This is a genomic window from Streptomyces sp. NPDC037054 (assembly GCF_055606745.1).
In genome coordinates this window covers 57,672-172,428 of record NZ_JBVJSJ010000013.1, presented here as the reverse complement: position 1 = coordinate 172,428, position 114,757 = coordinate 57,672, and the positions used below count along the sequence as shown (strand labels likewise).

Sequence of the window (114,757 nt, the reverse complement as noted above, 5' to 3'; positions counted from 1 at the left end):
GACTGCTGACCCTGCTTGGGCTGGGGCTTCTTGCCGCCCTGGGCGACGTCGACGGGCAGCATGACCAGCGCGGTCGTACCGCCGGAGTCGGACGGGCGGAGCTGGATGCGGATGCCGTGGCGCTGCGAGAGGCGGCCGACCACGAACAGACCCATGCGGCGGGAGACGGAGACGTCCACGGTGGGCGGCGAGGCGAGCCGCTCGTTGATCGCCGCCAGGTCCTCCGGCGACAGACCGATACCCGTGTCGTGGATCTCGATCAGCACCCGGCCGTCGGGCAGCGCGTGACCGGTGACCTTGACCTTGGTCTGCGGCGAGGAGAACGACGTCGCGTTCTCCAGCAGCTCGGCGAGCAGGTGCACGAGGTCGTTGACGACCCGGCCTGCCACCTCGGTGGTCGGCACGGCGGCCAGCTCGATGCGCTCGTACTGCTCCACCTCGGACGCCGCGGCGCGGAGCACGTCGACCAGCGGGACCGGGCGGGTCCAGCGGCGGCCGGGCTCCTCGCCCGCGAGGACGAGGAGGTTCTCGCCGTTACGGCGCATGCGGGTCGCGAGGTGGTCCAGCTTGAACAGCGAGGACAGCTGGTCCGGGTCGGCCTCGCGGGACTCCAGCTCGGAGATCAGCGACAGCTGGCGCTGGATCAGACCCTGGGAGCGGCGCGAGAGGTTGGTGAACATCGCGTTGACGTTGCCCCGCAGCAGGGCCTGCTCGGCGGCGAGGCGGACCGCCTCGCGGTGCACGTCGTCGAACGCCGCGGCCACCCGGCCGATCTCGTCCCGGGAGTGCACACCGACCGACTCCACGGACGTGTCGACGTCCTGCGGGTCGGACTCGGACAGCTGCTTGACCAGCTCGGGCAGGCGGTCCTGGGCGACCCGCGTCGCGGTCTCCTCCAGGCGGCGCAGCGAGCGGATCATGGAGCGGGCCACGACGAAGGCGCCGACCAGCGACACACCGAGGACGAGCAGGATCAGCGCACCGGAGATGATCGCCTCGCGCTCGGAGGCGCTGCGCAGCTCGCGGGCCTTCTGCTCCATGTCCTCGAGCAGCGTGTGCTCGATCTTCTTCATCTGCTCGATCTTGGTCGAGCTGTCGTCGACCCAGTCCAGGTAGGACCGCTTCTCCAGCGACTTCAGCGAACCCGCGCGGTTCAGCGCGCGGCTGGCGTAGGTGTCGGTGGACTCGATCGTCGGGTTGCCCTCGTTGATGGGCTTCAGCAGCTCCTCGGCGTTCTCGTCGCCGTAGATGCTCTTGAAGCTGCGCAGTTCCGAGGTCTGGCTCTGCAGGGCCGACTCGGCGTAGAGCCGGTCGTTCTCGGAAAGGTTGCCGAAGGTGTTGTCGCTGGCGGGCAGGGCCGCCGCGATCACGGCGCGCTGGATCGAGGCGTACTCCTTGGCGGAGGAGAACGCCGACAGCGCGCGCGTGCGCTGGATCATCTCCGGGTTGCTCGTCGCCTCGGACATGTCCTGCGAGAGGTCGAGCAGGTGGGTGATCAGACGGTGGTAGGCCTCGACCGTCTGCGTGGAGTTGTCCTCGGCCTCGTACGCGCTGGCGCGGATCTTGCTGAGGGTGTTCAGGTCCGTGGCGAGGCCGACGAGGCTGTCGCGGACGCCGAGGAGGTTGCCGTCCTTGGCCGCGTTGTCGACCTCCTCGGAGGCGGTGAGGAAGTTGTCCAGGGCGCGGTCGGTCTTGTCGCGGTAGCCCTTGACGGTGAAGCCGGTGGCCTTCGAGCCGTGGGCCAGCGGACCGGCCGACTGGTCGCGCTCCTCCTGGAGCGCGGCGGCCAGCTCGGTGGCCTGCTTCGTCATGTCCGTCAGCAGCTTCATGTTGTCGAGCTGCTGGATGTCGTCCATGGACTGGTTGATGCGCAGCGCGCCCAGCGAGGTGGCCGCGACCACGGGCAGCGCGAGCAGCGACACCAGTCGGGTCGAGATGCGCCAGTTGCGCAGGGCCACGCGGGAGCCGGGGCCGCTGGGATTCTTGACGGTCGCGGGGGCCGGCGCGGAGCCGGACGAGGACGCGCCGGGGCGCCCGGGGCGCTCACCGCCGTCGCCGGACTGGCCCGGGTTCTGGGCGTGCTGGGGCGAGGAGCTGCCGGCCATCGGGCCAGTCCCGCCGTGCTCCGGCTCCGCCGAAGCGCTGCCATCCCTCTTGAAACGTCCCTGCACTAGCGTCGCAACCTCTGGACCAGGCGTCCCGCCGCGTGAACGGCGAAGACGGTGTCGGCGTCTTGGGGCCGCCCTGAAAACGTCCCCATGGTGGTCGTGAGTGACCGGCGCTGGTTCCCCCTTCTCGCCGCCACTCGGCGCGTTCTGTTGCGCCCCCTGTGCGCCGGCTCGATCCTGCGGCGGTCCGTGGAATTCCAGCACAGTGCAGGATCTCCAACAAGGCCCGTGGGCGAGCCCGTGACGACCGTGACGCCTTGTGAGTGCCGTGTCACCGGACGTAGAAAGTGATCCACGGCAAAACGGACCTATACCCGCGAGTTGCCGTGGGGCGTCTGGTGTCCCAGTCGCCATGATCAGGAGCGGAATGGTGGGTTCAGGCGGGCAATGTCCGTTTCGCCGAGGTCGAATGGCGGTCCGGATTGCCTGATTTGCCCGCCCGCTCGTGAGCAAACTCACACACTGATCATGAGCCCTTCACCGCATGGGCGGGAAGTTGAATGTTTAGCCTGACGCTTTACAGAGATGGCAAATCCGACAACCCGCGCCCGGCCGGCGTCCGCTGACGCTCCCCGGGCGCCCTGACGACAAGGTCTCGTACAACCGTGAAGACGACGATGATGTTCCACAAGATCGCCAATCCGCAACGCACGACGCTGGCCCACCTCAAGGGCGCCGACGAACTGCGCAAGCCGGAGCAGCCGGAGCACGGCGTCGAACTTCCCACCCAGACCGCGAACCCCCGGCGCACCGTCCTGGACGAGATCCCCGCCACGGTGTCCGCCGGCCAGTAGCCGCACCGCACACGAGGGCGCCCACGACGAGGGGCGCCCTTCGTCGTCCCCGGAGCGGTACAGCCCCGAAGCGTTGTCGCGCTGCCGCGCGCCGGTATTGCGCGAGGCACGGGCCCGTCGCCGCGTTAGCCTGGAGCGTCAGACTCCAGCCGCTTCAGTCAAGGGGCCAAGCATCCCGTGCGCATCGCCAGATTCTCCATCGACGGGAACGTAGCCTTCGGAGCCGTCGAGGGCGACAAGCCCGACGAACTCGTCCTCGACATCATCAAGGGCATCCCGTTCGCGGACTTCGAGCTCTCCGGCACCAAGGTTCCGGTGAGCAAGGTACGGCTGCTGCCGCCGGTGCTCCCCAACAAGGTCGTCGCCTTCGGCCGCAACTACGCCGAACACGCGCGGGAGCTGGGCAACGACGTCCCCGACGCCCCGTTCGCCTTCTTCAAGCCGTCGACCTCCGTCATCGGCCCCGGCGACGAGATCCAGTACCCGTCGTTCTCCGAGGAACTGCACCACGAGGCCGAGCTGGCCGTCGTCATCGGCCGCATGTGCCGCGAGGTGCCCCGCGCGCGCGTCAAGGACGTGATCTTCGGCTACACCTGCGCCAACGACGTCACCGCGCGCGACGTCCAGAAGCGCGAGAAGCAGTGGGCCCGGGCCAAGGGCTTCGACACCTCCTGCCCGCTCGGCCCCTGGGTGGAGACCGAACTCGACGCGAGTGACCTGACCATCCAGCTCACGGTCGACGGCCGGCAGCGCCAACTCGGCCGCACCAGCGAGATGATCCACTCCGTCGAGGACCTGATCGTCAACATCACCGAGGCCATGACGCTGCTTCCCGGCGACGTGATCCTCACCGGCACCCCCGCGGGGGTCGGCCCCCTCAACGTCGGCGACGAGGTCGCCGTCACCATCGAAGGCATCGGCACTCTCACCAACAAGGTTGTCAAGCGTGGCTAGCGCACCCGGCACTCCCGTACGCGTCCGTTTCTGCCCCTCGCCCACCGGTAACCCCCACGTGGGCCTGGTCCGCACCGCCCTGTTCAACTGGGCGTTCGCCCGGCACCACCAGGGCACCCTGGTCTTCCGCATCGAGGACACCGACGCGGCCCGCGACTCCGAGGAGTCCTACGAGCAGCTGCTCGACTCGATGCGCTGGCTGGGCTTCGACTGGGACGAGGGCCCCGAGATCGGCGGCCCCCACGCGCCGTACCGCCAGTCGCAGCGCATGGACATCTACGCGGACGTCGCGCGAAAGCTCCTCGACGCCGGCCACGCCTACCGCTGCTACTGCTCCCAGGAGGAGCTGGACACCCGCCGCGAGGCCGCCCGCGCCGCCGGCAGGCCGTCCGGCTACGACGGCCACTGCCGCGAGCTGACCGCCGCCCAGGTCGAGGAGTACGAGGCGCAGGGCAGGCAGCCCATCGTCCGCTTCCGCATGCCGGACGAGACGATCACCTTCACCGACCTGGTCCGCGGCGAGCTGACCTTCACCCCGGAGAACGTCCCCGACTACGGCATCGTCCGCGCCAACGGCGCCCCGCTGTACACGCTGGTCAACCCGGTCGACGACGCCCTCATGGAGATCACGCACGTGCTGCGCGGCGAGGACCTGCTGTCCTCCACCCCGCGCCAGATCGCCCTGTACAAGGCGCTGATCGAGCTGGGCGTCGCCAAGGAGATCCCGCAGTTCGGCCACCTGCCGTACGTGATGGGCGAGGGCAACAAGAAGCTCTCCAAGCGCGACCCGCAGTCGAGCCTGAACCTCTACCGCGAGCGCGGCTTCCTCCCCGAGGGCCTGCTCAACTACCTCTCCCTGCTCGGCTGGTCCCTCTCCGCCGACCAGGACATCTTCACGATCGAGGAGATGGTCGCGGCCTTCGACGTCAGTGACGTCAACCCCAACCCGGCCCGCTTCGACCTGAAGAAGTGCGAGGCGATCAACAGCGACCACATCCGCATGCTGGACGTGAAGGACTTCACCGAGCGCTGCGCGCCGTGGCTGAAGGCCCCCTTCGCGCCCTGGGCCCCGGAGGACTTCGACGAGGCCAAGTGGCAGGCGATCGCCCCGCACGCGCAGACCCGCCTCAAGGTCCTCTCCGAGATCACGGACAACGTCGACTTCCTCTTCCTGCCGCGGCCGGTGGAGGACGAGGCGAGCTGGGCGAAGGCCATGAAGGACGGCTCCGACGCCCTGCTGCGCACGGCCCGCGAGAAGCTGGAGGCGGCCGACTGGTCGTCCGCGGAGTCCCTCAAGGAGGCCGTCCTTGCCGCCGGCGAGGCCCACGGCCTCAAGCTCGGCAAGGCCCAGGCCCCGGTCCGCGTCGCCGTCACCGGCCGCACGGTCGGCCTGCCCCTCTTCGAGTCCCTGGAGATCCTGGGCAAGGAGACGACGCTGGCCCGCATCGACGCGGCGCTCGCGAAGCTCGCCGCCTGACCCTTCGCCGTACGCCTCTCGGGGCGGCAGCCACCACGGCTGCCGCCCCCGCGGCATTCACCACGCCCGTGTCCGCCCTGGAGCCGCCTGGCGCCCACCTCCGTCCACCGCTGCCGCAAAAGGCCCGGCGGGCACGGCGGTCCGGGCGCTACGGTCGGTGGCATGAGCGTCAGAGCCGTGGTGTGGGACGTCGACGACACCCTCTTCGACTACACGTCCGCCGACCGGGCCGGCATGCGCGGCCACCTCGCCGCCGAGGGCCTCCTCGGCGCGTACGACGGTGTCGAGCGGGCCCTCGACCACTGGCGCGAGATCACCGACCGCCAGTGGGCGCGGTTCGCGGCGGGGGAGGTGTCGTTCGAGGACCAGCGCCGCGACCGCGTCCGCGTGTTCGTCGGCCGCGACCTCACCGATGCCGAGGCCGACGCCTGGTTCCAGCGCTACATCGGCCACTACGAGGCCGCCTGGGCGCTCTTCCCGGACGTACTGCCCGTCCTGGACGCCCTCGCCGGCAGCCACCGGCACGCCGTGCTGTCCAACTCCAGCCTCCACGTCCAGGACCGCAAACTGCGCGTGCTCGGCGTCCACGACCGCTTCGAGACCATCCTGTGCGCGGCCGAACTGGGCGTCTCCAAGCCCGAGCCCGCCGCGTTCCGCGCCGCCTGCGACGCGCTCGGCCTGCCCGCGCACGAGGTCGCGTACGTCGGCGACCACCCGGAGATCGACGGGCGCGGAGCCGCCGAGGCGGGCCTGCTGTCGGTGTGGATCGACCGCGGCGGCGCGTACGCCACGCTGGAGCCCCCGACGGGCCCCCACCGCATCGCGTCGCTCGCCGAACTCCCCGCGCTCCTCGGCGCCGATACTCGTTTTGGAGCCCCGTCCACCTTCAGGTAATGTTCTTCCTGCGCCGCGGGGAGCGGGCCGAAAGGCCGGAGCCCCGGAGCGTACAACTAGAACGAGATCCCCTCAGGGGCTTGCGTTCCAGTGGCCTATGGTGTAATTGGCAGCACGACTGATTCTGGTTCAGTTAGTCTTGGTTCGAGTCCAGGTAGGCCAGCTCGCAGAGCTCATCTGCACCGCGGATCACATCCGCAAAGCCCCCGTTGTGTAGCGGCCTAGCACGCTGCCCTCTCAAGGCAGTAGCGCCGGTTCGAATCCGGTCGGGGGTACGGATCCTTCGGGATCAGGGCCCCCGTTGTGTAGCGGCCTAGCACGCCGCCCTCTCAAGGCGGTAGCGCCGGTTCGAATCCGGTCGGGGGTACTCAGAGGTCTAAACCACCTTTGGTCTATGGTGTAATTGGCAGCACGACTGATTCTGGTTCAGTTAGTCTTGGTTCGAGTCCAGGTAGACCAGCTCGGACCTGCGGAAACGCAGGGTCCACGCCCCCGTTGTGTAGCGGCCTAGCACGCCGCCCTCTCAAGGCGGTAGCGCCGGTTCGAATCCGGTCGGGGGTACGGGACGATGGCTCTTCGCCTTGGCGGTATCGCTGAGGCGGGGGGCCATCGCTGTTTGTACGGCGTCTGAGGGTCGTCTGTGGTTGCTCTCGCGCAGTTCCCCGCGCCCCGAAAACGGTCGGTCGCGCACCGTCTCTCGTCCTGCCGCGGCGTTGAGGCGGGACCGAGAGGCAGCGCGCGACCGGTGGGGTCAGCTGGAGCGGCGCAGGGCCTCCGAGAGGCGGCCGGCCGCGTCGATGACCGCCTGGGCGTGCATGCGGCCCGGGTGCCGAGTGAGGCGCTCGATGGGGCCGGAGACCGAGACGGCGGCCACCACACGGTTCGAGGGGCCGCGCACGGGCGCGGAGACGGAGGCCACACCGGGCTCCCGCTCGCCGATGGACTGGGCCCAGCCGCGGCGCCTGACGCCCGACAGGGCCGTCGCCGTGAAGCGGGCGCCCTGGAGGCCGCGGTGCAGCCGCTCGGGCTCCTCCCAGGCCATCAGGATCTGCGCCGAGGAACCGGCCTTCATCGTGAGCGTGGACCCGACGGGGACCGTGTCCCTGAGGCCCGACAGCCGCTCCGCCGCGGCGACGCAGATGCGCATGTCGCCCTGGCGGCGGTAGAGCTGCGCGCTCTCGCCCGTGACGTCACGCAGGTGCGTGAGCACCGGTCCGGCCGTCGCCAGCAGGCGGTCCTCGCCCGCCGCCGCGGCCAGCTCTGCCAGGCGGGGGCCGAGGATGAACCGCCCCTGCATGTCGCGCGCCACCATGCGGTGGTGCTCCAGCGCCACGGCCAGGCGGTGGGCCGTGGGTCGTGCCAGTCCGGTCGCCGCGACCAGACCCGCGAGGGTGGCCGGACCGGACTCCAGAGCGCTCAGGACGAGGGCCGCCTTGTCCAGAACGCCGACGCCGCTACTGTTGTCCATGCAACGATACTTGCGTCTCACTCTGTGAAACGCAAGTTCAATTTTCCGTGGAACACGCCACTCTGGAACCCACGAAGGCACAGCGGCCCGTGACCAGGGCCTGGCGGCGGACGCCCGAGGACAGGGGCGCGGGCGCCGTCTCCTCAGAGATCTCTAGTTGGGCCGGCGCACTCCTTGCCGGCCGGAGGGAAAGCGATGGGTAGGACACTCGCGGAGAAGGTCTGGGACGACCACGTCGTCCGGCGCGCCGAGGGCGAGCCCGACCTCCTCTTCATCGATCTGCACCTGCTGCACGAGGTGACCAGCCCGCAGGCCTTCGACGGCCTCCGCAAGAGCGGGCGCAGGGTGCGCCGGCTCGACCTGACCATCGCGACCGAGGACCACAACACCCCGACCCTCGACATCGACAAGCCCATCGCGGACCCGGTCTCCCGCGTCCAGCTGGAGACGCTGCGCGCGAACTGCGCCGAGTTCGGTGTGCGTCTGCACCCGCTGGGCGACGTCGAGCAGGGCGTCGTGCACGTCGTCGGCCCGCAGCTGGGTCTGACCCAGCCCGGCACCACGGTCGTCTGCGGCGACTCGCACACCTCCACGCACGGCGCCTTCGGCGCGCTGGCCTTCGGCATCGGCACCTCCCAGGTCGAGCACGTGCTGGCCACCCAGACGCTGCCGATGTCCCGCCCCAAGACCATGGCGATCACGGTCAACGGCGCACTCCCCGAGGGTGTCACGGCCAAGGACCTGATCCTGGCGATCATCGCGAAGATCGGCACCGGCGGCGGCCAGGGCTACGTCCTGGAATACCGCGGCGAGGCCATCGAGAACCTCTCGATGGAGGCCCGGATGACCATCTGCAACATGTCGATCGAGGCCGGCGCCCGCGCGGGCATGATCGCCCCCGACCAGACCACCTTCGACTACCTCAAGGGCCGCCCGCACGCCCCCGAGGGCGCCGACTGGGACGCCGCCGTCGCGTACTGGAAGACGCTGCGCACCGACGACGACGCCGAGTTCGACGCCGAGGTCGTCATCGAGGCCGCCGAACTGTCGCCGTTCGTCACCTGGGGCACCAACCCCGGCCAGGGCGCGCCGCTTTCGGCAGCCGTCCCCGACCCGGCTTCGTACGAAGACGCATCGGAGCGCCACGCCGCCGAAAAGGCCCTGGAATACATGGGGTTGGAGGCCGGGCAGCCGCTGCGCTCCATCAAGGTGGACACCGTCTTCGTAGGTTCCTGCACCAACGGCCGCATCGAGGACCTGCGCAACGCCGCCGAGATCCTCAAGGGCCGCAAAGTCGCCGACGGCGTACGGATGCTGGTCGTCCCCGGCTCCGCGCGGGTCGGTCTGCAGGCCGTCTCCGAGGGCCTCGACGTGGTCTTCAAGGAGGCCGGCGCCGAATGGCGGCACGCGGGCTGCTCGATGTGCCTGGGCATGAACCCCGACCAGCTCGCCCCCGGTGAGCGCTCCGCGTCCACCTCCAACCGCAACTTCGAGGGCCGGCAGGGCAAGGGCGGCCGCACCCACCTGGTGTCGCCGCAGGTCGCGGCGGCCACGGCGGTCCTGGGCCACCTGGCATCGCCGGCCGACCTGTCCGACGCCGAAGTCCGTACGCCCGCTGGAGTCTGAGAGCCATGGAAGCATTCACCACCCACACCGGCCGGGCCGTCCCGCTGCGCCGCAGCAACGTCGACACCGACCAGATCATCCCCGCCCACTGGCTCAAGAAGGTGACCCGGGACGGGTTCGAGGACGGGCTCTTCGAGGCCTGGCGCAAGGACGAGACGTTCATCCTCAACCAGCCCGAGCGCAAGGGCGCCACGGTCCTGGTCGCCGGCCCCGACTTCGGCACCGGCTCCTCCCGCGAGCACGCCGTCTGGGCGCTGCAGAACTACGGCTTCAAGGCCGTCATCTCCTCCCGCTTCGCCGACATCTTCCGCGGCAACTCGCTCAAGAACGGCCTGCTCACGGTGGTTCTGGAGCAGAAGACCGTGGACGCCCTGTGGGAGCTGACCGAGCAGGACCCGACGGCCGAGGTCACCGTCGACCTGGAGCGCCGCGAAGTGCGCGCTGAGGGCATCACCGCCTCCTTCGAACTGGACGAGAACGCCCGCTGGCGACTACTGAACGGCCTCGACGACATCTCCATCACGCTCCAGAACGAGGCCGACATCGCCGCGTACGAGGCGAAGCGCCCCGCCTTCAAGCCGAGCACCGTCCAGGTCTGAACCACCCGACGCGCCTGACGCGTCCGGCATCAGCGCCTGGGAGAGGTCGAATTCCGGCCACCGCGACACCCCCGCCGTACCCCCGATCAGCCCGATCGGGGGTACGGCCGTTTCTGTACCCGAACGGCCCTGCCCCGTCGGCCCGGCGCTGTCAACTTCCCACGTTAGAGCGGTGATTGGCGGGGTACGCGAGGTGCGTGGCCGCGACGGCCGCACACGCCAGGAAGGCCTTTTGAGGCGGCAGTTGCCCCCTGCGCAGGCGACAACTCGCCCCAGATGGCACAATCTGTGCATGGAACACGACGGCCAACTCCAGCTCTATGCGGCGGTCGCGGTCCAACTCAAGGAAGCGCACGCAAGGGTGCGCGCACTGCAAGTCCCGGAGGGCGTACGGATGGCGCTGACCCGGAAGCTGCTGGTCATTACGGCCGTGGCCAAGCACGATCTCGCCGATGCGGCAAGGCGTCTGGAGCGGTTCACGACGGACCTCGACGAGGGTCGGCTCCCCGAAGAGGAACGCTGAACAGCCCGAGGCGGCCGAGTCCGTTGCGGCACAAGGGTGATAAGCCCGTTTCGTGTTTGATTTGCGGTATATATCTGCCTAACGTGCGAAAAAGCTTGAACACTTTCGTTCTGGCAATGTCTCCGAAGGGGAAGACGTGAACAAGGCGCAGCTCGTAGAAACGATTGCCGACAAGATGGGCGGCCGCCAGCAGGCCGCCGATGCTGTCGACGCGGTCCTGGACGCCATCGTCCGCGCGGTCGTCGCGGGTGACCGGGTCTCGGTCACCGGCTTCGGTTCCTTCGAGAAGGTGGACCGTCCCGCCCGCTACGCCCGCAACCCCCAGACGGGCGAGCGGGTTCGGGTCAAGAAGACCTCCGTGCCCCGCTTCCGCGCGGGCCAGGGCTTCAAGGACCTGGTGAGCGGCTCGAAGAAGCTCCCGAAGAACGACGTCGCCGTGAAGAAGGCGCCCAAGGGCAGCCTGACCGGCGGGGCTTCCGCGACGGTCAAGAAGGCCGCCGCGAAGAAGGCCACCAGCAAGACGGCCGCCGCGAAGAAGACCACCGCGAAGAAGACCACGGCCAAGAAGACGACGGCCGCGGCCAAGAAGACCACGGCGAAGAAGGCGCCCGCCAAGAAGACCACGGCGACCGCCAAGACCGCCGCCGCGAAGAAGACCACCGCGAAGAAGACGGCGGCCAAGAAGGCTCCGGCGAAGAAGGCGACGGCCAAGAAGGCCCCCGCCAAGAAGTCGACCGCCCGCAAGACCACCGCCAAGAAGGCCACCGCCCGCAAGAAGTAAGCGGCACAGGGGTACTCACGCGCCGGGCCGGACTCCGCGACGGAGTCCGGCCCGCGGCGTGTCCGGGAGCGCCCGGAGGGTTCCGGGGGTTCAGAGGGTGGGCAGCGGGTTCAGAAGGTCTGCAGCGTCACCAGCGTGATCCGCCGGGCCTCGCCCTCGCCGTCCGTCTCGACGCGCACCCGCTGCCCGGGCCGCAGCAGCCTCAGGCCCCCCGCGTCGAACGCCGCCGCGTCGAAGGGCACCGGGGTGCCGTCGTCCAGCAGCACCTGCCCGCTGCGGCTTTCGGGGTCGTACGTGTATGCGGTCGCCTGCATGACGGCAGCCTACTGCCCCGGTATGAGCAACCGCGCGGCGACCGAGGCCGTGCGGGAGCCCACGCCCAGCGCGAGCGCCGCCCGCAGATCGTCGCCGGTGTCCACGTCCTGGCGTACCGAATCCACCGCGTCCAGCAGCAGTTCCACGGCGCCGGACGCGCGGTGCCGGGCCCGGGATTCCGGGCCGAAGGCCGGCCGCAATTCGCGGGCCGGACCCGCGGTCAGCAGCGTCGTGCCGATTGCGGCCGCGTCGGCGAGAAATGCGCGCGGGAATTCGGCGGCCCCTTCCAGAACCCGCGCCAATTCCGGCGGGCGGAGCGCGGGAAGATCGGCGTTCAGGGCCGCCACCGGACTTCGGGGACGCGTCGCCCGCACGATCGTCGCCGCATGCGCGAGGGCCGCGTTGAGTCCCGTTCCCGGTTCGTCGGCGACGATCCGGGCGCCCAGTGCGGAAAGCTCCCGGCCGGCCCGGACGTCGTCCGTGACGACTGCCACATCCCGCACCGCGGGGCAGGCCAGCGCGGCGGCCACCGTGTCCTGCGCGAACGCCAGCGCCAGTCCGGGCCGCAGCCCCTCGTCCGCCGTGTCCGAAAGCCTGCTCTTGGCGTGCGCCAAGGGCTTCAGGGGTATGACCAGGGTCCACTGCACCGGCGTTCCGTCCCTCCCTTGTCGCGCTCATTGTCACCCGGGCCATCCGGCGCCGCCGTCGCCGGGGCGTACGGTGTTCTCGACAGACCGACGGCCCGGGGCGACACTTGTGCGGCTCCCCTGGCCCTAGAGGAAGGTGTACGCGTGCCCCGCCGCAGAATCGGCTTCTGGTACCGCTTCGCCGCGGTGATCTGCAAACCGCCGCTGGTGGTTCTGCTCAAGCGGGACTGGCGTGGAATGGAGAACATTCCGGCCGAGGGCGGATTCATCACCGTCGTGAATCACAATTCACACATCGACCCCTTCGGTTACGCACACTTCCAGTACAACACCGGACGGGTTCCGCGTTTCCTCGCGAAGAGCGGCCTATTCGGGAAGGGATTCGTCGGCGCCGCGATGCGCGGCACCGGACAGATCCCCGTCTACCGCGAGACCACCGACGCGCTCAGCGCCTTCCGGGCCGCCATCGACGCCGTGGAGCGCGGCGAATGCGTCGCCTTCTACCCCGAGGGCACCCTCACCCGCGACCCGGACGGCTGGCCCATGACCGGCAAGACGGGCGCCGCGCGGGTCGCCCTCCAGACCAGGTGCCCGGTCGTCCCGGTCGCCCAGTGGGGCTGCAACGAACTCCTGCCGCCCTACGCCAAGAAGCCGCACCTCCTCCCGCGCAAGACCCACCGCGTGCTCGCCGGCCCGCCGGTCGACCTCTCGCGGTTCTACGACAAGGAGATGACCGCGGAACTCCTCAAGGAGGCGACCGAGGTCATCATGGGGGCGATCACCCGCCAGCTGGAGGAGATCCGCGGCGAGAAGGCCCCCGAGACGCCCTACGACCCGCGCATGGAGCGGATCGAGCAGCGTCGCAGGACGGCGACGCAGGCGCGGCGCAGGGCAGGACAGGAAGAGGGGCTGGGCAAGTGAGCAAGCCGGTCAGGGCCGCCGTCTTCGGCACCGGATCGTGGGGCACGGCGTTCGGCATGGTGCTCGCCGACGCGGGCTGCGACGTCGTGCTGTGGGGCCGCCGCCCCGAACTCGCCGAGGCGGTCAACTCCACGCGCACCAACCCGGACTACCTCCCGGGCGTCGAACTCCCCGAGAACGTGCGCGCCACGACGGACGCCGCCGAGGCCGCCCGCGGCGCCGACTTCACCGTCCTCGCGATCCCCTCGCAGACGCTGCGCGCCAACCTCGCCGAGTGGGCGCCGCTGCTGGCGCCCGGCACCGTCCTCGTCTCGCTGATGAAGGGCGTCGAACTCGGCTCCGCGATGCGGATGAGCGAGGTCATGGACGACGTGGCGAAGGTCGGCCCGGACCGCATCGCCGTGGTCACCGGGCCCAACCTGGCGCGGGAGATCGCCGCCCGGATGCCGGCCGCCTCGGTGGTCGCCTGCGCCGACGAGGCCGTCGCCCAGCGGCTCCAGGCCGCCTGCCACACCCCGTACTTCAGGCCGTACACCAACACCGACGTCGTCGGCTGCGAACTCGGCGGCGCCGTGAAGAACGTGATCGGGCTGGCCGTCGGCATCGCGGACGGCATGGGCCTCGGCGACAACGCCAAGGGCTCGCTCATCACCCGGGGCCTCGCCGAGACCACCCGGCTCGGTGTCGCGCTCGGCGCGGATCCGCTGACGTTCTCCGGACTCGCGGGCCTCGGCGACCTGGTGGCCACGTGCTCCTCGCCGCTGTCGCGCAACCACACCTTCGGCACCAACCTCGGCAAGGGCATGACCCTCCAGGAGACCATCGCCGTCACCAAGCAGACCGCCGAGGGCGTCAAGTCCTGCGAATCGGTGCTGGATCTGGCCCGCAGGCACGGCGTCGACATGCCCCTCACCGAGACGGTCGTCGGCATCGTGCACGAGGGCAAGCCGCCGGTCGTCGCGCTGAAGGAACTCATGTCGCGCAGCGCGAAGCCGGAACGACGCTGAGCGACCGTCCGTGGGATGCGCGGCGGCCACGGCCCGGCGGGCGCTGACGCGGGGGATACCAGCGGGTACTCTCAACGCGATATGAGCACCCAGAACCTCCCCCAGAGCCCCGATCAGCCGCCTCGCAAGCCGCGTGTGGCCGTCGTGTTCGGCGGGCGCAGTTCCGAGCACGGGATCTCCGTGGTCACGGCAGGAGCCGTCCTGCGCGCCATCGACCGGACGAAGTACGACGTCCTGCCGATCGGCATCACCCGGGACGGCCGCTGGGCGCTCACCGCCGACGAACCCGAGCGCATGGCGATCACCGACCGCCGCACGCCCACCGTGGACGAACTCGCCGAGTCCGGCGAGGGGGGCGTGGTGCTCCCCGTCGACCCCGCCAGCCGCGAAGTCGTCTACAGCGAGCCCGGATCGGTGCCCAAGGCGCTCGGCGACGTCGACGTCGTCTTCCCGGTCCTGCACGGCCCGTACGGCGAGGACGGCACCCTCCAGGGCCTCCTGGAGCTGTCCGGCGTGCCGTACGTCGGCTCCGGGGTGCTCGCCTCGGCCGTCGGCCAGGACAAGGAGTACATGAAGCGGGTGTTCACCTCCTTCGGGCTCAAGGTGGGCCCGTACGTGGTGATCCGGCCGCGCGAGTGGCAGCAGGACGCGGCGGCGGCCCGCAAGAAGATCGTCGACTTCGCCGGCGAGCACGGCTGGCCGCTGTTCGTGAAGCCCGCGCGCGCCGGCTCGTCCATCGGCATCACCAAGGTCGACGACCTCTCCGGCCTCGACGACGCGATCGCCGAGGCGCAGCGCCACGACCCGAAGATCCTGGTCGAGGCGGCGCTGCGGGGCCGCGAGATCGAGTGCGGGGTGCTGGAGTTCGAGGACGGGCCGCGCGCGTCGCTGCCGGCCGAGATCCCGCCGCCGGACGCGCACGCGTACTACGACTTCGAGGCCAAGTACATCGATTCCACGCCCGGCATCGTGCCCGCGCCGCTCACCGACGAGGAGACCGCCGAGGTGCGGCGGCTCGCGGTGGAGGCGTTCGACGCGGCGTCCTGCGAGGGGCTGGTCCGCGCGGACTTCTTCCTCACCGAGGACGGCGAGTTCGTCATCAACGAGATCAACACCATGCCCGGCTTCACGCCGATCTCGATGTACCCGCAGATGTGGCAGGCCACCGGCATCGGTTACCCGGAGCTGGTCGACCTGCTGGTGCGGGCCGCGCTCAGGAGGTCCACCGGGCTGCGCTGAACCGGCCCGTCCGCGCGACGGAGGCGATCCCCTGGACACGGCCCAGCGGGGTCGCCTTCTTGTTGCCGTCCTTCTCGGCGGGTCGTTCGACGGCCCGGCGCAGTATGATCGCCGGGCTTCCCCGGTCCGGTGGGCTCATACGGAAAGAGCGCACCGGCCGAGGACAGACGGGGGCTAGAGATGAACGACCGGGCAGGTCAGTGTGCGGGTGATGCCGTCCACTTGCTGGACCTTGGCGACCACCATGCGACCGAGGTCGTCGACGGTGTCGGCCTGGGCGCGCACGATGACGTCGTACGGTCCGGTGACGTCCTCGGCCTGGACGACCCCAGGGATCTTGCTGATCGTCTCGGCGACGGTCGACGCTTTGCCGACCTCGGTCTGGATCAGGATGTACGCCTGTACCACGGAACCTCCAGGGCGGCCACGAGGATCATGTGGGGAAAAGGAACGCCACGGTATCGCGTCGTCGCTCACCGCGGGGAGACCTGCGGGAACCGGCGTCCCCGTGCCGGGGTACAGGCACGAAAGAATTTGACGGTCACTACGACCGTAACGACGACACACATGACCCGCGACCGGGAACGGACAGGGACAGAAGGGGAGAAAGGGCAATGAAGGGCACTGTTGGTGAGCTCGGGGAGTTCGGGCTCATCAGGGAGCTCACCTCCCGTCTCACCACGACCCCGGCGGTCCGGGTCGGCCCCGGCGACGACGCCGCGGTGGTCGCCGCGCCCGACCGCAGGGTCGTGGCCAGCACCGACATCCTCCTGGAGGGCCGCCACTTCCGTCGCGACTGGTCGACGGCGTACGACGTGGGCCGCAAGGCGGCGGCGCAGAACCTCGCCGACATCGCGGCCATGGGCGCCGTGCCGACCGCGCTGCTGCTCGGCCTGGTGGTGCCCGGCGAACTGCCGGTGACCTGGCCGACGGAGCTGATGGACGGCCTGCGCGACGAGTGCCAGGTCGCGGGCGCCTCCGTGGTCGGCGGCGACGTCGTGCGCGGCGACCAGATCATGATCTCGATCACCGCGCTCGGCGACCTGCGCAACCAGGAGCCCGTCACCCGGGCCGGCGCGCAGCCCGGCGACCTCGTCGCCGTCACCGGCTGGCTCGGCTGGTCCGCCGCCGGTTACGCGGTCCTGTCCCGCGGTTTCCGCTCGCCGCGCGCCTTCGTGGAGGCCCACCGCCGCCCCGAGCCGCCGTACCACGCCGGTCCCGCGGCGGCCGGGCTCGGCGCGACCGCGATGTGCGACGTGAGCGACGGGCTGATCGCCGACCTCGGGCACATCGCCGAGGCCAGCAAGGTGCGCATCGACGTCAGGTCCGGCGCGATAGACATCCCGACCCAGATGAACGACATCGGCCAGGCCGTCGGCGTCGACCCCATGCAGTGGGTGCTGACCGGGGGAGAGGACCACGCGATCGTGGCGACGTTCCCGCCGGACGTGAAGCTGCCCGCCCGCTGGAAGGTGATCGGCGAGGTCCTCAACCCGTCGGCGCTGCCGCAGGTGACGGTGGACGGCGCGCCCTGGACGACGCAGGGCGGCTGGGACCACTTCGGGGACATCGAGTCATGAGCGCGCCGCCCAGGGTCCTGACCGTCGCCGGCTCCGACTCCGGCGGCGGCGCGGGCATCCAGGCCGACCTGAAGACCATGCTCGCGCTCGGCGTGCACGGCATGAGCGTGATCACGGCCGTGACGGCACAGAACTCCCTGGGCGTGCAAGGCGCCTGGGAGCTGCCCGTGGAGGCCGTACGGGCCCAGTACCGCAGCGTCGTGGACGACATCGGCGTTCAGGCCGTGAAGACCGGCATGCTGGCGTCGGCGGAACTCGTCGAGGCGGTGGCCGACTTGATCGCCGGGACGGACGCGCCGTCCGTGGTCGACCCGGTGGGGGTGTCCAAGCACGGGGATCCGCTGCTGGCCGCGTCCGCGCTGGACTCCGTGCGCACCAGGCTGCTGCCCGTGGCGACCGTGGCCACGCCCAACCTGGACGAGGTGGCCCAGTTGACGGGTGTGCGCGTGGAGTCGCGGGACGGCATGCGGGAGGCCGCGTCGGCCGTCCTCGCGTACGGGCCGACGTGGGTGGTGATCAAGGGCGGTCACCTGGCCGGAGACGCCGTGGACCTGCTCACCGACGGCTCCGAGGAGCACTGGCTGCGGGCGCCGCGGCACGACAACCGCCACACCCACGGCACGGGCTGCACCCTCGCGTCGGCCATCGCCTCGGAGCTGGCCAAGGGGCGGCCGGTGCCGGAGGCGGTCGCGGCGGCGAAGGAGTACGTCACCGGGGCCATCGCGGCCGGGTTCGCGCTGGGGGGCGGGATCGGGCCGGTGGACCACGGGTGGCGGTTCACGCGTTGATCGCGGGTCGCGCTCCCGAGGTGCGGGCAGCGCAAAAAGCCGGTCCACCCTGAGGTGGACCGGCTCAGTGCAGCAACCAGCAGTGGCCGCGCGCTAGCAGTGCGTCAGCGCGAGACCTTGCCGGCCTTGATGCACGAGGTGCAAGCGTTCACGCGCTTCGGCGTCCCGCCGACCACGGTACGCACACGCTGGATGTTCGGGTTCCAGCGACGGGACGTACGGCGGTGAGAGTGCGAGATGTTGTTGCCGAAGCCCGGCCCCTTGCCGCAGACGTCGCAGTTGGCAGCCACGGGTCACTCCAAAGACTTCAGATGCACTTACGGTTGATCCCGGCATGCCGGGATCGAGATCTCAAGGCTCTGCGAGCGGTCGAGATCTGAGTGGCGCTGCCAGGGGGAATGGCCCGATCGGATCGGGCAACCGGAGCAGCATACAACGACTGCGCCCGTACAGCGAAACTACCACGGCAGCTCAGGGCCCCGCTCCGGCCCACTTCCGAAGAGCCTGCCCTCCGGGGTCTACGCTGCGTGCCACGTCCGTCAGCTCAAGGAGGCGCAGTGGCGCAGGTGCCGCAGACGTTCTTCGATGCTCTCGCGGTGCGCACCTGGTGCGGCCTGGCGCTGCGGGCGCTGGGGCGGGCGCGTGAGGAGATCGACGCGATCAACGTCTACCCGGTCGCGGACGGTGACACCGGCACCAACCTGTATCTGACCGTCGAGTCGGCGGTCACCGCGGTCGAGGCCGTGTTCGCGGCCCACGAGGTCGGTCACGCGGGCTCCCGCGAAGGCGACGCGGGCTCCCGTGAAGGCGGCTCCGGGGCCGGTACGGGGGGCGGGCCGGCGCTGGCCGACGCCGCGCGCGCGATGGCGCACGGGGCGCTGATCGGCGCCCGCGGGAACTCCGGGACGATCCTGGCGCAGCTGCTGCGCGGCATGGCCCAGGTGCTGGCCGCCGACGACGGCGCCGCCCGGGCCGACGGAGAGGACCTGCGGCGCGCGCTGCGGCACGCCGCCGACTCCGCGCGCCAGGCCGTCGCCCATCCCGTGGAGGGCACGGTCCTCACCGTCGCCTCGGCCGCCGCCGACGCCGTGGGGGAGACCGCGGGCGACTGCGGGACCGTCGCGCGCGCGGCCTACGAGGCTGCCCGCGCCGCCCTCGCCGACACCCCGGCCCAGCTGGCTGTGCTGCGCCGGGCCGGCGTGGTGGACGCCGGCGGGCGCGGCCTGGTGGCGGTGCTCGCGGCGCTGGTGGAGACGCTGACGGGGGAGGTGCCGGGGGCGGTCCCCGCGGTGGCGGCCGTCGCCCACGCGCGCGTGGGCGACAGGGACGGCGCGGACGAGGGGGACGGTGCGGACGAGAGGGATGGCGCGGACGACACGGAGGGCGCGGACCGGGGGAACGGCGCCGACGACGGGGCTGCCGACGCCCACGGTCCCGCCGCCGTCGACTGCGCCACCGGCGAGGCCGCCCCGTGCGCCGGCGGGCCCGCCTTCGAGGTGATCTACCTCCTGGAGGCCGACGACGACGCCGTCGCGCGGCTGCGGGAGCGGCTGGACGCCCTCGGGGACTCCCTCGTCGTGGTCGGCGGCGACGGCCTGTGGAACGTCCACGTGCACGTCGACGACGCCGGCGCCGCCGTCGAGGCGGGCGTCGAGGCCGGACGGCCGTACCGGATCCGGATCACGCACTTCGGCGCGGGCGACGTGCACACCACCGGCGGTGAGCGCCCGCCCCGGGAACGCGCCCAGCGGGCCGTGGTGGCCGTCGTCCCCGGCGAAGGACTGGCCGGGCTCTACACGGAGGCCGGCGCGACCACCGTGCTCGCGCGCCCCGGGGAGCCGCCCGCCAGCGGAGAGCTCGTCCAGGCGCTGCGGCGGGCGCACGCGCGCGAGGTCGTGCTGCTGCCCAACGACGCCGAACTGCGGCACACCGCCGCCGCGGCGGCCGAGCAGGCCCGCACCGAGGGCATCCGGGTGGCGCTGATCCCCACCCGGTCCGCCGTGCAGGGCATCGCCGCGCTCGCCGTGCACGCGCCGGACCGCCGCTTCGACGAGGACGTCGTCTCGATGACCTCGGCGGCCGGCGCCACCCGCTACGCCGAGGTCGCGGTCGCCGAGCGGCAGTCCTGGACCATGGCCGGCATCTGCCAGGCCGGCGACGTCCTCGGCCTCGTCGACGGCGATGTCGCCGTGATCGGCTCGGACGTCACGGCCGTCGCCGAGACCGTCCTCGACCGGATGCTCGCCGCCGGCGGCGAACTGGTCACGCTGGTCCTCGGCGACGAGGCCCCCGAGTCCGTCGCCGGACACCTGGAGACACGCGTGCGGGAGGCCTACCTCGCCGTCGACACCGTGGTGTACCGGGGCGGGCGGCAGGGCGCGCTGCTGCTGATCGGCGTCGAGTAGGCCCGCGGCGGCGCCCACCCGACGCCGGGCGTCAACCGGCGCCGTTCTCCATCAGCTCCAGCATCTGCCGCGCCTCCGCGCGACGGGCCTCCACCGGGCCGTCGTCCTCGGCTTCGGTCGCCACGCCGTCGTACGCGTCCAGCACCGCACGCGCGCGTGCCACCGCCTCGGCGGGACGGCCGAGGTCGGCCTCCAGCCAGCCGGCGGCCAGCTCGGCACCGGTCCGCGCGTGCAGCGCGCCGTCACCGAGGACGGCGAACTCCCCGGCCGCGGCGACCACATGGACCAGGGCCTCCTCGAAGGCCTCCTGGACCACGGCCTCTTCACCGGCCTCGCCGACGGAACGGGCCAGCAGATCACCGAACTGCCGGTGCGTGTGACCGAGTTCGGCGGTGAGCCGCAGCCGCGCCTCGTCGGCCCCGGCCGCCTCCCGCGCCGCCTCGCACTCCCGCACGGCGTCCGCCATCAGCTCCCGCGCCGTCCGCGTGCCCTCGTCCGGGCCCAGCGCCAGCCACGCGCGTGCGCGCAGGGAACGCACCAGGCCGTGGACGTCGCCGAGCCCGCGCCACAGCTCGCCCGCGCGCGCGAACGCCCGGTCCGCCTCGGCGGTCAGACCGGCCTGTCCGAGCGACTCCGCCGCCAGGTGCGCCAGCGTCGCGTGGTCCTGCTGCTCCGGCCAGTGCCGGGCGATCTCGGCCGCCTGAAGACGCCGTTCGGCTGCCGTACGGTGCTCCCCCAGCTCGCCCAGGCAGTCGCCGAGCCACCACAGGGTCTGCACGACCGCGCCCTCGCCGTGGGTCTCGGACGTCACGTCGGGCAGCGCCGACTCCAGCACCTCCGCGGCCTCGGCCCAGCGCCCCTGCCGCAGCAGCAGCCCGCCGAGCTGGTGCCGGGCCCAGGCGCCCAGCGTCGGCCCCTCGCCCGCCTCGTCGGCCCAGTGCGCTGCCTCCAGGGCCTGGTCGGCGGCCTCCCCGAACCGGCCCGTGCCGGCCAGCACCTCGGTGAGCTGAAGGAGCAGCTGGGCCCGGCCGACCGGCTCCAGATGCGGGCCGCCGTGCTCCAGCGCCGCACGCAGCGCCCGCTCCGCCTCCGCCAGGTCGCCCCGCTGGTGCGCCAGCTGCGCGAGCCGGGCCTCGTACTCCACCGCGAACCACGGCAGCCCGGCCCCGACGTACTCGGCGGCGGCCCGGGCGAACAGCTCCGCCGCCCGCTCCGCGTCCCCGCGCCGCCCCGCCAGCTCCGCGAGCATCGCCCGGGACTCGGCCGCCCGCGACGCCAGCCGCACGTCCCCGTCGGCGTGCTCCTCGACGAGCGCCAGCACCTCACCGACGGCCTCCTCGGCCTCCGCGAGCACCGCGTCCGGCACCGGCCCGTCGGCCTGCTGCACGCGCCGCATCAGGATCCGCGTCCGCGCCATCACCACCGACGCCGCCTGCGGCACACCCGTACCGCCCCCGGCGTACAGCGCGCGCGCCTTCTCGTACGGCTCGGCCACCGCCGTCAGCGCGGCGTCCACATCGCCCGCCAGAGCGCGGACGAACGCCGCACGCGCGCGTGCCGCCAGGGCCTCGCCCGGGTCACCCGCCTCCGCGTACAGCACGGCGGCCCGCTCGAACAGCTCGACGCCGTCCGGGCCGAGGCCCATCGCCCGGTGATCGGCGATCTCCGCGCGGTCCCGGACGTCCAGCTCGACACCCTCCGCGGCCCGCTCGACCGCCGCCCACGCCTCGACGGCGTTCGGCTCCAGCCCGTCGGACAGCCGCCGCGCCTCGGCGAGCAGCTCGGGCAGACCCGGCCCGGCGCCGCCCGGCGCCACCGGCTCCGCGACCGGGGCGGCCGGCACCGGCCGGGGCGTCGCCCGCACGCCCAGCGGCAGCCGCTCCACCAGCGGACGCTGCGCCATACGCGCGCGTGCCTGCTCACTCACGTGATCCGTGCCGTTGCGCAGGTCGAACCGCGACGCAAGCTCCAGGGCCTCCGCACGCGCGTGCGCGCCGAGCTCACGGGCGGTCCACGTCCGGCCCACCGGACCCGGCACCCGCTGATCCCCGAGGCCCAGCTCCGTCAGCCGGTCCATGAGCAGCGCCACCACGGCCATGAAGTCCAGCTTGCTGCGCGGATGCCCGTCGTCCGTGAAGTACGCCGGCCGCTGCGCGAGCAGCTCCAGACCGCGCGCCTCGTTGCCCGACAGCGCGCAGAACTCCACGTGGTCCGCGTACGCCCCGCGCATGCTCTCCATGGGGCGCACCAGCCGGAAACCCCGCAGGTGGTTGGCGCGCGCCTCGTCCGTGCGACCCAGCCGCAGCAGCGGCGCCAGGGACGACGCCAGCGCCGTGTGCGGCTCGTGGGCGCACGTGAACTCGCCCTCCAGCACCGGACGCCACAGCCGCAGCGCCTCCTCGTCCCGGCCGCGCTCCGCCTGCCACCAGCCCTGCTCGTGCAGCTCGCACGCGTGACAGTCGGCCATGCGGTCCCGGTCGGCGGCCAGCCACGCCTCGTACGCCCGCTCCGCGCGCGCCACGTCCCCGATGTGCGCGGCGACACTGAACTCCACGCTCCGCACGGCCCGTTCGGTGTGCCCCGCGAGCCGGTAGCGGTGCTCCATCTCGCCGAGCCACTTCTCGATGGAGGCCAGCGGAATGTGCGGCTGGCCGAGCATGCCCGACGACACCCACTTGAAGACCCAGTGCAGTTGGTGGGCCTCGTACTCGTCGAAGTCCTCCGGCCGTTCGTCCCACATCCGCAGCAGCCGCGAGAACGGGACGAACATCTTGTCCTTCTCGGAGCTGTAGTTGTAGACCTTCAGCTGGTGCCCGAGCGCCTCGATCACCGCGAGCGGGATGTTCAGCTTCTCCGCCTCGGCGAGCAACTGCTCCGCGCGCGCGTTGCGGGCCGGGCCCTCGGGCTGCTCGGAGTTCTCCGCCATCGCCCGGCGCAGCGCGTCGAAGTCCGTGATCCCCGTCATCAGTGACCGTCCTCCCCGTGGGTGGCCCACTCCAGCAGGCCGATGAACGCCCGGTTCAGCAGCGCCGAGTCCGCCGGCCGCAGCGGACGCTGCGCCATCAGCAGGGCCTGCCCGTACAGGGACTCCGTGGCGGTGCCGATCAGTTCCGGATCGCGCAGCGAACTGATCCTGCGCACCAGAGGATTGAGGTGGTTGAGCACCAGACGCGCGCGGGGCGCGCTGCCGCGCAGCGAACCGAGGATGCCCGCCCACAGCTCGTCCGCCTGCTCCTCGGCCTCCGCGCGGGCCTGCTCGTGCCGGGCCTCCCGGTCGTCGAGGTGGAGCGCCGGCACCGACAAAGGATGGAAGGCGCGCAGGACCACGTCACAGCCCAGCGGGTCGAGCTTCGCCCGCGCGGCCGCCAGGAAGCCCGCCAGCGCCAGCTCCTCCGCCGGGTCCACGGCGTCCAGGTGCGCGGTCACCGTCTCGGCGTCCAGCTCCGCCACCACGGTGCCCGGCCGCACCGACGGCAGCGCCTCGACGAGCTCGCTGTCGTACGTGTAGCCGCCGTTGACGACGCCGATGCCCTGCGCCGCCGCGATGGGGGCGACCTGCCGGAACTCCTCGACCGTGCGCGTGAAGTGCACCACCGGGTGCCGCTGCGCGAACTCCTCCAGGGACAGCCGCCCGTCGGTCGTCTCGAAGGGCAGCCACGGCAGCATCGTGCGCAGCATCTCCTGGTCGTGCCGCGCGAGGGACTTCACGCCCAGGTGGTGCACCGCGAGGAACGCCGAGAGCCGCTCCGGGTCGCCGGTGGCGAGTCGCGTCAGCCAGGACCGGATCCGCTCGCCCAGCGCCTCCCGCACCGCGGCCAGCGTCTCGTCCTCGTACAGCGACTCGCGCGACGCCGTGGGCCGCAGGCTGTCCGTGTCCAGGACGCAGCGCACGAAGAACGCCCAGTCGGGCAGCAGCTGTTCGGCCCGCTCGGTGAGCAGCATGCCCTTCAGGTGCACCCGGTGACCCGCGCGCTGCGCCGGGCTGACCGCCGACGGCAGCACGTGCGCCACCCCGCGGACGCCGGCCAGGGGCACGTCCAGCTCGATGGAGTCCAGCGGCGTGAACCCGAACAGCTCGTGGCAGTGCCGGGCGAGCGCCACCCGCCGCGCCGCCGGGCTCGGGTACGCGCGGTCCCACGGCGCCGGCAAGTCGGTGACCGCCTCCTCGCCCACCCGCACGTCGTACGGCAGCAGCGAGCCGAAGTCCCGCGCCAGCTCCAGCACCCGCTTCCCGGCCAGCCACTCGCCGGCCCCGGCCCGCGGGCTCAGACACACCGTGGTGCCCGGCTCGGGCCGGGCGTCGTCCGGCAGCGTCCGCACCGTGTACGACCCGTCGTCGCGCGCCGTCCACTCCACGGGCGGCGCGTGCGGGGTGCGGGCGCTGCGGCTGACCACGCGTATCCGGTCGGCGACGACGAAGCAGGCCAGCAGGCCTATGCCGAACTGCCCGAGGAAGTCCGAGCGGGCCTCCCGCAGGTCGTCGGCGTGCTTGGAACTGCGCCCGATCGTCGCCAGCAGGTTGTGCACGTCCGCCTCGGTGAGCCCGACTCCGCTATCCTCCACGCGCAGCGAGCCGTCGTCCTCGGCGTACAGCCGTACGCGGGCCGGGGCGTCGGGCTGTTCCGCGCGGCGGGCGGTGATGGCGTCCACCGCGTTCTGCAGCAGCTCGCGCAGGTACACCTTCGGGCTGGAGTAGAGGTGATGGGACAGCAGGTCCACCAGGCCGCGCAGGTCGACCTGAAACGTGTGCGGCGTCCGTTCCCCCTGTGACGCAAGGGGACCCTGGGACGGCTGAGGTGTCTGGGGTGACTGTGAGATCTGGGAGTCCATCATCACGGCGCCGGGTGGGGGGAGGAGCGAACGGCGCGGGGTCGGGCGGTCCCGGTGGGGCGGTGACCGCGGGATGGCCGGAGCGCGTCATCCTATGGCCCGAACGAGCCGCCTGACCAGGAGTTTCCGGGGACGTATACGGCGATGTCAGTGACGTGGTGTGCAATGGATCTCGTGCCCGCGCTGAAAGAACCACTGCACCAACCGCTGAAATCGGTGCTCGGCCCCGCCACCGCGAAGGTGATGGCCGAGCACCTCGGCCTGCACACGGTCGGCGACCTCCTCCACCACTACCCGCGCAGATACGAGGAGCGCGGCCGGCTCACCCACCTCGCCGACCTCCCGATGGACGAGCACGTCACGGTGGTCGCCCAGGTCGCCGACGCCCGCCTGCACACGTTCGCCTCGTCCAGGGCCCCGCGCGGCAAGGGCCAGCGCCTGGAGGTCACCATCACGGACGGCAGCGGCCGGCTCCAGCTGGTCTTCTTCGGCAACGGCGTCCACAAGCCCCACAAGGAGCTCCTGCCGGGCACCCGCGCCCTGTTCGCGGGCAAGGTCTCCGTCTTCAACCGCCGCCTGCAACTGGCCCACCCGGCCTACGAGTTGCTGCACGGCGAGGGCGCCGAGGAGACCGTGGACAGCTGGGCGGGCGCCCTCATCCCGATCTACCCGGCCACCGCCAAACTGGAGTCCTGGAAGATCGGCAAGGCGATCCAGACGGTGCTGCCCAGCGCCCAGGAAGCCCTCGACCCGCTCCCCGAGAGCCTCCGCGAGGGCCGCGGCCTGGTCCCCCTGCCCGAGGCCCTCCTCAAGATCCACCGCCCGCACACCAAGGCGGACATCGCCGACGCCCGCGCCCGCCTCAAGTGGGACGAGGCCTTCGTCCTCCAGGTCGCCCTGGCCCGTCGCCGCCACGCCGAGACCCAACTCCCGGCCGTCCCCCGCAAAGCGAAGCCGGCCGGCCTCCTCACGGCCTTCGACGCCCGTCTCCCCTTCACCCTCACCGAGGGCCAGCAGCGCGTCTCCAAGGAGATCTTCGACGACCTCGCGACGGAACACCCGATGCACCGGCTGCTCCAGGGCGAGGTCGGCAGCGGCAAGACGATGGTCGCCCTGCGCGCCATGCTCGCCGTCGTCGACGCGGGCGGGCAGGCCGCGATGCTCGCGCCGACCGAGGTGCTCGCGCAGCAGCACCACCGGTCCGTGGTGGAGATGATGGGCGAGCTGGCCGAGGGGGGAATGCTCGGCGGCGCGGAGCATTCCACCAAGGTCGTGCTGCTGACCGGCTCCATGGGCACCGCCGCCCGGCGCCAGGCGCTGCTCGACCTGGCCACCGGCGAGGCCGGCATCGTGATCGGCACGCACGCGCTGATCGAGGACAAGGTGCAGTTCCACGACCTCGGCCTGGTCGTCGTCGACGAGCAGCACCGCTTCGGCGTCGAGCAGCGCGACGCCCTGCGCGGCAAGGGCAAGCAGCCGCCCCATCTGCTCGTCATGACGGCCACCCCCATCCCGCGCACGGTCGCCATGACCGTCTTCGGCGACCTGGAGACCTCCGTCCTCGACCAGCTCCCGGCCGGCCGCTCGCCCATCGCCAGCCACGTCGTCCCGGCCGCGGACAAGCCGCACTTCCTGGCCCGCGCCTGGGAGCGCGTGCGCGAGGAAGTCGAGGGCGGCCATCAGGCGTACGTCGTCTGCCCCCGTATCGGCGACGACGCCGACGAAGCGGCCGACCCGAAGAAGTCCGGCAAGAAGAAGCCGCCGGAGGACGACGCCGACAAGCGCCCGCCGCTCGCCGTCCTCGACGTCGCCGAACAGCTCGCGAAGGGCCCCCTGAAGGGCCTGCGCGTCGAAGTGCTGCACGGCCGCATGGCCCCCGACGACAAGGACGCCGTCATGCGCCGCTTCGCGGCCGGCGAGACCCACGTGCTGGTCGCGACGACGGTCGTCGAGGTCGGCGTCAACGTCCCCAACGCCACCGCCATGGTGATCATGGACGCCGACCGCTTCGGCGTCTCCCAGCTCCATCAGCTCCGCGGCCGCGTCGGCCGGGGCTCGGCGCCCGGCCTCTGCCTGCTCGTCACCGAGATGCCCGAGGCGAGCCCGGCCCGGCAGCGCCTGGGCGCCGTCGCCGCGACCCTGGACGGCTTCGAGCTGTCCCGCATCGACCTCGAACAGCGCCGCGAGGGCGACGTCCTCGGCCAGGCCCAGTCCGGCACCCGCTCCAGCCTCCGGATGCTCGCCGTCATCGAGGACGAGGAGGTCATCGCCGAGGCGAGACAGGAGGCCACGGCCGTGGTGTCGGCCGACCCCGACCTCACCGGCTACCCGGCCCTGCGCACGGCCCTGGACGCGCTCCTGGACGAGGAGAGGGAGCAGTACTTGGAGAAGGGCTGACATGCGCGGGCCTGCGAGACTGGACGCACCACGACCCCGAGCCCCACCACCCCGAAGACCCGCCACCCCGAGCCCCACCACCACCCGAGACCGAGGACCCGACATGACCCGCGTGATCGCCGGCGCGGCCGGCGGACGCCGCCTGCACGTCCCCCCGGGAAACGGCACCCGCCCCACCTCCGACCGCGCACGCGAGGGCCTGTTCTCCACCTGGCAGTCCCTCCTGGGCGGCCCCCTGGACGGCGAGCGGGTCCTCGACCTGTACGCCGGCTCGGGCGCCGTCGGCCTGGAGGCGCTGTCCCGCGGCGCGGGACACACCCTGCTGGTCGAGGCCGACGCGCGAGCGGCCCGCACCGTCCGGGAGAACGTGCGGTCTCTCGGCCTGCCCGGCGCCGAGGTGAGAGCGGGCAAAGCCGAACAGATCATCCGCACGGCACCGCCCGAGCAGCCGTACGACATCGCCTTCCTGGACCCGCCGTACGCCGTCACGGACGACGATCTTCGGGAGATTCTGCTCACACTACGCACAGAGGGGTGGCTCGCCGAGGATGCGCTGGTCACCGTGGAGCGCAGCACCAGAGGCGGCGAATTCCGGTGGCCGGAGGGCTTCGAGGCACTCAGGTCCCGTCGCTACGGCGAGGGAACGTTTTGGTACGGTCGCGCCGCCTCTACGTGCGAAGACGCACGATGACCGGACCGGAGAGCGAGGGATCACAAGTGCGCCGCGCCGTCTGTCCCGGGTCGTTCGACCCGATCACCAACGGACATCTCGACATCATTGCCCGCGCCTCCCGCCTGTACGACGAGGTCTACGTCGCGGTGATGATCAACAAGTCCAAGAAGGGCCTGTTCGAGATCGACGAGCGGATCGACCTGATCCGCCGCGTCACCGCCGACTACGCCAACGTCCGGGTCGAGGCCTTCCACGGCCTGCTCGTCGACTTCTGCAAGGAGCGCGACATCCCGGCCATCGTGAAGGGCCTCAGGGCCGTCAGCGACTTCGACTACGAGCTGCAGATGGCCCAGATGAACAACGGCCTGACCGGCGTCGAGACGCTGTTCGTGCCCACCAACCCCACCTACAGCTTCCTGTCGTCCTCCCTGGTCAAGGAGGTCGCGGCGTGGGGCGGCGACGTCTCCCACCTGGTGCCGCCGGAGGTGCTGGCGGCGCTCGGCGAGCGGCTGCGCCGGGACTGACAGGCTGACAACCCGTCACTCGGTGTCCCCCGGCAGCCCCATGGCCGTACAGTCGTCCCGTCCGTCTCCAACACAGCTGTAGAGAGTGGCGAGCACACGGTGGACGTGCAGAAGAAGCTCGACGAGATCGTCGCGTCGGTCTCCAGTGCCCGGTCGATGCCCATGTCGGCCTCGTGCGTGGTCAACCGCGCCGAACTGCTCTCGATGCTCGAAGAAGTGCGCGCGGCCCTGCCCGGCTCCCTCGCCCAGGCGCAGGAGCTGATCGGCGACCGGGAGCAGATGGTCGCCCAGGCCCGTCAGGAGGCCGAGCAGATCATCGAGAGCGCGCACGCCGAACGCACCTCCCTGATCGCCGGCACCGAGATCGCCCGCCGCTCCCAGGCAGAGGCCGACCGGATCCTCGCCGAGGCCCGCAAGGAGGCCGAGGAGATCCGCGCCGAGGCCGACGACTACGTCGACTCCAAGCTCGCCAACTTCGAGGTCGTCCTCACCAAGACCCTCGGCTCCGTCGGCCGAGGCCGCGAGAAGCTGCTCGGCACCGGCCCCGGCCTCGACGAGCAGGGCTACGCGGACGACGACGCCCCCGAGCGCAGCCACGACCCGGAGACGCTGCGCCGCACCGCCGACGAGTACGTCGACGTCAAGCTCGGCGCCTTCGAGGCGGTCCTCGCCAAGACCCTGGAGGCCGTCGGACGCGGCCGGCAGAAGCTGCACGGCCGGATCGCCAGCGACGACCTCGGCGCCCTCGCCGACGACACCAGCACCGTCCAGCACACCAGCGACGCCGACTACCTCGCCGGCCTCGCGGGCATCGCCGAGCCGGCCGCGGCGGAGGAGCAGCCCCGCCGGCAGCCCGAGTACACGGCGCCGCAGCCACCGCCCCAGCCGGCGTACGGCTATCAGCAGCCCGCGCAGCCGGACCCGTACGGCGGCGGCTACCAGCAGCAGTACGACGGCGCGCAGCAGGACGCCTACGGCTACCAGCAGACCGCCCAGCCCGACCCCTACGGCTACCAGCAGGCCTACGACGCCCAGCAGGGCGGCTACGACCCGCACCAGGCCGGGCAGCAGGCCTACGTCCCGCCGCAGCCGCCCCAGCCGCCGGCGCCGCCGCAGGCCCTGGACGAGACCAGCCTCTTCGACACCAGCATGATCAGCGCCGAGCAGTTGCGGGCCTACGAGCAGGGCCGCGGCAACGGCTGAGGCCGTGCGGCGGCCGGTGCGCGCGGCCCCGGGCACACCGGATTGGGCCGAGAGCGAAAGGTCCAGTATCCTGGCTCTTCGGTCGCGCGTACGTCCGCGATCAACGCTGCCCGGGAGTACCGAAGGGCGGCGCCCCGAGAGCTCGGAAGATCGAAAGCAGGAATGGCTCTGAACGCCCGCCTCGACCACCGCAACCCCCTCGTGTTCGACACGCACGAGCTGGGTCGGCGGCCTGGTGCGCTGCAGCGCCTGTCCCGTACGGTCGACGCCCCCAAGGACCTCGGTCTCAAGGACGTCATCGGAGTGCCGGAAGGCGCCCCGGTGGAGCTCGACCTCCGCCTGGAGTCCGTCATGGAAGGGGTGCTCGTCACAGGCACCGCCCGTGCACGGGCCGAGGGGGAGTGCGTAAGGTGTCTGGAGCCGCTTGGGCAGCAGCTCGAAGCGGACTTCCAGGAGATGTTCTCGTACCCTGACGCCGACGACCGGGGCCGCCCCAAGGCGGAGCCGGCCGACGACGCCGAGGAAGACGAGGACAGGCTCTTCATCGAGGACGGCCTGTTCGACCTCGAACCCGTGCTGCGCGATGCGGTGGTGCTCGCACTGCCGATGCAGCCGGTGTGCCGGGAAGACTGCCCAGGGCTGTGCGCCGAGTGCGGCGTGCGCCTCGCGGACGACCCGGACCACCACCATGACGCCGTCGACATCCGTTGGGCGGCATTGCAGGGACTCGCCGGCACCATGAAGGACGGCGAGAAGGACGAGATGAGCGGCGCCGAAGCGGAAGCGGGCGTCGACGAGAAGCAGGAGAAGTAGCCGTGGCTGTTCCGAAGCGGAAGATGTCGCGCAGCAACACGCGCCACCGCCGGTCGCAGTGGAAGGCTGCGGTCCCCACCCTGGTTGCGTGCGAGCGCTGCCACGAGCCCAAGCAGCAGCACATCGCGTGCCCGTCTTGCGGCACCTACAACAAGCGCCAGGTCCTCGAGGTCTGAGCGGCTGGTGAGAGGCACTGTGTCCACGCCCAAGAAGCAGCAGGCGGACAACCAGGCCTCGTCCCACACGCTTCTGGAAGGGCGGCTCGGCTATCAGGTCGAGTCCGCCCTTCTGGTGCGAGCACTGACCCACCGTTCGTACGCGTACGAGAACGGCGGTCTGCCCACGAACGAGCGTCTGGAGTTCCTCGGGGACTCCGTACTCGGACTCGTGGTCACCGACACGCTGTATCGCACCCACCCCGACCTGCCCGAGGGCCAGCTGGCCAAGTTGCGGGCCGCGGTGGTCAATTCGCGTGCGCTGGCGGAGGTCGGTCGCGGTCTCGACCTGGGCTCCTTCATCCGGCTGGGCCGCGGTGAAGAGGGCACGGGCGGCCGGGACAAGGCATCCATCCTCGCCGACACCCTGGAAGCGGTGATCGGCGCGGTCTACCTCGACCAGGGGCTGGAATCGGCGGCGGAGCTGGTGCACCGCCTGTTCGACCCGCTGATCGAGAAGTCCTCGAACCTCGGAGCCGGCCTGGACTGGAAGACCAGTCTCCAGGAGCTCACCGCGACCGAAGGACTCGGCGTGCCCGAGTACCTGGTCACGGAGACCGGCCCCGACCACGAGAAGACCTTCACTGCTGCCGCCCGCGTCGGAGGCGTCTCGTACGGCACCGGCACCGGCCGCAGCAAGAAGGAGGCGGAGCAGCAGGCCGCCGAGTCCGCGTGGCGGTCCATCCGGGCCGCGGCGGACGAGCGCGCCAAGGAGGCCGAGGCCGCCGCCGCCGAGTCTGCCGAGGCTCCTGAGAGCGCCGACGCCCCGTCGGCCTCCGCCTGACCGACAGCGGTATCCGAGCGCCCGCCCCACCACACCGGGGCGGGCGCTCGGCTCGTCTCCCGGTCCCCGCCTCCCACATCCCTCCTCTCTTCTCTCTCATCTCTCATCCACGGCCTACGGGGGAGCCCATGCCCGAGTTGCCCGAGGTGGAGGTCGTCCGGCGCGGCCTCGAACGGTGGGTCGCCCACCGGACCGTCGCCGAGGCCGACGTCCTGCACCCGCGTGCCGTGCGCCGCCATCTCGCGGGCGCCGAGGACTTCGCGCACCGCCTCAGGGGCCACCGCATCGGCATGCCCAGCAGGCGCGGCAAGTACCTGTGGCTGCCGCTGGAGGGCACCGGCGTCACCGGACAGGCGATCCTCGCCCACCTCGGCATGAGCGGGCAGCTGCTGGTCCAGCCGCGGTCGGCGCCCGACGAGAAGCACCTGCGCATCCGCGTCCGCTTCACCGACGACCGGGACACCGAGCTGCGCTTCGTCGACCAGCGCACCTTCGGCGGGCTCTCGCTGCACGAGACGACACCCGAGGGCCTGCCCGACGTCATCGCGCACATCGCCCGCGACCCCCTGGACCCGCTCTTCGACGACGAGGCGTTCCACCAGGCGCTGCGCCGCCGCCGGTCCACCATCAAACGGGCCCTGCTCGACCAGTCCCTGATCAGCGGAGTCGGCAACATCTACGCGGACGAGGCGCTGTGGCGCGCCCGCCTGCACTACGAGCGCCCCACCTCCACCCTCACGCGCCCGCGGACCCGGGAACTCCTCGGCCACGTCCGGGACGTCATGAACGCGGCCCTCGCCGTGGGCGGCACCAGCTTCGACAGCCTCTACGTCAACGTCAACGGCGAGTCGGGCTACTTCGACCGCTCCCTCGACGCCTACGGCCGGGAGGGCGAGCCGTGCCGCCGGTGCGGAACGCCGATGCGCCGGCGCCCGTGGATGAACCGGTCCAGCTACTTCTGCCCGAGGTGTCAGCGCCCGCCGCGCGTGGCGTCGTAACGCTCACGGGCCGCCAGCACCTCGTCCATGCTGCCCTCCAGGAAGTGAATGAGGGACAGCAGGCGCGCGGCGACCTCGCGGCCGAGCGGGGTGAGTTCGTAGTCCACGCGGGGCGGATTGACCGGCTGCGCCTCGCGGTGCACCAGGCCGTCGCGCTCCAGGGCGTGCAGCGTCTGGGAGAGCATCTTCTCGCTCACGCCGTCGACCCGGCGGCGCAGCGCGTTGAAACGGAGGGACCCCTCGGACAGCGCGCCCAGGGTGAGCGCGCCCCAGCGACCCGTGATGTGCTCCAGCGTGCCGCGCGAGGGGCACGCCTTGGAGAACACGTCGTACGGCAGATCCTGCTCCGGCGTGCGCTCCTCCTGCGTGGTGGTCATGCCTCCAGCGTAGGCGACCGCGGCGCCAACCGGCAGGTGGCGCCGTCCGGGGGACAGCGCCGGTCCCGCCGGTTCAGTAGCCGAAGTTCTGCGTCCACCACGGGCCGCCCGGGGCCATGTGCACACCCACGCCCAGGGTCGTGAAGTCGCAGTTCAGGATGTTCGCGCGGTGGCCGGGGCTGTTCATCCAGGCCTCCATGACGGCCTCGGCGTCGGCCTGGCCGCGGGCGATGTTCTCGCCGCCGAGGTTGCCGATGCCGGCCTTCTCCGCCCGGTCCCAGGGCGTGGCGCCGCTGGGGTCGGTGTGGTCGAAGAAGCCCCGCTTGGCCATGTCCTCGCTGAAGTCCGCGGCCAGCTCGCTCAGCGCGCTGTTCGCGGCGACGGGGCTGCACCCGGCCCGGGCCCGCTCGTCGTTGACCAGCTTGAGCACCTGGGCAGCGGCGGCGGCCTCCTCGGACACGGTGACCGGCGCGGTGGGGCGCTCCGGGGCCTTCGTGGCCTCGCGTGTGGGCGGCGCCGGCTGCGGCTTCTTGCTCGGCGTGGTCTTCGGCTTCTTCGACGGCTCCTCGGTCTTCGGCGGGGCCGAGGACGTGGAGGCGGACGGTGACGGGGACGCCGAGGCCGACGGAGAGGTCGAGCGGTCGGCGTCGCGGCCGGCCGGGCCGCCGTCACGGTTCTCGGCGGAGCCGGAGGTGCCGCCCTGCTCGCTCGGCGTGCTCGTCGGCGAGTCCGCGGCCTGCACCTTCTCGCCGGCCCCGGAGCCACCGCCGATGCGGTAGTCGTCCAGGCCCGGGACGGCGCCCGTGGCCACCGCGACCGTGCCGAGCGCGACGGCGGCCGACACGCCCAGCAGGCCGGCGCGGACCGGCGCGGCCTTCCTCTTGCGGCGCCGGTGCGACCCGGCGCGCTCGGCACCGCCGTCGGGCCGGTCGCCGTCGCCCGTGTAGCCCTCGGGAGGGAACGGGCGGGTGCCCGAGGCCGGGGTGTAGTCGTCGTCCGTCGCGTAGAGGAAGGCCTCGGTCTTCGCGTAGGTCTCGGCGTACGCCTCGGGGTTCAGATAGGGGGCGATCCCCATGGCCGGGGTGTCGGCCCCCGACGAGTCCGGTGCCTCGTGGTGTCCCTGGCGGCCGTCCGGCTGCGTGCCCTCCGCGGCGCGGCCCGTGGCGGCGCGGCCGGCGGCGGAGCGTCGGTGGCGTCCCATGTCCTGGCCTTCCTCGTCCTCGCGGTCGAACTCGTCCTCGCGATCAACACCAAACTCACACGATCGAGTGAGTTTCATGTGACTTTCGTTTGGGTGGGGACGGTACCGCATGGCGCCCGGGGAGGAAGTGCCGGAAGAGACATTGGCCGGTTAGGTTGCACCCATGAGCGAGGATGCACGACTGGTTGCCTGGGTGCGCGGACGCGTCCAAGGCGTGGGTTTCCGCTGGTTCACGCGGGCCAAGGCGCTCGAACTCGGGGGCCTGAGTGGTTTTGCTCTCAATTTGCAGGACGGGCGGGTCCAGGTCGTCGCGGAGGGCCCCCGCAAGCAGTGCGAGGCGCTCCTCGACTGGCTCGGCGGCGACGACACGCCCGGCCGCGTGGACGGAGTGACAGAGATCTGGGACACACCCCGCGGCGGCTACGACGGCTTCGCCATCCGCTGATCCCGCGCCCCGGGGCGGCCCTCCCAGCGGCGAACGACGGTGCCGCCGGGGCCCGCCGGAGAGAGAAATCCCTGGTGGTTGCCAAGAAGCGCTTGCCGTGGCAGGCTCCACCGGCAAAGATGATCGCCACGCCCTGAGCGCCCCGCAGGAGTCGCCGCGCCGCCCGTCCGGGCCGCGCGCCCCCGGGTTGCCGCCAATACGGGGCGTGATCGTGTTGACCGTCAAACTTTTTGGTGAGACGCTGAAAGCCCCGCGCACCCTAGCTGTTTGGCATGGAAGAACGGCACCACAAGTCCATATGTGCCAAGCACCGCGGGTGCGAATCCCTCACGACCCACACCGCTTCGGTCGGTCACTCATTGTGGAGGACCATCCATCATGGCAAAGGCGCTTCTCGGTTACGTCGGCGGCTCCGACCCTCGACTCCTCGCCGAGATGCGACGGCTGCAGCAGCGCGTCCAGGACCTCGAATCCGAACTCGTACGGATCCAGGCCGAGAACGACGCCCTGGCGGCTGCCGCTTCTCACGACAGGATCATGGAGAGCGTTGACGCACACCAGGCGGAGCCTGCGCTGACCTGATCGCTGCACCGCTCCACGAACAGCAGCAGTGGTCGGGCCGCCCGTCACAAACCGCTGAGTTCTCAGAGTTGCAAGGGACGCTTCGGCGTCCCTTCTTTCTTGCCTCCGGCCGGTCCGACGCCCTCTTCGGTGGCTTTCCTTGCCCCGCGCATCCTTTCACCGTCTTTAACGTCTGATGTGCCCTGCGCGTTCACCGGTGAAACCGCGGGTTCATGGAGTGGGACAACCTCGGCCGGTAAAGTCCACGGGCGTGCACCTCAAGGCCCTGACCCTCCGCGGGTTCAAGTCGTTCGCCTCGGCGACCACGCTCCGGTTCGAACCGGGCATCACGTGCGTCGTCGGGCCCAACGGCTCGGGCAAGTCCAACGTCGTGGACGCCCTCAGCTGGGTCATGGGCGAACAGGGCGCCAAGTCGCTGCGCGGCGGCAAGATGGAGGACGTCATCTTCGCCGGCACCACCGGCCGCCCGCCGCTCGGCCGGGCCGAGGTGTCGCTGACCATCGACAACTCCGACGGGGCGCTGCCCATCGAGTACGCCGAGGTCACCATCACGCGGATCATGTTCCGCAACGGCGGCAGCGAGTACCAGATCAACGGCGACACCTGCCGCCTCCTCGACATCCAGGAACTGCTGTCCGACTCCGGCATCGGCCGCGAGATGCACGTCATCGTCGGCCAGGGCCAGCTCGACTCCGTCCTGCACGCCGACCCGATGGGCCGCCGCGCCTTCATCGAGGAGGCCGCCGGAGTCCTCAAGCACCGCAAGCGCAAGGAGAAGGCGCTGCGGAAGCTGGACGCGATGCAGGCCAACCTCGCGCGCGTGCAGGACCTCACGGACGAACTGCGGCGCCAGCTCAAGCCCCTCGGCCGCCAGGCCGCCGTCGCGCGCAGGGCCGCCGTCATCCAGGCCGACCTCCGCGATGCCCGGCTGCGCCTCCTCGCCGACGACCTCGTACGGCTGCGGGAGGCGCTTCAGGCCGAGGTCGCCGACGAGGCCGCCCTCAAGGAGCGCAAGGAAGCCGCCGAGCAGGAGCTGAGGAAGGCCCAGCAGCGCGAGGCCCTGCTGGAGGACGAGGTCCGCCGGCTCGCACCGCGCCTCCAGCGCGCCCAGCAGACCTGGTACGAGCTGTCCCAGCTCGCCGAACGGGTGCGCGGCACGATCTCGCTCGCCGACGCGCGCGTGAAGAGCGCCACCTCCGCCCCGCCCGAGGAGCGGCGCGGGCGCGACCCCGAGGACATGGAGCGCGAGGCCGCCCGCGTCCGCGAGCAGGAGGCCGAGCTGGAGGCGGCCCTGGAGGCGGCCCAGCGCGCCCTGGAGGACACCGTCGCCCACCGCGCCGACCTGGAACGCGAACTGGCCGCCGAGGAACGCCGGCTGAAGGACGTGGCCCGCGCCATCGCCGACCGCCGCGAGGGACTGGCCAGGCTCCGCGGCCAGGTCGGCGCCGCCCGGTCCCGTGCGGCCGCCGCCCACGCCGAGATCGAGCGCCTCGCCGCCGCCCGCGACGAGGCCCGGGAGCGGGCCGTCGCCGCGCAGGAGGAGTACGAGGCCCTCCAGGCCGAGGTCGACCACCTGGACGCCGGCGACCAGGAACTCGCCGAGCGGCACGACGCCGCCAAGGCGCGGCTCGCCGAGGCGGAGGCCGCCCACACCGCCGCCCGCGAGGCCGTCACCGCCGCCGAACGCGAACGCGCCGCGACGCAGGCCCGCCACGACGCCCTCGCCATGGGCCTGCGCCGCAAGGACGGCACCGGCGCCCTGCTCGGCGCGCGCGACCGGCTCACCGGCCTGCTGGGCCCGGCGGCGGAACTGCTGACGGTGACGCCCGGGTACGAGGTCCCGCTGGCGGCGGCGTTCGGCGCGGCGGCCGACGCGCTCGCGGTGACGTCACCGGCCGCCGCGGCGGAGGCGATCCGGCTGCTGCGCAAGCAGGACGCGGGACGCGCGTCGCTCCTGCTCGCGGGAGCGCCGGAGGAGCCCGGTACGGCGCCGGAGCCGACCGGCCACGGCGCCGGCGCGCCCGATGGCCGGCCCGGGACGGCACGCCCCGCCGCCGACCTGGTGCGCGGCCCCGCCGAGCTGATGCCCGCCGTACGCCGCCTGCTGCGCGGCATCGTCGTCGTCGGCACCCTGGAGGACGCCGAGGACATCGTCTACGCCCGCCCCGACCTGACCGCCGTGACCGCCGAGGGCGATCTGCTGGGCGCGCACTTCGCGCACGGCGGGTCCGCCGGGGCGCCCAGCCTGCTGGAGGTGCAGGCCTCCGTGGACGAGGCCGCCGCCGAGCTGGAGGAGCTGGCGGTCAGGTGCGAGGAACTGACCGAGGCGCAGTACGCCGCCGCCGAGCGGCGCAAGGAGTGCGCGGCGCTCGTCGAGGAACTGGGGGAGCGGCGCCGGGCCGCCGACCGGGAGAAGTCCTCCGTCGCCCAGCAGCTCGGCCGGCTCGCGGGACAGGCCCGGGGCGCGGCCGGCGAGGCCGAGCGGTCCACGGCCGCCGCGGCACGCGCGCAGGAGGCGCTGGACAAGGCCCTGCAGGACGCCGAGGAACTCGCCGAGCGGCTCGCCGTCGCCGAGGAGATGCCGATCGAGGAGGAGCCGGACACCTCCGTGCGCGACCGGCTGTCCGCCGACGGCGCCAACGCCCGCCAGACCGAGATGGAGGCCCGTCTCCAGGTCCGTACGCACGAGGAACGCGTGAAGGGGCTCGCCGGGCGGGCCGACTCTCTGGACCGGGCCGCCCGCGCCGAACGTGAGGCACGCGCGCGTGCCGAGCAGCGCAGGGCCCGGCTGCGCCACGAGGCCGCCGTCGCCGAGGCCGTCGCCTCCGGTGCCCGCCAGCTCCTCGCGCACGTCGAGGTCTCCGTCGCCCGCGCCGAGCAGGAACGTGCCGCCGCCGAGGCCGCCAAGGCCCTGCGCGAGCAGGAACTCGGCCAGGCCCGCGCGCTGGGACGCGATCTCAAGGCGGAACTCGACAAGTTGACGGATTCGGTGCACCGCGGGGAGGTACTCGGCGCCGAGAAGCGGCTGCGGATCGAGCAGCTGGAGACGAAGGCGCTGGAGGAACTGGGTGTCGAGCCGGCGGGGCTGGTGGCCGAGTACGGCCCGCAGCAGCTCGTGCCGCCCTCGCCCCCCGCCGAGGGCGAGGAACTGCCGGAGGACCCCGAGCACCCGCGCAACCGGCCGAGGCCCTTCGTACGCGCCGAGCAGGAGAAGCGGCTGAAGGCCGCCGAGCGCGCCTACCAGCAGCTCGGCAAGGTCAACCCGCTGGCCCTCGAGGAGTTCGCGGCGCTGGAGGAACGGCACAAGTTCCTCAGTGAGCAGCTGGAGGACCTGAAGAAGACGCGGGCCGACCTGTTGCAGGTGGTGAAGGAGGTCGACGAGCGCGTCGAGCAGGTCTTCACCGAGGCGTTCCGGGACACCGCCCGCGAGTTCGAGGGCGTCTTCTCGCGGCTCTTCCCGGGCGGCGAGGGGCGCCTGGTGCTGACCGACCCCGACAACATGCTCACCACGGGCGTCGACGTCGAGGCGCGTCCGCCGGGCAAGAAGGTCAAGCGGCTGTCGCTGCTGTCCGGCGGCGAGCGGTCGCTGACCGCGGTGGCGATGCTCGTGTCGATCTTCAAGGCCCGGCCCAGCCCGTTCTACGTCATGGACGAGGTCGAGGCCGCGCTCGACGACACCAACCTCCAGCGGCTCATCCGGATCATGCAGGAGCTGCAGGAGGCCTCGCAGCTCATCGTGATCACGCACCAGAAGCGCACGATGGAGGTCGCCGACGCGCTGTACGGCGTCTCCATGCAGGGCGACGGTGTGTCCAAGGTCATCAGCCAGCGGCTGCGCTGAGGCCTCGCCTCCCGAGATCGGCTCCGGGAGCCGCTCTGTTCAAATCTTCTTCAAGAAGTGAACACACCTAGGTCACTCACGCCTTGAAACTCACAGGACAACACCTATTGACTTCGAAACTTGAAGGCATAGTCTCTGCAACGTTGCTTTTACCTTCAGGTACCTCAGGTGGCACCTGGAAGGGCTGACCCCCATCCGGCAGCGTTGCCGGGGCCCGAGGAGTTACACGTGACCAGCACAGCGCAGGCACCCAAGTCAGGAGCCAGGACGGCTCATCCCGAACATCTCGGGCACGTCATCTTCATCGCGGCGGCGGCCGCGATGGGCGGTTTCCTCTTCGGTTACGACAGCTCCGTGATCAACGGCGCCGTCGAGGCCATCCGGGACCGTTACGACATCGGCTCAGCGGCGCTGGCCCAGGTCATCGCCATCGCCCTGATCGGGTGTGCCGTCGGCGCCGCGACCGCCGGCCGCATAGCCGACCGCATCGGCCGCATCCGGTGCATGCAGATCGCCGCGGTCCTCTTCACCGTCAGCGCCGTCGGCTCGGCCCTGCCCTTCTCGCTGTGGGACCTCGCCTTCTGGCGCGTCGTCGGCGGCTTCGCCATCGGCATGGCCTCCGTGATCGGCCCGGCGTACATCGCCGAGGTCGCCCCGCCCGCCTACCGCGGCCGGCTCGGCTCCTTCCAGCAGGCCGCGATCGTCGTCGGCATCGCCGTCTCCCAGCTCGTCAACTGGGGCCTGCTGAACGCCGCCGACGGCGACCAGCGCGGTGAGCTGATGGGCCTGGAGGCCTGGCAGGTCATGCTCGGCGTCATGGTCGTCCCGGCCGTCCTCTACGGCCTGCTGTCCTTCGCCATCCCCGAGTCCCCCCGCTTCCTGATCTCCGTCGGCAAGCACGAGCGCGCCCGCGAGATCCTCGGCGAGGTCGAGGGCACGAAGATCGACCTCGACGCGCGCGTCGCCGAGATCGAGAACGCGATGAAGAGCGAGCACAAGTCGTCCTTCAAGGACCTGCTCGGCGGCAGCTTCTTCTTCAAGCCGATCGTCTGGGTCGGCATCGGCCTGTCGGTCTTCCAGCAGTTCGTCGGCATCAACGTCGCGTTCTACTACTCCTCGACGCTGTGGCAGTCGGTCGGCGTCGACCCGACGGACTCGTTCTTCTACTCCTTCACCACGTCGATCATCAACATCGTCGGCACCGTCATCGCGATGATCTTCGTGGACCGCATCGGCCGCCGCCCGCTCGCCATCATCGGCTCCGTCGGCATGGTGCTCGGCCTCGCGCTGGAGGCCTGGGCGTTCTCCCACGACCTGATCGGCGGCAAGCTGCCGGAGACGCAGGGCTGGGTCGCCCTCGTCGCCGCCCACGTGTTCGTGCTCTTCTTCGCCCTGTCGTGGGGTGTCGTCGTCTGGGTCATGCTCGGCGAGATGTTCCCGAACCGGATCCGCGCCGCCGCCCTCGGTGTGGCCGCCGCCGCGCAGTGGATCGCCAACTGGGCCATCACCGCGAGCTTCCCGTCGCTGGCCGACTGGAACCTGTCCGTCACCTACGTGATCTACACCGTCTTCGCCGCGCTCTCCATCCCGTTCGTCCTCAAGTTCGTCAAGGAGACGAAGGGCAAGGCGCTGGAGGAGATGGGCTGACGCCCGTAGCGGCACCCGAACCCGAGGAGACGGGCCAAGTCCCCGCCGCCCCTCTCCTCGCACCGTCCGCCGCCCCGGCCCGGATCCCGCCGGACCGGGGCGGCGGTGCGTCCGGCGGGCATCCCGCCCGGTGACCCCGCCCGGCGCGCACGCCGGCCGCTCGTGCCGCGCGCACGCCCCGCCCCCGCCCCTGCTCGTGCCGCACGGCGCGCACGAGGTGACGCGAGGGGCCCATGGCCGATACTGGTCGGGTTATGGAAATCGTCATCCTTGCTGTAGTCATCGCCGTGGTCGTGATCGGCGCGCTCGGCGGGCTCATCGTCGGCAGCCGCCGGAAGAAGACGCTGCCCCCGCCGCCGCCCGCCGCCCCCGACATCACCGCCCCGCCGGCCGAACCCCACGTCGGCGACGAGGCCGAGACCCCGCGGGAAGAACCGCGCCGGACCATAGAGGAGGTGGACCTGCCGGGCGGCGGCGCGACCATCGCCGTCGAGGAGGAGCTCCCGGCCCCTCCGATCGAGGTCCCCGAGCCCACCGCAGGCCGGCTGGTCCGGCTGCGCGCCCGCCTGTCCCGCTCCCAGAACGCCCTCGGCAAGGGCCTGCTCACGCTGCTGTCCCGTGAGCACCTGGACGAGGACACCTGGGAGGAGATCGAGGACACGCTGCTCACCGCCGACGTCGGCGTGCAGCCCACCCAGGAACTCGTCGAGCGGCTGCGCGAGCGGGTCAAGGTGCTCGGCACCCGCACCCCGCAGGACCTGCGCGCCCTGCTGCGCGAGGAGCTGATCACCCTCGTCGGCCCCGACATGGACCGCGAGGTCAAGACCGAGCCCCCCGGCGGGGGACCGGGCATCGTGATGGTCGTCGGCGTCAACGGCACCGGCAAGACCACCACCACCGGCAAGCTCGCCCGCGTCCTGGTGGCCGACGGCCGCAGCGTCGTCCTCGGCGCCGCCGACACCTTCCGCGCCGCCGCCGCCGACCAGCTCCAGACCTGGGGCGAGCGGGTCGGCGCCCACACCGTGCGGGGCACGGAGGCGGGCGACCCCGCCTCCGTCGCCTTCGACGCGGTCAAGGAGGGCAAGGACATCGGCGCGGACGTCGTCCTCATCGACACCGCCGGCCGTCTCCACACCAAGACCGGCCTCATGGACGAGCTCGGCAAGGTCAAGCGCGTCGTGGAGAAGCAGGCCCCGCTGGACGAGGTGCTGCTCGTGCTGGACGCGACCACCGGCCAGAACGGCCTGGTCCAGGCCCGGGTCTTCGCCGAGGTCGTGGACATCACCGGCATCGTGCTCACCAAGCTGGACGGCACCGCCAAGGGCGGCATCGTCGTCGCCGTGCAGCGCGAACTCGGCGTGCCCGTCAAGCTCGTGGGCCTCGGCGAGGGCGCCGACGACCTGGCGCCGTTCGAGCCGGAGGCGTTCGTCGACGCGCTCCTCGGAGAGTGAACCACCGCCTCCGGAAACCGCAGACGACGAGAAGCGCCCGCTCCCGGGGACACCTCCGGGGACGGGCGCTTCGTCGTGAACGCGGGGCGCGGGGGCGCGCCGGACGTTACGCCCGCGACCGGTGCGCCACGTACGCCAGCGTGCCCAGCAGCAGCCGCGCCGCCGGGGGTTTCGACGCCGAGTCCAGGCCGGGGGAGCGCAGCCAGCGCGCCGGTCCGCGCCCGCCGCGGTCCGACGGCGGGGCCGTGACGTACGTGCCGGGGCCGAGGCCGCGCAGGTCAAGGGCGGCCGGGTCGTCCCAGCCCATCCGGTAGAGCAGGTCGGGCAGATGGCCGGCGGCGCCGGGGGCGACGAAGAAGTGGGCGCGGCCCTCGGGTGTGGCGATGACCGGGCCCAGCGGCAGACCCATGCGCTCCAGCCGGGCCAGCGCGCGGCGCCCGGCCGACTCGGCGACCTCGATCACGTCGAAGGTCCGGCCCACCGGCAGCAGCACCGAGGCGCCGGGGAAGGCCGACCAGGTCCGGCTCACCTCGTCCAGCGTGGCCCCCGCGGGGACCTCCGCGGCGACGTCCAGGGGGTGCGCGCCGGGCGCCCGGCAGTCGGCGCGGCCGCAGGAGCAGGCGCCCGCGGCGGCGCGCGTGCCCGGCACCACGTCCCAGCCCCACAGCCCGGTGAACTCGGCCACGGCGGTGCACTCCGAGGAGCGACCGCGGCGGCGCGCGCCGGACCGGATGTCACGAATGCCCCGACTGCTGCCGATCGTGAAGCCCATGCCCCCTCCAACGGGTCCGACGCACCGGTGGTTACGAAACGGACGCGGATCGTGACTCTCTGTCTTCGAACTCCCCAGTGCCGCGCGATTCAGGCGGCGCCTCGGGGTGTCCGGGGTGGCGCGTTCGACGGCGCGCGCCCCTCGGCGCACCGCTCCACCCACTTCTGGCTGTCCTATGTCAAGTGAATCGGACACCGGCCGGGGTGAGTTCATTCGAAGGGGTGGCGAATGGTGGCGTTTCCGGGTTCGCCGTGGCTGGGTGCGTGATCGTAGGATTACTTTGGGTGCACGAGGCCAGGGGGCACATGCCTTTCTGGGTATGCCGCGGGCAATGCGGCTTTCCGTTCGAAGGGTGACAACTGGCGGACGGGAGGCCCCGATCACCGGCATTCTGATAGGGCTTGGCGCACTCGACGGCACAGTGGTCTCAGGGATGGGGGCGTTCCAGTGAGCGGCAACGGCGGTAACGCGACGAACGCGGACAAGCGCCCCAATGAGCTGCTCACCTCGTGGTTCGTCCGCAGCGGCTGGTCCAAGGGCGAACTGGCCCGCCAAGTCAACCGCCGGGCACGTCAGTTGGGCGCCAACCACATCTCCACGGACACCTCGCGCGTGCGCCGCTGGCTGGACGGCGAGAACCCCCGCGAACCCATCCCCAGGATCCTGTCCGAGCTGTTCTCCGAGCGCTTCGGCGTCGTCGTCTCCGTCGAGGACCTCGGCCTGCGCAGCGTCCGCCGGCCGCCCTCCGCGACCGGCGTCGACCTGCCCTGGACGGGCCCGCAGACCGTGGCCCACCTCAGCGAGTTCTCGCGCAGCCACCTGATGCTGGCGTGGCGCGGCTTCCTCGGCAGTTCGCTCGCCCTGTCCGCCGGACCGTCCCTCATCGAGCCCATGCAGCGCTGGCTCGTCCCCGCGCCCCCCGGCCCGGTGCAGGAAATCCGCCCGGAGCCCGCCGACCGCGCCCGAGGCAGGCTCTCCAAGCCGGAGCTGGACCTGCTGGAGACGACCACGGTGATGTTCCGGCAGTGGGACGCGCAGTGCGGAGGCGGACTGCGCCGCAAGGCCGTCGTGGGCCAACTGCACGAGGTCACCGACCTCCTCCAGGAGCCCCAGCCCGCGCAGACCACCCGCAAACTGTTCAAGGTCGCCGCCGAACTGGCCGAGCTGGCGGGCTGGATGTCGTACGACATCGGGCTCCAGCCCACCGCCCAGAAGTACTTCGTCCTCGCGCTGCACGCCGCCAAGGAAGCGGGCGACCGGCCGCTCGGCTCGTACATCCTGTCCAGCATGAGCCGCCAGATGATCCATCTCGGCCGGCCCGACGACGCCCTGGAACTCATCCACCTCGCGCAGTACGGCAGCCGGGACTGCGCGAGCCCGCGCACCCAGTCGATGCTGTATGCGATGGAGGCCCGCGCCTACGCCAACATGGGCCAGCCCGGTAAGTGCAAGCGGGCCGTCCGGATGGCCGAGGAGACCTTCACCGAGGCCGACGAGTGGGACGAGCCGGACCCCGACTGGATCCGCTTCTTCTCCGAGGCCGAGCTGTACGGCGAGAACTCCCACTCCTTCCGCGACCTCGCCTACGTCGCCGGCCGCAGCCCCACCTACGCCTCCCTGGCCGAGCCCCTGATGCGGCGGGCCGTGGAGCTGTTCGCGCAGGACGGCGAGCACCAGCGGTCGTACGCGCTGAACCTGATCGGCATGGCCACCGTGCACCTCCTCCAGCGCGAGCCCGAGCAGAGCGCCGTCCTCGCCCAGCGGGCCATGGAAGAGGCCAAAAAGGTGCGCTCCGAGCGCGTCAACACTCGTATCCGAAAGACGGTCGACACGGCCGCGCGCGACTTCGGTGACCTCGCCGACGTCGTGGACCTCACGGAGCGGCTCGCCGTCGAGCTGCCCGAGACCGCCGAAGCGGTCTGACCCCCCACTGACCCCGGCCGCGGCCGGCCCTCCCGAACTGCCCGACTCGGCTCCCCCCACGCCAGGTCATCGGAAGGCCGGCCGCGGCCGGTTCGCGTCCCCCGGCGCGCACCTTCGAACGAAGGTTGCGCCACGATAACGATCCGGCGAACCGAGATCAGGCAGTTCATCGACGCGTAACACCCGCGGCGCCTTCGTCACGGCGGCGAAACAACGAGGGGCTTCCACCGAAACGGCGCTGCGCCAATCTCATGGCGCATAACCGGCCCACCCCTCAATCCGCTCAGGCTTCGCCCGCACGGGGCCGTACCAATGACGAGGAGACGCCGATGGCATCAGCCGCCATCACGCTTGCGGCGGACGCACCCACGCTGTCGTCCGCCAACACAGGCTTCATGCTCATCTGTTCCGCCCTGGTGATGCTCATGACCCCGGGCCTGGCCTTCTTCTACGGAGGCATGGTCCGCGTCAAAAGCACCCTGAACATGCTGATGATGAGCTTCATCAGCCTGGGGATCGTCACCGTCCTGTGGGTGCTGTACGGCTTCTCCATGGCGTTCGGCACGGACTCCGGCAGCATCGTCGGCTGGAACTCCGACTGGGTCGGCCTCAGCAACATCGGCCTGACGGAACTGTGGGACGGATACACCATCCCCGTCTTCGTCTTCCTGGTCTTCCAGCTGATGTTCGCGGTCCTCACCCCCGCCCTCATCAGCGGCGCCCTCGCGGACCGCGTCAAGTTCACGGCCTGGGCGCTGTTCGTCGCCCTGTGGGCCACGGTCGTCTACTTCCCGGTCGCGCACTGGGTGTGGGGCGCCGGCGGCTGGGCCTTCGAACTCGGCGTCATCGACTTCGCCGGCGGCACGGCCGTCCACATCAACGCCGGTGCCGCCGCCCTCGGCGTCATCCTGGTGATCGGCAAGCGCGTCGGCTTCAAGAAGGACCCGATGCGCCCGCACAGCCTGCCGCTGGTCATGCTCGGCGCCGGTCTGCTGTGGTTCGGCTGGTTCGGCTTCAACGCCGGCTCGTGGCTCGGCAACGACGACGGCGTCGGCGCGCTGATGTTCGTCAACACGCAGGTCGCCACCGCCGCCGCCGTCCTCGGCTGGCTCGCCTACGAGAAGATCCGCCACGGCGCGTTCACCACGCTGGGCGCCGCCTCCGGCGCGGTCGCCGGCCTCGTCGCCATCACCCCCGCCGGCGGCGCGGTCTCACCGCTCGGCGCCATCGCGGTCGGCGTCATCGCCGGTGTGCTGTGCGCCATGGCGGTCGGCCTGAAGTACAAGTTCGGCTACGACGACTCCCTCGACGTCGTCGGCGTCCACCTCGTCGGCGGCATCCTCGGCTCCCTGCTCATCGGCTTCTTCGCCACCGGCAAGGGCCAGTCCGACGTCGCGGGCCTCTTCTACGGCGGTGGCCTCGACCAGTTCTGGAAGCAGTGCGCCGGCGTCTTCGGCGTCCTCGCCTACTCCCTGGTCGTCTCCGCGATCCTCGCCTTCCTCCTCGACAAGACCATCGGCATGCGCGTCACCGAGGACGAAGAGGTCGCCGGCATCGACCAGGCCGAGCACGCCGAGACCGCATACGACTTCAGCGGCGCCGGCGGAGGCACCGCCGCCCGGACCGCCGCCCCCGCCCCCGTCGCCGCCGAGAGCAAGAAGGTGGACGCATGAAGCTCATCACCGCCGTCGTCAAGCCCCACCGGCTCGACGAGATCAAGGAAGCCCTCCAGGCCTTCGGCGTGCACGGCCTGACGGTCACCGAGGCCAGCGGCTACGGTCGGCAGCGGGGACACACCGAGGTCTACCGCGGCGCCGAGTACACCGTCGACCTCGTCCCCAAGATCCGCATCGAGGTGCTCGTCGAGGACGACGACGCCGAGCAACTGATCGACGTCGTTGTCAAGGCGGCCCGTACCGGCAAGATCGGTGACGGCAAGGTGTGGTCCATCCCGGTCGACACCGCCGTCCGCGTCCGGACCGGCGAGCGCGGCCCGGACGCGCTGTAGGCAACGGAACAGGAGTCGCTGGGTGACGAGCACGGACGTGCGCAATGAAGCAGAGGACTCGGGACCCAGCGGCTACGCGGCGGCCCGGCTGCGCCTCCTCACCGAGGGGGCGCGGTCCGGGCCGCCGCGCCGTGCGGCCCTCGCCGAACTGACCGACGAGTGGCTGGCCGGCCTGTTCGCCGCGGCCGTCGGGCCACTGCGCGGCGCCAGTCTGGTCGCCGTCGGCGGCTACGGCCGCGGCGAGCTGTCTCCGCGCAGCGACCTCGACCTGCTCCTGCTGCACGACGGCAGCGACCCCAAGGCCGTCGCCGCCCTCGCCGACCGCCTCTGGTACCCCGTGTGGGACCTCGGCCTCGACCTCGACCACTCCGTACGGACCCCCGCCGAGGCCCGCAGGACGGCCGCCGAGGACCTCAAGGCCCAGCTCGGCCTCCTCGACGCCCGGCACCTCGCCGGCGACCTCGGGTTCACCGCCGCACTGCGTACCGCCGTCCTCGCCGACTGGCGCAACCAGGCGCCCAAACGCCTGCCCGAACTCCAGGAACTGTGCGCCGAGCGCGCCGAACGCCAGGGCGAACTCCAGTACCTGCTCGAACCCGACCTCAAGGAGGCCCGCGGCGGACTGCGCGACGCCACGGCCCTGCGCGCCGTCGCCGCCTCCTGGCTCGCCGACGCCCCGCGCGAGGGACTCGCCGACGCCCGGCGCCGCCTCCTCGACGTGCGCGACGCGCTGCACCTGACCACCGGACGCGCCACCGACCGGCTCGCACTCCAGGAGCAGGACCAGGTGGCCACCGAACTCGGCCTCCTCGACGCCGACACCCTGCTGCGCCAGGTCTACGAGGCCGCCCGCCGCATCTCGTACGCCAGCGACGTCACCTGGCGCGAAGTCGGCCGCGTGCTGCGCTCCCGTTCCGTACGGCCGCGGCTGCGCGCCATGCTGGGCGGCGGGAGCAAGCCCCCGGCCGAGCGCTCACCGCTCGCCGAGGGCGTCGTGGAACAGGACGGCGAGGTGGTGCTCGCCCGCGCCGCACGCCCCGAACGCGACCCCGTGCTCCCGCTGCGCGCCGCGGCCGCCGCCGCGCAGGCCGGGCTGCCGCTCTCCCTGCACGCCGTGCGCCGCCTGGCCGCCACCGTGCGCCCGCTGCCGACGCCCTGGCCCGCCGAGGCCCGCGAACAGCTGGTCACCCTGCTCGGCTCCGGGCGCCCCACCGTCGACGTGTGGGAGGCACTGGAGGCCGAGGGACTGATCACCCGCCTGCTGCCCGACTGGGAGCGGGTCCGCTGCCGCCCGCAGCGCAACGCCGTGCACGTGTGGACCGTCGACCGGCACCTCATCGAGACCGCCGTGCGCGCCTCCGAGTTCACCCGCCGTGTCAGCCGGCCCGACCTGCTGCTGGTCGCCGCGCTGCTGCACGACATCGGCAAGGGCTGGCCCGGCGACCACTCCGTGGCCGGAGAGATCATCGCCAAGGACGTCGCCGCCCGCATCGGCTTCGACCGCGCGGACGTCGCCGTGCTCTCCGCCCTCGTCCGCCACCACCTCCTGCTCGTGGACACCGCCACGCGGCGCGACCTGGAGGACCCGGCCACCGTCCGCTCCGTCGCCGACGCCGTCGGCTCCCAGAGCACCCTGGAACTGCTGCACGCCCTCACCGAGGCCGACGCCCTGGCCACCGGCCCCGCCGCCTGGTCGTCCTGGCGCGGCTCCCTCGTCACCGAGCTGGTCAAACGCGTCTCCGCCGTCCTCGCCGGCGACGTCCCCGACGAACCGGAGGGCGCCGCGCCGACCGCCGAGCAGGAACGCCTCGCCATCGAGGCCGTCGCCACCGGCAGCCCCGTACTGGCCCTGCGCGCCCAGACCGAGCCGCCGGCCGAGGAGCACGCCGGCGAGTCCGAGCCGCTCGGCGTCGAACTGCTCATCGCCGTGCCCGACCAGCCGGGCGTGCTGCCCGCGGTCGCCGGCGTCCTCGCCATGCACCGGCTCACCGTCCGGACGGCGGAACTGCGTGCCGTCGACCTGCCCGACGGCGTCGACGGCTCCGTCCTCCTGCTGGACTGGCGCGTCGCCGCCGAGTACGGCTCCCTGCCGCAGGCCGCCCGGCTGCGCGCCGACCTCGTACGCGCCCTGGACGGCTCCCTGGACATCGCCGGCCGCCTCGCCGAACGCGACGCCGCCTACCCGCGCCGCCGGGGCGTCGTCGCCCCGCCGCCCCGCGTCACCGTCCACCCGGCCGCCTCCCGCCTCGCCACGGTCATCGAGGTCCGCGCCCAGGACGCGCCGGGGCTGCTGTTCCGCATCGGGCGGGCCCTGGAGGACGCCGGCGTGCGGATGCGCAGCGCACACGTGAGTACGTTGGGGGCGAACGCGGTGGACGCCTTCTACGTCACGGGCCCGGAGGGCGCCCCGCTGCCCGCGGACGAGGCCTCGGCCGTCGCCCGGAAGCTGGAGGAGACCCTGCGCGGCTGAGCCGGACCCGGTGACTTGCACGGCCGGGATACCCTGGAGGGCGATTCATTCGCCTGTCACCGACCCCGAGGACCGCGAGCGCCGTGTTCGATACTCTTTCCGATCGCCTTTCAGCGACTTTCAGGAACCTGCGCGGCAAGGGACGGCTGTCCGAAGCGGACATCGACGCCACTGCGCGCGACATCCGCATCGCGCTCCTCGAGGCGGATGTGGCGCTGCCCGTCGTGCGCTCCTTCATCAAGAGCGTGAAGGAACGCGCCCTCGGCGCGGAGGTCTCCAAGGCGCTCAACCCCGCCCAGCAGTTCATCAAGATCGTCAACGACGAGCTGGTGACCATCCTCGGCGGCGAGACGCGCCGGCTGCGCTTCGCCAAGCAGCCGCCGACCGTGATCATGCTGGCCGGTCTCCAGGGTGCCGGTAAGACCACGCTCGCGGGCAAGCTCGGCCGCTGGCTGAAGGAGCAGGGCCACTCGCCGCTGCTCGTCGCCTGCGACCTCCAGCGCCCCAACGCCGTCAACCAGCTCAGCGTCGTCGCCGAGCGCGCCGGCGTCGCCGTCTACGCCCCCGAGCCGGGCAACGGCGTCGGCGACCCGGTCAAGGTCGCCAAGGACTCCATCGAGCACGCGAAGTCCAAGGTCCACGACATCGTCATCGTCGACACCGCCGGACGCCTCGGCATCGACCAGGAGATGATGCAGCAGGCCGCGGACATCCGCGACGCGGTCTCCCCGGACGAGATCCTGTTCGTCGTCGACGCGATGATCGGTCAGGACGCGGTCAACACCGCGGAGGCCTTCCGCGACGGCGTCGGCTTCGACGGCGTGGTGCTGTCCAAGCTCGACGGTGACGCGCGCGGCGGTGCGGCCCTGTCGATCGCCTCGGTCACCGGCAAGCCGATCATGTTCGCCTCCAACGGCGAGAAGCTCGACGAGTTCGACGCCTTCCACCCCGACCGGATGGCCTCCCGCATCCTCGACATGGGTGACCTGCTCACCCTGATCGAGCAGGCGGAGAAGACGTTCAGTCAGGAAGAGGCCGAGAAAATGGCCTCCAAGCTGGCGTCCAAGAAGGGCCAGGAATTCACCCTGGACGACTTCCTGGCCCAGATGGAGCAGGTCAGGAAGATGGGCTCCATCTCGAAGCTCCTCGGGATGCTGCCGGGCATGGGCCAGATCAAGGACCAGATCCAGAACCTGGACGAGCGGGACGTCGACCGCACGGCCGCGATCATCAAGTCGATGACGCCGGGCGAGCGCCAGGACCCGACGATCATCAACGGCTCGCGGCGCGCCCGCATCGCCAAGGGTTCCGGCGTCGAGGTCGGCGCCGTGAAGAACCTGGTCGAGCGGTTCTTCGAGGCCCGCAAGATGATGTCCCGCATGGCCCAGGGCGGCGGCATGCCCGGGATGCCCGGCATGCCGGGCATGGGCGGCGGTCCCGGCCGCTCCAAGAAGCAGCCGAAGAAGGCCAAGGGCAAGCAGCGCTCCGGCAACCCGATGAAGCGCAAGCAGCAGGAGCAGGAGGAGGCCGCCCGCCGCGCCGCCGCCGCGCAGGGCGGCAACGCCTTCGGCGTGCCGCAGCAGACCCCCCAGGACTTCGAGCTGCCGGACGAGTTCAAGAAGTTCATGCGCTGACAGCCCTTCGCGTACGCCACTGGGGGCGCCCCTCGTTGTGAGGAGCGCCCCCAGTGGCGTACGGGCCGCGGCCGACCGGTGGGCCGGCCGGGGCTCAGGCGGCTTGTGGCTCGGACGGCCGTGGCCCGGACGACCGGGCCGGCCGGTGGCTCGGACGGCCGGTGGCTCAGGCGGTCCGGGCGATGAGGTACCGGAACACGTTCGGCATCCACACCGTGCCGTCCGGCCGCCGGTACGGGTGCAGCGCCTCCGCCAGCTCCTTGTCGACCTGCTCCTGGTCCGTGGCGACGATCGCCGCGTCGAACAGCCCCGTCGACAGCAGGCCCCGCACCGCGCTGTCCACGTCCGCGTACCCGAAGGGGCAGGACACCCGGCCCGAACCGTCCGGCCGCAGACCGGCGCGCTGGGCGACCTCCTCCAGGTCGTCGCGCAGCGCCGGGCGCCAGCTGCCCGCGCTGCGCAGCGGATCCGCCAGCTTCGTGGCCACCCGGAACACCGACGACGTGGCGCAGCGCTCCGGCGGACCCCAGCCGGCCAGCACCACGGGCGTCCCGCGCGCGGCCAGCGGCGTCGCCTCCTCGATCAGCTCGCCGAGCCCTTCGGAGTCGCCCGCCAGGCAGCCGATGGGCTCGAAGGCCGTCACCAGCGTGTACGCCGGCGTCCGCGGGCCCGCCGTGTCCCGGGGCGTGCCGTCGACGACCCGGGTCGCGCCACGCGCGCGTGCGTCGTCGCCCGCGTCCGCCCGGAGCCGCTCCCTGGCGAGGTCGAGCCGTTCCGGGAAGGAGGAGTCGACGCCGGTGACCGCGGCGCCGCGCGTGGCCGCCATGAGGAGAGCGAGCCCGGAACCGCAGCCGAGGCCGAGGAGCCGCGTGCCGGAGCCCACGTCGAGTCGCTCGTAGACGGCCTCGTAGAGCGGCACCAGCATCCGCTCCTGGATCTCGGACCAGTCACGCGCGCGTGCACGCGGGTCCACGCCGGGTATCACTCCCGCGTGCCACGGGTGCTGCCGCACGAGCGTACGTGTCATGAAAGCGCCCCAATCCGCCGAGAGTTGCCGCTGTGCCCATGTACCGGCCCCCGTGCCATGCGCTCGCAGTCCCCCGTAAGCCAGGAAACTCCGGACACGACGTCGCGTCCAGTGGAACGGGGGCACGGCTTGCTGAATCCGTGGGAAAGGGGCGAGATTTCACATTCCGGCAACCTGGACGGTTCCGGCCAAGATCGTCACAGGGGGGCGGTGCGGGACGGTGCGGACGGACCGGGTAACGTCGCGGTCCTCGCGTGCGCTGTGTCAGGAGAGCCCCTTCCGGCGCCACTGCGACCGAATCACCTCTTGCGCATCGGCGGAGTGCGGTCGCCCCGGGGCGCGGACGCCGCCTACATGGTGGGTCGTATGTTGAACTACGTACCGTCTTGTGACGAGCTGCGAGGCTTCTCCGCAGATCAGCGCACCCGCCCTCGTCGGGCAGCATCAGTGGCAACTGACGGGTACGTGCAAATTATTTGAGATGCCCCGGAATAGGAACACAGCGGCACCCCCGCTCGTTGTCATTACGTGAGCACGACACAGACACCACCTGTTCTCGCCGCAGAACTGGCAGAGGCGTGGGCCGACATTCAGCGGCACCACCCCGAGCTGCCCGATCTCGCCGCGCCAGAGTCCCTGATCGGGGAGTCGTCGTCCGCCTGCGGTCACGAGCTCTCCTTCGAACGACTGCTGCACGAAGCAGTCCACGGCATCGCCGCCGCCCGCGGAGTGCGCGACACCTCCCGGGCCGGCCGCTACCACAACCGCAGATTCCTCGCGATCGCCGAGGAGCTGGGCCTGGACCACCCCGAGGAACCGCACCCCAGCAGCGGCTTCTCCCTGGTCTCGCTCACGCCCGAGGCCAAGCGCCGCTACCGGCCGACGATCGAGCGTCTCCAGCGGGCCCTGAAGGCCCACACGGCGGCGACGGCGTCCGACACCGCGCGCAGCTTCCGCGGCCCCGCCGCCCGGCACGGCTCCTCCGGCGGAGGCGTCCGCGTCAAGGCGGTGTGCGACTGCGGGCGCAACGTCCGGGTCGTCCCGTCGGTCCTGGCCCAGGCCCCCATCGTGTGCGGCGGCTGCGGCAAGCCGTTCCGCATCCCGGAGGTCGTGGGAGCGGCGGCGGGCTGACGAGGCGGCTGCTCGTGGCAGCCGTACGTCGGCCTCCGGCGGGGCCGTGCCGCGCACCCGACGTCCACGGGCGCCGGGTGCGCCTCCGGCATGCCCTCAATCGGCCACGGTCAAGCGTGACCCGCGGCGTGTGGCACAATGGCTAGCTGTACTCGACAGCCGCACAGGACCCCTCTCTCCTCCGGCTGACGCGTCCATCGGGCACTCGGGTACCGCAACCCCACGCGGCCGTCTCGCCGTGCCCAACCACGTCAAATCCAGGAGAACCCACTCCCGTGGCAGTCAAGATCAAGCTGAAGCGTCTGGGCAAGATCCGTTCGCCCCACTACCGCATCGTCGTCGCCGACTCCCGTACCCGCCGTGACGGCCGGGCCATCGAGGAGATCGGCAAGTACCACCCGACGTACAACCCGTCGGTGATGGAGGTCGACAGCGAGCGCGTGGCGTACTGGCTCTCCGTCGGCGCCCAGCCGACCGAGCCCGTGCTCGCCATCCTGAAGAAGACCGGCGACTGGCAGAAGTTCAAGGGCGAGCCCGCCCCGGCTCCGCTGCTGCAGCCGGCCGAGAAGCCGGCGCGCCCGTCGTTCGAGGCTCTCGGCGGTGACGACGAGGGCAAGGGTGAGGCCATCACCCAGAAGAAGAAGGCTGAGAAGAAGGACGAGGCCGCCGCTGAGTCCGCGTCGACCGAGGCCTGAGCATGCTCGAGGAGGCTCTCGAGCACCTCGTGAAGGGCATCGTCGACAACCCTGACGATGTGCAGGTCGCCTCGCGCAACCTGCGCCGCGGGCGTGTGCTCGAGGTCCGGGTCCACCCGGACGACCTCGGCAAGGTGATCGGCCGCAACGGCCGCACCGCACGCGCCCTGCGCACCGTCGTGGGCGCCATCGGCGGCCGCGGTGTCCGCGTCGACCTCGTCGACGTGGACCACGTCCGCTGACGCAAACGCAGCACCGGCTCGGGCCGGGGAGGGCCAGTGGGCCGTCCCCGGCCCGTAGTCGTATGACAGGAGATCCAGAAAAGTGCAGCTGGTAGTCGCTCGCATCGGCCGTGCCCACGGCATCAAGGGCGAGGTCACCGTCGAGGTCCGCACCGACGAACCGGAGCTGAGGCTCGGCCCCGGCGCCGTCCTGGCCACCGACCCCGCCTCGGTCGGCCCGCTCACCATCGAGACCGGCCGCGTGCACAGCGGCCGTCTCCTGCTGCGCTTCGAGGGCGTGCGCGACCGCACCGCCGCCGAGGCCCTGCGCAACACCCTGCTGATCGCCGACGTCGACCCCGAGGAACTGCCCGAGGGCGAGGACGAGTACTACGACCACCAGCTCATGGACCTCGACGTGGTGACCGTGGACGGCACCGAGGTCGGCCGCATCACCGAGATCTCCCACCTCGCGTCGCAGGACCTGTTCGTCGTCGAGCGTCCCGACGGCAGCGAGGTGCTCATCCCGTTCGTCCAGGAGATCGTCACCGAGGTCGACCTGGAGGAGCAGCGCGCGGTCATCGACCCGCCGCCCGGTTTGATCGACGACCGCGCCGAGATCGCCTCCGCCCGCGACTCCGCCGAGGCTTCCACCGAGGGCTCCACCGGGGACTCCGCCGGGAAAGAGGCGTAATGCGGCTCGACGTCGTCACGATCTTCCCCGAGTACCTCGAACCGCTGAACGTCTCCCTCGTCGGCAAGGCACGCGCGCGTGGACAGCTCGACGTGCACGTCCACGACCTGCGCTCCTGGACGTACGACCGGCACAACACCGTCGACGACACCCCGTACGGCGGCGGCCCCGGCATGGTCATGAAGACCGACCCGTGGGGAGACGCCCTCGACTCCGTCCTCGCCGACGGCTACGAGACCGGCTCGCGCGAGCCCGCCCTCATCGTGCCCACGCCCAGCGGCCGGCCGTTCACCCAGGAACTCGCCGTCGAGCTCTCCGAGCGGCCCTGGCTGATCTTCACGCCGGCCCGCTACGAGGGCATCGACCGCCGCGTCGTCGACGAGTACGCCACCCGCCTGCCGGTCTACGAGGTGTCCATCGGCGACTACGTCCTCGCCGGCGGCGAGGCGGCCGTCCTCGTCGTCACCGAGGCCGTCGCCCGGCTGCTGCCCGGCGTCCTCGGCAACGCCGAGTCCCACCGCGACGACTCCTTCGCGCCGGGCGCCATGGCGAGCCTGCTGGAGGGCCCCGTCTACACCAAGCCGCCCGAGTGGCGCGGACGCGGCATCCCCGACGTGCTGCTCAGTGGACACCACGGGAAGATCGCCCGCTGGCGCCGCGACGAGGCGCTGCGCCGCACGACCGCCAACCGGCCCGACCTCATCGAACGGTGCGACCCCAAGGCCTTCGACAAGAAGGACCGCGAGATGCTCTCCATCCTGGGCTGGTCGCCCGACCCGGACGGGGAGCCGTACGGCCGATTTTGGCGCAGGACCGACGGCGTGGAAGAATAGGCCGCTGTTGTGCGTCCGTCCGGCGTGCGCCCCTGCCACAGGGGGACACGACGCCCGCTCCGACGCGCACACCCCCGAATCGAATCTCTCTAGTGCCGCTGATGACCTGTGGCATCAGCGAAGAAAGCAGACGAAATGTCTCACCTGCTCGACTCCGTCGACTCCGCGTCGCTGCGCACCGACGTCCCGGCCTTCCGCCCCGGCGACACCGTCAACGTCCACGTGCGCGTCATCGAGGGCAACCGCTCCCGTGTGCAGCAGTTCAAGGGCGTCGTGATCCGCCGCCAGGGTGCCGGCGTGCGCGAGACCTTCACGGTCCGCAAGGTCTCCTTCTCCGTCGGCGTCGAGCGCACCTTCCCGGTGCACACCCCGATCGTCGAGAAGATCGAGCTCGTCACCAAGGGTGACGTCCGCCGCGCCAAGCTGTACTACCTGCGCGAGCTGCGCGGCAAGGCCGCGAAGATCAAGGAGAAGCGCGAGAGCTGATCTCGCGCCGGAGTCCGCGCGGGGGCCGGATAGCATCTGGCCCCGATGGACACCGAAGCACAGCCGACGGAGCGCGACCGCTCCTCCCGCCCTTCCGACACCGAGGACTCCTCGGCTGCGACGGGGCCGGAGGACCGGTCGCGCTTCGCGTTGGTGGCACGGCTCGCGGACTGGCTGCCCGGCGGGCGGTTCACCCTCACCCTGTTCCTCTGTCTGCTGTTCCTGCTGCTGTTCAGCAGGTTCGTGATGCAGCCCTTCGAGATCCCCAGCGGGTCCATGGAGCGCGGATTGAGGATCGGGGACCGCGTTCTCGTAAATAAGTTGGCGTACCGTTTCGGTGCCGAGCCGCGGCGCGGCGATGTTGTCGTGTTCGACGGAAGTGGGTATTTCGGGGACGCGGAGTACATCAAGCGCGTTGTCGGTGTGGGGGGAGACCACGTGGTCTGCTGCGACAAGGAGGGGAGGCTCCAGGTGAACGGCCGGTCGGTCGACGAGTCGACATACCTCCATCCCGGAGACAGCCCGTCGACGGTCCGTTTCGACGTCGTCGTCCCCGACGGGGGACTGTTCGTCCTCGGCGACCACCGCAGCGACTCCAGCGACTCCCGCGACCACCTCGGCTCCCCGGGCGGCGGCATGATCCCCGTGGGCGAGGTCCTCGGCCGCGCCGACTGGATCCTGTGGCCCTTCGACCACGCCACCCGCCTCGTCCGTCCCGACGTCTACGCGCGTGTGCCGGCCGCGGAGGGCGCCCATGGGTAACCGCGGCAAACCGCGCGGCGCCCCCAGCAGCCCCGCGGAGAACCTGCTGCCCACGGGCACCCGGCGGGCGAGCGGCCCGGCCGGCGGACGCACGCGCGCGGAGCGCCGCAAGCTCCAGCGCAAGGTCAAGCGGCGCCGCAGGCGCTCCGCCGTCAAGGAGATCCCGCTCCTCGTGGGCGTCGCCGTCCTGATAGCCCTGGTGCTCAAGACGTTCCTCGTCCAGGCCTTCGTGATCCCGTCGGGCTCCATGGAGCAGACGATCCGGATCGGGGACCGCGTCCTGGTCGACAAGCTCACCCCGTGGTTCGGCTCCAGGCCGACCCGGGGCGACGTCGTGGTCTTCCGCGACCCCGGCGGCTGGCTCCAGGGCGAAGCGGCCGCGCAGCAGAAGGACGACCCCGTCGTCGTCAAGCAGCTCAAGGAGGGCCTGACCTTCATCGGCCTGCTGCCGTCCGACGACGAGAAGGACCTCATCAAGCGCGTCGTCGGCGTCGGCGGCGACCGCGTCAAGTGCTGCGACGCCCAGGGGCGCGTCACCGTCAACGGCGTCCCCCTGGAGGAGGACTACCTCTTCCCCGGCAACGCCCCCTCCACGACGCCCTTCGACGTCACCGTGCCCGAGGGGCGGCTGTGGGTGATGGGCGACCACCGCTCCAACTCCGCGGACTCCCGCTATCACCAGAGGAAGGGCAACAGTGGCACCGTCTCCGAGGACGAGGTGGTCGGCCGGGCCGTGGTCATCGCCTGGCCGCTGGGCCACTGGAGCACCCTCGACGAGCCGAAAACGTACGCCTCCGTGGCCGACCCGGGGGCCGCGTCGACCGCCGCCGCCGAGGCGTCGCATAGGGTTGCACCTGACCACCCGGCAAGAGATCCGGCAATCGAACCGGAAAGTTTGATTCAGCTCCCGACCCCTGCGGAACTCCCGCTCGTTATGGGAGTGGTGGGCCTGCGTCGCGGATGGGGCAGGCAGCGGCAAGGAGTGAGGAGTTGGCGTGGGGGATGTGGCGGTAGGCGCACGGTCCGGGCACGACGGCGAGGATCACCGCGGACGCTCCGTGGAGTCGGCCGTCCAGGCCTCCGGCGGCGCCGTGACCTCCGGGAGTGGCGGGAGCGGCTCCGGAGCGGGCGAGGACGACAGGGTGACGGGCGAGCAGACCAGGACCGACGACCAGGGGCCGGACAGGCCGGCCGGTAGGCAGAAGAAGCCCCGCTCCTTCTGGAAGGAGCTGCCCATCCTGGTCGGCATCGCGCTGGTTCTCGCGCTGCTGATCAAGACGTTCCTGGTGCAGGCGTTTTCCATCCCCTCCGACTCGATGCAGAACACCCTCCAGCAGGGCGACCGCGTCCTGGTGGACAAGCTCACCCCGTGGTTCGGCTCGGAGCCCGAGCGCGGCGAGGTCGTCGTCTTCCACGACCCCGACAACTGGCTGGCGGGCGAGCCGACGGCCGACCCGAACGCGCTCCAGAACTTCCTCAGCTGGATCGGCCTGATGCCGTCCGTCGAGGAGAAGGACCTGATCAAGCGGGTCGTCGGGGTCGGCGGCGACACCGTCGAGTGCAAGGGCACCGGCCCGCTCAAGATCAACGGCAAGGCGCTCAACGAGGAGTCGTACGTCTACCCCGGCAACACGCCGTGCAGCATGGACGACCAGGGCGGCCAGTTCAAGGTGAAGGTTCCCGAGGGCCACGTCTGGGTCATGGGCGACCACCGGCAGAACTCCCGCGACTCCCGCTACAACCGGTCGGACAAGAACGGCGGCATGGTCCCGGTCAAGGACGTCGTCGGACGGGCCATCGTCGTGGCCTGGCCGGTCAACCGCTGGGACACGCTGCCCGTGCCGGACACCTTCGAACAGGACCTGACGGCCGCGGCGCCCGCCGCCCTGTCGGTCGCGCCGCAGGGCCTCGCCCTCGTCGGCGTCGTGCCGCTCGCGCTGTGGCGCCGCAAGCGCCTCGCGGTGGAGCGGACCCGCTGACGCGCTGACCCCGCCGGTGCCGGGCCGACGTCGGCCGAGCCGGCCGGTGTTGGCCGACGCGGGGTCGGGCCGGGCGACCCTACGGGGCGCCGGGCCGTGCTGATCGTGCCGGGCCGGGCCGTCTCGGTCGTGCCGCGTCGTGCCGGGTCGTGCCGGGTCGTGCCGGGCCCGGTGAAGCCCTCGTGGAGCCTGGCCCCGGTCCCGGCCCAAGGGCTGACCGGGTCAGGTACCGCCGGGTAGGGTGCGGATCCATGGGTGGTCAGAGCACGACACGCACGGCCCCGCGCAGCGGCGGCACGAACAGCGGCCCGGCGGGCAGCCGGACCGGGCAGGTCCTGTCCGGTCTGGCGGTGGCGCTGGGCCTGGTGCTGTTCCTCGGAGGATTCGCCTGGGGAGCGGTCGTCTACAGGCCCTACACCGTGCCCACCACCTCGATGACGCCCTCCATCGGCGCCGGCGACCGGGTGCTCGCCCAGCGCGTGGACGGCGCCGACGTGCGCCGCGGCGACGTCGTCGTCTTCAAGGACGCCACCTGGGCCAACGTGCCGATGCTCAAGCGCGTGGTCGCCGTCGGCGGCGACACCGTGGCCTGCTGTCAGGACGGCAAGCTCAAGGTCAACGGCAAGGTGATCGACGAGCCGTACCTCGCCGAGGGCGACGCGGCCGGGGCCGCCAACTTCCCGACGGTGACCGTGCCCAAGGGCCGGCTGTTCCTGCTCGGTGACGAACGCGGCAACTCCGTCGACTCCACCGCCCACCTCACGGACGCCGCGAACGGCACCGTCGCGCGCAGTGCCGTCGAGGGCCGCGTCGACGCCGTCGTCTGGCCCATGAACGGCATGCTGGAGCGGCCCACCGGCTTCGAGACCCTCGGCAGCCTCTCGACACCGGGGCCGCTGCGCACGATGGGCGTGGCCGTCCTGGGCGGCGCCGTGCTGGTGCTCGGCGGGGCGGCGTACGGGCCCCTCGCCAACCGGCGGGCCGCCTCGCGGGCGCGAGCGAGGACGGAGTCGGCCGGTGCCCGCTGAGGCGACGGACGCGAGCGACCACCACGCCCCCGCGGGCGGGCTGCGCAAGGTGGCCCGGGTCGTCCTGCTCGATCCGCAGGACCGCATCCTGCTGCTGCACGGCCACGAGCCCGACGATCCGGCCGACGACTGGTGGTTCACGCCCGGCGGCGGTGTCGAGGGCGACGAGACACGTGAAGAGGCCGCCCTGCGGGAACTCGCCGAGGAGACCGGCATCACCGAGGTCGAGCTCGGCCCGGTGCTCTGGCGTCGGACGTGTTCCTTCCCGTTCGCCGGACGCCGCTGGGACCAGGACGAGTGGTACTACCTGGCCCGCACGGCCCGTACGCCCGGGGTGGCGCTCCAGGCGCCGGGCCTGACCGAGCTGGAGCGGCGCAGTGTCGCCGGAGCGCGCTGGTGGACGTGTCAGGAACTGGCCCGGGCACATGAGACGGTGTATCCGACGAGACTCGCCGAGCTGCTGCGCACGTTGCTCGACGAAGGTCCTCCGGCCGGACCCGTGACCCTTGACACCGAAATCGTCTAGGGGTTCCCGGGGCTGGCGCACAATGGTGGGACCGCACGGCTGAAGGGGAACATGCCATGAGCGCCGAGGACCTCGAGAAGTACGAGACCGAGATGGAGCTGAAGCTCTACCGGGAGTACCGCGATGTCGTCGGTCTGTTCAAATACGTGATCGAGACCGAGCGGCGCTTCTACCTGACCAACGACTACGAGATGCAGGTGCACTCGGTCCAGGGCGAGGTGTTCTTCGAGGTGTCCATGGCGGACGCCTGGGTCTGGGACATGTACCGGCCGGCGCGCTTCGTGAAGCAGGTCCGGGTGCTGACGTTCAAGGACGTGAATATCGAGGAGCTCAACAAGAGCGACTTGGAGCTGCCGAGCGGCTGATGTCCGTCGTCCGTCGTCCGTCGTCCGGTGGCCGTCGCCCGGCGCGGCCGTCGCCCGTCGCCCGGCGGTCCGCGTTCGGCAGAGGCCCGCAGTTCCCCCACACGGGTGATGGAGTTTTCCACATCGCGGTGGTCCGTCCACCAAGATCACCAGGCTCGCTGAGCCGCCCGCACTGTTGGCGCCGGAGGTGGTGCCGACATGAACGCACGAGGTGCGATGGGCAAGTACGGCGAGAGTCTGGCCGCGCGGCGGCTGACCGAGGCCGGCATGACGGTCCTGGAGCGCAACTGGCGCTGCGGCAGGACCGGTGAGATCGACATCGTGGCCCGGGACGGGGACGTCCTCGTGGTGTGCGAGGTGAAGACCCGCAGGGGAGGCGCCTTCGAGCACCCCATGGCCGCGGTGTCCCCGGAGAAGGCGGCGCGGCTGCGGCAGCTCGCCGAGCGCTGGATCCACACCCACGGCGGAGCACCGCCGGGAGGCGTCCGCATCGACCTGGTCGGCGTGCTGCTCCCGCAGCGCGGCGCGGCCGTCGTGGAGCACGCGCGGGGGGTGGCCTGATGGGTTTCGCCCGTACGTGCTCGGTGGCCCTCGTCGGTGTCGAGGGCGTCGTCGTGGAGGTCCAGGCCGACCTCGAACCAGGCGTCGCGGCGTTCACGCTGGTCGGACTGCCCGACAAGAGCCTCTCCGAGAGCCGCGACCGGGTGCGGGCCGCGGTGGTGAACTCGGGAGCGACCTGGCCGCAGAAGAAACTCACGGTCGGCCTGAGCCCGGCGTCCGTCCCCAAGAGCGGCAGCGGCTTCGATCTCGCTGTAGCCGCAGCGGTCCTGGGAGCGTCCGAACGCATCGACCCCCGCGTCCTCGCCGACATCGTGATGATCGGGGAACTGGGCCTCGACGGGAGGGTGCGGCCGGTGCGGGGCACCCTGCCCGCCGTGCTGGCCGCGGCGGACGCCGGGTACGAACAGGTCGTCGTGCCGGAGTGCGCAGCGGCGGAGGCCTCGCTGGTGCCGGGGGTGTCGGTCCTGGGCGTCCGCAGCCTGCGGCAACTGATCGCCGTCCTCGCCGACGAACCCGTGCCCGACGAGGAACCGGACGAACCGGGCCGCCCCGACCCGCTCCTCGCCGGTCTGCGCGTCCCCGGCACGGGAGCCGCCACGGGTATGCACAGCGCGGGCGCGGCCCAGCACGACCAGGGCCACGACCTCGCCGACGTCGTGGGCCAGACCTCGGCACGCACGGCCGTGGAAGTGGCCGCCGCCGGTGGACACCACCTCTTCCTCGCAGGCCCACCGGGCGCCGGAAAGACGATGCTCGCCGAACGGCTGCCCGCCGTCCTGCCCCCGCTCGGCAGGGAGGAAGCGCTCGAAGTGACCGCGGTCCACTCGGTGGCGGGCCTGCTGCCCCCTGGCAAACCCATGATCGACACCGCCCCCTACTGCGCCCCGCACCACTCGGCGACGATGCAGTCCCTGGTCGGCGGCGGCCCCGGCATCGCACGGCCCGGGGCGGTCTCGCTCTCCCACCGAGGAGTGTTGTTCCTCGATGAGGCGCCGGAGTTCAGCAGTCACGCGCTCGACGCCCTGCGCCAGCCCCTCGAAGCGGGTTACGTCGTCATCGCGCGCAGCGCCGGCGTCGTGCGCTTCCCGGCGAAGTTCCTGATGGTGCTCGCCGCCAATCCATGCCCCTGCGGCCGGTTCTCCCCGCGGGACGACTCCTGCGAGTGCCCGCCCTCGGCGATCCGCCGCTACCAGGCCAGACTGTCCGGCCCACTGCTCGACCGCGTCGACCTCCGCGTCGAGGTGGACCGCGTCACGCGCTCCGAGCTGGCCAGCCCCGGCACCCGCGGCGAGTCCACCGCCACCGTGGCCGACCGGGTACGGGCAGCCCGGGAGCGGGCGACGGCGCGGCTGGCCGGCACTCCCTGGCGCACCAACAGCGAAGTGCCGGGACGCGAACTGCGCAGCCGCTGGCCGGCCGCGCCCGGCGCCATGGACGAGGCCGAGCGGAGCCTGGAGCGCGGCACGCTCACCGCCCGGGGCATCGACCGGGTCCTGCGGGTCGCCTGGACCGTCGCGGACCTCGTCGGACACGACCGGCCGGACACCACCGACGTCGCCCTCGCGCTGCAACTGCGCACCGGCGTGCCCCGAGGCGTGCCCATGGCCATCGGCGCGCTGACGTGAGCGCCGGGCACACCCCGGCCGGTGACCTGCTCGACCGCGTCTTCCTCACCCGGGTCGTCGAACCCGGCGACGAGATCGGCGGGCGATGGGTCCGGGAGTTCGGGGCGGGGGAGGTGGCGCGGAGACTGCGGCAGGGGGCGCCGCCCTTGCCTGGGGTGAGCGGGAGGCGCTGGGCGGGGCTGCTCGCGCGGGCCGGGCAGGCCGACCCCCGCCGGGACCTCGCCGTGGCCGGTGAGGCAGGCGTGCGCTTCGTGCGACCCGGCGAGGCCGAGTGGCCCGGCCAGCTCGACGACCTCGGTGACGCCCGCCCCCTGGGGCTGTGGGTGCGGGGCCGGCCCAGCCTGCGGATGTGGGCGCTGAAGTCCGTCGCCGTCGTCGGCGCCCGCGCCTGCACCGAGTACGGCGCCCACATGGCCGCGAGCCTCGCCGCCGACCTGGCGGGACGCGGCTGGGTCGTCGTCTCCGGCGGGGCCTACGGCGTCGACGGCGCCGCCCACCGGGGCGCTCTCGGCGCCGGCGGCGCCACCGTCGCCGTCCTGGCCTGCGGCGTCGACCGCCCCTATCCGCGCGGCCACACCCAACTGATCAACAGAATCGCCGAACAGGGACTGGTCGTGGGCGAGTTGGCGCCGGGTGAGCATCCGACGCCGAGCAGGTTCGTGCTGCGCAACCGCGTGATCGCCGCACTCACCCGCGGCACCGTCGTCGTGGAGGCCGCACACCGCAGCGGCTCACTCGTCACCGCGCGCGCCGCCCAGCGGCTCGGGCGCCACACGATAGGGGTACCCGGACCGGCCACCAGCGGCCTCTCGGCGGGCGTGCACGAACTCCTGCGCGGGGACGCCGTCCTCGTCACCGACGCCGCGGACGTCATCGAAATGGTCGGCGACATCGGCGACCTCGCACCCGACCGGCGGGGCCCCGTACTGCCCCGTGACCTGCTGGAACCCCGCGCCCGCCAGGTCCTCGCCGCCCTGCCCGCACGCCGCGGCGCCACGGCGGCCGAGATCGCGCGCGGCGCGCAGACGACCGAGGACGACGCCATCGCGAGACTGTACGAACTGCGAGCACTTGGATACGTCGAACGACATGACGACAGCTGGAAGTTGACACGCCAGGCCGTGATCTCGGTCCGCGGCGGCCCGCGCCGCTCCTGACACAGCGTGTTCGGCCGTCCGGGGGAACGCCGACACCCTTGGGAATTGCCGCAGTTGGCGCATCGCGGAAATCACGCACAGCGATCACCGTGACCCCGGGGAGCGCCTTGCGGAACGTATCTGCGCACCCCCGCCGCGGCCGCCTTCGCACACCGCGACACTTCAGTCACGCTACGCTCACGAGGATTCCGACGCAGAAGGCAACTCGACATCAGAGCGACAGCTCACCCAGGTACCACCACTCCACAGCAGAACGGCACAAGGCGACGAATGCCCCAGCACACCTCCGGGTCCGACCGGGCGGCCATCCCCCCAGCCGCCCGCGACGGTGGCAGCGTGCGGCCGCCCGCTCCCTCGACGCTCGACGAACTGTGGCGGTCGTACAAGGCGACCGGGGACGAGCGGCTGCGGGAGCAGCTCATCCTCCACTACTCGCCGCTCGTGAAGTACGTCGCGGGACGGGTCAGCGTCGGCCTGCCTCCCAATGTGGAACAGGCCGACTTCGTCTCGTCCGGCGTGTTCGGACTGATCGACGCGATCGAGAAGTTCGACATCGACCGGGAGATCAAGTTCGAGACGTACGCGATCACCCGGATCCGCGGCGCCATGATCGACGAACTGCGGGCGCTCGACTGGATCCCGCGCTCGGTGCGGCAGAAGGCGCGCAACGTCGAACGCGCCTACGCGACCCTGGAGGCGCGGCTGCGGCGGACGCCCTCGGAGACCGAGGTCGCCACCGAGATGGGCATCGCGGTGGACGAACTGCACGCGGTTTTCAGCCAGTTGTCCCTGGCCAACGTGGTCGCGCTGGAGGAGCTGCTGCACGTCGGCGGTGAGGGCGGCGACCGGCTCAGCCTCATGGACACGCTGGAGGACACCGCCGCCGACAACCCGGTCGAGGTGGCCGAGGACCGGGAGCTGCGGAGATTCCTCGCGCGGGCGATCAACACGCTGCCCGACCGGGAGAAGACCGTCGTCACGCTCTACTACTACGAGGGCCTCACGCTCGCCGAGATCGGCAACGTCCTGGGTGTGACCGAGAGCCGTGTCAGCCAGATCCACACCAAGTCGGTGCTGCAGTTGCGGGCGAAGCTGGCGAGTTTCGGCCGCTGACGGGCCGGCCCCCTCGGTCGTCGAGTGCCGGCCGGCTGCCGGAAGAGGACAGCATGGCCGGTGAGTCTCCCGCCGGGGGTGGTCCCTCCGTAAGCTGGACGGCGTGCCAAGGATTCGAGCGGCCTCCGTGGCCGAGCACCGGTCGATGCAGCGAGCCGCCCTGCTGGACGCGGCACGCTCCCTGCTGTCCGAGGGCGGGACGGAGGCGCTGACCTTCCCGGCCCTCGCCGAGCGCACGGGGCTCGCGCGCTCGTCCGTGTACGAGTACTTCCGCTCGCGTGCCGCCGTGGTCGAGGAGCTGTGCCAGGTCGACTTCCCCCTCTGGGCGGCCGAGGTCGAGGCGGCGATGGGCCAGGCCGACGAGGCCGAGGCCAAGATCGAGGCGTACGTCCGCAAGCAGCTCGAACTCGTCGGGGACCGGCGGCACCGGGCCGTCGTGGCGATCTCCGCGAGCGAACTGGACGCCGGGGCGCGGGAGAAGATCCGGGCGGCGCACGGCGGGCTGATCGCCATGATCGTCGAGGCACTGGGGGAGTTGGGCCACGCGGAGCCGCGGCTGGCGGCGATGCTGCTCCAGGGGATCGTCGACGCGGCGGTGCGGCGCATCGAACTGGGGGCGGCGGAGGAGCCGGACGTCGTGACGGAGGCGGCGGTGTCGATGGTGCTGCGGGGCGTGCGCGGCTGACGGGCGTCCGAGCGCCGGGCGCCCGGCGCTGATGCCCGGACGCCGGACGTCGAGGGCCTGGGCCTCCGCGTTACTCCGGTAGAGGCACTCCGAGCACCGGCAGGAGCCTCGGCGGCGCGTCCCCCGCCAGCCAGGGCGGGAGGAGCGGCAGCGGGTTCAGGTACGCCTCGCCTCTGCGCAGGCCCCAGTGCAGGCACGCGGGCCCGCCGCAGTGGGCGGACCGGTCCAGCGTGCCCAGGACTTCGCCGGCCGCGACCTCGGTGCCCTGCCGCACCGACGGCAGCACGGGCTCGTACGTCGTGCGCAGCGGGGGAGAGCCCGTGCCCGCCAGCTCCACCGACACCACTCCGCGTCCGGCCACCCGGCCCGCGAAGGACACCCGGCCCGGGGCGACGGCCCGTACGGGCACGCCCACCGGGGACGCCAGGTCCACGCCCCGGTGGCCACGGCCGTACGGCGTGGCGGGCGGGTCCCAGCCGCGCAGGACCGTGGGGCGCGGGCCCACCGGCCAGACCCGGGCCACGGCGGGTACTCCCGGGTCGCCCCGATTGTCCGGGCCGGGCGGGGCTGCCGGGTCCGGCCGGGGCGAGTCGGGCGCTGCCGGGGTCGGGGCCGGGGACGGCGGTGACGTAAGCGCCGTCGTCGTCGCCGTGTCTGCGGTCCCCTCGTCCGCGGTCCCCTTGTCTGCCGTCCCCGTGTCTGCCGGCGTCCGCCCATGCGCGGACGGAGCGACCCGCACCGGCGCCTGCACCCCCGCCGGGCCACTCGCCCATGCCGCCCTCGCCCATCCCGTCCCCGTCCCTGCGGCCCCCGCCCAGACCACCCCCGTCAACACCGCCGCCGCCAGCGCCCACAGCAGGCCCGCGCCCGGCCACCGCCACCCGTATCGCCTCGTTCGCATGTCAGGAACCGTGCCGCATGATCGGTGGGCGGTGCCCCGGCCTGTGGACAACCGTCCCGTTGTGGGTATCGGCGTCACCCGCTGCCTCCCGGGTCCCGTACACTTCTGGTGGCGATCCGGGTCACCGGGTCGACTTCGCACGCCCCGACACCGGGGCCCGGCGCGAGCCGGTGTCCAGGTGTCAGCGCCCCTCGGTCCTTCGCGGCACGGCGCATCGCGGGCGTCAGGCGCGGAAGCCGTCCGGTTTCCGCGGCACAACCGAGAAACACAAGGAGAGCGGCCATGGCCGTCGTCACGATGCGGGAGCTGCTGGAGAGCGGCGTCCACTTCGGTCACCAGACCCGTCGTTGGAACCCGAAGATGAAGCGCTTCATCTTCACGGAGCGCAACGGCATCTACATCATCGACCTGCTCCAGTCGCTGTCGTACATCGACCGCGCCTACGAGTTCGTCAAGGAGACCGTCGCCCACGGCGGCACGGTCATGTTCGTCGGTACGAAGAAGCAGGCGCAGGAGGCCATCGCCGAGCAGGCGACCCGCGTCGGCATGCCGTACGTCAACCAGCGCTGGCTGGGCGGCATGCTCACCAACTTCTCGACCGTCTACAAGCGTCTGCAGCGCCTCAAGGAGCTCGAGCAGATCGACTTCGAGGACGTGGCCGCCTCCGGCCTCACCAAGAAGGAGCTGCTCGTCCTCTCCCGCGAGAAGGCCAAGCTGGAGAAGACCCTCGGCGGTATCCGCGAGATGCAGAAGGTGCCCAGCGCCGTCTGGATCGTGGACACCAAGAAGGAGCACATCGCGGTCGGCGAGGCCCGGAAGCTCAACATCCCGGTCGTCGCCATCCTCGACACCAACTGCGACCCCGACGAGGTCGACTACAAGATCCCGGGCAACGACGACGCGATCCGCTCCGTCACCCTGCTCACCCGCGTGATCGCGGACGCCGTCGCCGAGGGCCTCATCGCCCGCTCCGGTGTCGCGACCGAGGGCAAGGGTGAGAAGGCCGCGGGCGAGCCGCTCGCCGAGTGGGAGCGCGACCTGCTCGAGGGCGAGAAGAAGGCCGAGGAGGCCCCGGCCGCCGAGGCTGCCGCCCCCGCCGCCGAGGCCGAGGCCGAGAAGCCCGCCGAGACCGAGGCCCCCGCCGAGGCTCCGGCCGCCGAGGCCGAGCAGGCCTGACCCGTCAGCGTCGGTGTTGACGGCGGGAGCGGTGACATGAAGTCCGCTCCCGCCGTTCACCCGTAGGTCAGCGGCGAGTCGCGCATCCGCAGCTACATGTGGATCGCAGACCGCGCAGATCTTCGATCTTCCAGACTCCAGAAAGACTCACAGACTCATGGCGAACTACACCGCCGCCGACGTCAAGAAGCTCCGCGAGCTCACCGGCGCCGGCATGATGGACTGCAAGAAGGCGCTGGACGAGGCCGAGGGCAACGTCGAGAAGGCCGTCGAGGCGCTCCGTATCAAGGGCCAGAAGGGCGTCGCCAAGCGCGAGGGCCGCTCCGCCGAGAACGGCGCCGTCGTCTCGATCATCGCCGACGACAACTCCTCCGGTGTCCTGGTCGAGCTGAAGTGCGAGACGGACTTCGTCGCCAAGGGCGAGAAGTTCCAGTCGGTCGCCACGACCATCGCCGAGCACGTCGCCAAGACCTCCCCGGCGGACCTCGAGGCGCTGCTCGCCTCCGAGATCGAGGCCGGCAAGACCGTCCAGGCGTACGTGGACGAGGCCAACGCCAACCTGGGCGAGAAGATCGTCCTGGACCGCTTCGCGCAGTTCGCCGACGGCTACGTCACGGCGTACATGCACCGCACGATGCCCGACCTGCCGCCGCAGATCGGTGTCCTCGTCGAGCTCGACAAGCCGAACGCCGAGATCGCCAAGGGCGTCGCCCAGCACATCGCCGCCTTCGCGCCGAAGTACCTCTCCAAGGAGGACGTGCCGGCCGAGGTCGTCGAGTCCGAGCGCCGCGTCGCCGAGGAGACCACCCGCGCCGAGGGCAAGCCCGAGGCCGCCCTGCCGAAGATCGTCGAGGGTCGCCTCAACGGCTTCTTCAAGGACGCCACGCTGCTCGGCCAGCCGTACGCGCTCGACAACAAGAAGTCCGTCCAGAAGATCCTGGACGAGGCCGGTGTCACCCTGAAGCGCTTCACGCGGATCAAGGTCGGCATCTGAGTCCGTACCGCGACCGGCGCCCGGCCCCTATAGGGTCGAGTGCAGTCGGCCATGTCGCCCGCGGAGGCCACTTCGCGCGCGCGTGGCGCGGGCGACAGCAGATCTGACGAGGAGGCCATTGCCGAGCATGGGATGCGAACCACGCCCCACCGGCAATGGCCTTCTTCGTATGTGCGACACGTAAAAGAGGCGAGATCCCATGAGCACCAAGGCCCAGAAGAGCGACGACGGCAAAGTACCCGGCCGGTTTCTGCTGAAGCTGTCCGGAGAGGCCTTCTCCGGCGGCGGGGGCCTCGGGGTCGACCCCGACGTGGTGCACGCCATCGCCCGTGAGATCGCGGCGGTCGTCCGCGACGGAGCACAGATCGCGGCGGTCATCGGCGGCGGCAACTTCTTCCGCGGCGCCGAACTCCAGCAGCGCGGCATGGACCGGGCCCGCTCCGACTACATGGGCATGCTCGGCACCGTCATGAACTGCCTCGCCCTCCAGGACTTCCTGGAGAAGGAGGGCGTGGACTGCCGCGTGCAGACCGCGATCACCATGGGGCAGGTCGCCGAGCCGTACATCCCGCTGCGGGCCGTGCGCCACCTGGAGAAGGGCCGCGTGGTGATCTTCGGCGCCGGTATGGGCATGCCGTACTTCTCCACCGACACGACCGCCGCGCAGCGCGCCCTGGAGATCGACGCCGAGGCGCTGCTGATGGGCAAGAACGGTGTCGACGGGGTCTACGACTCCGACCCGAAGAAGAACCCCGACGCGGTCAAGTTCGACCACCTCGACTACGGCGACGTCATCACCCGCGACCTGAAGGTCGCCGACGCCACCGCGGTCACCCTGTGCCGCGACAACAAGCTCCCGATCGTCGTCTTCGAGCTTCTGTCGGAGGGCAATATCGCGCGCGCGGTCAAGGGTGAGAAGATCGGCACGCTTGTGGGTGACGAAGGCAGCCGGGACTGACCGGCCGGGGGATGGACAATGTCCTGCCGGTCGGGAACCGTGCAGGAAGAAGACGCGACGCAGCCGGCCGCCGCCCTGACAAGGAACCGCAGCCGGGCCTACTCAAGACACGCAGGAGCAAGTGGTGATCGAAGAGACCCTCCTCGAGGCCGAGGAGAAGATGGAGAAGGCCGTCGTGGTCGCCAAGGAGGACTTCGCCGCGATCCGTACCGGTCGTGCGCACCCGGCGATGTTCAACAAGATCGTGGCCGACTACTACGGCGCGCCGACGCCGATCAACCAACTGGCCTCGTTCTCCGTGCCCGAGCCGCGCATGGCCGTGGTGACGCCGTTCGACAAGAGCGCGCTGCGCAATATCGAGCAGGCCATCCGCGACTCCGACCTGGGCGTCAACCCGAGCAACGACGGCAACATCATCCGGGTGGTGTTCCCCGAGCTCACCGAGGAGCGCCGCCGCGAGTACATCAAGGTCGCCAAGGGCAAGGGTGAGGACGCCAAGGTCTCCATCCGCTCCGTGCGCCGCAAGGCCAAGGACGCCATCGACAAGCTGATCAAGGACGGCGAGGTCGGCGAGGACGAGGGCCGCCGTGCGGAGAAGGAGCTCGACGACACCACCGCGAAGTACGTCGCCCAGGTGGACGAGCTCCTGAAGCACAAGGAAGCGGAGCTGCTCGAGGTCTGATGAACGACTCTTCCTGGGGCGCGCCGCCACAAGCCGGGTACCCGCCGCACGCGGGACAGTGGGGGCCCACCGACCGGGGCCCCGCCCAGGGACACGCCTACGGGCATGTCCAGGGAACAGCCCCGGCGGGTCCCTCGTACGATGCGCATGACGCGCAGCAGACTCGTCCCATGCCCATCGTGCCCGACGTACCCGATCACGGCGGAGACCAGGATGACGACCGGGGGGCCGCTCGGCTGGGCGGCCCCTTGTTCCGCGACGAGACGCCGCAGGCACACCCGTACGGGGAGGTGCCGCAGAATCCGGAGCCCATGCCCGACGCCCCGCAGCCGGCGCCGAAGCCGCAGAAGAAGAGCGCGGGACGTGACCTGGGTGCCGCGATAGGGGTTGGTGTCGGGCTCGGCGCGGTCATCGTCGCGTCGCTGTTCGTCGTCAAGGCCGTGTTCGTGGGCGTCGTCGCGGTCGCCGTGGTCGTCGGGCTGTGGGAGCTGACGAAGCGGCTCGACGAGCGCAGGGGCATCAAGGCGCCACTCGTGCCGCTGGCGATCGGCGGCGCGGCGATGGTCGTCGCGGGCTACGTACGCGGTGCCGAGGGCGCCTGGGTCGCCATGGCGCTGACGGCGCTGGCGGTGCTGGTGTGGCGCATGACGGAACCGCCGGAGGGCTACCTCAAGGACGTCACCGCGGGCGTCTTCGCGGCGTTCTACGTGCCGTTCCTGGCCACGTTCGTCGCGATGATGCTCACCGCCGACGACGGGGCGTTCCGCGTCCTGACGTTCCTGCTGCTGACCGTCGTCAGCGACACGGGCGCGTACGCGGTGGGCTGGCGCTTCGGCCGGCACAAGCTGGCGCCGCGCATCAGCCCCGGCAAGACCCGCGAGGGTCTGCTCGGCGCGGTGACGTTCGCGATGGTGGCGGGCGCGCTGTGCATGGAGTTCCTGATCGACGACGGCGCCTGGTGGCAGGGCCTGCTGCTCGGCCTCGCGGTCGCTGCCAGCGCGACGCTCGGCGACCTCGGCGAGTCGATGATCAAGCGGGACCTCGGCATCAAGGACATGGGCACGCTGCTGCCGGGCCACGGCGGCATCATGGACCGCCTGGACTCCCTGCTGCCGACGGCGCCGGTGGTGTGGCTGCTGCTGGTGCTGTTCGTCGGGTCGGGCTGACGCCCGCCGGACGAGCCGGGCACCTGTCCGGCCCCTGCGCAACCGATCGACGAGGCCCGTCGTCCGTACAGGACGGCGGGCCTTGGTCATGGGCCCGCGGACGTCCGCAAGGGGGAGAGAGCGACGATGAGCAGGACCACGAGACCGTGCCGGACCTGCGGGGCGGCCGTACGGCAGCCGCGGTTCCGTCTGCGCAGACGGAAGTGGAAGTACTGCCGCGCGCATCGCAGCGGGTGGCTGGCCGACATCTTGGAGGCGCTGTTCACGTAACGGGCCGGGAGGGCGCCGGGGCGGGGCAGGCAGGTCACCCCAGTCGATCTGCGACACTGGTACAGCCATGCCTAAGCCCGGAGAACTCACTTTCGTTGCCCCGCGCGGAGCCAAGAAGCCGCCGCGGCACCTTGCCGATCTCACGCCCGCCGAGCGCAAGGAGGCGGTCGTGGAGGTCGGTGAGAAGCCGTTTCGCGCCAAGCAGCTCTCGCAGCACTACTTCGCGCGGTACGCGCACGACCCGGAGCAGTGGACCGATATTCCGGCCGCCGCGCGGGCGCGGCTTCAGGAGGCGTTGCTTCCCGAGCTGATGACCGTCGTGCGGCATCTGTCGACCGACCAGGGGACCACGCGCAAGACGCTGTGGCGGCTGTTCGACGGGACGCTCGTCGAGTCGGTGCTGATGCGGTACCCGGACCGGGTCACCATGTGCATCAGCTCCCAGGCGGGCTGCGGGATGAACTGTCCGTTCTGCGCGACCGGGCAGGCCGGTCTCGACCGGAATCTGTCCACCGCCGAGATCGTCCATCAGATCGTCGACGGGATGCGGGCGCTGCGGGACGGAGAGGTGCCGGGCGGGCCGGCGAGGCTCTCCAACATCGTGTTCATGGGGATGGGTGAGCCGCTCGCCAACTACAACCGGGTCGTCGGCGCCATCCGGCGGCTCACCGATCCCGAGCCCGACGGGCTCGGACTGTCGCAGCGGGGGATCACCGTGTCGACCGTCGGGCTCGTGCCGGCGATCAACCGGTTCTCCGACGAGGGCTTCAAGTGCCGGCTCGCGATCTCGCTGCACGCCCCCGACGACGAGCTGCGCGACACCCTCGTGCCGGTGAACACCCGGTGGAAGGTCCGGGAGGTGCTGGACGCCGGGTTCGAGTACGCGGCGAAGTCCGGGCGGCGGCTGTCCATCGAGTACGCGCTGATCCGGGACATCAACGACCAGGCCTGGCGGGGTGACCGGCTCGGACGGCTGCTCAAGGGGCGGCCCGTGCATGTCAATCTGATCCCGCTGAACCCGACGCCCGGCTCCAAGTGGACCGCCTCGCGGCCCGAGGACGAGAAGGCGTTCGTCGAGTCCATCGCCGCGCACGGTGTGCCGGTGACGATCCGGGACACCCGTGGACAGGAGATCGACGGGGCGTGCGGTCAGCTCGCCGCGACCGAGAGGTAACCTGACCCGCGTAAGAACATCTTCATATTCCGACAGGGGAGCGCCACAGCGCTGAGAGTGCGGCACCGGCCGCAGACCCTCCGAACCTCGCCCAGGTCATTCTGGGTAGGGAGATCGGTCATCACTCGAGCTGTTGCGCCCTGCCCGCGCACCCCAGGGGTTCCGGGCAGGGCCGCGTCTCTTCCTGGTCAACCCCAGGAGGAATTCAGTGGGAATCACCAACAGGCGTCCGACCGCGACGCGGTTCACGGCCGTCGTTGTCGGGCTCGGCCTGGTCGGCGGGCTCGCCGCCTGCGGCTCGTCCGACGACGAGCAGGGCGCGTCCGGCTCGCCCAAGACCGTCACGCTCGTCAGCCACGACTCGTGGGCCGCGTCGAAGGACGTCGTCGCCGCCTTCGAGAAGGAGTCCGGCTACCAGGTCAAGGTCCTCAAGGACGGCGACGCCGGCACCGCCGTCAACAAGGCCATCCTGACCAAGGACAACCCGCAGGGCGACGTCTTCTTCGGCGTCGACAACACCCTGCTGTCCCGCGCCCTCGACAACGGCCTCTTCCAGCCGTACGAGGCGAAGGACTCCGGGGAGATCCGCCCCGAGTACCGGGCCGACGGGGACAAGCACCGCGTCACGCCCGTCGACACCGGCGACATCTGCGTCAACTACGACAAGGAGTGGTTCGGCAAGCGCAAGCTGACCCCGCCGTCGTCGTTCGAGGACCTGGTCAAGCCGCAGTACAAGGATCTCCTCGTCACCGAGAACGCCTCCACCTCCTCGCCCGGCCTCGGCTTCCTGCTCGGCACCGCCGCCGAGTACGGCGACGAGGGCTGGCAGGACTACTGGAAGAAGCTCAAGGCCAACGGCGTGAAGGTGGTCGACGGCTGGGAGCAGGCCTACAACGAGGAGTTCTCCGGTTCGGCCGGCGGCAAGAAGGCCAAGGGCGACCGGCCGCTCGTCGTGTCCTACGCCTCCTCGCCGCCCGCCGAGGTCGTCTTCGCCGACCCGAGGCCCGAGACCGCGCCGACCGGCGTCGCCGAGGGCACCTGCTTCCGGCAGGTCGAGTACGCCGGGCTGCTGAGCAACGCCAAGAACGCCGAGGGCGGCAAGGCGCTCCTGGACTTCCTGATCGGCAAGCGGTTCCAGGAGGACATGCCGATGAACATGTTCGTGTACCCGGTGCGTGAGGGCGCCCAGGTGCCGGAGGAGTTCACGGAGTTCGGGCCGCAGGCCGAGGACCCCCGGACCCTGGAGCCGGCGAAGATCGCCGAGAACCGTGACCAGTGGGTCAAGTCGTGGACCTCGCTCGTACTGAAGTAGGCCGGGCCGCCGCACGGCGACGCGGGAACGCGGCGCGGCTGGGGCTGATGGCCCTGCCCGTCGCGTTCTTCGCCGTGTTCTTCGCCCACCCCGTCGCCGCGATCGTCGCGCGCGGGCTGCGGACCGACGCGGGCTGGCACCCCGGGCGGATCACGGACGTGCTGGCCCAGTCGGACGTGCGGCACGTCCTGTGGTTCACCAGCTGGCAGGCGCTCGTCTCCACGGCGCTCACGCTCCTCGTCGCGCTCCCCGGCGCGTACGTCTTCGCCCGCTTCGAGTTCCGGGGCAAGCAGTTCCTGCGCGCGCTGGTCACGGTCCCGTTCGTGCTGCCGACGGTCGTCGTCGGTACGGCGTTCCTGGCGCTCGTCGGCCGCGGCGGGCTCCTGGACGAGCTGTGGGGCGTTCGCCTCGACACCACCGTGTGGGCGATCCTGCTCGCCCACGTGTTCTTCAACTACGCCGTCGTCGTACGGACCGTGGGCGGGCTGTGGGCCCAGCTCGACCCGCGTCAGGAGGAGGCCGCGCGGATGCTCGGCGCCTCCCCGCTGCGGGCCTGGCGGCAGGTCACCCTGCCCGCCCTCGCGCCCGCCGTGGCCGCCGCCGCCCTCATGGTCTTCCTGTTCACCTTCACCTCGTTCGGCGTCGTCCAGATCCTCGGCGGGCCCACCTTCTCGACGCTGGAGGTCGAGATCTACCGGCAGACGTCGGAGATCTTCGACCTGTCCACGGCGGCCGTCCTGACGATGATCCAGTTCGTGGCCGTCGGCGCGATCCTCGCCCTGCACGCCTGGACCGTGCGCCGCCGTGAGACCGCGCTGCGGCTGGTCGACGCCTCGGTCACCGCCCGGCGCCCGCGCGGCGCGGGGCAGTGGGCGCTGCTGGCCGGCGTCGTCGCCACCGTCGCCGTGCTCCTCCTGCTGCCGCTCGCCGTATTGGTGCAGCGCTCCCTCGACGCGGACGCATCCGGCTACGGGTTCGGCTACTACCGGGCGTTGACCAGCGAGGACGGCGGAGTGTTCCTCGTCCCGCCGATCGAGGCCATCGGCAACTCCCTCCAGTACGCCGTCGCCGCCACCGTCATCGCCGTGGTGATCGGCGGCCTCGCCGCCACCGCGCTGACCCGGCGGGACGCCGGGGCGTTCGTGCGCGGCTTCGACGCGCTGCTGATGCTGCCGCTCGGCGTGTCCGCCGTGACCGTCGGCTTCGGGTTCCTCATCGCGCTCGACGAGCCGCCGCTCGACCTGCGGTCCTCCTGGATCCTCGTGCCGCTCGCCCAGGCCCTGGTCGGCGTCCCCTTCGTCGTACGGACCATGCTGCCCGTGCTGCGCGCGGTGGACGCGCGGCTGAGGGAGGCCGCCGCCGTGCTCGGGGCGTCGCCGTGGCGGGTGTGGCGCGAGGTGGACCTGCCCCTGGTGCGCCGGGCGCTGCTGATCGCGGCCGGGTTCGCGTTCGCCGTGTCCCTCGGGGAGTTCGGCGCGACCGTGTTCATCGCCCGGCCCGACAACCCGACGCTGCCGGTCGCGGTGGCACGGCTGCTGGGCCGCCCCGGCGATCTCAACTACGGCCAGGCGATGGCCCTTTCGACGATTCTGATGGTCGTGTGCGCCGTCGCGCTGCTGGTGCTTGAGCGGCTGCGGACCGACCGGACCGGGGAGTTCTGATGCTGCTGAGCCTGGAAGCCGCGACCGTCCGCCTCGGTGGGCGGCCCGTCCTCGACGCGGTCGGCCTGGACGTCGCCGAGCACGAGATCGTGTGCGTCCTCGGCCCCAGCGGCAGCGGCAAGTCCACGCTGCTGCGCGCCGTGGCCGGACTCCAGCCACTGGACGCGGGACGGGTGTCGCTGGACGGGCGCGACCAGGCGGGGGTGCCCGCGCACCGGCGCGAGGTGGGGCTGATGTTCCAGGACCACCAGCTGTTCCCGCAGCGGGACGTCGGCGGCAACGTCGCCTTCGGGCTGCGCATGCACGGGGCGGACAAGGCCGAACAGCGCTCACGGGTTGCCGAGTTGCTGGAACTCGTCGGGCTGCCGGGCGCCGGCCGCCGGGCGGTCGCCTCGCTGTCCGGCGGTGAACAGCAGCGGGTCGCGCTCGCCCGAGCCCTCGCGCCCCGGCCGCGGCTCCTCATGCTCGACGAACCCCTCGGCCAGCTCGACCGGTCGCTGCGCGAGCGGCTCGTCGTCGAACTCCGGGAGCTCTTCGGCCGGTTGGGCACCACCGTGCTCGCCGTGACCCACGACCAGGGCGAGGCGTTCGCACTCGCCGACCGGGTCGTCGTCATGCGGGACGGACGGATCGCCCAGTCCGGTACGCCTCTTGAGGTGTGGCAGCGGCCGGCCGACGCCTTCGTCGCCCGCTTCCTCGGCTTCGACAACGTGACCGACTGCGTGGTGACCGGGGAGGCCGCGGACACGCCGTGGGGCAAGGTGCCCGTCCCGGCGGACGCCCCGCAGGGCCATCGCACGCTGCTCGTGCGGCCCGCCGGGGTACGCCTGGTGCCCGCCGCCGACGGCCTGCGCTGCGCGGTGGTCGCCCGCACCTTCAAGGGCACCCACGTCGCCGTACGGCTCCGGCCGGAGAACGCGCCGCGCCTCGAAGCCGCGTGCGCGCTGCGGTCGGCGCCGGAGGTGGGGGCGGAGGTCGGCGTGGAGTTCGACGCGGCCGAGATCGTGGTCCTCGACGGCGGGCCGTCCGGGGGCGCGTCGCCGATCGGCAAGGAATAGACGCCCCCGGCACGCCCGTACGGCAGTGGGAAACGCCGAACGGCCCGCCCCCGAAGGAACCGGGGACGGGCCGTTCGCGTGCGGGTCAGGCGTCAGCCGTCGTTGTTCGCCCCACGGCGGCGCATGCCGAAGAACACCGCGCCACCGCCGACGACGACCAGGGCGGCCGCGATCCCGGCGATCAGGCCGGTGTTGGAGTCGGCGCCGGTCTCGGCGAGGTTCGAGTCACCGCCCGCGGGCGACGGGGCGTTGCTCTCGGTGTCCGCCGGCGGGGCGCTCTCCGGGGCGGACGGCGTCGGCGTGCCGCTCTCCGCGGGCGGCTTCGGGGCGGACTCCGAGGGCGTCGGCGTCGGCGTCGGCGTGGCCGGCGGGGTCGGGGTCGCGTCCTTCTTGCAGGCCGTGGCCGGCGTGACGAGGTTCGGCTTGATGTCCTCGTCGACGTACGGCTTGGCCTCGACGTGGACGCGGTACTCGGCGTTCGGCTTCCAGTCCTCGGCGAAGGTGATGGTGACGCCCTCGCGCGAGCCCCGGACGACCTGCTCGCCGACCTTCTTCAGGTCGGCGCCGTTGTTCTGCAGGTAGACGCTGACGGTGGCCGGGACGCCGGCCGGGTCGACGTCGGTGACGGTGATGACACCGTTGTCTCCGTCGCACTTGGCGGCGGCGGAGAACTCGTTGATGTTGCACGCGAGCGCGTTGCCCGAGGCGCCGATCGCGAGAGCGGCGGCGGCGGAGACAACACCGAGAACGCGCACGGAACGTGCGACGGTACGGCGGGATATGGACAGGACTGTCACGTTGGTCCTTCACGTGATGCGCAAATGCGGGGGGTTGAGAGTGGGTGGTGTGACACCACCGCACTCCTGAGACTCCCAGGTCTATAAGCGCCGCGTAAGGAGTGTCAACGCATATGCCGGCCAAGGAGGTTGGCTTTGCAGTCTCATTAACGACCCAGACGTTTCAACGCCTCGGGCGCCTCCTCGATCCGGTCGACCAGCGCGATCCGCGACTCCATCGACCGGCCCCGCGCGAGCGACCGGAGCAGCGGCCAGGCCGGCAGGCGCTCCGTCCAGTGCGCGCGGTCCACCAGCACCATCGGCGTCGGTTCGCCCCGCGACTCGTAGTAGTTCGGCGTCGCGTTGTCGAAGACCTCCTGTACGGTGCCGGCGGCGCCCGGCAGGTACACCACGCCCGCCGTGCAGCGGGCCAGCAGCCCGTCCTCGCGCGTGGCGTTGGCGAAGTACTTGGCGATGTGCGCGGCGAACGCGTTCGGCGGCTCGTGGCCGTAGAACCAGGTCGGGATGCCGACCGAGGCGCCGCCGTCCGGCCAGCGGTCGCGCACCTCGAAGGCGGCGCGCGCCCAGTCGGTCACCGACGGCGTGAACGACGGAGCCTTGGCGAGGAGTTGCAGCGCCTCGTCCAGCATGGCGTCGTCGAACGGCGCCGCGTACGCCCCGAGGTTGGCCGCCTCCATGGCGCCGGGTCCGCCGCCGGTGGCGACCGTGAACCCGGCGCGGGCCAGCTCGCGGCCCAGGCGGGCGGCACCGGCGTAGGCGTCCGTGCCGCGCGCCATGGCGTGACCGCCCATGACGCCGACCACCCGGGCGCCGGCGAGGAGTTCGTCGAGCGCGTCCGAGATCGCGTCGTCGTGGATGGCGCGCAGCATCGAGGAGAAGACGTCACCGTCCGCCTTCGTCACCTGGAACCAGGCGTAGGCGCGGGCGTCCGGAGTCGCGTCGTAGCCCTCGTCGAGGTGAGTGAACAGCTCACCGGGGGTGTAGACGAAGCCGCGGTACGGGTCGAAGGGCACGCCCGGTATGGGCGGGAAGACCAGCGCGCCGGCGGCTCGGACCGCGGCGGCGGCCTCGGGATCCATCGCGCAGCCGAGGAACACGGCGCCCTCGCAGGCGACCGACAGCAGGGCGTCCGTACGGGCCGTCAGGTCGACGGCCTGGACGCGGTAGTGGGTCAGCGTGCGGTGCTCGGCGAGAACCTGGTCGAACTCGGCGAGCGACTCGATCTCACGGTCGTGGGCGGCGTGGAAGGCCTGGGCGGGTGTGTGAGGCACCCGCCCATGCTAGGCATCCGTGCGCCGAACGGTCCGGTCAGCCCTCGATGGCGGCCGGGTCCATCCACATGATCTCCCACGTGTGGCCGTCCAGGTCGTCGAAGGAGCGGCCGTACATGAAGCCCTGGTCCTGCTTCTCGCCGGACTCCGTGCCGCCCGCGGCGATCGCCTTGTCGACCAGCTCGTCGACCTTCTCGCGGCTCTCGGCGCTCAGGGCGATCAGCGTCTCGCTGGTCTTCGTGGCGTCCGCGATCTCCTTCTTCGTGAAGGTCGAGTAGAACGGCTTCGTGAGGAGCATCGCGACGATCGTGTCGCTGATCACGACCGAGGCCGCGTTGTCGTCGCTGAACTGCGGGTTGATGGAATAGCCGAGCTCCGTGAAGAACTTCTTCGAGGCGTCCAGGTCGTTCACGGGCAGGTTCACGAAGATCATCTGCTGGTACATGTGCGGTCTCTCCCGGTGTGGTTCCGATGTGTCGTACGTCTTCCAACGTGCTCGGTGGGTAGACCGGGCCGCCCCGCGGAACTCATCGCCGCTCCCCGGAGTTTTTTCGCGGACGGCTTTCAGCCCGCGAGCGGCAGCGCGGCCAACTCCGCGACGCACAGCGTGAGGGGCACGAAGAGGGCCAGTACGGCGCCGGTGCGCAGCAGGGCCGCGCCGCGCAGCATCCTCGCGGGCGCCCCGAGCCGCAGCAGGGCCGCCGTGGTGTCGGCGCGGTCGTTGCGGGCCTCGACGGCGGCGGTCAGCAGCGTCGCCACCGTGCAGCCGGTGACGACGAGCGCGCCCAGGACGGTGAGCGGGCCGGCGGCGGGACCCCGGCCGTCGTGCAGTGCCGTCGCCGCGTACATGCTGGCGGCGACGGCGCAGACGATGCCGAGGGGGCGGCCGACGCGGGTGGCCTCCGCCATGAGGACCCGGCCGGCCAGCAGCCGCAGGGCGCCCGGCCGGACCGCCTGGAGCAGCCGGCCGCACAGGTGGGTGAGGCCGGGACCGGCCAGCGCGAGCCCCGCGACCGTGAGCGCGAGTCCGAGCAGCACACCGGCGGGGCCGCCGCCGAGGCCGCCGGGCAGGGTCAGCCCGCCGTCGCCCGCCGTGCGGCTGCCGTAGGCCTCCACGGCGAGGCCGGCGGCCGTGACGGCGATGCCCCAGGGGAGGCCGGCGGGGGCGGTGCGGGCGGCGGGCACGAGCGAGGCGGGGGAGACGGCCGGATCGGCGGCGTTGTCGCCGCCGTCGGCCGGTGCCGGGAGGCCCACGGGTGCCGCGGGCCGGTCGGCGACGGCGACGGCGGTACGGCCGTCACCGTTGACCCTGGCCTCGACGGGCACGGCCACCTCGGCCGTCCCGGCATCGTGCGCCCCGGTCCCGGCCCCCGTCCCAGTCTCGTGCGTCCCGGCCCCAGTCCCCGTCCCGGTCCCAAGCCCGGTCCCCGTCCCGGCCCCGGTCCTGGTCCCAGTCCGGGTCCCAAGCCCGGCCCCAGTCCGGGTCCCAAGCCCGGCCCCAGTCCGGGTCCCAAGCCCGGTCCCCGTCCCGGCCCCGTGCCCGGCTCCCCGCCGACTCGTCGTCGGTGCCGTGCCGTTCGCCAGGAATCGCCCGTGGGCCGCCGACCACCGGTACGCGCGTGCCGCGCGGCGTACCGTCTGCGCCCGGTCGTCGCGGGGGCGCAGCAGCAGGGCCACGGTGACGGAGGCGGTGGCCGGGACGAGGGCGAGGAGCGTCAGCGCCGCCGGCAGCGGCAGCGGGCGGTCGGCCGCCAGGAACTCCGCGGCCGCGCCGTCGAAGGGCATGCCCGTGAGGTCGCCGCGCAGGTGGAGGAAGAACAGCAGCGCCACCATCGAGCCCAGCGTGCAGGACAGGGCCGTCGTCGTCGCGGAGATCGCCATGAGCCGGGCGGGGCCGAGGCCGATGGCTGACAGGCCGGGCCGGGGCCGGGTGCCCGGGTCGGTGCGGGCGACGGCCGCCGCGAGGTACACGGTGGCGGCGAGCGGGGCCGCGCACCAGGCCAGCCGGACGGCGGCGCCCTCCGGCGGGTGGCTCAGCGCGTAACCGAGGGCGCACAGCAGCAGGAACCCGGTGCCCGCCGACGCCGTCGCCACCAGCAGGCGGCGCAGCTGTACGGCCGGGTGGGAACCGCGGGTCAGACGGAGAGCGAGCACGCGGCCCGGCCTTCCGACTCGGGCACCGGCGGCAGGTGCACGGTCCGTACGCGCCGCCCGTCCAGCAGCGACACCGTGCGGTCGGCGAGCGCCGCGGTGTCCGGGTCGTGGGTGGCGAGGACGACGGTGATGCCGTGCGAGCGGGCCGCCGTGGTGAGCGTGCGCAGCACGTGGGCGCGGTCGGCGCGGTGCAGCGGCGCGGTCGGCTCGTCGGCGAACAGCACCGTCGGGGCGGGCGCCAGTGCCCGGGCGATGCACACGCGCTGCCGCTCGGCCTGGCGCAGTTCGTGCGGCCGTTTGCGGGTCACGTCGCCCACGTCGAGGCGTTCCAGCCACTCCAGGGCGGCGGTCTTGGCGCGCCGCCTGCTGGTGCCGCGCAGCATCAGCGGCAGGGCGGTGTTCTCCCAGACGTTCAGCTCCGGGACGAGCACCGGTGCCGGGTCGATCCAGCCGAACCGGTCGCGGCGCAGCCGCTCGCGGTGCAGCGGGGTCATGGTGTGCACGGGGACGCTGTTGAACCAGACCTCGCCGCTTCCGGCGGCCAGTTGTCCCGACAGACAGCGCAGCAGAGTCGTTTTGCCGCTGCCGCGCGGGCCGCCGACGGCGAGGATCTCGCCCTCCCGGACGCCGAGCGAGACTCCTCGCAGCGCGGGCGAGCCGTCGGGGTGCGTCAGGTGCAGGGCGCGTGCCCAGAGCACGTCGTTGTCCGGCGGAGCCACCATGGGCGTACACCTCGGTTCAGATCAGAAATGCCGTGCGCGGTTCGCGAAATCCCTCGTGCGGGGGAACGAACGCAGGGCCGATCGGTTACAGGGCACGCTAGGCAGCCGTGGGCGGGAGGCCGGACAGCACGCGGCCCGGGGTGCGCCCTCTCACTCGTAAGGGTGCATCCCGGGCCGGACAATCGGCTCAGTCGCCGGGCGTGAGCCCGTCAGCCGCCGGACGTCAGAGCTTCGTCCACGCCTCCGTCAGGGTGGCGCGCAGGATCTGCTCGATCTCGTCGAAGGTCTCCTGGTTGGAGATCAGCGGCGGGGCGAGCTGGATGACCGGGTCGCCGCGGTCGTCGGCACGGCAGTACAGGCCGTTCTCGAACAGCTTCTTCGACAGGAAGCCGTACAGGACGCGCTCGGTCTCCTCCGCGTCGAAGGACTCCTTGGTCGCCTTGTCCTTGACGAGTTCGATGCCGTAGAAGAATCCGTTGCCGCGGACGTCGCCGACGATCGGCAGGTCGTGGAGCTTCTCCAGCGTGGCGCGGAACGCGCCCTCGTTGTCGAGGACGTGCTGGTTGAGGCCCTCGCGCTCGAACAGGTCGAGGTTGGCGACGCCGACCGCGGCGGAGACCGGGTGGCCGCCGAAGGTGTAGCCGTGCAGGAAGGTGTTGTCGCCGTTGTAGAACGGCTCGGCGAGGCGGTCGGAGACGATGCACGCGCCGATCGGGGAGTAGCCCGAGGTCATGCCCTTGGCGCAGGTGATCATGTCCGGGACGTAGCCGAACTTGTCGCAGGCGAACGTCGTGCCGAGGCGGCCGAAGGCGCAGATGACCTCGTCCGATACCAGCAGCACGTCGTACTGGTCGCAGATCTCGCGCACCCGCTGGAAGTAGCCGGGCGGGGGCGGGAAGCAGCCGCCCGCGTTCTGCACGGGCTCCAGGAAGACCGCGGCGACCGTGTCCGGGCCCTCGAAGAGGATCTGCTGCTCGATCTGGTCCGCGGCCCAGCGGCCGAAGGCCTCCGGGTCGTCGCCGTGGATCGGGGCGCGGTAGAAGTTCGTGTTCGGCACCTTGTGCGCGCCTGGCACGAGCGGCTCGAAGGGGGCCTTCAGGGCGGGCAGGCCGGTGATGGACAGGGCGCCCTGCGGGGTGCCGTGGTAGGCGACCGCGCGGGAGATCACCTTGTACTTGGTGGGCTTGCCGGTGAGCTTGAAGTACTGCTTGGCGAGCTTCCAGGCGGTCTCGACCGCCTCGCCGCCGCCGGTGGTGAAGAAGACCTTGTTGAGGTCGCCGGGCGCCTCGTGCGCGAGCCGCTCCGCCAGCTCCACGGCCTTGGGGTGGGCGTAGGACCACACCGGGAAGAACGCCAGCTCCTGGGCCTGCTTGAAGGCGGTCTCGGCCAGCTCCGTGCGGCCGTGTCCGGCCTGGACCACGAACAGACCGGCGAGACCGTCGAGGTAGCGCCTGCCCTTGTCGTCGTAGATGTGCGTGCCCTCGCCCCGGACGATGGTGGGGACGGGGGCGTTCTCGTACGAGGACATGCGGGTGAAGTGCATCCACAAGTGGTCGTACGCGGACTTGCTGAGGTCCTTGGGGCTGTCGGTGCTCACGATTATCGGGTTCCCCACATGTAGGTCTGCTTCTTGAGCTTGAGGTAGACGAAGCTCTCGGTGGAGCGCACGCCGGGCACGGCCCGGATGCGTCTGTTGATGACCTCCAGGAGGTGGTCGTCGTCCTCGCAGACGATCTCCACCATCAGGTCGAAGGAGCCCGCGGTCATCACCACGTACTCGCATTCCGACATGGCGGTCAGCGCGTCGGCCACGGACTCCACGTCGCCCTCGACGTTGACCCCGACCATCGCCTGCCGGCGGAAGCCGACGGTCAGCGGGTCGGTGACGGCGACGATCTGCATCACGCCCTGGTCGAGCAGCTTCTGGACGCGCTGGCGCACGGCCGCCTCGGACAGGCCGACGGCCTTGCCGATCGCGGCGTACGGCCGGCGGCCGTCCTCCTGGAGCTGCTCGATGATGGCGAGGGAGACGGCGTCCAACGGGGATCCGTCGTTCCGGGACCGGCTGGAGTCCCTCTGGTCTGCGCTTCGACTGGCCACGGCGTCACTCTGCACGACGTCTCGACAGTTTTGCAAGCCCTGATCGATGAAATTCGTTGTTTACGGGTGTGTGGCTTGCGGATTTCGCAGGAACGGGTCCGGCGGGGGTGTTGAAAACGTGGGGCGACCGATTAGGGTGGGTGTCTCAGCAGTTGGACACCTTGAACCCCCACCAGGAACACCAGGAGGGCCTGCAGTGAGCACCGAGCTGCGACGTCTGCGCAACTACATCGACGGCGAGTTCCGCGACGCCGCCGACGGACGGACCACCGAGGTGGTCAACCCCGCGACCGGCGAGGCGTACGCGACCGCTCCGCTGTCCGGCCAGGCGGACGTCGACGCCGCCATGGCGGCCGCCGCCGCGGCCTTCCCGGCCTGGCGCGACACGACTCCGGCCGAGCGCCAGAAGGCCCTGCTGAAGATCGCCGACGCGTTCGAGGAGCGGGCCGAGGAGCTCATCGCGGCCGAGGTGGAGAACACGGGCAAGCCGGTCGGCCTGACCCGCTCCGAGGAGATCCCGCCGATGGTGGACCAGATCCGCTTCTTCGCGGGCGCGGCGCGGATGCTCGAGGGCCGCTCGGCCGGCGAGTACATGGAGGGCCTCACCTCGATCGTCCGCCGCGAGCCGATCGGCGTCTGCGCGCAGGTCGCGCCGTGGAACTACCCGATGATGATGGCCGTGTGGAAGTTCGCCCCGGCGCTCGCCGCGGGCAACACCGTCGTGCTGAAGCCGTCGGACACCACCCCCGCCTCCACGGTGCTGATGGCCGAGATCATCGGCTCGATCGTGCCCAAGGGCGTCTTCAACGTCATCTGCGGCGACCGCGAGACGGGCCGCGCGATGGTCGAGCACCCGACCCCGGCGATGGCGTCCATCACCGGCTCCGTGCGCGCCGGCATGCAGGTCGCCGAGTCCGCGTCGAAGGACCTCAAGCGCGTCCACCTGGAGCTGGGCGGCAAGGCGCCGGTCGTCGTCTTCGAGGACACCGACATCGCCAAGGCCGTCGAGGACATCTCCGTGGCCGGCTTCTTCAACGCCGGGCAGGACTGCACGGCCGCCACGCGCGTGCTGGTGCACGAGTCGATCCACGACGAGTTCGTGTCCGCGCTCGCCAAGGCCGCCACCGAGACCAAGACCGGCATGCCGGACGACGAGGACGTCCTCTTCGGCCCGCTGAACAACCCCAACCAGCTCGCGCAGGTCGAGGGCTTCATCAACCGCCTGCCCGCGCACGCCAAGGTCGAGGCGGGCGGCCAGCGCGTCGGCGACAAGGGCTACTTCTACGCGCCGACCGTCGTCTCCGGCCTCAAGCAGGACGACGAGATCATCCAGAAGGAGGTCTTCGGCCCGGTCATCACCGTCCAGTCCTTCACGGACGAGGAGCAGGCCGTCAGTTACGCGAACGGCGTCGAGTACGCCCTCGCCTCCTCCGTGTGGACCAAGGACCACGGCCGCGCGATGCGCATGTCGAAGAAGCTCGACTTCGGCTGTGTGTGGATCAACACCCACATCCCGCTGGTCGCCGAGATGCCGCACGGCGGCTTCAAGAAGTCCGGCTACGGCAAGGACCTGTCGGCGTACGGCTTCGACGACTACACGCGCGTGAAGCACGTGATGACGTCGCTGGACGTGTAGACCGCCGCGCGTCGGCGGAGCGACGAACGGCAGGGCCCGGACGGGTACGTACCCGTCCGGGCCCTGCCGTGTCCGGGCGTTGCCGGGTGTGTCCGGGCGTGCCGGGCGTCATCGGGGGTGGTTTTTGAACATGTTCAACTCGGGCGTACGCTGCTGCCATGAGCGACAGAGCCGCCCTGCTCAAGGGCATCCGCGCCTGGCTGGTCTTCTTCGTCGTCTGCCTGGTGCTCAGCGGCGCCACGGCGTTCCCGCTCGTCCATGAACTGCGCTGGACCGAGGACCTGTTGCACGCGGTGTCCGCCTCCGAGCACCTGCCCGGCCTGACGGACTGGATCACCCGCGTCCGGCAGGGACTCGACACCGCCGACGCCGAATACCCCTTCCTCCTCTACGGCACCGACTGGCTCGCCTTTGCGCACCTGGTCATCGCCGTCGCCTTCTACGGGCCCTACCGCGACCCCGTGCGCAACATCTGGGTCGTCGAGTTCGGCATGATCGCCTGCGCCGGCATCGTTCCGCTGGCCCTGATCTGCGGACCGATCCGGGGCATCCCCTTCTGGTGGAGCGTGATCGACATGGCGTTCGGCGTCTTCGGAGTGATCCCGCTGTACGTCGTCCGCCGGCGCATCAAGCGGCTGGAGGCGCTGACCGCCGTGCCGCTCACGGCGGTTGTCGTCAGCGGTTGAACGCCGGGAAGGCGAGGCGGGTCGCGATGGCGAGGCCGTCGCCGCGCGCGTCGGTCGAGTTGACGGAGTAGACGACCGTGCGGGACAGGTCGCGGGTGGCCGCGACGACCGTGTGGTAGCCGGGGCGGGAGCCCGTCTTGCCCCAGATCTCCCGGCCGTTCAGCTCGAACCGCTCCAGCGCGGCGGCCATCGTCGCACCGGGCACGTCCGGCACGGCGAACATCTCCCGCAGGTACGGCTCCGGCACGACGCGGCCCTTGAACAGCGCCGTCACCAGCCGCTCCAGGTCGGCGGTCGTGGAGATCATGTCCCCGGCGGCCCAACGGTCGGACATGTTCCAGTCGGTGACGTCCGTGAGCCGGCCGCCGACCCTCTCGTACCCCCGGTTGTGCGGGCCGTGGATCCGCGGGTCGGGGCCCGCCGGGAACGACGTGTGCCGCATGCCGAGCGGCCGGAAGATCCGTACGGCGGCCTGGTGGGCGTAGGAGTCGCCGGTGACCTTCTCGATCAGCATTCCGAGCACCGTGTAGTGGATGTTGCCGTAGTGCTGCTCGGCGCCGGGCGCGTGCGCCGGGCCCTTGGCTACGGACGCGGCGACGACCTCCTCGGGCGTCAGCGTCTCGAAGCGGTGCGGGTACATCTCCTCCGTGGTCTCCCCGAGATACGCGCCGGGCTTCAGACCGCTGGTGAAGTTCAGCAACTGCCGTACGGTGACGGGCCGGAAGTCCTTCGTGAGCAGGCCCGGCAGGTACTGCTGCACGGTGGAGTCCAGCGAGATCCGCCCCTCGGCGGCGAGCCGCAGCACCAGCGCCGCAGTCACGATCTTCGTCGTGGAACCGGCGCGGAAGCGGGCGTTGGCGAGCGCAGGTGCGCCCGAGTCCAGGCCGCGCACACCGGCCACGCCGTACCAGCTTCCCCTGCCGCCCACCCGGACCAGCGCGGCGGTCGCGTCCTTGTCAGGCAACCCGGCGATCGCGGCGCACAGCGCCTCGGTGTCGGGGCCCTCAGTGCCGGTGACGCGTCCGGCCGGTGCGGCGCAGGAGGAGGCCGGCTGCGCAGCGACGGTGCCGGCCAGGGGGAGGGCGGTCAGACCGACGGTGAGCGCGGTCGCCAGGGCTACGACGGTCGGACGGACGGGCATGAGGGCTCCTCGGACGATCGGTGGAGGGACGTGATCATCCTTCGGCCTCACCGGCCCGTCCGGATCGTCGCCGAGGAGGGCGCCGACCCCCGCGTGTCCCCGAGCGAACCGCCCCCCGGGGCCGGGGTGTTGTGGGTGAGGGCCCCTACGGGGTTCCGCTCACGCCGGGAAGCAGGAGGCGCGCAGGGTGTGGAGCGTGTCGATGCGGTTGGTCGTGATCGAGTCGACGCCCAGGTCCAGGAGGCGGCGCATCGAGCGGCGGGTGTCCGGGGTCCAGGCCGACAGCAGGTAGCCGTCGCGGTGCACGCGCTCGGCGAGCGCCCGGTCCAGCAGCGTGAAGCGGTAGTTGAGCCAGCGCGGGCGCACCGCCTCCAGCACCGCGGGACGCGGCGGCGCCAGCGTCGTCCACGTCAGGGCGATCTCGGCCGCCGGGTCGGCCGCGCGCACCGCGAGCATCGCCCGGGCGCCCGCGCAGTAGTAGACCCGGTCCGCCGCCCCGCACTGCCGCACGGCGTCCACGACGCGGCGGGCCGCCCGCACGCTCGGCGTGCCCGGCAGGTCCACCATCACGCGGTGCCCGTCGGTCGCCGCGAGCGCGTCCGCCAGCGTCGGCACGTCGCCGCCGGTCAGACCGTGCACCTCGTCCGCCGACAGCGACAGCAGCGGCCGGTCGTGCTCCCACAGCCGCTTCAGCGTGTCGTCGTGCAGCAGCACGGGCACGCCGTCCCGGGTGAGCCGTACGTCGATCTCCACCGCGTCCGCGCCCCGTTCGAGCGCGGACCGCAGCGAGGCGATCGTGTTCTCCCGGACGCGGTAGGGGTCGCCGCGGTGGGCCACTGCCGTCACGTTCTGCATGGAAGTCCTCGGTACGGGATCAGGAGGCGAGCCAGGAGGCCGTGTACGTGTCGATCTCCGCCGTCAGGCGCGCCTTGCCCGGCTCGTCCAGGAAGGACGCCTCGACCGCGTTCTTCGCGAGGTCGGCCAGGCCCCGCTCGTCCAGGTCGAGGAGGCGGGCGGCGACCGCGTACTCGTTGTTGAGGTCGGTGCCGAACATCGGCGGGTCGTCGGAGTTGATCGTCACGAGGACGCCGGCCCGCGTGAACTCCTTGATCGGGTGCTCGTCCAGCGTGCGGACCGCGCGCGTGGCGATGTTCGAGGTCGGGCAGACCTCCAGCGCGATGCGGTGCTCGGCGAGGTGCGCGAGCAGCTCCGGGTCCCGCGCCGAACTGGTGCCGTGCCCGATGCGCTCGGCGCGCAGATGCGTCAGCGCGTCCCACACCGTCTCCGGGCCCGTCGTCTCACCGGCGTGCGGCACCGAGTGCAGTCCCGCGGCGATGGCCCGGTCGAAGTACGGCTTGAACTGCGGGCGCGGCACGCCGATCTCGGGCCCGCCGAGCCCGAACGACACCAGGCCCTCCGGGCGCAGCCGGTCGTCCGTGGCCAGCCGGGCCGTCACCTCCGCCGACTCCAGACCGGCCTCGCCGGGAATGTCGAAGCACCAGCGCAGCACGGTCCCGAACTCGGCCTCGGCCGCCTTCCGGGCGTCCTCGATGGCCGCCATGAACGCCTTCTCGTCGATGCCGCGCTTGACGGACGAGTAGGGGGTGACGGTCAGTTCCGCGTACCGCACCTGCTGGCGGGCCAGCTCGCGGGCCACCTCGTACGTCAGCAGCCGGACGTCGTCCGGGGTGCGGATCAGGTCCACGACGGACAGGTACACCTGCACGAAGTGGGCGAAGTCCGTGAACGTGAAGTAGTCGGCCAGCGCCTCCGGGTCGGCCGGGACCTTGGAGTCCGGGTGGCGCGCGGCCAGCTCCGAGACGATCCGCGGGGAGGCGGAGCCGACGTGGTGCACGTGCAGTTCGGCCTTGGGCAGCCCGGCGATGAAGTCGCTCAGGTCGCGCGGGACGCGTGGCTCGACGAGGTGCTCGGTCAAGGTTCCTCCCCGGGAACGGCGCCCCGGCCGGGAGTACGCCGGCGGGACGCGGGTGATCGGCTGATCGGTGACTCGGGATCATCGTAGGCCGGGGCCGCGGCGTCCGGGGACGCGCCGTAGCATGACAGGACGGTCGACAGAGGGGGTCCCGGGCATGTCCGACGACGCGCAGCAGCAGGCAGCCGGCGGGGAAGCGGCGGGGCACACGGACCCCTGGGCGGCGCCGGACCGCGACGCGGGCCGGGGCGAGCGCCAGGACGCGGGGCCCGGGTCCACGATGGCGTCCGGTGCGCCGCTGACCTGGCCCGAGCCGTCCGTGCACGACCAGCAGACGGTCACCTCCATGCCCGCCATGGGGGACGCGGGGCCCGCGCAGGCGCCGGGCGCGCACGGTGCGCCGGGCATGCCCTCGGCCGGGGGCGCGCCGGGGGCCGTTCCGCCGCCGTCTCCGGCTCCCTCTCCCGCCGCCGGCCCCTGGGCCGCGCCCGCCGCTTCGCCGCCCGCCGCCGGGGGCTCGTACGGCGGGTCCTACGGCGGTTCCTACGGCGGTTCGTTCGGTGGGTCCCTCGCGGGGCCGCCGTCTCATGGTGCCGCCGCCAATCCGTTCGCGCCGCCGGCCGCCGATGCCGTTCCGCCGCCGCCCATCGCCCCCGACGGGCCCGGGCAGGTGCCCTACGGGTATCCCGGGGGGTACGGCCGTCCCGGGCCGGCCGCCGGCGGTCAAGCGGCCTACGGGGCCGGGGCCGGGGTGCAGCAGGGGTACTACGGGTGGGGTGCGGCGCCGCTGCCGAGCAATGGGCCGGGGACGGCGGGGCTCGTGCTCGGGATCATCTCGGCGGTCGTGTTCTGCCTGTGGCCCGTGGCGATCGTGGTCGGTGTGCTGGGCGTGATCTTCGGGGCCGTGGGGCGGGGGAAGGCGGCTCGGGGTGAGGCGACGAACGCGGGACAGGCGCTGGCCGGGATCATCTGCGGGGTGGTGGGGATCGTGCTGGGGGTGGGGTTCGGGTTGGTGGTGATCCTCGGGTAGGGGTCACGCCCCCGTCGGGCCGATGGCGCGCAGCCTCGCCCTCGCCTCCATCAGGGCGAACCCCAGCAGGTTCGGGCCTCTCCAGTGCTCCGGGTCCTCCGCCGCCGCGTCGTCCGCCGCGAGGCCGATGCCCCAGACGCGGTCCACCGGGCTCGCCTCCACCAGGACCCGGTCTCCCGTGTTCAGCAGGAAGTCGCGCAGGTCGGCGTGGGCCGTGAACTTGTGGACGCTGCCCGCGACGATCAGGTCGAAGCGCTCGCGCTCCCACGTCGTCTCGTCGAAGCCGCGGACCAGGCGGCCGGCCTTCTTCGCCTGGGCCGGGTGCTCCGCCGCCAGGACGCGCCGCTCCGCCTCCGCGTCGCCGAACAGGCGGGCCTTTCCGGCCATCATCCAGTGCTCGGCCGTCGCGTAGGTCACGCCGCCCACCGTGAACGGCGACGGCCACCACTGGCTGAGGCAGCTCGGGCCGACGCGGCCGTCCGGGCGGGGCCGGTGGCCCCAGAAGTGCAGATACTTGATCCGGGCCCCCGCGCGGACCTCGCTGATCAGGGTCTCCCGGGAAGTGATCGTCGCCGTGGGTTCCGCCATGCACGGGAGTCTGGCACGCACCACTGACAAGACGTCCGGTCTTTTCCGCTGTCACTCGACACCCGGTCGACAGATTCCGTCGCGTAACCAAAAGGCAACAACGGAATCACTTGTTGGAGTCCCATAGCTCTGTCAGGATCGGCACTCAAATCGAGCCTGAGCCACGCCGGCCCCGTCGGGGACACGGAGGAGAGCGACATGCACAACCCGGGCAATGCCACCCCGGACACCCCGGAGGCCGATGCCACCGCGGACCGGTTTCCGGCGCGGGAACGCTTCGCGGCCGGGGCCCAGTTCGTCGGCGGCCGACTCACCCGCGGCACGTCCGGCCGCACGCACGCGGTCGTCGACCCGGCGAGCGGCGCGGAGGTGTACCGCTACGAACTCGCCGGTGCCGACGACGTCGACGCCGCCGTCGCCGCGGCCCGCGCCGCCTTCCCGGCCTGGGCGGGAGCGACCCCGGGCGAGCGCTCCGACGCGCTGCACCGCTTCGCCGCCGTCGTCGCCGACCGTGCCGAGGACTTCGCCCGCGCCGAGTCCCTCCAGTGCGGCAAGCCGCTGAAGCTGAGCCGCGAGTTCGACGTGCCGGGCACCATCGACAACATCGCGTTCTTCGCGGGCGCCGCCCGGCACCTCCAGGGCCAGTCCGCGGGCGAGTACTCCGGCGACCACACCTCGTACGTGCGCCGGGAGCCCATCGGTGTCGTCGGCTCGATCGCGCCCTGGAACTACCCGCTCCAGATGGCCGCCTGGAAGATCCTCCCGGCGATCGCCGCGGGCAACACCGTCGTGCTGAAGCCCGCCGAGCTCACCCCGCTGACCTCGCTGCTGTTCGCGCGGGCCGCCACCGACGCCGGAATCCCGGACGGCGTGATCAACATCGTCACCGGGACGGGCCGCGAGGCCGGCGAGCACCTCGTCGGGCACCCCGACGTCGCGATGACGTCCTTCACCGGCTCCACGGCCGTCGGCAAGCGCGTCGCCGAGCTGGCCACCGCCACCGTCAAGCGCATCCACCTGGAGCTCGGCGGCAAGGCCCCGTTCGTCGTCTTCGACGACGCCGACGTGGAGGCCGCCGCCCACGGCGCCGTCGCCGGTGCCCTCATCAACACCGGGCAGGACTGCACGGCCGCCACGCGCGCGTACGTCCAGCGGCCGCTGTACGAGGAGTTCACGGCGCGGACGGCCGCGCTGATGGAGACCGTACGGCTCGGTGACCCCTTCGCCGCCGGTACCGACCTCGGGCCGCTGGTCTCGCACGCGCAGCGCGACCGCGTCGCCTCCTTCGTCGACCGGGCGCGCGGGTACGCGCGCGTGGTGACCGGCGGCGAGGCACCCGGGGGAGAGCTGAAGGACGGCGCGTACTACCGGCCCACGCTGGTCACCGACGCGGCCCAGGACAGCGAGATCGTGCAGGCCGAGATCTTCGGGCCCGTCCTCGTCGTGCTGCCCTTCGACAGCGACGACGAGGGGATCGCCCTCGCCAACGACACCCCGTACGGACTGGCCGCCTCCGCCTGGAGCCGGGACGTCTACCGGGCGAACCGCGCCACCCGCGAGATCAGGGCGGGCTGCGTGTGGGTCAACGACCACATCCCGATCATCAGCGAGATGCCGCACGGCGGCTACAAGGCGTCCGGCTTCGGCAAGGACATGTCCGCGTACTCCTTCGAGGAGTACACGCAGATCAAGCACGTCATGTTCGACAACACGGCGGTGGCCGCGAAGGACTGGCACCGCACCGTCTTCGGGGACCGTTAGCCACCAGGCCGCCGACCACGGCCACCGACCTCCCGAAAGGGCACCACGCGCATGGAGCAGTACGAGCCCGACCGCCTGTCAGCGGCCCAAGTGGCCGCCGTGCGACGCAGTTTCCGAAACGGCCGGGCCGCCCTCACCCGGCGCTCGCTTCTTCGCGCCTCCGCGGGCGGTGCGCTAGCGGTCGGCGGACTCGGCGCGCTGAGCGGCTGCGGCATCCCCGCGGCCGGCAAGACGGAGGGCGGTCTCTCCGCCGAGGACCACTCGGCGAAGGAGAAGACGGTGAGCTTCTCCAACTGGACCGAGTACATGGACGTCGACGACTCCGGCAAACGCCACCCGACGCTCGACGCGTTCACGAAACGCACCGGGATCAAGGTCAAGTACACCGAGGACATCAACGACAACAACGAGTTCTTCGGCAAGATCAAACCGCAGCTCGCCGCTGGCCAGGAGACCGGCCGCGACCTGATCTGCGTCACCGACTGGCTGGCGGCCCGCCTCATCCGCCTCGGCTGGGTCCAAAAGCTCGACCCGGCCAACCTGCCGCACGCCTTCGCCAACACGTCGTCGCAGTTCCGCATGCCCGACTGGGACCCGGGGCGCGCCTACTCCTACCCCTGGCAGGGCATCTCCACGGTCATCGCCTACAACAAGAAGGCCCTCGACGGCGTCGAGGTGAGGACCGTGTCCGACCTGCTCGACAACCCGAAGCTGAAGGGGCGCGTCGGCTTCCTCACCGAGATGCGCGACACCATGGGGATGACCCTGCTCGACATGGGCAAGGACCCCGGCGACTTCACCGACGACGACTACGACGCGGCCCTCGCCCGCCTCCAGAAGGCCGTCGACAAGGGCCAGATCCGCCGCTTCACCGGCAACGACTACACCTCCGACCTCACCAAGGGCGACTTCGCGGCCTGTCTCGCCTGGGCCGGCGACGTCGTCCAGCTCAAGGCGGACAGCCCCGACGTCGACTTCCTCATCCCCGACAGCGGATACATGACGTCCAGCGACAACCTGCTGATCCCCAACAAGGCGCGTCACAAGACGAACGCCGAGCGGCTCATCGACTACTACTTCGAGCCGAAGGCCGCCGCCGAACTCGCCGCGTACATCAACTACGTGTGTCCGGTCGACGGCGTGAAGGACGAGCTCGCGAAGATCGACGAGGACGCGGCGAACAACCCGCTGATCCTCCCCGACAAGGACATGCAGGCCAAGTCCCGCGCCTTCCGCTCCCTGAGCGCGAAGGAAGAGACGGCATACGAAGGCAAGTTCGCGAAGCTCACTGGGGCGTGACGAGATGACGACGACGACAGACAACGGCGGCGACGTCCGCCTCACCGGGATCGGCAAGACCTATGGCTCGTTCACGGCCGTGCACCCGCTCGACCTGACCGTGCCGCAGGGCTCCTTCTTCGCCCTGCTCGGCGCGTCCGGCTGCGGCAAGACCACCACCCTGCGCATGATCGCCGGCCTGGAGGAGCCCACCTCGGGCACCGTCCACCTCGGCGACCAGGACGTCACCCGGCTGCCCCCGTACAAGCGGCCGGTGAACACCGTCTTCCAGTCCTACGCCCTCTTCCCGCACCTCGACATCTTCGAGAACGTCGCCTTCGGCCTGCGCCGGCGCGGCATCCGGAGCGTGAAGAAGCAGGTCGAGGAGATGCTGGAGCTCGTCCAGCTCGGCGAGCAGGCCCGCAAGAAGCCGCACCAGCTCTCCGGCGGCCAGCAGCAGCGCGTCGCCGTGGCCCGCGCCCTCATCAACCACCCCAAGGTGCTGCTCCTCGACGAGCCGCTCGGCGCCCTCGACCTGAAGCTGCGCCGCCAGATGCAGCTGGAGCTCAAGCGCATCCAGACCGAGGTCGGCATCACCTTCGTGCACGTCACGCACGACCAGGAGGAGGCCATGACCATGGCCGACACGGTCGCCGTGATGAACGCGGGCCGCGTCGAGCAACTCGGCTCGCCCACCGACCTGTACGAGAACCCGCGCACCACGTTCGTCGCGAACTTCCTCGGCACGTCCAACTTCGTCGAGGCCGAGATCGACACCCGCAGCGGCGACGAGATCGTGCTCAAGGCGGGCGGCGGCAAGCTGGTCCTGCCCGCCGAGCGCTGCTCCGCGCCCACCGCCGCCGGAGACAAGGTGCTGGCCGGCATCCGCCCGGAGAAGGTCTCGCTCACGCACGCCGACGACGCGGGCGAGATCCCCGAGGGACGCAACCGCATCACCGGCCGGATCGCCGACTCCAGCTTCATCGGCGTCTCCACGCAGTACGTCGTGGACAGCCCCGTCTGCCCCGGCTTCGAGGTCTACGCCCAGAACATCGACCGGGACCCGCGCCTCGTGCCCGGCGCCGAGGTCGTCCTGCACTGGAACCCGGCGCACACCTTCGGCCTCGACGCGGCGCAGGCCATCGACGCCGGTGTGGAGACGGTGGAGCCGGACAAGGAGGACGCGGCCTGATGGCGACGCTCACCGAGGCGCCGCCCCTGGCGCCCGTCCCCGAGAGGAAACCCCCGCGCAGGCGGGGCCGCTGGACGCCGTACCTCCTGCTGCTGCCCGGCATCCTGTGGCTGCTGGTGTTCTTCGCGCTGCCGATGGTCTACCAGGCCTCCACGTCCGTGCAGACGGGCTCTCTGGAGGAGGGCTACAAGGTCACCTGGCACTTCGCGACCTACTGGGAGGCCCTCGCCGAGTACTGGCCGCAGTTCCTGCGCTCGGTCGCCTACGCCGCCGCCGCGACCGTGCTGTGCCTGCTGCTGGGCTATCCGCTCGCGTACCTCATCGCGTTCCGCGCGGGCCGCTGGCGCAACCTGATCATGATCCTGGTGATCGCGCCGTTCTTCACCAGCTTCCTGATCCGCACGCTCGCGTGGAAGACGATCCTCGCCGACGGCGGGCCCGTCGTCGGCGCCCTGGACGCGCTGCACGTCCTGGACGTCACGAGCTGGCTCGGCTGGACCTCCGGCGACCGCGTGCTGGCCACGCCGCTGGCGGTGGTGTGCGGTCTGACGTACAACTTCCTGCCGTTCATGATCCTGCCGCTCTACACCTCCCTGGAGCGCATCGACCCGCGGCTGCACGAGGCGGCCGGCGACCTGTACGCCAAGCCGTCCACGGTCTTCCGCAAGGTCACCTTCCCGCTGTCGATGCCGGGCGTGGTCTCCGGCACGCTGCTGACCTTCATCCCGGCCTCCGGCGACTACGTCAACGCGGACCTGCTCGGCTCGACCGACACGAGAATGGTCGGCAACGTCATCCAGACCCAGTTCCTGCGGGTGCTCGACTATCCGACGGCCGCCGCGCTCTCGTTCCTGCTGATGGCCGCGATCCTCGTCATGGTCACCCTCTACATCCGCAAGTCCGGCACGGAGGATCTGGTTTAAATGACCTTCGTCAACTGGCTCAAGCGCCATTTCGTCGTCATCGCGGGACTGCTGACGCTCGGCTATCTCCTGCTGCCGAACATCGTCGTGACGGTGTTCTCCTTCAACAAGCCGAGCGGCCGTTTCAACTACGAGTGGCGGCAGTTCTCCACGGACGCCTGGCGGGACCCGTGCGGCGTCTCGGACCTGTGCGGCTCGCTCGCGCTCAGCCTGCAGATCGCGCTGTGGGCGACGCTCGGCGCCACCCTGCTCGGCACGCTCATCGCCTTCGCGCTGGTCCGCTACCGGTTCCGGGCGCGCGGCGCGGTCAACTCGCTGATCTTCCTGCCGATGGCGATGCCCGAGGTCGTCATGGCCGCCTCGCTGCTCACGCTGTTCCTCAACATGGGTGCCGAACTCGGCTTCTGGACCGTCCTGATCGCCCACATCATGTTCTGCCTCAGCTTCGTCGTGACGGCCGTCAAGGCGCGCGTGATGTCGATGGACCCGAGGCTGGAACAGGCCGCGCAGGACCTTTACGCCGGGCCGTTCCAGACCTTCGTCAGGGTCACGCTGCCGATCGCGGCGCCGGGTATCGCGGCGGGCGCGCTGCTCGCCTTCGCGCTGTCCTTCGACGACTTCATCATCACGAATTTCAACGCCGGTTCGACCGTCACGTTCCCCATGTTCGTGTGGGGCTCGGCACAGCGCGGCACGCCGGTCCAGATCAATGTCATCGGCACGGCCATGTTCGTCGTCGCCGTGCTGCTCGTCCTCGTTTCCATGGCGGTCGGAAACCGCCGCAAGAAGCAGCAGGCGTGAGCCGCGAGAGCGGGAAACATCAAGGGAGTTGAAATCATGGCCCCGAGCGCCATGAGTCGCAGCACCGACTGGACGAAATCCCTCGCCGACGCCCAGCCCGTCCCGTACTGGCTGGACGACCCCGGCCGGCCCCGCCCCGAGCCCGCCCTCACCGGCGCCGAGACCTGCGACCTGCTCGTCGTCGGCGGCGGCTACAGCGGACTGTGGACCGCGCTCGTCGCCAAGGAGCGCGATCCGGGGCGGGACGTCGTCCTCGTGGAAGGGCGGGAGGCGGGCTGGGCCGCCTCCGGCCGCAACGGCGGCTTCTGCGCCGCCTCCCTCACGCACGGCCTGCCCAACGGCCTCGCCCGCTGGCCCGACGAGATCCACCAACTGGAGGAACTCGGCGCCCGCAACCTGGACGCCATCGAGCGGGCCGTCGCGCGGCACGGCATCGACTGCGACTTCGAGCGCACCGGCGAGATCGACGTCGCGACCGAACCGCACCAGGCCCGCGAACTGCGCGACCGGTACGAGGAGTCGCGGCGACGCGGTCTCGCCGAGGGCGTCGAGTTCCTGGACGCCGACGCGGTGCGCGAGCAGGTCGCCTCGCCCACGTTCCGGGCCGGGCTGTGGGACCGCCGGGGCGTGGCCATGCTCAACCCGGCCAGGCTGGCATGGGGCCTGAAGCGGGCCTGCCTCGGCCTCGGTGTGCGGATCCACGAGCACACGCCCGCCCTCACCCTGAAGCCGTACGGCGCCGGCATGGCCGTACGCACCCCGTACGGGCGGATCCGGGCCCGCCGGGTGGCGCTCGGCACGAACGTCTTCCCGAGCCTGGTCAGGCGGGTGCGGCCGTACACCGTCCCGGTCTACGACTACGCGCTGATGACCGAACCGCTCACCGCCGGGCATCTCGCCGAAATCGGCTGGCGGAACCGGCAGGGCCTCGGGGACTCGGCCAACCAGTTCCACTACTTCCGGCTGTCCGCCGACAACCGCATCCTGTGGGGCGGCTACGACGCGATCTACCCGTACGGCGGCCGGGTGCGCGCCGAGTACGACGACCGGCCGGAGACGTACGCGAAGCTCGCCGGGCACTTCTTCACCTGCTTCCCGCAGTTGGAGGGCCTGCGCTTCACGCACGCGTGGGGCGGCGCCATCGACACCTGCTCGCGGTTCTCGGCGTTCTTCGGCACCGCCCACCAGGGCAGGGTGGCGTACGCGGCGGGCTACACCGGGCTCGGCGTGGGCGCGACGCGGTTCGGCGCCGAGGTGATGCTGGACCTGCTCGCCGGGGAGCGCACCGAGCGCACCGAACTGGAGATGGTGCGCAGGAAGCCGTTGCCGTTCCCGCCGGAACCCTTCGCCTGGACCGGGATCGCGCTCACCAAGTGGTCGCTGGCCCGCGCCGACGCGCACGGCGGGCGGCGCAACCTGTGGCTGCGGACGATGGACAAGCTCGGTCTGGGTTTCGACAGCTGAACAGGCGTGGCCATCCGGAGTGATCCGGGTCACTCCAACGAAGGCCCGGAACCCGCGTAATGATCCGGCGAAACCTTCCTCTCCCTCATGGGCGCGCACGGCGTCCACGACCGAGAGGAAGGTTCCTTCATGGCGGGGACAACGAAGTCCGCTGTCGAATGGCTGGTGTCGGTGGCACCGGACCCCGACGCCTGCCGCTGGGAATGGGAACGCAGTCCGTACGGGGTGACGCTCCTGCCGGCCGGCAAGGCCTGGGACGTCCTGATCCTCCCGGCGGACCTGGGCACCCCGACGCTCGACGTGCTCACCCGGGTCCTGGGCAGGCCGGGACCGGTGCTCGCCGACTTCGGGGACGCCCGTACGGGGTTCTTCGTCCCGGCGGGCACCGCGGACCGCTGGCTCGGCACGGGCGTCCGCACGGCCGGGCTCGGCACCTGGATCGTCGTGCCGTACCCGGGCCGCGCGGCGAACGGGGAGATCCGCTGGCTGGTCGAACCGGACGGCTCCGGCACCCTCACCGACCCGGCGCTGCTGGAACTGGCCATGCACGAGGCCGCGGTCGGCCGGGCGGCGCCGGACGGGCCCTAGGGGGTGTCTGACAAATGCCCGCGGCGTCGCGGCGCCTGGCACACGCGCTCGCGGCGTTGCCGAACCGCCCACGTGGCTCCGCCACGAGGACGCTCCGGCGCCTTGCGATCGCACGCACCAGACACCGCTCCTTCTCCCGCGCTCATTTGTCAGACACCCCCTAGGGCCGGCCGCTGCGGCGAGAACCCTTGACAACAGTGATTGGTCTGGACCAAGTTGTGGGCGCTCCACCCTCCCCTTCCCCCCTCCGTGGAGGCACTCGTGGACCGCTTCAGACCACTCGCCGTCCTCATCGCCGCGGCACTGACTCTGTCCGGCACGACCGCGCTCACGTCGGCCGCCCGTGCGGCCGACGCGGACCTCGCCCGCAACGGCGGATTCGAAGCGGGCCTGGACGGCTGGACCTGCACCGCCGGTACGACCGTCAACAGCCCCGTCCGCCACGGCAGTTCCGCGCTGAAGGCGACCCCGGCCGGCAGCGACAACGCGCGCTGCGCACAGACCGTGACCGTGCAGCCCAACTCCCAGTACACGCTCAGCGGACACGTCCAGGGCTCCTACGTCTACCTCGGCGCGAGCGGCACCGGCACCACCGACGTCTCCACCTGGACCCAGTCCGCCCCCGACTGGCGCCAGTTGACGACCACCTTCCGCACCGGCCCCAGCACCACCCGCGTCACCCTCTACACCCACGGCTGGTACGGCACCGGCGCCTACCACGCCGACGACATCTCCCTCGTCGGCCCCGGCGGCGGAACCGAGCAGCCCCCGGCCCCGCCGACCGGTCTGCGCACCGGGAGCGTCACCGCCACCAGTGTCGCCCTGTCCTGGTCCCCGGTGACCGGGGCGACCGGATACGCCGTCTACCGCGACGGCGTCAAAGTCGCCACGGCGAGCGGCACTTCGGCCACCGTCACCGGCCTCACCCCCGACACCGCCTACGCCTTCCAGGTCGCCGCGGTGAACGGCGCGGGCGAGTCCGCCAAGTCGGCCACCGTGACCGCGACCACCGCGCCCGGCACCGGCGGGGGCTCCGCCGACCTGCCGCCGCACGCCCTGGTCGGCTACCTCCACGCGAGCTTCGCCAACGGCTCCGGCTACACCCGGCTGGCCGACGTCCCCGACAGCTGGGACGTCATCGACCTGGCCTTCGGCGAACCCACCTCGGTCACCTCCGGCGACATCCGCTTCGACCGCTGCCCGGCGACGGAGTGCCCGAACGTGGAGAGCGACGCCGAGTTCAAGGCCGCGATCAAGGCCAAGCAGGCCGCGGGCAAGAAGGTCCTCATCTCCATCGGCGGTCAGAACGGCCAGGTCCAGCTGACCACCACGGCCGCCCGCGACACCTTCGTCAGCTCCGTCTCGAAGATCATCGACGAGTACGGACTCGACGGCCTCGACATCGACTTCGAGGGCCACTCGCTCTCCCTGAACGCCGACGACACGGACTTCAAGAACCCGAAGACGCCGGTGATCGTGAACCTGATCCAGGCCCTGAAGACCCTCAAGGCCAAGTACGGCGACGACTTCGTGCTGACGATGGCCCCCGAGACCTTCTTCGTCCAGCTCGGCTACCAGTACTACGGCACCGGCAAATGGGGCGGCCAGGACCCGCGCGCCGGCGCCTACCTGCCCGTCATCCACGCCCTGCGCGACGACCTCACCCTGCTGCACGTCCAGGACTACAACTCCGGCCCGATCATGGGCCTGGACAACCAGTACCACTCCATGGGCGGCGCCGACTTCCACATCGCCATGACCGACATGCTGCTCACCGGCTTCCCGGTCGCGGGCGACGCCGCCAACGTGTTCCCGCCGCTGCGCGCCGACCAGGTCGCGATCGGCATGCCGGCCACCACCAACGCGGGCAACGGCCACGTGGCCCCGGCCGAGGTGGTGAAGACCCTCGACTGCCTGACCAGGAAGACCAACTGCGGCTCGTACGCGACGCACGGCACGTGGCCCGCGCTGCGGGGCCTGATGACGTGGTCGATCAACTGGGACCGGTTCGGCGGCTGGGAGTTCCAGCGGACCTTCGACGGCTACTTCGGCTGACCGGGAGGCCCGGGAGACTCGGCGGACTCGGGAGGCAAGCCCCGTACGGCCCGTACGAACAGCGTCAGCAGCACCGCGCACAGGCACCAACTGGCCACCACGTCCAGCGGCCAGTGGTAGCCGCGCCGCACCAGCCCGAAGCCCACGCCGGCGTTCACCACGACGCAGGTCACGAGCAGGGCGCGGCGCGCGTGCGCGGTGCGCAGCAGAGGCAGCAGGAGCACGGCCGCGGTCCCGTAGGCGACCGCGGCCGTCGCCGTGTGCCCGGAGGGGAAGAAGCCGGACCCCGGATGCACCGGCGTGCCCGGCCGGTCCGTCAACTCCTTCACCGGCACCACCAGCAGCGGCACCGCCGCCATCAACACCGCGGCGAGCGCGGGCGGCAGCCACCAGCGCACAGCACCGGCCGCCCGCCGCCGCAGCGCGACGTACCCGAGGACCGCCAGCAGCGCCGGCACCGCGACCTCGATGTTGCCCAGATCGGCGAGGAGTTCGGACCCCCGGTCCGGACGCACCAGCGCCCGGCTCACGCTCTCGTCGGCGTCGAGCAGCGGACCGTCGGCGACGACCTGCCACGTGATCAGACCGAACAGCAGAGCGGGCAACGCGAGAGGAACAAGGAACGGCAGAAACAGGCGGGACACGAGTACAGCCTGCCAGGACCGATCAATTCACCGAACCCGGTGTAGCGCGACACGACAGGCGGAATGATCCGGTCGAGGCAACCGTCAGGGCCCGCCGACGCCGACCGCGCGGGCCCCCAGCGAACCGGAGGACTGCGCATGGCCGAACCGCTCACCGCGAGCCGGCTGGTCGCCGCGCTGCGCGAGGAGGGCTGCACCGTGCGGGAGGTCGGCGACTGGCGCACCAACAACCGCAACCACGTGGGCGCCTGGGGCCCCGTCAACGGCGTGATGATGCACCACACCGTGACCGGACCCAAGACCGACGTCGTCAGCCTCATCTACCACGGCCACAGCGAACTCCCGGGCCCGCTCTCGACCGGCTGCATCACCAAGGACGGCACCGTCCACCTGGTGGGCAACGGCCGCGCCAACCACGCGGGCGGCGGCGACCCGGACGTCCTGCGGGCCGTGATCAACGAGTCGTACGGCGACTACCCGCCCCGCACGAACGAACACCAGGGCTCGTCCGGAGCCGTCGACGGCAACGCGCGCTTCTACGGCTTCGAGTGCGAGAACCTCGGCGACGGCAAGGACCCCTGGCCGCGCGCCCAGTACGTCGCCATGGTCAGGGCCGCCGCCGGCATCTGCCGCGCGCACGGCTGGGGCCCGAAGTCGACGATCGGCCACCTGGAGTGGTCCGACTGGAAGTCCGACCCCCGGGGCTTCGACATGCAGGACTTCCGCCGCGACCTCGCCGACTGCCTGGCGCTCCCGGCGGGCGAGTGGGAAGGAGAGGATCCCGTGCCCCAGTACGTCAACCTCGGCCTCGCCGAGCCCTACACGCTCAATCCCGGTTCCTGGGACAGCATCGAGTTCACCAAGGAGTGGACCGACGAGCCGGGCCACCACGCCACGGACGGCGCCGTGTGGGCGCGCGGCCCGGCGCGGTTCACCGGTTCCGTCAGCCTGCGCGTCGACGGGCTGCCCGTCGGCGCGGTGGTGCAGGCGCGGATGAGCGAGTACGAGGGTTCCGAGCACCGCGCCGACCACTCGATACACGAGATCGTCGGCACCGCCGGCGACGCGTTCGCGACCGTGCCGCTGACCAAGCGCCTGAGAGCCGGCCGCGGCATGCGCGTACGGCTGCTGAACCAGTCCGACCGGCCGGTGCGGATCGCCAGCGCCGTACTGACCGTGCTGCTGTGGAAGGAAGGCTGACACCGGGCCGACGACGGTGACCCGCGCGCACGGCGCCCCGAGGGGTGCCGTGCGCAGGCATGAGAAGGGGCCCGCGGGCACGGCGAACGCGGGTGGGGGGGCACGCGGGCACGGGAAACGGCCGAAGGGCCGGCACAAGGGGGGGGAGTGTGCCGGCCCTTCGGAGAACGTCCGCATCGGCCGTTCTGACCGGAACGTCGCGCGCCCCGGGGGGTTTGGGGCGGGCGACCGTCCGATCGGTGAGGAGATCCGAAGCCGAGACTTCGGCGTGTGCGCGAGGCACGACCAGGTCGCAGCTGGGGAGGCCACGGCCTGATGTCACCCACAGTCCCCTGTGGGTGGGGGTGTATCTCTCAACTGGGTAGAACCTACGACAGGGGGTGGGCGCGCGACAGACGGAACCGCGTCCTGTCATCCACCTCGCACACCTTCTTCACACGCTCTGCAGCAGCGGCGTCACCGATGCGGCACGCCCGCTCGGATGCGCGCGAACACCTGATCAGATGCGTGCGAACGCCTGCTCGATGATGTCCAGGCCCTCGTTCAGCAGGTCCTCGCCGATCACCAGCGGCGGCAGGAAGCGCAGTACGTTGCCGTAGGTGCCACAGGTCAGCACCAGCAGGCCCTCCTGGTGGCAGGCCTTGGCGAGCGCGGCCGTCGCCTCCGCGTGCGGCTCCTTCGTCGCGCGGTCCTTGACCAGCTCGATCGCGATCATCGCGCCGCGGCCCCGGACGTCGCCGATGATGTCGAACTTCTCGGCCATCGCGGTCAGCCGGGCCTTCATGACCTCCTCGATCCGCTTGGCCTTCGCGTTGAGGTCGAGCTCCCTCATCGTCTCGATCGCGCCGAGGGCGCCCGCGCAGGCCACCGGGTTGCCGCCGTAGGTGCCGCCGAGGCCGCCCGCGTGCGCGGCGTCCATGATCTCGGCGCGGCCCGTCACGGCGGCCAGCGGCAGACCGCCGGCGATGCCCTTCGCGGTCGTGATCAGGTCCGGGACGATGCCCTCGTCCTCGCAGGCGAACCACTGGCCGGTGCGGCAGAAACCGGACTGGATCTCGTCGGCGACGAACACGATGCCGTGGTCCGAGGCGAACTTGCTGATCGCCGGCAGGAAGCCCTTCGCCGGCTCGATGAAGCCGCCCTCGCCCAGCACCGGCTCGATGATGACCGCGGCGACGTTCTCCGGGCCGACCTGCTTGGTGATCTGGTCGATCGCCTGCGCGGCGGCCTCCGGGCCGGCGTTGTCCGCACCGGTCGGCCAGCGGTAGCCGTAGGCCACCGGCACGCGGTAGACCTCGGGGGCGAACGGACCGAAGCCGTGCTTGTACGGCATGTTCTTCGCGGTCAGCGCCATCGTGAGGTTCGTGCGGCCGTGGTAGCCGTGGTCGAACACGACGACCGCCTGGCGCTTGGTGTAGGCGCGGGCGATCTTGACGGCGTTCTCGACGGCCTCGGCGCCGCTGTTGAACAGCGCCGACTTCTTGGCGTGGTCGCCCGGCGTCAGCTCGGCCAGCGCCTCGGCGACGGCGACGTAACCCTCGTACGGCGTGACCATGAAGCAGGTGTGCGTGAAGTCGGCGAGCTGCGCGGAGGCCTTGCGGACGACGGCCTCGGCGGAGGCGCCGACCGAGGTCACGGCGATGCCGGAGCCGAAGTCGATGAGACGGTTGCCGTCGACGTCCTCGATGATCCCGCCGCCCGCGCGCGCCGTGAAGACGGGCAGCACGGAGCCCACGCCCTGCGCGACCGCGGCGGTGCGGCGGGCCTGCAGCTCCTGCGACTTCGGGCCGGGGATGGCGGTGACGACGCGGCGCTCCTGCGGAAGTGCGGTCATGCGGGGCTCCTGGGGGGTATTGCGGACGCTTGCCTTCTTTTCTCGCAGGCTAGGGGCGGGACAGAGGGGTGGGCATGCTCCATGTGGGCGTTGTCGCGGGGCCCGGTTGTCCGCCGTGGACATAGCGGCCGGACGACCTGGACACGATGACGCGATGGCCGAACCGCGCGGGGTCGGCCGCGTATCCGGTGAACGCGCCGTTCGGGCCCACTAGATTGACCCGCGGACGAGGCTCGGACTTTGGCTGGCCAGGGGGCAGGCACGATGGACACTGACGGCACGCACGACGCTCGCGGCACGCACGCCGACCGAGTACCGCGCCCCGCCGCGCCCCCGCAGCCGCCGCCCGGCGCGCTGCCGCCCCTGCCGCCCGCCCCGCCCGTGCCGCCCGTCGCGCCGAACCCGGCGTCGGCGTCCGGTGTGGCGCAGTGGCTCGACGAGGCGCGGCCGGAGGCGGGGCTGGGGGTCTGGCGGTTCGGGTTCAGCCCCCCTCAGCCTGTGAGCGTGCGGCAGAAGCTGGACCCGAGCACCGTGGCGGGGGCGCTGATCCCCTTGGTTGCGGCGCTGATTCTCTGGCTCATGTGGAGCGAGGGGGGCGTGCCGTATCAGTGGGTTCCCCTCAAGTGGCTGACGCCGGACGACTGGTTCTGGAAGGGCACGGTGTGGCCCATTGAGCGCCGTGGGGAGGGCTTCTTCGCCAGGAGGGCCTACGACGGCCTTGTGCCTCTGCTAATCCTCCTGGCCGCTGGCAAGGTCGGAAGCTGGCTGAGCGTGGGCCGCTTCTATCTTGACCAGCGAGGGGTGCGGACCCGCGTTGTGATCACAGTCGGTGCGGCCCTCGTGACACTCGGCTTCGTCTGGCCTGATGCCGTTCCCGGCGAGCCCTTGATGGTGCTGCCGGTCGTCGACCCCGTGCTCTCTCTCGTGGTTCTCCTCACGGGCGGGGTCGGGGTGTTCGAGTCCGCGGTGATCACCTACGGCCTCTACGCCCTGATCACCGCCGCCGTCCTGTGGCCCTTCGCGCGGATCGGCGGCTGGTGGGCCCTCACCCGGCAGTGGCTCGACGCGCGCTCGGCGCGGGCCGCCGACGGAACGCGCCCGACCGTGTCGCTCGGCCGGGCCCAGTGGCCGCAGCTCAGGGAGGCCGGACAGCACCGGGCGGCGGACCTGCTCGCCGCCGAAGTGCTGGCCGGCCGGATGAACGACGTCGACTGCGCGCGTGTCCGGCACGCCTGGACGCGGGCGCGCCGCGACGCCGCGCGCGTGGCCGACTTCGCCGAGACGGTGCTCCGCAGCGGCGCGGCCGCCTGGACCCACCCCTCCGGGGAACGGGACCTGCCGTCGCGCACGGCGCGGCACGACCTGCTCGTGGGCCAGGTACGGATCGGCAGCTGCGTCGCGGCGAAGACCAACCCGCCCGAGCGGCACGGCGCGGGCATCGCCCTCGACCCCGCCACCCTCGGCACCTCCCTCCTCGCCGTCGGACCGTCCGGCGTCGGCAAGACCCGCGGCCTCGTCCGGCCCGTCGCCGAGTCCCTCGCCCTCCAGGCGCTCACCGGGAGCTGCGCCGTGGTGGTGGTCGGCGGCGCGGGCGCGTCCCTCGGCCCCGACACGGCGTACGACGTCGTCGTCCGGCTCGGTGATCCCGCCTCCGTCCACGACCTGGACCTCTACGCCGACTCCACAGACCCGGACGAGGCGGCCTCCTTCCTCGCCGAGGGCCTCGTCGGCGACCTCGACGTGGTCGACAGCCGGCGCGCGGCGACCGCCCTCGCGCAGCTGCTCGGCCCGTACCGCGCCGTGCACGGGCGTTTTCCCGCCGTGCCGGTGCTCCGGGAGCTCCTCGAAGGGGACCGGGACGCGCTGGCGGCGCTCCGCGACGCGCTCGAGACCGGCGCGCACCCCGCCATGCGCCGTGAACTGGAGGCGCGCATCCGCCAGGCGGGCAGCGCGGCCGACCCCGGCCCGGCGCTCGCGGACCGGCTCGCCCTGCTCGACCGTCCCGCCTTCGAGCGGTTCTTCGGCGCGGGCGACGCCCGGCACTTCTCGCTGCGTTCCGTCGGCCACCACCCGCTGCGCGTCCGGGTCGACCTGCCGGACCGGGGGCACGAGGAGGCGTCGCGGCTGCTCGGGCGGCTCGTGCTGGCCCAGTTCGCGGCCGTGGCCCGCGCTACCGGCGACCGCGGTCACTTCGCCTGCCTCGTCCTGGACGACGCGTCGGGCGCCCTCACCACCGAGACCATCCGCGGCATCCAGCGCCTGCGCTCCCTGAACGCCGGCGTGGTCCTCACCCTGCGCACCCTCGCGGACGTGCCCGAGCCGCTGCACGGGCCGCTGTTCAGCGCGGTGGGCTGCCGCATGGCGTTCTCCGGGGTGACGACCTGGGACGGGCGGGCCTTCGCCGAGGCGTGGGGCAAGGAGTGGGTCGAGACCGAGGAGGTCGCCCAGCACACCGTCTTCGCCGACCAGCCCATGACCCGGGCCATCCACGCGCTGCGCAGGATGGTGACGGGCAAGGCCGTGACCACGGAAGCGGTGACCGTGCGGAAGATCGAGCGGGAGCGGTGGTCCGCGTCCGAGCTCGCGCACGCCGTACCGCCGGGGCACGCGGTGCTGTCGCTGACCAGCGTGACGGGCGAGCACGCGCCGCCCCTGCTGGTCGACCTCCGCGGCTGAGGCGGGCGACGGAGCCGGGGCGGCGGGCGGGGCAGGGGCGGACGGCGGCGGCCGGAAAGCGAGGGTGTGCGGGAGCACGGGACCGTACGGTGAGGCAGAATCGGCATGGGTCGTTCATACGTGACGGCCAAATGATCACAATGATCACCCGATCTCCCCATCTCCGTACCGCCTTTTCCGTACCGCCCTCTCCGTACCGCCGACAACCGCCGCAGCCGACACCCTCGAAGAGACCCGAAGGCCTCATGCCCCCCACGCTCGCCTCGCTCGTCCACCACTCCGCGCTGAAGCTGACCGTGCGGGCCGGCGAGGACCGCCTGGACGTGCCCGTGCGATGGGCGCACGTCAGCGAGCTCGCCGACCCCGTGCCCTACATGGAGGGCGGGGAGCTGCTGCTGATCACGGCGCTGAAACTCGACGCGGAGAACCCGGACGCGATGCGCCGCTACGTGAAGCGGCTCGCCGAGGCGGGCGTCGTCGGGCTCGGCTTCGCCGTCGGCGTCAACTACGACGACATCCCCGAGGCCCTGGTCCGGGCGGCGGAAGAGGAGGGGCTGCCGCTGCTGGAGGTGCCGCGCCGCACGCCGTTCCTCGCCATCAGCAAGGCCGTGTCCGCCGCGATCGCCGCCGACCAGTACCGCGCCGTGACGGCGGGCTTCGCCGCCCAGCGCGAGCTGACCAAGCAGGCCCTCACCGCCGGGCCGGAAGGGCTGCTCGCCGCGCTCGCCGCCCAGGTCGACGGCTGGGCCGCGCTGTACGACGCCTCGGGCGCCGTCGTCGCCACCGCACCCGAGTGGGCCGTCCGGCGCGCCGCCCGGCTGACCGAGGACGTGCAGCGGCTGCGCGAGCGGCCCGCGCCCGCCTCCTCCGTGGTGGGCGGCCCCGAGAACGAGGACCGCGTCGAACTGCACTCCCTCGGCACCGGCCGGCGGCCCCGCGCCGCGCTCGCCGTCGGCACGGCCGCCGCCCTCGGCACCGCCGAGCGGTACGCCGTCCACTCCGCGATCGCCCTGCTCACCCTCACCACGGAACGCTCGCGCTCGCTGCACGCGGCCGAACAGCGCCTCGGCGCCGCCGTGTTGCGCATGCTGCTGGCCGGGGAGCCGGACCACGCCCGAGCGGTCGCCGGCGACCTGTACGGCGGGCTGCTGGACGCGCCCTTCCGGGTGATCGTCGCCGAGTCGGTGGCGGTCTCGTCCGTGCGGGTCCACGCCGACCCGGACACGCCCGCGCCCAGCAGGCCGTCAGCGGCCACGCTGGCCGCCGCCGACACGGGCGGGGACCCGCTCGGGGCGCTCGCCGAGGTCGTGGAGTCCGCCGCCGCCCGCGCCGGCGAGGCCGTCCTCGTCGTGCCGGACGGGGAGCGGCTGGTGGTGCTCGCCGGGGACGGCGGAGCGGCCGTCGCGGCCTGCGGCGAGTACGCCGCCGCGCTGGAGGCGGGCAGGTCGGAGCAGGCGGCGGCCGGCGAGGAGGACGAACTCGTCCTCGGGATGTCCGGACCGTCCGGGCCGATCGCCGCCGCGGCGGCCTACAAGCAGGCCGAGCAGGCGCTGTCGGTGGCGCGGCGGCGCGGCCGGGTCCTGGTCGAGCACGAGCAGCTCGCGGCCGGTTCGGTGCTGCCGCTGCTCGCCGACGACGCGGTGCGGGCGTTCGCCGACGGACTGCTGCGCGCGCTGTACGAGCACGACGCCACCGGCCGCGGCGACCTCGTGAAGTCGGTCCGCGCCTGGCTGTCCCGGCACGGCCAGTGGGACGCCGCCGCCGCCGACCTCGGCGTGCACCGGCACACCCTGCGCTACCGCATGCGGCGCGTGGAGGAGATCCTCGGCCGCTCCCTGGACGACCCGGACGTCCGCATGGAGCTGTGGCTGGCCCTGAAGGCCACCTCCAGCGAGTGACGGACCGACCGACTCCCCAAGATCCTGTCGTACGCCAATCCGTCCTACCGCGAGCGCCCACTGCTACGACTCGGACAAACGACCCCCCGCCGCACCGCACCTACGGTGGACCCGACAGCACCAGCACACCCCCAACGCGGAAGGGCCGGGACTCGCTATGACTTCCACCCACGCCTTCTGGCTCGCCGGCCGCCAGGTCACCGGCGAGGACACCTTCGACGTCACCTCCCCGTGGGACGGCCGTCTCGTCGGCACGGTCGCCGTGCCGACCGACGCGCAGGTCGAGGAGGCCGTGGCCGCCGCGTACGCCGTACGGGACGAGTTCGCCGCCACCCCCGCCCACGTGCGCGCCGCCGCCCTCGACCACGTCAGTCGGCGCCTCGTGGAGCGCACCGAGGAGATCGCCCGGCTGATCTCCGCCGAGAACGGCAAGCCGATCAAGTGGGCCCGCGGCGAGGTCGGCCGCGCCGTTTCCGTGTTCCGCTTCGCGGCCGAGGAGGCCCGGCGGTTCAACGGCGGCGAGGCGCAGCGCCTCGACACCGACCTCGGCGGCCAGGGCCGGCTCGCCTTCACCCGGCGCTTCCCGAAGGGCGTCGTGCTCGGCATCGCGCCCTTCAACTTCCCGCTGAACCTGTGCGCCCACAAGATCGCCCCGGCGATCGCCGCCGGCGCGCCGATCATCCTCAAGCCCGCCCCGGCCACCCCGCTGTCCGGCCTCGTCCTCGGTGAGCTGCTCGCCGAGACCGAGCTGCCGGCCGGTTCCTGGAGCGTCCTGCCGGTGCCGAACGAGGCCATGCCCGCCCTGGTCCAGGACGAGCGGCTGCCGGTCATCTCCTTCACGGGCTCCGAGAAGGTCGGCTACGCGATCATGGACTCGGTGCCGCGCAAGCACTGCACGCTGGAGCTCGGCGGCAACGGCGCGGCCGTCGTGCTGGCCGACTGGGCGAGCGACGAGGACCTGGACTGGGCCGCGACCCGCATCGCGACGTTCTCCAACTACCAGGGCGGCCAGTCCTGCATCTCCGTGCAGCGGGTCATCGCCGACGCCTCCGTGTACGACCGGCTGCTGCCGCGCGTCGTCGCCGCCGTCGAGGCCCAGGTCACCGGCGACCCGTCCGACGACACGACGGACGTCGGCCCGCTGGTCAGCGAGGACGCCGCCAAGCGCGTCGAGACGTGGGTGGACGAGGCCGTGGCCGCCGGCGCGAAGCTGTTCACCGGCGGCAAGCGCGACGGGGCCTCCTACGCCCCGACCGTCCTCACCGAGGTGCCCGCCGACGTGACGATCTCCTGCGAGGAGGTCTTCGGGCCGGTCCTCACCGTGCAGAAGGTGGACGGCGAGGCCGAGGCCTTCGCCGCCGTCAACGACTCCAAGTACGGCCTCCAGGCGGGCGTGTTCACCCACGACGTGCGGACCGCGTTCCGCGCCCACCGCGCCCTGGAGGTCGGCGGCGTCGTCATCGGCGACGTGCCGTCCTACCGCGCCGACCAGATGCCGTACGGCGGCGCCAAGCAGTCCGGTGTGGGCCGCGAGGGCGTGAAGTTCGCGATGGACGACTACACCTACGAGCGCGTGATGGTCCTCACGGGTCTCGCTCTCTGACGCCACCCGCGAGCAGGCGGCCGGAGCCCGACTGTGCGGGGGCTCCGGCCGCTGACGCCGGTCGGACTTCTCCGGACCCTCAACCGGAGAAGCCGACGTGCGCGAGCCGCAGCGGGCCGCGCAGTCTCAGGGTCACGTCGTGCACGCCGTCGGCGGTGAAGCCGGCGGTGACCGACGTGTAGTCGTACGGGCCCGCCGTGGGCGTTCGCAGCGTCAGCACCGCCCTCGCGGCGCCGCCGTCCAGGGACACCTCGACGCTGCCCTCCCCGGCGACCTCCGCCGTCACGCGGGTCACCCCGGGCCCGAAGTCGCAGGAGCGGAACAGGAGTTCACCCGCACCGCCCGCCCCGCCCGCGACCGGCGTCACCGCGTCGCCGTCCGTCTTCGCGCGGTCGGTGATCTCCGTACCGCTCTGCTCGTCGAAGTCGGCGGCGGCCAGGCCGCGTTCGGCGGCCGGGCGGGGCGCGCCCGGCTCGCCGTCCAGGGTGAGTGTCGTCCGCAGCCGGACGTCCTCGCTGGAGGCGCCGGCGAGCAGTTCGTACCGGCCCGGCTCCACGCGCCACCGGCCGAGCGCCACGTCCCAGAACGCGAAGGCGGACAGCGGGACGTCGACGTCGATCCGGGCCGTGGCACCCGGCGCCAGGCTCAACCGGCGGTGCGCCACCAGTTCCCGGCGCGGACGCGCCACCGACGGTTCCACGGCCCGCGCGTAGAGCTGGGCCACCTCGTCGGCGGGCACGTCACCGGTGTTGGTGATCGTGAACGCCACCCGCACCGACTCCGCGCCGGCCCGCGCCGTGAGGTCGCCGTACGCGAACGACGCGTAGGACAGGCCGTGCCCGAACGGGAACAGCGGGGTGCCCTCGAAGTACAGGTAGGTCTGCCGGCCGCCGATCACGTCGTAGTCGAGCAGACCGGGCAGGTCCGCGTCGTCGGCGTACCAGGTCTGCGGGAGCCGGCCGGCGGGGGAGGTGTCGCCGGCCAGCACCCGGGCCAGGGCGGTGCCCGCCGCCTGCCCGCCGTGCGCGGTCCACAGCGCCGCCGCGAGGGGCGCCGCGTCGACCGTGTACGGATGGGCGGAGACCAGCGTCAGCACCGTGCGGGGGTTCGCGGCGCGGGCCGCGCGCAGCAGGCGTTCCTGCTGCTCGGGCAGCCGCAGTGTCGTGCGGTCCTCGGTCTCGCGGCCGTTGATGTGCGGGTCGTTGCCCGCGACGACCACCACCACGTCGGCGCGTGCCGCGGCCCGGGCCACGGCGTCCTCGCCGCGCTCGGCGACGACCACCTCGAACACTTCGGGGTCGGTGTCGGCAACCTTCACGCCGTCGGCGGCGACCTGCACGTGGCGACCCGTCCCCAGGTGCTTCAGGAGGTGACCGTTCGCGTGCGGTTCCAGGCGGAACGTCTCCTGCACGATCCAGCCGCCGGGCTGGTCGGCGGAGGCGCGCACATAGCCGTCGTCGGCGACCGACAGGTAGCGGCCGTCCGGCGCGCGCAGCGTCAGCACGCCGCCGCCCCAGTCGACCAGGGCGAGTTCGCAGCCCTCGGCGTCGGTGGTGAGCGGCGGCAGGTCGGTGCGGCCCGCGAGCAGCGCCGGGTCCAGGGCGCCCTCGGCGCCGCGCTCGGCCTCGGGCGCGTCCGGGGCCCGCGGCACGGACAGGTGGGCGCCCGAGGACGTCCTCAGGCGGATCCGGTCCACGCCCTCGGCGAACTCCACGCGGTCCGCGCCGAACCGCTCGTAGAGGCCGTCCAGGGGAGTGGAGCGGTGGATCAGGGTGCCGCTGTACCAGTCGAGCTTGCACTCGTCGGCGAGCAGCCCGACGACGGCGACGCGCGTGTCGGGGGCGAGGGGCAGCACGCCGTCGTTCTTCAGGAGGACGATCGCCTGCTCGGCGGCCTCCAGGGCGAGTGCCCGGTGCTCCGGGGTGTCGAAGGCGCCCGGCTCGTCGTACCCGTCGAACTCGCCGAGCCGGAAGCGGACCGACAGCTGCCGGCGCACGGCCGTGTCGATGTCCGCCTCGGTCGCGAGGCCCCGCTCCAGCGCCCCGCGGACCCGCGCGAGGATCTTCGAGGAGTCGGTGCCGTGGTCGGTGAAGCTGTCGACGCCGGCCCGCAGCGCGGCGGCCGTCGCCTCCTCGTGGGTGTCGAAGTAGTGCTCGGAGTCGACCAGGTTGGAGGGCGCGCCCGCGTCCGAGCAGACCAGCAGGTCCTCGTCCGTCCAGGTCCGCAGGTGCTCCCGCAGATACGGGGAGACGTGGTTCGGGCGGCCGTTGACCAGGTTGTACGCCGGCATCACGCCCGCCACCGCGCCCGCCTCGACGGCCCCGCGGAAGGCGCGCAGGTCGTACTCGTGGAGCACGCGCGGCCGGACCGAGGCGGACGAGGTGTCCCGGTCCGTCTCGTTGTTGTGGGCGAGCCAGTGCTTGAGGACCGGGGCGGTGCGCCAGTACACGGGGTGGTCGCCGCGCAGCCCGCGCGTGTACGCGGTGGCGATCGCCGAGGTCAGTCTCGGGTCCTCGGAGTAGCCCTCCTCGTTGCGGCCCCACAGCGGGTGGCGCAGCAGGTTCACCGTCGGCGACCACACGTTCAGGCCGACCCGCTCGTCCCGGGCGCGCATCGCGCGGATCTCCTTCGACACCGCGTCCCCGACCCGGCGCACCAGGTCCTCGTTCCAGGTCGCGCCGAGCCCCACCGCCTGCGGGAACACCGTCGCCCGGCCCATCCACGCCACCCCGTGCAGGGCCTCCTGGCCGGTGCGGAAGGCCGCGATGCCGAGGCGCTCGACGCCCGGGGCGAACTGGTGCAGGAAGCCGATCTTCTCGTCCGGGCTCAACCGCGGCAGCAGGTCGTCGACGCGCTTCGCGAACGGCAGGCCCGGGTCGCGGAACGGCGGCGTGGGCGGCGGGTGTGCGGTCACGTGGGGATCCCCTTGCGATGGAACGGCACGGAGCTTTCGAAGCGCTTCGATGCTGATTCGACCCCGGGCGGGTGTCAAGACACCCCGACGCAACAAGTCCGTATCCCGGCCCTTGTTTCAAGCAGCACAAGCCAGAGGGCGAACCGCGACCGGCCCCAGGAATCTTGGGAGCGACTCTTGTGCACCCCCAGGCGTTCACTTAACCTCGCAGCAACATCGAAGCGCTTCGACTACGGGACTGCCGCCGGAGGTGCGCAGCTTCCAGGGGCCGCTTCAGCTCAGCCAGTTCCCGCTCAGCCAGTTCCACTCGAGACACCGCAGCCGTCGGCACTACCGCCGGGTGTCCTGGTGCGCCATGAAGGGTTGACGCAATGACGCCGAACGCCGCCTCCGCCTCCACCGGAACCAGCCGGAGAAGCTTCCTCGCCTCCACGGCGGTGGCCACCGCAGCGGTGGCGGGGGGCATGCCGCTGCTCGCCGCCTGCGGCGGTTCCGACAGCGGGACGCGCGAGGGCACCACGTCGGGCAAGAACGCGAAGAAGATCCTCCCCGCCTTCGTCGCCGGCAGCGTGGTGACGCCGGACATCCCCGCGAAGAACGGCTCCGCCGCCGGCTTCACGAGCAAGCTCGACCTGGCCGGCCTGAAGACGTCCG

101 protein-coding genes and 5 tRNA genes (2 of these 106 only partly in view) are annotated in these 114,757 nt (G+C 71.9%); 79 read left to right on the top strand and 27 right to left on the bottom strand.

Annotation, left to right across the window (positions count from 1 at the left end; all coding sequences use genetic code 11):
• A protein-coding gene (locus ACZ7D7_RS27825) for a sensor histidine kinase (RefSeq protein ID WP_470827793.1) crosses the window boundary here: on the bottom strand, positions 1-2,171 show its 5' portion. The gene continues 1,543 nt to the left of window position 1, outside the view; 2,171 of the gene's 3,714 nt are visible here — the first part of the coding sequence; the start codon lies at positions 2,169-2,171; its stop codon lies off the left edge, out of view.
• A gap of 602 nt (positions 2,172-2,773) precedes the next feature.
• Between ACZ7D7_RS27825 and ACZ7D7_RS27820 the strand changes: the two genes are divergently transcribed.
• From ACZ7D7_RS27820 to ACZ7D7_RS27780, 9 genes are all read left to right on the top strand, one after another.
• Positions 2,774-2,962 carry a hypothetical protein gene (locus ACZ7D7_RS27820; RefSeq protein WP_470827791.1) on the top strand — a complete coding sequence of 63 codons (189 nt, stop codon included), beginning with the start codon at positions 2,774-2,776 and terminating at the stop codon, positions 2,960-2,962.
• A 177-nt stretch (positions 2,963-3,139) separates the two neighbouring features.
• Positions 3,140-3,916: a fumarylacetoacetate hydrolase family protein gene (locus tag ACZ7D7_RS27815; RefSeq protein ID WP_470827789.1), complete on the top strand. Its 777-nt coding sequence runs from the start codon at positions 3,140-3,142 to the stop codon at positions 3,914-3,916.
• The gene (gene gltX / locus ACZ7D7_RS27810) at positions 3,909-5,393 is read left to right on the top strand and encodes a glutamate--tRNA ligase (RefSeq protein WP_470827788.1); all 1,485 of its coding nucleotides are present in this window, start codon (positions 3,909-3,911) and stop codon (positions 5,391-5,393) included. The genes ACZ7D7_RS27815 and gltX overlap by 8 nt, the downstream gene beginning before the upstream one ends.
• 162 nt (positions 5,394-5,555) lie before the next feature.
• Positions 5,556-6,287: an HAD family hydrolase gene (locus ACZ7D7_RS27805; protein ID WP_470827786.1), complete on the top strand. Its 732-nt coding sequence runs from the start codon at positions 5,556-5,558 to the stop codon at positions 6,285-6,287.
• A 91-nt stretch (positions 6,288-6,378) separates the two neighbouring features.
• A tRNA-Gln gene (locus tag ACZ7D7_RS27800) sits at positions 6,379-6,450 on the top strand.
• Positions 6,451-6,489: 39 nt separating this feature from the next.
• Positions 6,490-6,562: transfer RNA gene (locus tag ACZ7D7_RS27795), tRNA-Glu, on the top strand.
• Between the two features lie 19 nt (positions 6,563-6,581).
• Positions 6,582-6,654 (top strand) — tRNA-Glu (locus ACZ7D7_RS27790).
• A 21-nt stretch (positions 6,655-6,675) separates the two neighbouring features.
• Positions 6,676-6,747 (top strand) — tRNA-Gln (locus tag ACZ7D7_RS27785).
• Positions 6,748-6,775: 28 nt separating this feature from the next.
• A tRNA-Glu gene (locus tag ACZ7D7_RS27780) sits at positions 6,776-6,848 on the top strand.
• A 190-nt stretch (positions 6,849-7,038) separates the two neighbouring features.
• On the opposite strand, the gene ndgR is transcribed toward ACZ7D7_RS27780, so the two are convergent.
• Entirely contained in the window at positions 7,039-7,755 is a 717-nt protein-coding gene (gene ndgR, locus ACZ7D7_RS27775) for an IclR family transcriptional regulator NdgR (RefSeq protein WP_030787455.1), read from the bottom strand.
• Between the two features lie 195 nt (positions 7,756-7,950).
• Between ndgR and leuC the strand changes: the two genes are divergently transcribed.
• The 4 genes from leuC to ACZ7D7_RS27755 all read left to right on the top strand — a co-directional run bounded on the left by leuC (position 7,951) and on the right by ACZ7D7_RS27755 (position 11,284).
• A complete protein-coding gene (leuC, locus tag ACZ7D7_RS27770) occupies positions 7,951-9,381 on the top strand; it encodes a 3-isopropylmalate dehydratase large subunit (protein ID WP_470827784.1) in 1,431 nt (476 codons plus the stop codon).
• A gap of 5 nt (positions 9,382-9,386) precedes the next feature.
• Positions 9,387-9,980, top strand: a complete 594-nt coding sequence (leuD, locus tag ACZ7D7_RS27765) for a 3-isopropylmalate dehydratase small subunit (protein ID WP_470827782.1) — start codon at positions 9,387-9,389, stop codon at positions 9,978-9,980.
• 292 nt (positions 9,981-10,272) lie between these two features.
• The gene (locus ACZ7D7_RS27760; protein ID WP_279551371.1) at positions 10,273-10,503 is read left to right on the top strand and encodes an SCO5555 family protein; all 231 of its coding nucleotides are present in this window, start codon (positions 10,273-10,275) and stop codon (positions 10,501-10,503) included.
• Positions 10,504-10,639: 136 nt separating this feature from the next.
• On the top strand, positions 10,640-11,284 hold the full coding sequence (locus tag ACZ7D7_RS27755) for an HU family DNA-binding protein (RefSeq protein WP_470827781.1): 645 nt from the start codon (positions 10,640-10,642) through the stop codon (positions 11,282-11,284).
• A 110-nt stretch (positions 11,285-11,394) separates the two neighbouring features.
• On the opposite strand, the gene ACZ7D7_RS27750 is transcribed toward ACZ7D7_RS27755, so the two are convergent.
• Complete coding sequence (locus tag ACZ7D7_RS27750; RefSeq protein WP_279551369.1) at positions 11,395-11,598, bottom strand: hypothetical protein; 204 nt, start codon at positions 11,596-11,598, stop codon at positions 11,395-11,397.
• 9 nt (positions 11,599-11,607) lie between these two features.
• A complete protein-coding gene (gene cofC / locus ACZ7D7_RS27745; protein WP_470827780.1) occupies positions 11,608-12,246 on the bottom strand; it encodes a 2-phospho-L-lactate guanylyltransferase in 639 nt (212 codons plus the stop codon).
• A gap of 144 nt (positions 12,247-12,390) precedes the next feature.
• On the opposite strand from cofC, the gene ACZ7D7_RS27740 reads away from it, so the two are divergent.
• The 3 genes from ACZ7D7_RS27740 (at position 12,391) to ACZ7D7_RS27730 (ending at position 15,413) form a co-directional block, all read left to right on the top strand.
• Entirely contained in the window at positions 12,391-13,167 is a 777-nt protein-coding gene (locus ACZ7D7_RS27740) for a lysophospholipid acyltransferase family protein (protein WP_470827778.1), read from the top strand.
• Positions 13,164-14,174: an NAD(P)H-dependent glycerol-3-phosphate dehydrogenase gene (locus ACZ7D7_RS27735; protein ID WP_470827777.1), complete on the top strand. Its 1,011-nt coding sequence runs from the start codon at positions 13,164-13,166 to the stop codon at positions 14,172-14,174. Before ACZ7D7_RS27740 ends, ACZ7D7_RS27735 begins: the two co-directional genes overlap by 4 nt.
• 81 nt (positions 14,175-14,255) lie before the next feature.
• The gene (locus tag ACZ7D7_RS27730) at positions 14,256-15,413 is read left to right on the top strand and encodes a D-alanine--D-alanine ligase family protein (RefSeq protein WP_470827776.1); all 1,158 of its coding nucleotides are present in this window, start codon (positions 14,256-14,258) and stop codon (positions 15,411-15,413) included.
• Between the two features lie 174 nt (positions 15,414-15,587).
• On the opposite strand, the gene ACZ7D7_RS27725 is transcribed toward ACZ7D7_RS27730, so the two are convergent.
• Positions 15,588-15,821 (bottom strand): Lrp/AsnC family transcriptional regulator, encoded by a 234-nt coding sequence (locus ACZ7D7_RS27725; RefSeq protein WP_037677600.1) that lies wholly within the window; start codon positions 15,819-15,821, stop codon positions 15,588-15,590.
• Between the two features lie 206 nt (positions 15,822-16,027).
• Here ACZ7D7_RS27725 and ACZ7D7_RS27720 point away from each other — a divergent pair, with 206 nt between their 5' ends.
• Complete coding sequence (locus ACZ7D7_RS27720; protein ID WP_470827774.1) at positions 16,028-16,993, top strand: thiamine-phosphate kinase; 966 nt, start codon at positions 16,028-16,030, stop codon at positions 16,991-16,993.
• A complete protein-coding gene (gene thiD / locus ACZ7D7_RS27715) occupies positions 16,990-17,781 on the top strand; it encodes a bifunctional hydroxymethylpyrimidine kinase/phosphomethylpyrimidine kinase (RefSeq protein WP_470827772.1) in 792 nt (263 codons plus the stop codon). The genes ACZ7D7_RS27720 and thiD overlap by 4 nt, the downstream gene beginning before the upstream one ends.
• Positions 17,782-17,885: 104 nt before the next feature.
• Here the strand turns inward: thiD and rpmB are convergent, their stop codons facing one another.
• Positions 17,886-18,071, bottom strand: coding sequence for a 50S ribosomal protein L28 (rpmB, locus tag ACZ7D7_RS27710; RefSeq protein ID WP_003993230.1), 186 nt, complete (start codon positions 18,069-18,071; stop codon positions 17,886-17,888).
• A 267-nt stretch (positions 18,072-18,338) separates the two neighbouring features.
• Between rpmB and ACZ7D7_RS27705 the strand changes: the two genes are divergently transcribed.
• Positions 18,339-20,186 (top strand): DAK2 domain-containing protein, encoded by a 1,848-nt coding sequence (locus tag ACZ7D7_RS27705; RefSeq protein WP_470827770.1) that lies wholly within the window; start codon positions 18,339-18,341, stop codon positions 20,184-20,186.
• A 31-nt stretch (positions 20,187-20,217) separates the two neighbouring features.
• Here ACZ7D7_RS27705 and ACZ7D7_RS27700 read toward each other — a convergent pair whose 3' ends face one another.
• Both ACZ7D7_RS27700 and ACZ7D7_RS27695 read right to left on the bottom strand, forming a co-directional pair.
• On the bottom strand, positions 20,218-23,151 hold the full coding sequence (locus ACZ7D7_RS27700) for a tetratricopeptide repeat protein (RefSeq protein ID WP_470827768.1): 2,934 nt from the start codon (positions 23,149-23,151) through the stop codon (positions 20,218-20,220).
• The gene (locus tag ACZ7D7_RS27695) at positions 23,151-25,016 is read right to left on the bottom strand and encodes an HSP90 family protein (protein WP_470827921.1); all 1,866 of its coding nucleotides are present in this window, start codon (positions 25,014-25,016) and stop codon (positions 23,151-23,153) included. The genes ACZ7D7_RS27700 and ACZ7D7_RS27695 overlap by 1 nt, the downstream gene beginning before the upstream one ends.
• Before the next feature lie 165 nt (positions 25,017-25,181).
• Between ACZ7D7_RS27695 and recG the strand changes: the two genes are divergently transcribed.
• The 8 genes from recG (at position 25,182) to mutM (ending at position 32,623) form a co-directional block, all read left to right on the top strand.
• The gene (gene recG, locus ACZ7D7_RS27690) at positions 25,182-27,413 is read left to right on the top strand and encodes an ATP-dependent DNA helicase RecG (RefSeq protein ID WP_470827767.1); all 2,232 of its coding nucleotides are present in this window, start codon (positions 25,182-25,184) and stop codon (positions 27,411-27,413) included.
• A gap of 103 nt (positions 27,414-27,516) precedes the next feature.
• On the top strand, positions 27,517-28,104 hold the full coding sequence (gene rsmD / locus ACZ7D7_RS27685; protein WP_470827766.1) for a 16S rRNA (guanine(966)-N(2))-methyltransferase RsmD: 588 nt from the start codon (positions 27,517-27,519) through the stop codon (positions 28,102-28,104).
• A 26-nt stretch (positions 28,105-28,130) separates the two neighbouring features.
• Entirely contained in the window at positions 28,131-28,610 is a 480-nt protein-coding gene (gene coaD, locus ACZ7D7_RS27680; RefSeq protein ID WP_470827920.1) for a pantetheine-phosphate adenylyltransferase, read from the top strand.
• A 99-nt stretch (positions 28,611-28,709) separates the two neighbouring features.
• The gene (locus ACZ7D7_RS27675) at positions 28,710-29,813 is read left to right on the top strand and encodes an ATP synthase F0 subunit B (protein WP_470827764.1); all 1,104 of its coding nucleotides are present in this window, start codon (positions 28,710-28,712) and stop codon (positions 29,811-29,813) included.
• Between the two features lie 162 nt (positions 29,814-29,975).
• A complete protein-coding gene (locus tag ACZ7D7_RS27670; RefSeq protein ID WP_470827763.1) occupies positions 29,976-30,626 on the top strand; it encodes a YceD family protein in 651 nt (216 codons plus the stop codon).
• A gap of 2 nt (positions 30,627-30,628) precedes the next feature.
• A complete protein-coding gene (rpmF, locus tag ACZ7D7_RS27665; protein WP_003951102.1) occupies positions 30,629-30,802 on the top strand; it encodes a 50S ribosomal protein L32 in 174 nt (57 codons plus the stop codon).
• 19 nt (positions 30,803-30,821) lie between these two features.
• The gene (gene rnc, locus ACZ7D7_RS27660) at positions 30,822-31,625 is read left to right on the top strand and encodes a ribonuclease III (protein ID WP_470827918.1); all 804 of its coding nucleotides are present in this window, start codon (positions 30,822-30,824) and stop codon (positions 31,623-31,625) included.
• 128 nt (positions 31,626-31,753) lie between these two features.
• Complete coding sequence (gene mutM, locus ACZ7D7_RS27655; RefSeq protein WP_470827761.1) at positions 31,754-32,623, top strand: bifunctional DNA-formamidopyrimidine glycosylase/DNA-(apurinic or apyrimidinic site) lyase; 870 nt, start codon at positions 31,754-31,756, stop codon at positions 32,621-32,623.
• Here the strand turns inward: mutM and ACZ7D7_RS27650 are convergent.
• Together ACZ7D7_RS27650 and ACZ7D7_RS27645 are read right to left on the bottom strand one after the other, a co-directional pair.
• Positions 32,596-33,000 (bottom strand): winged helix-turn-helix transcriptional regulator, encoded by a 405-nt coding sequence (locus tag ACZ7D7_RS27650; RefSeq protein ID WP_470827759.1) that lies wholly within the window; start codon positions 32,998-33,000, stop codon positions 32,596-32,598. The genes mutM and ACZ7D7_RS27650 overlap by 28 nt on opposite strands.
• A 73-nt stretch (positions 33,001-33,073) precedes the next feature.
• A complete protein-coding gene (locus ACZ7D7_RS27645) occupies positions 33,074-34,201 on the bottom strand; it encodes a CAP domain-containing protein (protein WP_470827758.1) in 1,128 nt (375 codons plus the stop codon).
• Positions 34,202-34,364: 163 nt separating this feature from the next.
• Here ACZ7D7_RS27645 and ACZ7D7_RS27640 point away from each other — a divergent pair, with 163 nt between their 5' ends.
• The 5 genes from ACZ7D7_RS27640 (at position 34,365) to ftsY (ending at position 42,167) form a co-directional block, all read left to right on the top strand.
• The gene (locus tag ACZ7D7_RS27640) at positions 34,365-34,646 is read left to right on the top strand and encodes an acylphosphatase (protein WP_470827757.1); all 282 of its coding nucleotides are present in this window, start codon (positions 34,365-34,367) and stop codon (positions 34,644-34,646) included.
• Positions 34,647-35,024: 378 nt separating this feature from the next.
• Entirely contained in the window at positions 35,025-35,228 is a 204-nt protein-coding gene (locus ACZ7D7_RS27635) for a hypothetical protein (protein WP_029384211.1), read from the top strand.
• A 250-nt stretch (positions 35,229-35,478) separates the two neighbouring features.
• A complete protein-coding gene (gene smc / locus ACZ7D7_RS27630; protein WP_470827755.1) occupies positions 35,479-39,069 on the top strand; it encodes a chromosome segregation protein SMC in 3,591 nt (1,196 codons plus the stop codon).
• A gap of 228 nt (positions 39,070-39,297) precedes the next feature.
• Positions 39,298-40,716 carry a sugar porter family MFS transporter gene (locus ACZ7D7_RS27625; RefSeq protein ID WP_470827754.1) on the top strand — a complete coding sequence of 473 codons (1,419 nt, stop codon included), beginning with the start codon at positions 39,298-39,300 and terminating at the stop codon, positions 40,714-40,716.
• Positions 40,717-40,970: 254 nt separating this feature from the next.
• Complete coding sequence (ftsY, locus tag ACZ7D7_RS27620; RefSeq protein ID WP_470827753.1) at positions 40,971-42,167, top strand: signal recognition particle-docking protein FtsY; 1,197 nt, start codon at positions 40,971-40,973, stop codon at positions 42,165-42,167.
• Positions 42,168-42,273: 106 nt separating this feature from the next.
• Here the strand turns inward: ftsY and ACZ7D7_RS27615 are convergent, their stop codons facing one another.
• Positions 42,274-42,939, bottom strand: coding sequence for a bifunctional DNA primase/polymerase (locus ACZ7D7_RS27615; protein WP_470827752.1), 666 nt, complete (start codon positions 42,937-42,939; stop codon positions 42,274-42,276).
• A 447-nt stretch (positions 42,940-43,386) separates the two neighbouring features.
• Between ACZ7D7_RS27615 and nsdA the strand changes: the two genes are divergently transcribed.
• From nsdA to ffh, 5 genes are all read left to right on the top strand, one after another.
• On the top strand, positions 43,387-44,862 hold the full coding sequence (nsdA, locus tag ACZ7D7_RS27610; RefSeq protein WP_470827751.1) for a transcriptional repressor NsdA: 1,476 nt from the start codon (positions 43,387-43,389) through the stop codon (positions 44,860-44,862).
• 329 nt (positions 44,863-45,191) lie between these two features.
• Positions 45,192-46,535 (top strand): ammonium transporter, encoded by a 1,344-nt coding sequence (locus ACZ7D7_RS27605; protein WP_470827749.1) that lies wholly within the window; start codon positions 45,192-45,194, stop codon positions 46,533-46,535.
• Positions 46,532-46,870, top strand: coding sequence for a P-II family nitrogen regulator (locus tag ACZ7D7_RS27600; RefSeq protein ID WP_003993253.1), 339 nt, complete (start codon positions 46,532-46,534; stop codon positions 46,868-46,870). Before ACZ7D7_RS27605 ends, ACZ7D7_RS27600 begins: the two co-directional genes overlap by 4 nt.
• Positions 46,871-46,892: 22 nt before the next feature.
• Positions 46,893-49,340, top strand: a complete 2,448-nt coding sequence (locus ACZ7D7_RS27595; RefSeq protein ID WP_470827748.1) for a [protein-PII] uridylyltransferase — start codon at positions 46,893-46,895, stop codon at positions 49,338-49,340.
• 83 nt (positions 49,341-49,423) lie between these two features.
• Entirely contained in the window at positions 49,424-50,974 is a 1,551-nt protein-coding gene (ffh, locus tag ACZ7D7_RS27590) for a signal recognition particle protein (protein WP_470827747.1), read from the top strand.
• Between the two features lie 166 nt (positions 50,975-51,140).
• On the opposite strand, the gene ACZ7D7_RS27585 is transcribed toward ffh, so the two are convergent.
• Positions 51,141-52,001, bottom strand: coding sequence for an SAM-dependent methyltransferase (locus ACZ7D7_RS27585; protein WP_470827745.1), 861 nt, complete (start codon positions 51,999-52,001; stop codon positions 51,141-51,143).
• 528 nt (positions 52,002-52,529) lie between these two features.
• On the opposite strand from ACZ7D7_RS27585, the gene ACZ7D7_RS27580 reads away from it, so the two are divergent.
• The 17 genes from ACZ7D7_RS27580 to ACZ7D7_RS27500 all read left to right on the top strand — a co-directional run bounded on the left by ACZ7D7_RS27580 (position 52,530) and on the right by ACZ7D7_RS27500 (position 65,862).
• Entirely contained in the window at positions 52,530-53,132 is a 603-nt protein-coding gene (locus ACZ7D7_RS27580; RefSeq protein ID WP_470827744.1) for a hypothetical protein, read from the top strand.
• Between the two features lie 275 nt (positions 53,133-53,407).
• The gene (gene rpsP / locus ACZ7D7_RS27575; protein WP_279551342.1) at positions 53,408-53,827 is read left to right on the top strand and encodes a 30S ribosomal protein S16; all 420 of its coding nucleotides are present in this window, start codon (positions 53,408-53,410) and stop codon (positions 53,825-53,827) included.
• A gap of 2 nt (positions 53,828-53,829) precedes the next feature.
• Positions 53,830-54,069: an RNA-binding protein gene (locus ACZ7D7_RS27570; RefSeq protein WP_003973401.1), complete on the top strand. Its 240-nt coding sequence runs from the start codon at positions 53,830-53,832 to the stop codon at positions 54,067-54,069.
• Between the two features lie 82 nt (positions 54,070-54,151).
• Positions 54,152-54,742 carry a ribosome maturation factor RimM gene (gene rimM / locus ACZ7D7_RS27565; protein ID WP_470827742.1) on the top strand — a complete coding sequence of 197 codons (591 nt, stop codon included), beginning with the start codon at positions 54,152-54,154 and terminating at the stop codon, positions 54,740-54,742.
• Positions 54,742-55,575 (top strand): tRNA (guanosine(37)-N1)-methyltransferase TrmD, encoded by an 834-nt coding sequence (gene trmD, locus ACZ7D7_RS27560; RefSeq protein WP_470827741.1) that lies wholly within the window; start codon positions 54,742-54,744, stop codon positions 55,573-55,575. Before rimM ends, trmD begins: the two co-directional genes overlap by 1 nt.
• A 135-nt stretch (positions 55,576-55,710) precedes the next feature.
• Positions 55,711-56,061, top strand: coding sequence for a 50S ribosomal protein L19 (rplS, locus tag ACZ7D7_RS27555; protein WP_470827740.1), 351 nt, complete (start codon positions 55,711-55,713; stop codon positions 56,059-56,061).
• 45 nt (positions 56,062-56,106) lie between these two features.
• Positions 56,107-56,823, top strand: coding sequence for a signal peptidase I (lepB, locus tag ACZ7D7_RS27550; RefSeq protein WP_470827739.1), 717 nt, complete (start codon positions 56,107-56,109; stop codon positions 56,821-56,823).
• Positions 56,816-58,021, top strand: a complete 1,206-nt coding sequence (gene lepB, locus ACZ7D7_RS27545) for a signal peptidase I (RefSeq protein ID WP_470827737.1) — start codon at positions 56,816-56,818, stop codon at positions 58,019-58,021. The genes lepB (ACZ7D7_RS27550) and lepB (ACZ7D7_RS27545) overlap by 8 nt, the downstream gene beginning before the upstream one ends.
• On the top strand, positions 57,966-58,802 hold the full coding sequence (gene lepB, locus ACZ7D7_RS27540) for a signal peptidase I (protein ID WP_470827736.1): 837 nt from the start codon (positions 57,966-57,968) through the stop codon (positions 58,800-58,802). The genes lepB (ACZ7D7_RS27545) and lepB (ACZ7D7_RS27540) overlap by 56 nt, the downstream gene beginning before the upstream one ends.
• Before the next feature lie 251 nt (positions 58,803-59,053).
• Positions 59,054-59,830: a signal peptidase I gene (gene lepB / locus ACZ7D7_RS27535; protein WP_470827735.1), complete on the top strand. Its 777-nt coding sequence runs from the start codon at positions 59,054-59,056 to the stop codon at positions 59,828-59,830.
• Positions 59,820-60,356, top strand: a complete 537-nt coding sequence (locus tag ACZ7D7_RS27530) for an NUDIX hydrolase (protein ID WP_470827733.1) — start codon at positions 59,820-59,822, stop codon at positions 60,354-60,356. Before lepB (ACZ7D7_RS27535) ends, ACZ7D7_RS27530 begins: the two co-directional genes overlap by 11 nt.
• Positions 60,357-60,412: 56 nt before the next feature.
• Positions 60,413-60,721 carry a DUF2469 domain-containing protein gene (locus ACZ7D7_RS27525; RefSeq protein ID WP_003993268.1) on the top strand — a complete coding sequence of 103 codons (309 nt, stop codon included), beginning with the start codon at positions 60,413-60,415 and terminating at the stop codon, positions 60,719-60,721.
• A 198-nt stretch (positions 60,722-60,919) separates the two neighbouring features.
• The gene (locus tag ACZ7D7_RS27520; RefSeq protein ID WP_470827732.1) at positions 60,920-61,282 is read left to right on the top strand and encodes a YraN family protein; all 363 of its coding nucleotides are present in this window, start codon (positions 60,920-60,922) and stop codon (positions 61,280-61,282) included.
• Positions 61,282-62,907, top strand: coding sequence for a YifB family Mg chelatase-like AAA ATPase (locus ACZ7D7_RS27515; protein ID WP_470827730.1), 1,626 nt, complete (start codon positions 61,282-61,284; stop codon positions 62,905-62,907). The genes ACZ7D7_RS27520 and ACZ7D7_RS27515 overlap by 1 nt, the downstream gene beginning before the upstream one ends.
• Complete coding sequence (gene dprA / locus ACZ7D7_RS27510) at positions 62,904-64,064, top strand: DNA-processing protein DprA (RefSeq protein ID WP_470827729.1); 1,161 nt, start codon at positions 62,904-62,906, stop codon at positions 64,062-64,064. Before ACZ7D7_RS27515 ends, dprA begins: the two co-directional genes overlap by 4 nt.
• A 270-nt stretch (positions 64,065-64,334) precedes the next feature.
• Positions 64,335-65,177: an RNA polymerase sigma factor WhiG gene (gene whiG / locus ACZ7D7_RS27505; protein WP_470827728.1), complete on the top strand. Its 843-nt coding sequence runs from the start codon at positions 64,335-64,337 to the stop codon at positions 65,175-65,177.
• Between the two features lie 127 nt (positions 65,178-65,304).
• Complete coding sequence (locus tag ACZ7D7_RS27500) at positions 65,305-65,862, top strand: TetR/AcrR family transcriptional regulator (RefSeq protein WP_470827917.1); 558 nt, start codon at positions 65,305-65,307, stop codon at positions 65,860-65,862.
• A 70-nt stretch (positions 65,863-65,932) separates the two neighbouring features.
• Here ACZ7D7_RS27500 and ACZ7D7_RS27495 read toward each other — a convergent pair whose 3' ends face one another.
• On the bottom strand, positions 65,933-66,385 hold the full coding sequence (locus ACZ7D7_RS27495; protein ID WP_470827726.1) for a murein hydrolase activator EnvC family protein: 453 nt from the start codon (positions 66,383-66,385) through the stop codon (positions 65,933-65,935).
• A gap of 660 nt (positions 66,386-67,045) precedes the next feature.
• Here ACZ7D7_RS27495 and rpsB point away from each other — a divergent pair.
• From rpsB to ACZ7D7_RS27450, 9 genes are all read left to right on the top strand, one after another.
• The gene (rpsB, locus tag ACZ7D7_RS27490; RefSeq protein WP_470827725.1) at positions 67,046-67,939 is read left to right on the top strand and encodes a 30S ribosomal protein S2; all 894 of its coding nucleotides are present in this window, start codon (positions 67,046-67,048) and stop codon (positions 67,937-67,939) included.
• A 157-nt stretch (positions 67,940-68,096) separates the two neighbouring features.
• Complete coding sequence (gene tsf, locus ACZ7D7_RS27485; RefSeq protein WP_470827724.1) at positions 68,097-68,933, top strand: translation elongation factor Ts; 837 nt, start codon at positions 68,097-68,099, stop codon at positions 68,931-68,933.
• Between the two features lie 199 nt (positions 68,934-69,132).
• Positions 69,133-69,891, top strand: coding sequence for a UMP kinase (gene pyrH / locus ACZ7D7_RS27480; RefSeq protein WP_470827722.1), 759 nt, complete (start codon positions 69,133-69,135; stop codon positions 69,889-69,891).
• Between the two features lie 124 nt (positions 69,892-70,015).
• The gene (gene frr / locus ACZ7D7_RS27475) at positions 70,016-70,573 is read left to right on the top strand and encodes a ribosome recycling factor (RefSeq protein ID WP_014675285.1); all 558 of its coding nucleotides are present in this window, start codon (positions 70,016-70,018) and stop codon (positions 70,571-70,573) included.
• Positions 70,573-71,739, top strand: coding sequence for a phosphatidate cytidylyltransferase (locus ACZ7D7_RS27470; RefSeq protein WP_470827721.1), 1,167 nt, complete (start codon positions 70,573-70,575; stop codon positions 71,737-71,739). Before frr ends, ACZ7D7_RS27470 begins: the two co-directional genes overlap by 1 nt.
• 337 nt (positions 71,740-72,076) lie before the next feature.
• Positions 72,077-73,183: a dual-specificity RNA methyltransferase RlmN gene (gene rlmN, locus ACZ7D7_RS27465; protein ID WP_470827720.1), complete on the top strand. Its 1,107-nt coding sequence runs from the start codon at positions 72,077-72,079 to the stop codon at positions 73,181-73,183.
• Between the two features lie 208 nt (positions 73,184-73,391).
• On the top strand, positions 73,392-74,495 hold the full coding sequence (locus ACZ7D7_RS27460; protein ID WP_470827718.1) for a thiamine ABC transporter substrate-binding protein: 1,104 nt from the start codon (positions 73,392-73,394) through the stop codon (positions 74,493-74,495).
• 47 nt (positions 74,496-74,542) lie between these two features.
• Entirely contained in the window at positions 74,543-76,156 is a 1,614-nt protein-coding gene (locus tag ACZ7D7_RS27455) for an ABC transporter permease (protein ID WP_470827717.1), read from the top strand.
• On the top strand, positions 76,156-77,214 hold the full coding sequence (locus ACZ7D7_RS27450) for an ABC transporter ATP-binding protein (protein ID WP_470827716.1): 1,059 nt from the start codon (positions 76,156-76,158) through the stop codon (positions 77,212-77,214). Before ACZ7D7_RS27455 ends, ACZ7D7_RS27450 begins: the two co-directional genes overlap by 1 nt.
• 92 nt (positions 77,215-77,306) lie before the next feature.
• Here the strand turns inward: ACZ7D7_RS27450 and ACZ7D7_RS27445 are convergent, their stop codons facing one another.
• The 7 genes from ACZ7D7_RS27445 to ACZ7D7_RS27415 all read right to left on the bottom strand — a co-directional run bounded on the left by ACZ7D7_RS27445 (position 77,307) and on the right by ACZ7D7_RS27415 (position 84,273).
• Complete coding sequence (locus ACZ7D7_RS27445) at positions 77,307-77,969, bottom strand: LAETG motif-containing sortase-dependent surface protein (protein ID WP_470827715.1); 663 nt, start codon at positions 77,967-77,969, stop codon at positions 77,307-77,309.
• A 188-nt stretch (positions 77,970-78,157) separates the two neighbouring features.
• Positions 78,158-79,282: an LOG family protein gene (locus ACZ7D7_RS27440; RefSeq protein ID WP_470827714.1), complete on the bottom strand. Its 1,125-nt coding sequence runs from the start codon at positions 79,280-79,282 to the stop codon at positions 78,158-78,160.
• 37 nt (positions 79,283-79,319) lie between these two features.
• The gene (locus ACZ7D7_RS27435) at positions 79,320-79,727 is read right to left on the bottom strand and encodes a VOC family protein (RefSeq protein ID WP_470827713.1); all 408 of its coding nucleotides are present in this window, start codon (positions 79,725-79,727) and stop codon (positions 79,320-79,322) included.
• A gap of 119 nt (positions 79,728-79,846) precedes the next feature.
• On the bottom strand, positions 79,847-81,436 hold the full coding sequence (locus ACZ7D7_RS27430) for a hypothetical protein (protein ID WP_470827712.1): 1,590 nt from the start codon (positions 81,434-81,436) through the stop codon (positions 79,847-79,849).
• Complete coding sequence (locus ACZ7D7_RS27425) at positions 81,418-82,158, bottom strand: ABC transporter ATP-binding protein (protein ID WP_470827711.1); 741 nt, start codon at positions 82,156-82,158, stop codon at positions 81,418-81,420. The genes ACZ7D7_RS27430 and ACZ7D7_RS27425 overlap by 19 nt, the downstream gene beginning before the upstream one ends.
• 223 nt (positions 82,159-82,381) lie before the next feature.
• Positions 82,382-83,755: an aspartate aminotransferase family protein gene (locus tag ACZ7D7_RS27420; RefSeq protein ID WP_470827710.1), complete on the bottom strand. Its 1,374-nt coding sequence runs from the start codon at positions 83,753-83,755 to the stop codon at positions 82,382-82,384.
• Positions 83,756-83,757: 2 nt separating this feature from the next.
• Positions 83,758-84,273, bottom strand: a complete 516-nt coding sequence (locus tag ACZ7D7_RS27415) for an Lrp/AsnC family transcriptional regulator (RefSeq protein WP_470827709.1) — start codon at positions 84,271-84,273, stop codon at positions 83,758-83,760.
• 181 nt (positions 84,274-84,454) lie between these two features.
• Between ACZ7D7_RS27415 and ACZ7D7_RS27410 the strand changes: the two genes are divergently transcribed.
• Complete coding sequence (locus tag ACZ7D7_RS27410) at positions 84,455-85,894, top strand: gamma-aminobutyraldehyde dehydrogenase (RefSeq protein ID WP_470827708.1); 1,440 nt, start codon at positions 84,455-84,457, stop codon at positions 85,892-85,894.
• 158 nt (positions 85,895-86,052) lie between these two features.
• Positions 86,053-86,580: a hypothetical protein gene (locus ACZ7D7_RS27405; RefSeq protein WP_470827707.1), complete on the top strand. Its 528-nt coding sequence runs from the start codon at positions 86,053-86,055 to the stop codon at positions 86,578-86,580.
• Here ACZ7D7_RS27405 and ACZ7D7_RS27400 read toward each other — a convergent pair.
• The 3 genes from ACZ7D7_RS27400 to ACZ7D7_RS27390 form a co-directional block, all read right to left on the bottom strand.
• Positions 86,570-87,721, bottom strand: coding sequence for a serine hydrolase domain-containing protein (locus ACZ7D7_RS27400; RefSeq protein WP_470827705.1), 1,152 nt, complete (start codon positions 87,719-87,721; stop codon positions 86,570-86,572). The genes ACZ7D7_RS27405 and ACZ7D7_RS27400 overlap by 11 nt on opposite strands.
• A 159-nt stretch (positions 87,722-87,880) precedes the next feature.
• Complete coding sequence (locus ACZ7D7_RS27395) at positions 87,881-88,576, bottom strand: glycerophosphodiester phosphodiesterase (protein WP_470827704.1); 696 nt, start codon at positions 88,574-88,576, stop codon at positions 87,881-87,883.
• 19 nt (positions 88,577-88,595) lie between these two features.
• Positions 88,596-89,657, bottom strand: a complete 1,062-nt coding sequence (locus ACZ7D7_RS27390; RefSeq protein WP_470827702.1) for an adenosine deaminase — start codon at positions 89,655-89,657, stop codon at positions 88,596-88,598.
• A 154-nt stretch (positions 89,658-89,811) separates the two neighbouring features.
• On the opposite strand from ACZ7D7_RS27390, the gene ACZ7D7_RS27385 reads away from it, so the two are divergent.
• Positions 89,812-90,684, top strand: a complete 873-nt coding sequence (locus ACZ7D7_RS27385) for a DUF4190 domain-containing protein (RefSeq protein WP_470827701.1) — start codon at positions 89,812-89,814, stop codon at positions 90,682-90,684.
• 3 nt (positions 90,685-90,687) lie between these two features.
• Here ACZ7D7_RS27385 and ACZ7D7_RS27380 read toward each other — a convergent pair whose 3' ends face one another.
• On the bottom strand, positions 90,688-91,272 hold the full coding sequence (locus ACZ7D7_RS27380; protein ID WP_470827700.1) for an NADAR family protein: 585 nt from the start codon (positions 91,270-91,272) through the stop codon (positions 90,688-90,690).
• A 198-nt stretch (positions 91,273-91,470) separates the two neighbouring features.
• On the opposite strand from ACZ7D7_RS27380, the gene ACZ7D7_RS27375 reads away from it, so the two are divergent.
• The 8 genes from ACZ7D7_RS27375 to ACZ7D7_RS27340 all read left to right on the top strand — a co-directional run bounded on the left by ACZ7D7_RS27375 (position 91,471) and on the right by ACZ7D7_RS27340 (position 101,334).
• Positions 91,471-93,033 (top strand): gamma-aminobutyraldehyde dehydrogenase, encoded by a 1,563-nt coding sequence (locus tag ACZ7D7_RS27375; RefSeq protein ID WP_470827699.1) that lies wholly within the window; start codon positions 91,471-91,473, stop codon positions 93,031-93,033.
• A 51-nt stretch (positions 93,034-93,084) separates the two neighbouring features.
• The gene (locus ACZ7D7_RS27370) at positions 93,085-94,332 is read left to right on the top strand and encodes a polyamine ABC transporter substrate-binding protein (protein ID WP_470827698.1); all 1,248 of its coding nucleotides are present in this window, start codon (positions 93,085-93,087) and stop codon (positions 94,330-94,332) included.
• Between the two features lie 4 nt (positions 94,333-94,336).
• Positions 94,337-95,503 (top strand): ABC transporter ATP-binding protein, encoded by a 1,167-nt coding sequence (locus ACZ7D7_RS27365; RefSeq protein WP_470827697.1) that lies wholly within the window; start codon positions 94,337-94,339, stop codon positions 95,501-95,503.
• Positions 95,503-96,426 (top strand): ABC transporter permease, encoded by a 924-nt coding sequence (locus ACZ7D7_RS27360; RefSeq protein ID WP_470827696.1) that lies wholly within the window; start codon positions 95,503-95,505, stop codon positions 96,424-96,426. The genes ACZ7D7_RS27365 and ACZ7D7_RS27360 overlap by 1 nt, the downstream gene beginning before the upstream one ends.
• Positions 96,427-97,227 (top strand): ABC transporter permease, encoded by an 801-nt coding sequence (locus ACZ7D7_RS27355; RefSeq protein WP_470827695.1) that lies wholly within the window; start codon positions 96,427-96,429, stop codon positions 97,225-97,227.
• 36 nt (positions 97,228-97,263) lie between these two features.
• Positions 97,264-98,691: an NAD(P)/FAD-dependent oxidoreductase gene (locus ACZ7D7_RS27350; RefSeq protein ID WP_470827694.1), complete on the top strand. Its 1,428-nt coding sequence runs from the start codon at positions 97,264-97,266 to the stop codon at positions 98,689-98,691.
• A 129-nt stretch (positions 98,692-98,820) separates the two neighbouring features.
• The gene (locus tag ACZ7D7_RS27345) at positions 98,821-99,279 is read left to right on the top strand and encodes a hypothetical protein (protein ID WP_470827693.1); all 459 of its coding nucleotides are present in this window, start codon (positions 98,821-98,823) and stop codon (positions 99,277-99,279) included.
• Between the two features lie 261 nt (positions 99,280-99,540).
• Positions 99,541-101,334, top strand: coding sequence for a chitinase (locus ACZ7D7_RS27340; RefSeq protein ID WP_470827692.1), 1,794 nt, complete (start codon positions 99,541-99,543; stop codon positions 101,332-101,334).
• Here the strand turns inward: ACZ7D7_RS27340 and ACZ7D7_RS27335 are convergent.
• Positions 101,322-101,978, bottom strand: coding sequence for a phosphatase PAP2 family protein (locus ACZ7D7_RS27335; protein WP_470827691.1), 657 nt, complete (start codon positions 101,976-101,978; stop codon positions 101,322-101,324). The genes ACZ7D7_RS27340 and ACZ7D7_RS27335 overlap by 13 nt on opposite strands.
• A 138-nt stretch (positions 101,979-102,116) precedes the next feature.
• On the opposite strand from ACZ7D7_RS27335, the gene ACZ7D7_RS27330 reads away from it, so the two are divergent.
• Positions 102,117-103,178, top strand: a complete 1,062-nt coding sequence (locus ACZ7D7_RS27330; RefSeq protein ID WP_470827690.1) for an N-acetylmuramoyl-L-alanine amidase — start codon at positions 102,117-102,119, stop codon at positions 103,176-103,178.
• Between the two features lie 499 nt (positions 103,179-103,677).
• Here ACZ7D7_RS27330 and gabT read toward each other — a convergent pair whose 3' ends face one another.
• Entirely contained in the window at positions 103,678-105,012 is a 1,335-nt protein-coding gene (gabT, locus tag ACZ7D7_RS27325; protein ID WP_470827689.1) for a 4-aminobutyrate--2-oxoglutarate transaminase, read from the bottom strand.
• Positions 105,013-105,276: 264 nt separating this feature from the next.
• Here gabT and ACZ7D7_RS27320 point away from each other — a divergent pair, with 264 nt between their 5' ends.
• The 3 genes from ACZ7D7_RS27320 to ACZ7D7_RS27310 all read left to right on the top strand — a co-directional run bounded on the left by ACZ7D7_RS27320 (position 105,277) and on the right by ACZ7D7_RS27310 (position 111,189).
• Positions 105,277-107,688 (top strand): type IV secretory system conjugative DNA transfer family protein, encoded by a 2,412-nt coding sequence (locus tag ACZ7D7_RS27320; protein WP_470827688.1) that lies wholly within the window; start codon positions 105,277-105,279, stop codon positions 107,686-107,688.
• Between the two features lie 245 nt (positions 107,689-107,933).
• Positions 107,934-109,586 carry a PucR family transcriptional regulator gene (locus tag ACZ7D7_RS27315; protein WP_470827687.1) on the top strand — a complete coding sequence of 551 codons (1,653 nt, stop codon included), beginning with the start codon at positions 107,934-107,936 and terminating at the stop codon, positions 109,584-109,586.
• Between the two features lie 157 nt (positions 109,587-109,743).
• Positions 109,744-111,189, top strand: coding sequence for an aldehyde dehydrogenase family protein (locus ACZ7D7_RS27310; RefSeq protein ID WP_470827686.1), 1,446 nt, complete (start codon positions 109,744-109,746; stop codon positions 111,187-111,189).
• Positions 111,190-111,268: 79 nt separating this feature from the next.
• Here ACZ7D7_RS27310 and ACZ7D7_RS27305 read toward each other — a convergent pair whose 3' ends face one another.
• A complete protein-coding gene (locus tag ACZ7D7_RS27305) occupies positions 111,269-114,103 on the bottom strand; it encodes a glycoside hydrolase family 3 C-terminal domain-containing protein (protein ID WP_470827685.1) in 2,835 nt (944 codons plus the stop codon).
• 371 nt (positions 114,104-114,474) lie between these two features.
• Between ACZ7D7_RS27305 and ACZ7D7_RS27300 the strand changes: the two genes are divergently transcribed.
• Positions 114,475-114,757 carry the 5' end (the start) of an extracellular solute-binding protein gene (locus ACZ7D7_RS27300; RefSeq protein ID WP_470827684.1) on the top strand. The gene runs 1,409 nt beyond the window's last position, so only the first 283 of its 1,692 coding nucleotides appear in the window; it begins with the start codon at positions 114,475-114,477; its stop codon lies off the right edge, out of view.

Excerpts from the sequence above, each read along its gene's own strand:
- ACZ7D7_RS27805 (WP_470827786.1), top strand. The coding sequence starts at position 5,556 with ATGAGCGTCAGAGCCGTGGTGTGGGACGTCGACGACACCCTCTTCGAC.
- ndgR (WP_030787455.1), bottom strand. The coding sequence starts at position 7,755 with ATGGACAACAGTAGCGGCGTCGGCGTTCTGGACAAGGCGGCCCTCGTC.
- leuC (WP_470827784.1), top strand. The coding sequence starts at position 7,951 with ATGGGTAGGACACTCGCGGAGAAGGTCTGGGACGACCACGTCGTCCGG.
- leuD (WP_470827782.1), top strand. The coding sequence starts at position 9,387 with ATGGAAGCATTCACCACCCACACCGGCCGGGCCGTCCCGCTGCGCCGC.
- ACZ7D7_RS27760 (WP_279551371.1), top strand. The coding sequence starts at position 10,273 with ATGGAACACGACGGCCAACTCCAGCTCTATGCGGCGGTCGCGGTCCAA.
- ACZ7D7_RS27750 (WP_279551369.1), bottom strand. The coding sequence starts at position 11,598 with ATGCAGGCGACCGCATACACGTACGACCCCGAAAGCCGCAGCGGGCAG.
- ACZ7D7_RS27730 (WP_470827776.1), top strand. The coding sequence starts at position 14,256 with ATGAGCACCCAGAACCTCCCCCAGAGCCCCGATCAGCCGCCTCGCAAG.
- ACZ7D7_RS27720 (WP_470827774.1), top strand. The coding sequence starts at position 16,028 with ATGAAGGGCACTGTTGGTGAGCTCGGGGAGTTCGGGCTCATCAGGGAG.
- thiD (WP_470827772.1), top strand. The coding sequence starts at position 16,990 with ATGAGCGCGCCGCCCAGGGTCCTGACCGTCGCCGGCTCCGACTCCGGC.
- ACZ7D7_RS27700 (WP_470827768.1), bottom strand. The coding sequence starts at position 23,151 with ATGACGGGGATCACGGACTTCGACGCGCTGCGCCGGGCGATGGCGGAG.
- ACZ7D7_RS27695 (WP_470827921.1), bottom strand. The coding sequence starts at position 25,016 with ATGGACTCCCAGATCTCACAGTCACCCCAGACACCTCAGCCGTCCCAG.
- recG (WP_470827767.1), top strand. The coding sequence starts at position 25,182 with ATGGATCTCGTGCCCGCGCTGAAAGAACCACTGCACCAACCGCTGAAA.
- rsmD (WP_470827766.1), top strand. The coding sequence starts at position 27,517 with ATGACCCGCGTGATCGCCGGCGCGGCCGGCGGACGCCGCCTGCACGTC.
- ACZ7D7_RS27670 (WP_470827763.1), top strand. The coding sequence starts at position 29,976 with ATGGCTCTGAACGCCCGCCTCGACCACCGCAACCCCCTCGTGTTCGAC.
- mutM (WP_470827761.1), top strand. The coding sequence starts at position 31,754 with ATGCCCGAGTTGCCCGAGGTGGAGGTCGTCCGGCGCGGCCTCGAACGG.
- ACZ7D7_RS27650 (WP_470827759.1), bottom strand. The coding sequence starts at position 33,000 with ATGACCACCACGCAGGAGGAGCGCACGCCGGAGCAGGATCTGCCGTAC.
- ACZ7D7_RS27645 (WP_470827758.1), bottom strand. The coding sequence starts at position 34,201 with ATGGGACGCCACCGACGCTCCGCCGCCGGCCGCGCCGCCACGGGCCGC.
- ACZ7D7_RS27640 (WP_470827757.1), top strand. The coding sequence starts at position 34,365 with ATGAGCGAGGATGCACGACTGGTTGCCTGGGTGCGCGGACGCGTCCAA.
- ACZ7D7_RS27635 (WP_029384211.1), top strand. The coding sequence starts at position 35,025 with ATGGCAAAGGCGCTTCTCGGTTACGTCGGCGGCTCCGACCCTCGACTC.
- ftsY (WP_470827753.1), top strand. The coding sequence starts at position 40,971 with ATGGAAATCGTCATCCTTGCTGTAGTCATCGCCGTGGTCGTGATCGGC.
- ACZ7D7_RS27615 (WP_470827752.1), bottom strand. The coding sequence starts at position 42,939 with ATGGGCTTCACGATCGGCAGCAGTCGGGGCATTCGTGACATCCGGTCC.
- ACZ7D7_RS27605 (WP_470827749.1), top strand. The coding sequence starts at position 45,192 with ATGGCATCAGCCGCCATCACGCTTGCGGCGGACGCACCCACGCTGTCG.
- ACZ7D7_RS27600 (WP_003993253.1), top strand. The coding sequence starts at position 46,532 with ATGAAGCTCATCACCGCCGTCGTCAAGCCCCACCGGCTCGACGAGATC.
- ACZ7D7_RS27585 (WP_470827745.1), bottom strand. The coding sequence starts at position 52,001 with ATGACACGTACGCTCGTGCGGCAGCACCCGTGGCACGCGGGAGTGATA.
- ACZ7D7_RS27570 (WP_003973401.1), top strand. The coding sequence starts at position 53,830 with ATGCTCGAGGAGGCTCTCGAGCACCTCGTGAAGGGCATCGTCGACAAC.
- trmD (WP_470827741.1), top strand. The coding sequence starts at position 54,742 with ATGCGGCTCGACGTCGTCACGATCTTCCCCGAGTACCTCGAACCGCTG.
- rplS (WP_470827740.1), top strand. The coding sequence starts at position 55,711 with ATGTCTCACCTGCTCGACTCCGTCGACTCCGCGTCGCTGCGCACCGAC.
- lepB (WP_470827739.1), top strand. The coding sequence starts at position 56,107 with ATGGACACCGAAGCACAGCCGACGGAGCGCGACCGCTCCTCCCGCCCT.
- lepB (WP_470827737.1), top strand. The coding sequence starts at position 56,816 with ATGGGTAACCGCGGCAAACCGCGCGGCGCCCCCAGCAGCCCCGCGGAG.
- lepB (WP_470827735.1), top strand. The coding sequence starts at position 59,054 with ATGGGTGGTCAGAGCACGACACGCACGGCCCCGCGCAGCGGCGGCACG.
- ACZ7D7_RS27525 (WP_003993268.1), top strand. The coding sequence starts at position 60,413 with ATGAGCGCCGAGGACCTCGAGAAGTACGAGACCGAGATGGAGCTGAAG.
- ACZ7D7_RS27520 (WP_470827732.1), top strand. The coding sequence starts at position 60,920 with ATGAACGCACGAGGTGCGATGGGCAAGTACGGCGAGAGTCTGGCCGCG.
- ACZ7D7_RS27515 (WP_470827730.1), top strand. The coding sequence starts at position 61,282 with ATGGGTTTCGCCCGTACGTGCTCGGTGGCCCTCGTCGGTGTCGAGGGC.
- whiG (WP_470827728.1), top strand. The coding sequence starts at position 64,335 with ATGCCCCAGCACACCTCCGGGTCCGACCGGGCGGCCATCCCCCCAGCC.
- rpsB (WP_470827725.1), top strand. The coding sequence starts at position 67,046 with ATGGCCGTCGTCACGATGCGGGAGCTGCTGGAGAGCGGCGTCCACTTC.
- tsf (WP_470827724.1), top strand. The coding sequence starts at position 68,097 with ATGGCGAACTACACCGCCGCCGACGTCAAGAAGCTCCGCGAGCTCACC.
- pyrH (WP_470827722.1), top strand. The coding sequence starts at position 69,133 with ATGAGCACCAAGGCCCAGAAGAGCGACGACGGCAAAGTACCCGGCCGG.
- ACZ7D7_RS27470 (WP_470827721.1), top strand. The coding sequence starts at position 70,573 with ATGAACGACTCTTCCTGGGGCGCGCCGCCACAAGCCGGGTACCCGCCG.
- rlmN (WP_470827720.1), top strand. The coding sequence starts at position 72,077 with ATGCCTAAGCCCGGAGAACTCACTTTCGTTGCCCCGCGCGGAGCCAAG.
- ACZ7D7_RS27455 (WP_470827717.1), top strand. The coding sequence starts at position 74,543 with ATGGCCCTGCCCGTCGCGTTCTTCGCCGTGTTCTTCGCCCACCCCGTC.
- ACZ7D7_RS27450 (WP_470827716.1), top strand. The coding sequence starts at position 76,156 with ATGCTGCTGAGCCTGGAAGCCGCGACCGTCCGCCTCGGTGGGCGGCCC.
- ACZ7D7_RS27435 (WP_470827713.1), bottom strand. The coding sequence starts at position 79,727 with ATGTACCAGCAGATGATCTTCGTGAACCTGCCCGTGAACGACCTGGAC.
- ACZ7D7_RS27425 (WP_470827711.1), bottom strand. The coding sequence starts at position 82,158 with ATGGTGGCTCCGCCGGACAACGACGTGCTCTGGGCACGCGCCCTGCAC.
- ACZ7D7_RS27405 (WP_470827707.1), top strand. The coding sequence starts at position 86,053 with ATGAGCGACAGAGCCGCCCTGCTCAAGGGCATCCGCGCCTGGCTGGTC.
- ACZ7D7_RS27400 (WP_470827705.1), bottom strand. The coding sequence starts at position 87,721 with ATGCCCGTCCGTCCGACCGTCGTAGCCCTGGCGACCGCGCTCACCGTC.
- ACZ7D7_RS27395 (WP_470827704.1), bottom strand. The coding sequence starts at position 88,576 with ATGCAGAACGTGACGGCAGTGGCCCACCGCGGCGACCCCTACCGCGTC.
- ACZ7D7_RS27385 (WP_470827701.1), top strand. The coding sequence starts at position 89,812 with ATGTCCGACGACGCGCAGCAGCAGGCAGCCGGCGGGGAAGCGGCGGGG.
- ACZ7D7_RS27380 (WP_470827700.1), bottom strand. The coding sequence starts at position 91,272 with ATGGCGGAACCCACGGCGACGATCACTTCCCGGGAGACCCTGATCAGC.
- ACZ7D7_RS27375 (WP_470827699.1), top strand. The coding sequence starts at position 91,471 with ATGCACAACCCGGGCAATGCCACCCCGGACACCCCGGAGGCCGATGCC.
- ACZ7D7_RS27370 (WP_470827698.1), top strand. The coding sequence starts at position 93,085 with ATGGAGCAGTACGAGCCCGACCGCCTGTCAGCGGCCCAAGTGGCCGCC.
- ACZ7D7_RS27365 (WP_470827697.1), top strand. The coding sequence starts at position 94,337 with ATGACGACGACGACAGACAACGGCGGCGACGTCCGCCTCACCGGGATC.
- ACZ7D7_RS27360 (WP_470827696.1), top strand. The coding sequence starts at position 95,503 with ATGGCGACGCTCACCGAGGCGCCGCCCCTGGCGCCCGTCCCCGAGAGG.
- ACZ7D7_RS27355 (WP_470827695.1), top strand. The coding sequence starts at position 96,427 with ATGACCTTCGTCAACTGGCTCAAGCGCCATTTCGTCGTCATCGCGGGA.
- ACZ7D7_RS27350 (WP_470827694.1), top strand. The coding sequence starts at position 97,264 with ATGGCCCCGAGCGCCATGAGTCGCAGCACCGACTGGACGAAATCCCTC.
- ACZ7D7_RS27345 (WP_470827693.1), top strand. The coding sequence starts at position 98,821 with ATGGCGGGGACAACGAAGTCCGCTGTCGAATGGCTGGTGTCGGTGGCA.
- ACZ7D7_RS27330 (WP_470827690.1), top strand. The coding sequence starts at position 102,117 with ATGGCCGAACCGCTCACCGCGAGCCGGCTGGTCGCCGCGCTGCGCGAG.
- gabT (WP_470827689.1), bottom strand. The coding sequence starts at position 105,012 with ATGACCGCACTTCCGCAGGAGCGCCGCGTCGTCACCGCCATCCCCGGC.
- ACZ7D7_RS27320 (WP_470827688.1), top strand. The coding sequence starts at position 105,277 with ATGGACACTGACGGCACGCACGACGCTCGCGGCACGCACGCCGACCGA.
- ACZ7D7_RS27315 (WP_470827687.1), top strand. The coding sequence starts at position 107,934 with ATGCCCCCCACGCTCGCCTCGCTCGTCCACCACTCCGCGCTGAAGCTG.
- ACZ7D7_RS27310 (WP_470827686.1), top strand. The coding sequence starts at position 109,744 with ATGACTTCCACCCACGCCTTCTGGCTCGCCGGCCGCCAGGTCACCGGC.